114 protein-coding genes, 2 pseudogenes and 3 other annotated features (2 of these 119 cut by a window edge) are annotated in these 115,343 nt (G+C 45.4%); of the genes and pseudogenes, 33 read left to right on the top strand and 83 right to left on the bottom strand.

Going from position 1 to position 115,343, the window contains the following annotated elements; translation table 11 throughout:
• Positions 1 to 108, bottom strand: a binding site (T-box leader); it reaches 114 nt to the left of the window's first position.
• Between the two features lie 31 nt (positions 109 to 139).
• Positions 140 to 360 (bottom strand) — a binding site (T-box leader).
• Positions 361 to 414: 54 nt separating this feature from the next.
• The 5 genes from QF06_RS17220 to QF06_RS17240 form a co-directional block, all read right to left on the bottom strand.
• Positions 415 to 1,815 carry an MFS transporter gene (locus tag QF06_RS17220; RefSeq protein ID WP_003243441.1) on the bottom strand — a complete coding sequence of 467 codons (1,401 nt, stop codon included), beginning with the start codon at positions 1,813 to 1,815 and terminating at the stop codon, positions 415 to 417.
• A complete protein-coding gene (locus tag QF06_RS17225; protein WP_003243988.1) occupies positions 1,815 to 2,285 on the bottom strand; it encodes an Rrf2 family transcriptional regulator in 471 nt (156 codons plus the stop codon). The genes QF06_RS17220 and QF06_RS17225 overlap by 1 nt, the downstream gene beginning before the upstream one ends.
• Before the next feature lie 111 nt (positions 2,286 to 2,396).
• Positions 2,397 to 2,897: a YwgA family protein gene (locus QF06_RS17230; protein ID WP_003227524.1), complete on the bottom strand. Its 501-nt coding sequence runs from the start codon at positions 2,895 to 2,897 to the stop codon at positions 2,397 to 2,399.
• A gap of 35 nt (positions 2,898 to 2,932) precedes the next feature.
• The gene (locus QF06_RS17235; protein WP_003243873.1) at positions 2,933 to 4,234 is read right to left on the bottom strand and encodes an HD domain-containing protein; all 1,302 of its coding nucleotides are present in this window, start codon (positions 4,232 to 4,234) and stop codon (positions 2,933 to 2,935) included.
• A gap of 161 nt (positions 4,235 to 4,395) precedes the next feature.
• A complete protein-coding gene (locus QF06_RS17240) occupies positions 4,396 to 4,620 on the bottom strand; it encodes a YuzB family protein (protein WP_003222050.1) in 225 nt (74 codons plus the stop codon).
• Positions 4,621 to 4,834: 214 nt separating this feature from the next.
• Between QF06_RS17240 and rsfA the strand changes: the two genes are divergently transcribed.
• A complete protein-coding gene (gene rsfA / locus QF06_RS17245; protein ID WP_003243464.1) occupies positions 4,835 to 5,611 on the top strand; it encodes a prespore-specific transcription regulator RsfA in 777 nt (258 codons plus the stop codon).
• A gap of 143 nt (positions 5,612 to 5,754) precedes the next feature.
• Here the strand turns inward: rsfA and QF06_RS17250 are convergent, their stop codons facing one another.
• The 4 genes from QF06_RS17250 to pta all read right to left on the bottom strand — a co-directional run bounded on the left by QF06_RS17250 (position 5,755) and on the right by pta (position 9,724).
• The gene (locus QF06_RS17250; RefSeq protein ID WP_003242581.1) at positions 5,755 to 6,645 is read right to left on the bottom strand and encodes a carboxylate/amino acid/amine transporter; all 891 of its coding nucleotides are present in this window, start codon (positions 6,643 to 6,645) and stop codon (positions 5,755 to 5,757) included.
• Between the two features lie 167 nt (positions 6,646 to 6,812).
• On the bottom strand, positions 6,813 to 7,658 hold the full coding sequence (gene ywfL / locus QF06_RS17255; RefSeq protein ID WP_003227511.1) for an octanoyl-[GcvH]:protein N-octanoyltransferase: 846 nt from the start codon (positions 7,656 to 7,658) through the stop codon (positions 6,813 to 6,815).
• 48 nt (positions 7,659 to 7,706) lie between these two features.
• Positions 7,707 to 8,606: a cysJI operon transcriptional regulator CysL gene (cysL, locus tag QF06_RS17260; RefSeq protein WP_003243173.1), complete on the bottom strand. Its 900-nt coding sequence runs from the start codon at positions 8,604 to 8,606 to the stop codon at positions 7,707 to 7,709.
• 146 nt (positions 8,607 to 8,752) lie between these two features.
• Complete coding sequence (gene pta, locus QF06_RS17265; protein ID WP_003235941.1) at positions 8,753 to 9,724, bottom strand: phosphate acetyltransferase; 972 nt, start codon at positions 9,722 to 9,724, stop codon at positions 8,753 to 8,755.
• Between the two features lie 269 nt (positions 9,725 to 9,993).
• Between pta and hemQ the strand changes: the two genes are divergently transcribed.
• Both hemQ and bacG read left to right on the top strand, forming a co-directional pair.
• Entirely contained in the window at positions 9,994 to 10,758 is a 765-nt protein-coding gene (gene hemQ / locus QF06_RS17270; protein WP_003242896.1) for a hydrogen peroxide-dependent heme synthase, read from the top strand.
• Positions 10,759 to 10,889: 131 nt separating this feature from the next.
• The gene (bacG, locus tag QF06_RS17275) at positions 10,890 to 11,669 is read left to right on the top strand and encodes an NADPH-dependent reductase BacG (RefSeq protein ID WP_029726228.1); all 780 of its coding nucleotides are present in this window, start codon (positions 10,890 to 10,892) and stop codon (positions 11,667 to 11,669) included.
• A gap of 14 nt (positions 11,670 to 11,683) precedes the next feature.
• Here the strand turns inward: bacG and bacF are convergent, their stop codons facing one another.
• From bacF to spsA, 23 genes are all read right to left on the bottom strand, one after another.
• Positions 11,684 to 12,883 carry a transaminase BacF gene (gene bacF / locus QF06_RS17280; RefSeq protein WP_043940228.1) on the bottom strand — a complete coding sequence of 400 codons (1,200 nt, stop codon included), beginning with the start codon at positions 12,881 to 12,883 and terminating at the stop codon, positions 11,684 to 11,686.
• Positions 12,884 to 14,068, bottom strand: a complete 1,185-nt coding sequence (bacE, locus tag QF06_RS17285) for a bacilysin exporter BacE (protein ID WP_014481236.1) — start codon at positions 14,066 to 14,068, stop codon at positions 12,884 to 12,886.
• Positions 14,065 to 15,483 carry an alanine--anticapsin ligase gene (bacD, locus tag QF06_RS17290; RefSeq protein WP_038427999.1) on the bottom strand — a complete coding sequence of 473 codons (1,419 nt, stop codon included), beginning with the start codon at positions 15,481 to 15,483 and terminating at the stop codon, positions 14,065 to 14,067. The genes bacE and bacD overlap by 4 nt, the downstream gene beginning before the upstream one ends.
• Before the next feature lie 18 nt (positions 15,484 to 15,501).
• The gene (gene bacC / locus QF06_RS17295) at positions 15,502 to 16,263 is read right to left on the bottom strand and encodes a dihydroanticapsin 7-dehydrogenase (protein WP_043940277.1); all 762 of its coding nucleotides are present in this window, start codon (positions 16,261 to 16,263) and stop codon (positions 15,502 to 15,504) included.
• Between the two features lie 2 nt (positions 16,264 to 16,265).
• Positions 16,266 to 16,973, bottom strand: coding sequence for a 3-((4R)-4-hydroxycyclohexa-1,5-dien-1-yl)-2-oxopropanoate isomerase (bacB, locus tag QF06_RS17300; RefSeq protein WP_003244300.1), 708 nt, complete (start codon positions 16,971 to 16,973; stop codon positions 16,266 to 16,268).
• Complete coding sequence (gene bacA, locus QF06_RS17305; protein ID WP_009968341.1) at positions 16,963 to 17,577, bottom strand: prephenate decarboxylase; 615 nt, start codon at positions 17,575 to 17,577, stop codon at positions 16,963 to 16,965. The genes bacB and bacA overlap by 11 nt, the downstream gene beginning before the upstream one ends.
• A 151-nt stretch (positions 17,578 to 17,728) precedes the next feature.
• The gene (locus tag QF06_RS17310; RefSeq protein ID WP_003242790.1) at positions 17,729 to 18,967 is read right to left on the bottom strand and encodes an MFS transporter; all 1,239 of its coding nucleotides are present in this window, start codon (positions 18,965 to 18,967) and stop codon (positions 17,729 to 17,731) included.
• A gap of 208 nt (positions 18,968 to 19,175) precedes the next feature.
• A complete protein-coding gene (locus QF06_RS17315) occupies positions 19,176 to 20,588 on the bottom strand; it encodes an amino acid permease (RefSeq protein ID WP_041850397.1) in 1,413 nt (470 codons plus the stop codon).
• Entirely contained in the window at positions 20,588 to 22,288 is a 1,701-nt protein-coding gene (locus QF06_RS17320) for a M20 family metallopeptidase (protein WP_041850396.1), read from the bottom strand. Before QF06_RS17320 ends, QF06_RS17315 begins: the two co-directional genes overlap by 1 nt.
• A 73-nt stretch (positions 22,289 to 22,361) precedes the next feature.
• On the bottom strand, positions 22,362 to 23,909 hold the full coding sequence (gene pruA, locus QF06_RS17325) for an L-glutamate gamma-semialdehyde dehydrogenase (protein WP_041850395.1): 1,548 nt from the start codon (positions 23,907 to 23,909) through the stop codon (positions 22,362 to 22,364).
• 226 nt (positions 23,910 to 24,135) lie between these two features.
• Entirely contained in the window at positions 24,136 to 25,410 is a 1,275-nt protein-coding gene (gene rocG / locus QF06_RS17330) for a glutamate dehydrogenase (RefSeq protein ID WP_015250966.1), read from the bottom strand.
• Between the two features lie 177 nt (positions 25,411 to 25,587).
• Entirely contained in the window at positions 25,588 to 26,052 is a 465-nt protein-coding gene (bslB, locus tag QF06_RS17335; RefSeq protein WP_003227472.1) for a biofilm surface layer hydrophobin BslB, read from the bottom strand.
• 323 nt (positions 26,053 to 26,375) lie between these two features.
• A complete protein-coding gene (locus tag QF06_RS17340; protein ID WP_014481242.1) occupies positions 26,376 to 26,831 on the bottom strand; it encodes a dTDP-4-dehydrorhamnose 3,5-epimerase family protein in 456 nt (151 codons plus the stop codon).
• The gene (gene rfbD, locus QF06_RS17345) at positions 26,824 to 27,675 is read right to left on the bottom strand and encodes a dTDP-4-dehydrorhamnose reductase (RefSeq protein ID WP_015250965.1); all 852 of its coding nucleotides are present in this window, start codon (positions 27,673 to 27,675) and stop codon (positions 26,824 to 26,826) included. Before rfbD ends, QF06_RS17340 begins: the two co-directional genes overlap by 8 nt.
• A 13-nt stretch (positions 27,676 to 27,688) precedes the next feature.
• Positions 27,689 to 28,636: a dTDP-glucose 4,6-dehydratase gene (rfbB, locus tag QF06_RS17350; protein WP_029318676.1), complete on the bottom strand. Its 948-nt coding sequence runs from the start codon at positions 28,634 to 28,636 to the stop codon at positions 27,689 to 27,691.
• On the bottom strand, positions 28,636 to 29,376 hold the full coding sequence (locus QF06_RS17355) for a sugar phosphate nucleotidyltransferase (RefSeq protein WP_041850393.1): 741 nt from the start codon (positions 29,374 to 29,376) through the stop codon (positions 28,636 to 28,638). Before QF06_RS17355 ends, rfbB begins: the two co-directional genes overlap by 1 nt.
• A 24-nt stretch (positions 29,377 to 29,400) precedes the next feature.
• Positions 29,401 to 30,420, bottom strand: a complete 1,020-nt coding sequence (locus QF06_RS17360; RefSeq protein ID WP_014481244.1) for a PseG/SpsG family protein — start codon at positions 30,418 to 30,420, stop codon at positions 29,401 to 29,403.
• Between the two features lie 2 nt (positions 30,421 to 30,422).
• Positions 30,423 to 31,145 carry a glycosyltransferase family protein gene (locus QF06_RS17365; RefSeq protein WP_032725144.1) on the bottom strand — a complete coding sequence of 241 codons (723 nt, stop codon included), beginning with the start codon at positions 31,143 to 31,145 and terminating at the stop codon, positions 30,423 to 30,425.
• Positions 31,138 to 32,259 (bottom strand): N-acetylneuraminate synthase family protein, encoded by a 1,122-nt coding sequence (locus tag QF06_RS17370; RefSeq protein ID WP_031601100.1) that lies wholly within the window; start codon positions 32,257 to 32,259, stop codon positions 31,138 to 31,140. Before QF06_RS17370 ends, QF06_RS17365 begins: the two co-directional genes overlap by 8 nt.
• Complete coding sequence (locus tag QF06_RS17375) at positions 32,259 to 33,128, bottom strand: GNAT family N-acetyltransferase (protein ID WP_003227457.1); 870 nt, start codon at positions 33,126 to 33,128, stop codon at positions 32,259 to 32,261. Before QF06_RS17375 ends, QF06_RS17370 begins: the two co-directional genes overlap by 1 nt.
• The gene (locus QF06_RS17380) at positions 33,129 to 34,298 is read right to left on the bottom strand and encodes a DegT/DnrJ/EryC1/StrS family aminotransferase (protein WP_041850392.1); all 1,170 of its coding nucleotides are present in this window, start codon (positions 34,296 to 34,298) and stop codon (positions 33,129 to 33,131) included. It abuts the gene before it with no gap.
• Between the two features lie 20 nt (positions 34,299 to 34,318).
• Positions 34,319 to 35,743: a CDP-glycerol glycerophosphotransferase family protein gene (locus QF06_RS17385; RefSeq protein WP_041850391.1), complete on the bottom strand. Its 1,425-nt coding sequence runs from the start codon at positions 35,741 to 35,743 to the stop codon at positions 34,319 to 34,321.
• Positions 35,744 to 35,747: 4 nt separating this feature from the next.
• Complete coding sequence (gene spsA / locus QF06_RS17390) at positions 35,748 to 36,518, bottom strand: spore coat dTDP-glycosyltransferase SpsA (RefSeq protein WP_041850390.1); 771 nt, start codon at positions 36,516 to 36,518, stop codon at positions 35,748 to 35,750.
• A gap of 319 nt (positions 36,519 to 36,837) precedes the next feature.
• Here spsA and gerQ point away from each other — a divergent pair, with 319 nt between their 5' ends.
• Complete coding sequence (gerQ, locus tag QF06_RS17395) at positions 36,838 to 37,383, top strand: spore coat protein GerQ (RefSeq protein ID WP_014481253.1); 546 nt, start codon at positions 36,838 to 36,840, stop codon at positions 37,381 to 37,383.
• 43 nt (positions 37,384 to 37,426) lie between these two features.
• Here gerQ and QF06_RS17400 read toward each other — a convergent pair whose 3' ends face one another.
• From QF06_RS17400 to QF06_RS17410, 3 genes are all read right to left on the bottom strand, one after another.
• Positions 37,427 to 37,798, bottom strand: a complete 372-nt coding sequence (locus tag QF06_RS17400; protein WP_003227446.1) for a DUF423 domain-containing protein — start codon at positions 37,796 to 37,798, stop codon at positions 37,427 to 37,429.
• A gap of 61 nt (positions 37,799 to 37,859) precedes the next feature.
• Complete coding sequence (locus QF06_RS17405) at positions 37,860 to 39,182, bottom strand: purine/pyrimidine permease (RefSeq protein ID WP_038828107.1); 1,323 nt, start codon at positions 39,180 to 39,182, stop codon at positions 37,860 to 37,862.
• A 19-nt stretch (positions 39,183 to 39,201) separates the two neighbouring features.
• Complete coding sequence (locus tag QF06_RS17410; RefSeq protein ID WP_038828111.1) at positions 39,202 to 39,519, bottom strand: YwdI family protein; 318 nt, start codon at positions 39,517 to 39,519, stop codon at positions 39,202 to 39,204.
• A gap of 167 nt (positions 39,520 to 39,686) precedes the next feature.
• Between QF06_RS17410 and QF06_RS17415 the strand changes: the two genes are divergently transcribed.
• Positions 39,687 to 41,057 (top strand): aldehyde dehydrogenase, encoded by a 1,371-nt coding sequence (locus QF06_RS17415; protein WP_038828108.1) that lies wholly within the window; start codon positions 39,687 to 39,689, stop codon positions 41,055 to 41,057.
• 24 nt (positions 41,058 to 41,081) lie between these two features.
• On the opposite strand, the gene QF06_RS17420 is transcribed toward QF06_RS17415, so the two are convergent.
• From QF06_RS17420 to QF06_RS17440, 5 genes are all read right to left on the bottom strand, one after another.
• Positions 41,082 to 41,759 carry a uracil-DNA glycosylase gene (locus QF06_RS17420; protein WP_015384978.1) on the bottom strand — a complete coding sequence of 226 codons (678 nt, stop codon included), beginning with the start codon at positions 41,757 to 41,759 and terminating at the stop codon, positions 41,082 to 41,084.
• A 13-nt stretch (positions 41,760 to 41,772) separates the two neighbouring features.
• Positions 41,773 to 42,579 (bottom strand): glycosyltransferase family 2 protein, encoded by an 807-nt coding sequence (locus tag QF06_RS17425; RefSeq protein WP_041850389.1) that lies wholly within the window; start codon positions 42,577 to 42,579, stop codon positions 41,773 to 41,775.
• A gap of 89 nt (positions 42,580 to 42,668) precedes the next feature.
• Positions 42,669 to 43,202 carry a hypothetical protein gene (locus QF06_RS17430; RefSeq protein WP_009968358.1) on the bottom strand — a complete coding sequence of 178 codons (534 nt, stop codon included), beginning with the start codon at positions 43,200 to 43,202 and terminating at the stop codon, positions 42,669 to 42,671.
• A 47-nt stretch (positions 43,203 to 43,249) separates the two neighbouring features.
• Positions 43,250 to 43,885 (bottom strand): permease prefix domain 1-containing protein, encoded by a 636-nt coding sequence (locus QF06_RS17435; RefSeq protein ID WP_041850388.1) that lies wholly within the window; start codon positions 43,883 to 43,885, stop codon positions 43,250 to 43,252.
• A complete protein-coding gene (locus tag QF06_RS17440) occupies positions 43,878 to 44,216 on the bottom strand; it encodes a PadR family transcriptional regulator (RefSeq protein WP_041850387.1) in 339 nt (112 codons plus the stop codon). Before QF06_RS17440 ends, QF06_RS17435 begins: the two co-directional genes overlap by 8 nt.
• 143 nt (positions 44,217 to 44,359) lie before the next feature.
• Here QF06_RS17440 and QF06_RS17445 point away from each other — a divergent pair, with 143 nt between their 5' ends.
• Complete coding sequence (locus tag QF06_RS17445; protein ID WP_003242645.1) at positions 44,360 to 45,175, top strand: bifunctional hydroxymethylpyrimidine kinase/phosphomethylpyrimidine kinase; 816 nt, start codon at positions 44,360 to 44,362, stop codon at positions 45,173 to 45,175.
• Positions 45,176 to 45,264: 89 nt separating this feature from the next.
• Here QF06_RS17445 and QF06_RS17450 read toward each other — a convergent pair whose 3' ends face one another.
• The 3 genes from QF06_RS17450 to scrA form a co-directional block, all read right to left on the bottom strand.
• The gene (locus tag QF06_RS17450; protein WP_003243437.1) at positions 45,265 to 45,513 is read right to left on the bottom strand and encodes a hypothetical protein; all 249 of its coding nucleotides are present in this window, start codon (positions 45,511 to 45,513) and stop codon (positions 45,265 to 45,267) included.
• A gap of 93 nt (positions 45,514 to 45,606) precedes the next feature.
• Positions 45,607 to 47,046: a sucrose-6-phosphate hydrolase gene (gene sacA, locus QF06_RS17455; RefSeq protein ID WP_041850386.1), complete on the bottom strand. Its 1,440-nt coding sequence runs from the start codon at positions 47,044 to 47,046 to the stop codon at positions 45,607 to 45,609.
• The gene (gene scrA, locus QF06_RS17460; protein WP_029318665.1) at positions 47,043 to 48,428 is read right to left on the bottom strand and encodes a PTS system sucrose transporter subunit IIBC; all 1,386 of its coding nucleotides are present in this window, start codon (positions 48,426 to 48,428) and stop codon (positions 47,043 to 47,045) included. Before scrA ends, sacA begins: the two co-directional genes overlap by 4 nt.
• A 301-nt stretch (positions 48,429 to 48,729) precedes the next feature.
• On the opposite strand from scrA, the gene QF06_RS17465 reads away from it, so the two are divergent.
• Positions 48,730 to 49,500: a formate/nitrite transporter family protein gene (locus tag QF06_RS17465; RefSeq protein WP_003243563.1), complete on the top strand. Its 771-nt coding sequence runs from the start codon at positions 48,730 to 48,732 to the stop codon at positions 49,498 to 49,500.
• Between the two features lie 38 nt (positions 49,501 to 49,538).
• On the opposite strand, the gene sacT is transcribed toward QF06_RS17465, so the two are convergent.
• On the bottom strand, positions 49,539 to 50,369 hold the full coding sequence (gene sacT, locus QF06_RS17470; RefSeq protein ID WP_043940229.1) for a sac operon transcriptional antiterminator SacT: 831 nt from the start codon (positions 50,367 to 50,369) through the stop codon (positions 49,539 to 49,541).
• A 39-nt stretch (positions 50,370 to 50,408) separates the two neighbouring features.
• On the bottom strand, positions 50,409 to 50,711 hold the full coding sequence (locus tag QF06_RS17475) for a hypothetical protein (protein ID WP_003222155.1): 303 nt from the start codon (positions 50,709 to 50,711) through the stop codon (positions 50,409 to 50,411).
• 529 nt (positions 50,712 to 51,240) lie between these two features.
• Between QF06_RS17475 and vpr the strand changes: the two genes are divergently transcribed.
• Positions 51,241 to 53,661, top strand: a complete 2,421-nt coding sequence (gene vpr / locus QF06_RS17480; RefSeq protein ID WP_003227419.1) for a serine protease Vpr — start codon at positions 51,241 to 51,243, stop codon at positions 53,659 to 53,661.
• Between the two features lie 37 nt (positions 53,662 to 53,698).
• Here the strand turns inward: vpr and QF06_RS17485 are convergent, their stop codons facing one another.
• The 3 genes from QF06_RS17485 to rodA form a co-directional block, all read right to left on the bottom strand.
• Positions 53,699 to 54,700 (bottom strand): LLM class flavin-dependent oxidoreductase, encoded by a 1,002-nt coding sequence (locus QF06_RS17485; protein ID WP_041850384.1) that lies wholly within the window; start codon positions 54,698 to 54,700, stop codon positions 53,699 to 53,701.
• Between the two features lie 173 nt (positions 54,701 to 54,873).
• On the bottom strand, positions 54,874 to 55,623 hold the full coding sequence (gene nfsA, locus QF06_RS17490) for an oxygen-insensitive NADPH nitroreductase (protein WP_041850383.1): 750 nt from the start codon (positions 55,621 to 55,623) through the stop codon (positions 54,874 to 54,876).
• Positions 55,624 to 55,728: 105 nt separating this feature from the next.
• Positions 55,729 to 56,910 (bottom strand): cell shape-determining peptidoglycan glycosyltransferase RodA, encoded by a 1,182-nt coding sequence (rodA, locus tag QF06_RS17495; RefSeq protein ID WP_003227413.1) that lies wholly within the window; start codon positions 56,908 to 56,910, stop codon positions 55,729 to 55,731.
• Positions 56,911 to 57,405: 495 nt separating this feature from the next.
• On the opposite strand from rodA, the gene ywcE reads away from it, so the two are divergent.
• Positions 57,406 to 57,669 (top strand): spore morphogenesis/germination protein YwcE, encoded by a 264-nt coding sequence (ywcE, locus tag QF06_RS17500; RefSeq protein ID WP_003227411.1) that lies wholly within the window; start codon positions 57,406 to 57,408, stop codon positions 57,667 to 57,669.
• A gap of 42 nt (positions 57,670 to 57,711) precedes the next feature.
• Here ywcE and qoxD read toward each other — a convergent pair whose 3' ends face one another.
• The 4 genes from qoxD to qoxA are packed head-to-tail and all read right to left on the bottom strand — an operon-like array spanning position 57,712 to position 61,658.
• The gene (gene qoxD / locus QF06_RS17505) at positions 57,712 to 58,086 is read right to left on the bottom strand and encodes a cytochrome aa3 quinol oxidase subunit IV (protein ID WP_003227410.1); all 375 of its coding nucleotides are present in this window, start codon (positions 58,084 to 58,086) and stop codon (positions 57,712 to 57,714) included.
• Between the two features lies 1 nt (position 58,087).
• Positions 58,088 to 58,702 carry a cytochrome aa3 quinol oxidase subunit III gene (gene qoxC / locus QF06_RS17510; protein WP_003227409.1) on the bottom strand — a complete coding sequence of 205 codons (615 nt, stop codon included), beginning with the start codon at positions 58,700 to 58,702 and terminating at the stop codon, positions 58,088 to 58,090.
• 13 nt (positions 58,703 to 58,715) lie between these two features.
• Complete coding sequence (qoxB, locus tag QF06_RS17515; RefSeq protein WP_003227407.1) at positions 58,716 to 60,665, bottom strand: cytochrome aa3 quinol oxidase subunit I; 1,950 nt, start codon at positions 60,663 to 60,665, stop codon at positions 58,716 to 58,718.
• A gap of 27 nt (positions 60,666 to 60,692) precedes the next feature.
• A complete protein-coding gene (gene qoxA / locus QF06_RS17520; protein ID WP_010886637.1) occupies positions 60,693 to 61,658 on the bottom strand; it encodes a cytochrome aa3 quinol oxidase subunit II in 966 nt (321 codons plus the stop codon).
• Between the two features lie 515 nt (positions 61,659 to 62,173).
• Here qoxA and QF06_RS17525 point away from each other — a divergent pair.
• Positions 62,174 to 62,419 carry a GlsB/YeaQ/YmgE family stress response membrane protein gene (locus QF06_RS17525; protein ID WP_009968363.1) on the top strand — a complete coding sequence of 82 codons (246 nt, stop codon included), beginning with the start codon at positions 62,174 to 62,176 and terminating at the stop codon, positions 62,417 to 62,419.
• A gap of 70 nt (positions 62,420 to 62,489) precedes the next feature.
• Here QF06_RS17525 and galT read toward each other — a convergent pair whose 3' ends face one another.
• From galT to slrC, 4 genes are all read right to left on the bottom strand, one after another.
• Positions 62,490 to 64,031, bottom strand: coding sequence for a UDP-glucose--hexose-1-phosphate uridylyltransferase (gene galT / locus QF06_RS17530; protein WP_003227402.1), 1,542 nt, complete (start codon positions 64,029 to 64,031; stop codon positions 62,490 to 62,492).
• A 3-nt stretch (positions 64,032 to 64,034) separates the two neighbouring features.
• Positions 64,035 to 65,207 (bottom strand): galactokinase, encoded by a 1,173-nt coding sequence (locus QF06_RS17535; protein ID WP_003227400.1) that lies wholly within the window; start codon positions 65,205 to 65,207, stop codon positions 64,035 to 64,037.
• 80 nt (positions 65,208 to 65,287) lie between these two features.
• Positions 65,288 to 65,671: a GtrA family protein gene (locus QF06_RS17540; RefSeq protein ID WP_003227398.1), complete on the bottom strand. Its 384-nt coding sequence runs from the start codon at positions 65,669 to 65,671 to the stop codon at positions 65,288 to 65,290.
• A 17-nt stretch (positions 65,672 to 65,688) separates the two neighbouring features.
• Positions 65,689 to 66,360: a transcriptional regulator SlrC gene (gene slrC, locus QF06_RS17545; protein ID WP_003227396.1), complete on the bottom strand. Its 672-nt coding sequence runs from the start codon at positions 66,358 to 66,360 to the stop codon at positions 65,689 to 65,691.
• A 355-nt stretch (positions 66,361 to 66,715) separates the two neighbouring features.
• Here slrC and slrA point away from each other — a divergent pair, with 355 nt between their 5' ends.
• The 3 genes from slrA (at position 66,716) to QF06_RS17560 (ending at position 69,163) form a co-directional block, all read left to right on the top strand.
• Positions 66,716 to 66,874 (top strand): transcriptional regulator SlrA, encoded by a 159-nt coding sequence (slrA, locus tag QF06_RS17550; protein ID WP_003243648.1) that lies wholly within the window; start codon positions 66,716 to 66,718, stop codon positions 66,872 to 66,874.
• 442 nt (positions 66,875 to 67,316) lie between these two features.
• The gene (locus QF06_RS17555) at positions 67,317 to 67,625 is read left to right on the top strand and encodes a DUF485 domain-containing protein (protein WP_003227392.1); all 309 of its coding nucleotides are present in this window, start codon (positions 67,317 to 67,319) and stop codon (positions 67,623 to 67,625) included.
• A complete protein-coding gene (locus tag QF06_RS17560) occupies positions 67,622 to 69,163 on the top strand; it encodes a solute symporter family protein (RefSeq protein WP_003227390.1) in 1,542 nt (513 codons plus the stop codon). The genes QF06_RS17555 and QF06_RS17560 overlap by 4 nt, the downstream gene beginning before the upstream one ends.
• Positions 69,164 to 69,193: 30 nt before the next feature.
• Here QF06_RS17560 and QF06_RS17565 read toward each other — a convergent pair whose 3' ends face one another.
• The 7 genes from QF06_RS17565 to cidR form a co-directional block, all read right to left on the bottom strand.
• A complete protein-coding gene (locus QF06_RS17565) occupies positions 69,194 to 69,796 on the bottom strand; it encodes a DsbA family oxidoreductase (protein WP_003242591.1) in 603 nt (200 codons plus the stop codon).
• 282 nt (positions 69,797 to 70,078) lie between these two features.
• A complete protein-coding gene (gene efeB / locus QF06_RS17570) occupies positions 70,079 to 71,329 on the bottom strand; it encodes an iron uptake transporter deferrochelatase/peroxidase subunit (RefSeq protein WP_003243445.1) in 1,251 nt (416 codons plus the stop codon).
• An 18-nt stretch (positions 71,330 to 71,347) separates the two neighbouring features.
• Positions 71,348 to 72,505 (bottom strand): iron uptake system protein EfeO, encoded by a 1,158-nt coding sequence (efeM, locus tag QF06_RS17575; RefSeq protein ID WP_015714920.1) that lies wholly within the window; start codon positions 72,503 to 72,505, stop codon positions 71,348 to 71,350.
• Positions 72,502 to 73,947, bottom strand: a complete 1,446-nt coding sequence (gene efeU, locus QF06_RS17580) for a ferrous ion permease EfeU (protein ID WP_015714921.1) — start codon at positions 73,945 to 73,947, stop codon at positions 72,502 to 72,504. The genes efeM and efeU overlap by 4 nt, the downstream gene beginning before the upstream one ends.
• A gap of 156 nt (positions 73,948 to 74,103) precedes the next feature.
• Positions 74,104 to 74,772, bottom strand: coding sequence for a thiamine phosphate synthase (gene thiE, locus QF06_RS17585; RefSeq protein WP_003244128.1), 669 nt, complete (start codon positions 74,770 to 74,772; stop codon positions 74,104 to 74,106).
• Entirely contained in the window at positions 74,769 to 75,587 is an 819-nt protein-coding gene (gene thiM / locus QF06_RS17590; protein ID WP_003244274.1) for a hydroxyethylthiazole kinase, read from the bottom strand. Before thiM ends, thiE begins: the two co-directional genes overlap by 4 nt.
• Positions 75,588 to 75,594: 7 nt before the next feature.
• On the bottom strand, positions 75,595 to 76,500 hold the full coding sequence (cidR, locus tag QF06_RS17595) for a cidABC operon transcriptional activator CidR (RefSeq protein ID WP_003227377.1): 906 nt from the start codon (positions 76,498 to 76,500) through the stop codon (positions 75,595 to 75,597).
• 105 nt (positions 76,501 to 76,605) lie between these two features.
• Between cidR and QF06_RS17600 the strand changes: the two genes are divergently transcribed.
• From QF06_RS17600 to QF06_RS17615, 4 genes are all read left to right on the top strand, one after another.
• On the top strand, positions 76,606 to 76,992 hold the full coding sequence (locus QF06_RS17600) for a CidA/LrgA family holin-like protein (protein WP_015714922.1): 387 nt from the start codon (positions 76,606 to 76,608) through the stop codon (positions 76,990 to 76,992).
• Complete coding sequence (locus tag QF06_RS17605) at positions 76,974 to 77,651, top strand: CidB/LrgB family autolysis modulator (protein WP_003227371.1); 678 nt, start codon at positions 76,974 to 76,976, stop codon at positions 77,649 to 77,651. The genes QF06_RS17600 and QF06_RS17605 overlap by 19 nt, the downstream gene beginning before the upstream one ends.
• Positions 77,652 to 77,754: 103 nt before the next feature.
• The gene (locus QF06_RS17610; RefSeq protein WP_019712834.1) at positions 77,755 to 78,957 is read left to right on the top strand and encodes an MFS transporter; all 1,203 of its coding nucleotides are present in this window, start codon (positions 77,755 to 77,757) and stop codon (positions 78,955 to 78,957) included.
• A 33-nt stretch (positions 78,958 to 78,990) separates the two neighbouring features.
• Positions 78,991 to 79,188 carry a YwbE family protein gene (locus QF06_RS17615; protein WP_041850378.1) on the top strand — a complete coding sequence of 66 codons (198 nt, stop codon included), beginning with the start codon at positions 78,991 to 78,993 and terminating at the stop codon, positions 79,186 to 79,188.
• Between the two features lie 34 nt (positions 79,189 to 79,222).
• Here QF06_RS17615 and QF06_RS17620 read toward each other — a convergent pair whose 3' ends face one another.
• Positions 79,223 to 80,410 carry a class I SAM-dependent rRNA methyltransferase gene (locus tag QF06_RS17620; RefSeq protein ID WP_041850377.1) on the bottom strand — a complete coding sequence of 396 codons (1,188 nt, stop codon included), beginning with the start codon at positions 80,408 to 80,410 and terminating at the stop codon, positions 79,223 to 79,225.
• Between the two features lie 120 nt (positions 80,411 to 80,530).
• On the opposite strand from QF06_RS17620, the gene glxA reads away from it, so the two are divergent.
• Complete coding sequence (glxA, locus tag QF06_RS17625) at positions 80,531 to 80,911, top strand: glyoxalase GlxA (RefSeq protein ID WP_043940230.1); 381 nt, start codon at positions 80,531 to 80,533, stop codon at positions 80,909 to 80,911.
• A gap of 248 nt (positions 80,912 to 81,159) precedes the next feature.
• Here the strand turns inward: glxA and QF06_RS17630 are convergent, their stop codons facing one another.
• The 4 genes and pseudogenes from QF06_RS17630 to celB form a co-directional block, all read right to left on the bottom strand.
• Complete coding sequence (locus QF06_RS17630) at positions 81,160 to 82,071, bottom strand: Kelch repeat-containing protein (RefSeq protein WP_231573526.1); 912 nt, start codon at positions 82,069 to 82,071, stop codon at positions 81,160 to 81,162.
• A gap of 6 nt (positions 82,072 to 82,077) precedes the next feature.
• Positions 82,078 to 82,452, bottom strand: coding sequence for a Kelch repeat-containing protein (locus tag QF06_RS22190; RefSeq protein ID WP_231573527.1), 375 nt, complete (start codon positions 82,450 to 82,452; stop codon positions 82,078 to 82,080).
• 382 nt (positions 82,453 to 82,834) lie between these two features.
• Positions 82,835 to 83,511: pseudogene (locus QF06_RS17635) on the bottom strand (DUF2711 domain-containing protein).
• A 78-nt stretch (positions 83,512 to 83,589) separates the two neighbouring features.
• Positions 83,590 to 84,925: pseudogene (gene celB, locus QF06_RS17640) on the bottom strand (PTS cellobiose transporter subunit IIC).
• Positions 84,926 to 85,144: 219 nt separating this feature from the next.
• Here celB and epr point away from each other — a divergent pair.
• The 3 genes from epr (at position 85,145) to sacY (ending at position 89,790) form a co-directional block, all read left to right on the top strand.
• Positions 85,145 to 87,082, top strand: coding sequence for a minor protease Epr (gene epr / locus QF06_RS17645; RefSeq protein ID WP_041850375.1), 1,938 nt, complete (start codon positions 85,145 to 85,147; stop codon positions 87,080 to 87,082).
• A 432-nt stretch (positions 87,083 to 87,514) separates the two neighbouring features.
• A complete protein-coding gene (sacX, locus tag QF06_RS17650) occupies positions 87,515 to 88,894 on the top strand; it encodes a SacY negative regulator SacX (protein ID WP_041850374.1) in 1,380 nt (459 codons plus the stop codon).
• Between the two features lie 53 nt (positions 88,895 to 88,947).
• Positions 88,948 to 89,790: a transcription antiterminator SacY gene (gene sacY / locus QF06_RS17655; protein WP_041850373.1), complete on the top strand. Its 843-nt coding sequence runs from the start codon at positions 88,948 to 88,950 to the stop codon at positions 89,788 to 89,790.
• A gap of 52 nt (positions 89,791 to 89,842) precedes the next feature.
• On the opposite strand, the gene QF06_RS17660 is transcribed toward sacY, so the two are convergent.
• On the bottom strand, positions 89,843 to 90,703 hold the full coding sequence (locus QF06_RS17660; protein WP_041850372.1) for a glycosyltransferase family 8 protein: 861 nt from the start codon (positions 90,701 to 90,703) through the stop codon (positions 89,843 to 89,845).
• 109 nt (positions 90,704 to 90,812) lie between these two features.
• Positions 90,813 to 91,526: a YwaF family protein gene (locus QF06_RS17665; protein ID WP_043940231.1), complete on the bottom strand. Its 714-nt coding sequence runs from the start codon at positions 91,524 to 91,526 to the stop codon at positions 90,813 to 90,815.
• Between the two features lie 149 nt (positions 91,527 to 91,675).
• Here QF06_RS17665 and ywaE point away from each other — a divergent pair, with 149 nt between their 5' ends.
• From ywaE to ywaD, 3 genes are all read left to right on the top strand, one after another.
• On the top strand, positions 91,676 to 92,191 hold the full coding sequence (gene ywaE, locus QF06_RS17670; RefSeq protein ID WP_019712840.1) for a tyrZ transcriptional regulator YwaE: 516 nt from the start codon (positions 91,676 to 91,678) through the stop codon (positions 92,189 to 92,191).
• Positions 92,186 to 92,400: a binding site (T-box leader), on the top strand. Its footprint overlaps the gene before it by 6 nt.
• A 41-nt stretch (positions 92,401 to 92,441) precedes the next feature.
• Positions 92,442 to 93,683, top strand: coding sequence for a tyrosine--tRNA ligase (tyrS, locus tag QF06_RS17675; protein WP_080265409.1), 1,242 nt, complete (start codon positions 92,442 to 92,444; stop codon positions 93,681 to 93,683).
• A gap of 155 nt (positions 93,684 to 93,838) precedes the next feature.
• The gene (ywaD, locus tag QF06_RS17680; protein ID WP_043940232.1) at positions 93,839 to 95,206 is read left to right on the top strand and encodes an aminopeptidase YwaD; all 1,368 of its coding nucleotides are present in this window, start codon (positions 93,839 to 93,841) and stop codon (positions 95,204 to 95,206) included.
• Positions 95,207 to 95,254: 48 nt separating this feature from the next.
• Here ywaD and QF06_RS17685 read toward each other — a convergent pair whose 3' ends face one another.
• The 6 genes from QF06_RS17685 to QF06_RS21940 form a co-directional block, all read right to left on the bottom strand.
• Complete coding sequence (locus tag QF06_RS17685; RefSeq protein ID WP_041850369.1) at positions 95,255 to 96,094, bottom strand: helix-turn-helix transcriptional regulator; 840 nt, start codon at positions 96,092 to 96,094, stop codon at positions 95,255 to 95,257.
• Positions 96,095 to 96,161: 67 nt separating this feature from the next.
• Positions 96,162 to 96,545 (bottom strand): carboxymuconolactone decarboxylase family protein, encoded by a 384-nt coding sequence (locus tag QF06_RS17690; RefSeq protein WP_033882888.1) that lies wholly within the window; start codon positions 96,543 to 96,545, stop codon positions 96,162 to 96,164.
• Positions 96,546 to 96,551: 6 nt separating this feature from the next.
• Entirely contained in the window at positions 96,552 to 97,745 is a 1,194-nt protein-coding gene (locus QF06_RS17695) for an MFS transporter (RefSeq protein WP_041850368.1), read from the bottom strand.
• A gap of 129 nt (positions 97,746 to 97,874) precedes the next feature.
• On the bottom strand, positions 97,875 to 98,507 hold the full coding sequence (ywaC, locus tag QF06_RS17700) for a GTP pyrophosphokinase YwaC (RefSeq protein WP_003244564.1): 633 nt from the start codon (positions 98,505 to 98,507) through the stop codon (positions 97,875 to 97,877).
• A gap of 142 nt (positions 98,508 to 98,649) precedes the next feature.
• Entirely contained in the window at positions 98,650 to 99,585 is a 936-nt protein-coding gene (locus QF06_RS17705) for a 1,4-dihydroxy-2-naphthoate polyprenyltransferase (protein ID WP_009968370.1), read from the bottom strand.
• A 162-nt stretch (positions 99,586 to 99,747) separates the two neighbouring features.
• Entirely contained in the window at positions 99,748 to 99,882 is a 135-nt protein-coding gene (locus tag QF06_RS21940; RefSeq protein ID WP_003227332.1) for a hypothetical protein, read from the bottom strand.
• Positions 99,883 to 100,031: 149 nt separating this feature from the next.
• Here QF06_RS21940 and QF06_RS17710 point away from each other — a divergent pair, with 149 nt between their 5' ends.
• From QF06_RS17710 to QF06_RS17740, 7 genes are all read left to right on the top strand, one after another.
• Positions 100,032 to 100,181, top strand: a complete 150-nt coding sequence (locus tag QF06_RS17710) for a teichoic acid D-Ala incorporation-associated protein DltX (protein WP_003227330.1) — start codon at positions 100,032 to 100,034, stop codon at positions 100,179 to 100,181.
• A 17-nt stretch (positions 100,182 to 100,198) separates the two neighbouring features.
• Positions 100,199 to 101,710 carry a D-alanine--poly(phosphoribitol) ligase subunit DltA gene (gene dltA / locus QF06_RS17715; protein WP_041850367.1) on the top strand — a complete coding sequence of 504 codons (1,512 nt, stop codon included), beginning with the start codon at positions 100,199 to 100,201 and terminating at the stop codon, positions 101,708 to 101,710.
• Positions 101,707 to 102,894: a D-alanyl-lipoteichoic acid biosynthesis protein DltB gene (gene dltB, locus QF06_RS17720; protein WP_003227327.1), complete on the top strand. Its 1,188-nt coding sequence runs from the start codon at positions 101,707 to 101,709 to the stop codon at positions 102,892 to 102,894. Before dltA ends, dltB begins: the two co-directional genes overlap by 4 nt.
• 16 nt (positions 102,895 to 102,910) lie before the next feature.
• Positions 102,911 to 103,147, top strand: a complete 237-nt coding sequence (gene dltC, locus QF06_RS17725) for a D-alanine--poly(phosphoribitol) ligase subunit DltC (protein WP_003227325.1) — start codon at positions 102,911 to 102,913, stop codon at positions 103,145 to 103,147.
• Positions 103,147 to 104,325 (top strand): D-alanyl-lipoteichoic acid biosynthesis protein DltD, encoded by a 1,179-nt coding sequence (gene dltD / locus QF06_RS17730; protein WP_003227323.1) that lies wholly within the window; start codon positions 103,147 to 103,149, stop codon positions 104,323 to 104,325. The genes dltC and dltD overlap by 1 nt, the downstream gene beginning before the upstream one ends.
• Before the next feature lie 90 nt (positions 104,326 to 104,415).
• Entirely contained in the window at positions 104,416 to 105,174 is a 759-nt protein-coding gene (locus QF06_RS17735; RefSeq protein WP_041850366.1) for an SDR family oxidoreductase, read from the top strand.
• A gap of 140 nt (positions 105,175 to 105,314) precedes the next feature.
• A complete protein-coding gene (locus QF06_RS17740; RefSeq protein ID WP_003244231.1) occupies positions 105,315 to 106,406 on the top strand; it encodes a branched-chain amino acid aminotransferase in 1,092 nt (363 codons plus the stop codon).
• A gap of 33 nt (positions 106,407 to 106,439) precedes the next feature.
• Here the strand turns inward: QF06_RS17740 and licH are convergent, their stop codons facing one another.
• From licH to QF06_RS17770, 7 genes are all read right to left on the bottom strand, one after another.
• On the bottom strand, positions 106,440 to 107,768 hold the full coding sequence (gene licH, locus QF06_RS17745) for a 6-phospho-beta-glucosidase LicH (RefSeq protein ID WP_003244285.1): 1,329 nt from the start codon (positions 107,766 to 107,768) through the stop codon (positions 106,440 to 106,442).
• Entirely contained in the window at positions 107,765 to 108,097 is a 333-nt protein-coding gene (gene licA, locus QF06_RS17750) for a PTS lichenan transporter subunit IIA (RefSeq protein ID WP_003227313.1), read from the bottom strand. Before licA ends, licH begins: the two co-directional genes overlap by 4 nt.
• A gap of 18 nt (positions 108,098 to 108,115) precedes the next feature.
• The gene (gene licC, locus QF06_RS17755; RefSeq protein ID WP_003227311.1) at positions 108,116 to 109,474 is read right to left on the bottom strand and encodes a PTS lichenan transporter subunit IIC; all 1,359 of its coding nucleotides are present in this window, start codon (positions 109,472 to 109,474) and stop codon (positions 108,116 to 108,118) included.
• 15 nt (positions 109,475 to 109,489) lie between these two features.
• Positions 109,490 to 109,798, bottom strand: a complete 309-nt coding sequence (gene licB / locus QF06_RS17760) for a PTS lichenan transporter subunit IIB (RefSeq protein ID WP_003218755.1) — start codon at positions 109,796 to 109,798, stop codon at positions 109,490 to 109,492.
• A 128-nt stretch (positions 109,799 to 109,926) separates the two neighbouring features.
• Positions 109,927 to 111,852, bottom strand: coding sequence for a transcriptional regulator LicR (licR, locus tag QF06_RS17765; RefSeq protein WP_041850364.1), 1,926 nt, complete (start codon positions 111,850 to 111,852; stop codon positions 109,927 to 109,929).
• Between the two features lie 162 nt (positions 111,853 to 112,014).
• On the bottom strand, positions 112,015 to 112,173 hold the full coding sequence (locus QF06_RS21570; RefSeq protein ID WP_009968374.1) for a hypothetical protein: 159 nt from the start codon (positions 112,171 to 112,173) through the stop codon (positions 112,015 to 112,017).
• Between the two features lie 28 nt (positions 112,174 to 112,201).
• Complete coding sequence (locus QF06_RS17770; protein WP_003227303.1) at positions 112,202 to 112,792, bottom strand: DNA-3-methyladenine glycosylase; 591 nt, start codon at positions 112,790 to 112,792, stop codon at positions 112,202 to 112,204.
• A 128-nt stretch (positions 112,793 to 112,920) separates the two neighbouring features.
• On the opposite strand from QF06_RS17770, the gene katX reads away from it, so the two are divergent.
• Both katX and QF06_RS17780 read left to right on the top strand, forming a co-directional pair.
• The gene (katX, locus tag QF06_RS17775; RefSeq protein ID WP_015385023.1) at positions 112,921 to 114,564 is read left to right on the top strand and encodes a catalase KatX; all 1,644 of its coding nucleotides are present in this window, start codon (positions 112,921 to 112,923) and stop codon (positions 114,562 to 114,564) included.
• Positions 114,565 to 114,668: 104 nt separating this feature from the next.
• Positions 114,669 to 115,343: the 5' portion of an MFS transporter gene (locus tag QF06_RS17780; RefSeq protein WP_041850363.1), read on the top strand. It continues 528 nt past the right edge of the window; 675 of the gene's 1,203 nt are visible here — the first part of the coding sequence; the start codon lies at positions 114,669 to 114,671; its stop codon lies off the right edge, out of view.

A 115,343-nucleotide genomic window follows, 5' to 3' on the forward strand; every position in this document is an offset into this window, starting at 1 on the left:
AATGCTGCTCCAAGGCGGTAAATGATATTCCTAAGCTGGGAAGCTCTCACCTTTCCTTCCCTCTCTGAAAACCGTAACTATCATTCATGTCCTTTTCATCGCATGTATTCAATTCATAAAAAAACACACCCGTCCCACAGATAGGGACGAGTGTGTGATTAACCCGTGGTTCCACCCAAGTTCCCGACAAATACTATGTTGTCGGCTCGGTGCTGTAACGCAGCATAGACGGCATTGGTTACTTCAGTTCCCCAATGCTGCTCCAAGGCGGTAAATGATATTCCTAAGCTGGGAAGCTCTCACCTTTCCTTCCCTCTCTGAAAACCGTAACTATCATTCATGTCTTATCAGTGCCTGTTGTTTCAATAATTTTTTATATCTTACTATATATTCCCACAAAGCGCAATCAGTGATTTACATTTTTTCTGACGCGGCAGTCCCGTTATGGGCAGCCAGAAACAGCCATACAAGCAATGCAGCGAGGCTGTATGCCGCTCCCATCATCAAAAACGCAAACCCGGCACCAGCATACCAAGTGGCGGACAGATGAATGATCACCCCGGTTATCGCTACGCCGACCAAGGCTCCGATTTGCCGGTTTGCATTTAACGCCGCACCGGCGATATTCGTATGTCTTTGCCCGGCAGCCTGCATGATCACAGTTGTCATGGCAGGAACTGTAATACCGGTACAGAGGTTCATAACAGACATCAACACCGCCAGCTGCCAATAAGGAAAATCCGGAGAAATCAGCACAAACAACAGCAATGCAATGATACAGCTGACCGCCATTGATACAAACATAAGCTGACCGGCTTCAAACCGATTCGCCAGACGGGCAAACAGCAGATTGCCGATCACGAAGACCGCCATCATCGGCAGCAGCTCCACTCCAGCCATAAAGGAACTTGCCCCTCCTGCTTCCTGCAAAAAAAGGCTGAGCATAAACATGCCGCCAAAAAGGGCGAAATTCAGCAAAAACCCGATAAATTGGGCAGCTGAGAAGCGGCCGTTTTTGTATAAGGACGCCGGCAGGATGGGTGTTTTTGCAGAAATTTCCCGCAGCAAAAACAGCACAAATGCCAAAACCGCTGCAGTAAATGCTACAAGAATCACTGGCGAGCGCCAGCCCGCTGAAGGCCCCTGTATCAAAGCATAGGAAAGAAACCCGAGAGCCATCATGCCAAGCAGATGCCCGATGATGTTCACGCGGCTGCTTTTCCCAGGAACGCGGCTGAGGATTCGGTAAGCTGAAATGAGCGCAGCAGCCCCTATTGGCACATTGATCAGAAAAATACTCTGCCAGCCCGCCAACTGTACCAGCACGCCCCCGATAAAAGGCCCAAGGGCTGAAGCGGCGGAAACAAGCGCGGCCCACAGTCCAAACATTCTCGCCCGCGCCCGCTCATCAAGGTAAGAGGCAGCCAAAAGGCTGAGTGAGCTTGGCATAAACAAAGCTGCCCCAATTCCCTGTATGAGACGTCCGGCAATCAGCATCTGCCCATTTATAGATGCAGCGCATAGACAGGAGGCCATAACAAAAACGGCTAGACCCAAGATATAGATCGTCTTCGAGCCGAAACGGTCAGCCAAGGCTCCGCCCGCCAGCAGAAGCGACGCAAAAGTAAGAATGTACCCGTCCACAACCCACGTTACACCTGAAAGTGACATTGAAAGAGTGTTTTTCATATCAGCCATCGCCACATTCACAACGGTCACATCAAGAGTTGCCATGAGGAAACCAAGTGCGAGCACGATCAGCACGGATATGCCTGTTGATGATGTTGATTCTTGTATAGACCCGCTATTTTTCATTACAATTGCCCTTTCACTTGCTTGATTACCCAATCATCTATTTTTTCAAGATCATACAATTCCCCGACTCTGTCCATAACATGCTGCAAGGATTCTTCTCTCATAAGATTGGACCATTTATCCTCGATTTCCGCCATGACTGTCTCCAGCACACAGTGACTTTCACCCTCAAATACAGATTGCAGCAAGCCTTTCCCCTGATACATCGAACCTCTGCCTTCGACCGCTTGATAAACATCATAAAGCGTAATGTCAGCCAAAGGCTTCGTCAGGGTAAAACCGCCCTTCGTCCCTGGTAAGGATTCTGCCAAACCGGCTTGAACCAATGTTCTCATCAGCTTCTTCAAGTAAGACGGAGACACGCGCAATCGCTGGCTTATAGCCTCTGACGTCAAAGAAGCCTGTACCGGCAGCCGTGACAGTAACAGCAGCACAGAAACCGCCTGCTCCATTCCTGATTTCATTTTCATCCTATTCACTCCTGATTCATTATGGATAACTATTATCCATAATGAATCTCTTAGCAGCTTTTGTCAATAAAAAAAGCAAAAGAAACGGATCATTTCTTTTGCTTGGTATGGTTAACAAATCTGCTTCAGTTCCTCTATGTATTGAAGCGCTTCGTCATATTCTTCATTTGTATATTTTTGCTTGCTTTTGATGGTAAAGACTTTTTCTTTCTTTTCCTCATCCTCAAGCCCGTCAAAGTAAAGGATCGTGGAAACCAGCTCTAAAAACCGTGATGAACGGCTGTTTACACTGTCGATATAGCCTTTCATATCCGGCATGTCCAGATCAGCATGGTCTAAAAATGCGGAGCCTGTCTCAGTCAGCGAATACCGGTATTGAAAGTAGCCGCCCTTTTTTTCCTTCACCTCATGCAGAAATCCAAGGTTGCACAGCTCTTCAATCTGGAGCGTCAGTTCCTCTGAATATGGTCCGTAAAAGTGAAAATCATATTTCTCATAGAAAGGAAACTGCATTTTCTTGGCGATATAAATCATTTTCTGCAGCTTCTTTCGCCCGATGATTTCTCCAGAATCCGAGAACACCTTCATCAGTTTTGCATGTTCTTTCAACAAATTCCCGACATCTCCTTTTTCCTTCTTTCCAATTTCTATGTCAGTCCCAGCAGCTGCCGGATTTTCATTTTCGCTTCCGGATGTTTAGTGCCGTCACAAATCAAGTCCTTTGGATAGTACAGCTTGTGGTCCGTCCGCCGTTTACCTGAGATGGATTCCACAATAGCCGACTGTCTGGACAGCTCTTTAATTTGGCCGTTTTGCGTCAAGAGATGGATCGGCAGACGCTCCTCTTCCTCTCCTGGTCGGTAAAAATCGTATGGCAGATCTGATGAAGAATCAACGACCAAATAATAGCTCGGATCGATCCCCGCCTCTTTGAACAATGAAGTCAGCTCAAAATAAGCCGACATTTCTTCATTCGGATTGAATTCAACGTATTGGAAAAGCTGGCGGTTAATGAATCTGCGGCACAAGTCGGATAAAATCGCGTCTTCTTCATCCTCCCAGGCCTGGAAGTAATACAAAATAATAGATTCATCCAGCTTTACATAATCCTCCAGTGTCAATTTTCCTTCAAAAATAGAATAGAAATGAACCGGAGCGTGAGTGAAGACATAGCCTTCATCGTGCAGCTGCTTCGCCCTGTGAAGAATCTTCGTTAAAATGACCTCTGCACTTCTAGTCACAGGATGGAAGTAGACCTGCCAGTACATTTGGTAACGGCTCATGATATAGTCTTCGACAGCGTGCATTCCGCTTTCTTTAATGACGATCTGATCCTCGCGCGGCCGCATCACCCGAAGAATCCGCTCCATATCAAAATGGCCGTAGCTGACGCCCGTATAATATGCGTCGCGCTGGAGGTAATCCATGCGGTCTGCGTCAATCTGACTCGAAATCAGGCTGACCACTTGCTTGTTTTTATATGTTTTGGCAATGACTTCAGCAACATCCTGAGGGAAACCCGGGCTCACCTTTCTGAGCACCTGATTAACCTCCGTGTCTCCCAAAATGATACCTCTTGTAAAATCCTCGTGGTCAAGGTGAAAGACCTTTTCAAATGAATGCGAGAACGGCCCGTGCCCGAGGTCATGAAGCAGCGCCGCGGCCAAACAGAGTTCGCGCTCACTGTCATCCCATTCAGGGCGGCCTTTAAAGACGTCATCAACCATTCTTCTGACAATTTCATAGACACCGAGAGAATGGTTGAACCGGCTGTGCTCAGCCCCATGGAACGTCAAATAGGTCGTTCCGAGCTGCTTAATTCTGCGGAGACGCTGAAATTCACGGGTTCCGATCAAATCCCATATCAGCTTGTCCCGAACATGAACATAGCGGTGCACCGGATCTTTAAACACTTTTTCTTCTGATAATTTTCCATTTGGATACGCCATCGTCATTCCCTCTTTTTTTTAGCCGTGTTTCTATTATATCGACTCTATTCTTTGAAAACATCCTTGAATTTGCCCGGCGATTTGTTCCATCTTCATGAAAAACACATCTTGTGAAGCAAAAAAGCCTGACCTGAGGGCCGAGGCTAAGAAAAAATATGTTTTTACTTTTTTATTTTCTTTTTTACTTTGTCAATCAGCTCATCCTCTGTCGGAGCTGACAGCGGGCGATTGTTCACAAAAGCAAATGATTTTTTCCGTCCGGGCCCGCAATAAGATTGGCATCCTACCTCAACCTTTGCGTCCGGGTCCACTTCTTTCAAACGCGGCAGCAATGTTTTGATATTAGTGGCTTGGCAATCATCACACACTCGAAATTCATTAGCCATGACGTACGCTTCCCTTCATTTCTATGTTCATCTATGTGAATAACCTAAAATCACGTTTCAAAAAAAATCACATCACACTTCATTTTACAAGGATTCGACTGTTCCTGCAAGCCGCTCCATCCTTCGTATCTCCTATTCTTTCAGCCAATTTGTATAAATATTTTCCAACCTGGACATTCTAATACCATGAAAAGAAAAATGGGAGTTGAGATAAATGACAAAACAGCGACAAGACGCTTGGTCAGAGGAAAACGATCTGCTTTTAGCCGAAACAGTGCTTCGGCATGTGAGGGAGGGCAGCACTCAGCTGAACGCCTTTGAAGAAGTCGGCGATAAATTAAACCGGACATCCGCAGCCTGCGGATTCAGATGGAACGCAGTGGTCCGCCATCAATATGAAAAAGCGCTTCAGCTTGCGAAGAAACAACGAAAACAGCGGATGAGAGCGCTCGGAAACGGGCAGCCCGCGAAAAAAAGATTATTATATCAGCCTCCTGCCGTTGATCCTGAAATCATTCAAGAAACCGCTGCAGAAGAGCCGGTTAAAACGGAAACACCATCTGTCGAAAATGAGCAACCTTTAATGTCTGGCGAACACATGCCTTTTGTTGATGAAAGCTTTAAGGAAGAGTTAGCTAGTCTATCACACTTATTGTCTCCTCAAACGCCTGCAGCTGCGCCTGAGATGACGATGAATGATGTGATCCGCTTCCTGCAGAATTACGAAGGCAATCACGAGCAATCATCAGCATTAAAAATGGAAAACGAGCGTTTAAAGAAAGAAAATCAGGAATTGCAAAACAAAACAGAGCAGCTAGAGGCAGAAGTTCAAAAGCTTGAAAAAGACCAAAAAACGATCCAAGAAGATTATGAAACCTTGGTGAAAATTATGAACAGAGCCAGAAAGCTAGTTTTATTTGAAGAAGATGAACATGCCTCTCCGTCCTTCAAAATGGACCGGAACGGCAATTTAGAAAAATTAGCGGAATGACATAGAAAAATCCCAAAACGGGCAGCTGTTTTGGGATTTTCGCCATGTGCAAAATCCCCTTTTCTATTGAGAAAAGAGAATTTCCTCATTTTGCAGCCGGATCAGCTATTCTTGTAAAATGAGGCCAAGCTTATGTGAATCTATTAAGACATGTGAGCTGCCTCGGCCGTTTTTTGTTTCCGAGGCGCAGCAGAAATGACCAAAAGCCCCAGCATCATAAGCGCAATGCCCAGCCACGAGGAAGGCGAAAGCATTTCCCCTATGAAAAACACGCCAAGCAATGAAGCCGTCAGCGGTTCAGCTAAAGACAGCGTGACCGCCGCCGAGGCCGGAACCCCGGTAAGCCCTTTCGCAAACAAAAAGTATGCGGCACATGTTGCAATTAACCCGATGTAAAGGCTTGTTCCCAGTCCTCTAGGGGTCAATATCCACGAGATATCTAACTGCCATAATAGCGGCGTCAGCAAGATGGCGCTGATCATGAATACAACGGCGGAGGTCGCTCGCGGAGGCTGGGTTTTCATCATCGCTTTACTGATGAGCGTATAGCCTGCAAAAGAAGCACCCGCTCCAAGCGCCATAAGAACACCAGCCACATCAATCCGAACATTGGAACTGTCGGAAAACAGAAGCCAGCAACCCGCTAAAGCCAGCACAGTCGCAATCCACCAGGAGTTTCGCGGGCGTTTCTTCAATACAGCCCATTCGAGGGTCCCGGCAATGATAGGCGCACTGCCGATGGCAATCACAGTTCCCACTGCAATTCCCGTTTCTTTAACCGCTGTGAAAAACAGCGGCTGGTAACACGCCATACAAACAGCGGCTAAAAATACGAGCGGCCATGCCCAATTTTTCACGTGAAGCTCCCGGCTGATCCAAACCGCAAGCAGCATGGCGCTTCCTCCTATTAATAACCTGAACGCTCCAAATGCCAGCGGTGTGGCGCTTTCTGGAGCCAATGCCTGAACGGTTCCCGTGGTCCCCCAGAAAAAAGCCGCAATCAATACAAAAAGGCTGTAAATATTCCCCTTCATCTGCCTCTCCCCTTTAATATGGATGCTGATGTCATTTTATCGTTTTTCTTTTTGTCGTGGTTATCTGTATGTAAGAAGGACTTATCTGAAAATAAGATTATTGAGGTAAAATGCCGCTTGAGATAAAAAATGCATGCCGGCATATACAGCCGGCATGCGAAGAACGTTCACCCAAATACCTTTGCATTCCGCTCAGCCATCCGGACGAGGTTTTTCTCAAATTCCATTTCCTCATCAATGGACAGTCCAGCTGAATAAAGATGGGTGCTTAACGCTTTTAATTCCGTCAATAAAGCGAACATTAAGTCTTGTACGGAGATGTCTTTTTGAAGAAGCTCACTTAAGGACGCCATCGTTTCCGGACGTATTTCCGGATAGACGCCTTTTTTATCGTTTTGTTTGTCTTTCAGCGCCGCTTGATAGAATCGTCTGATCAAGTCGGCCCTTTCACTGCCGCTTTTATCTGCACAGAGATAAATTTGAACAGCGACTCCGCCGCGAACGCGTCTCTGAGAGATGCCGGCGAACTTTTTGCCATTTATACTGAGGTCATAGCTGCCGGGACAATAAGACCCTTCAATTTCATAGGCTTCGATCTTTGCGTTGTACGGTCTCAGCATTCGTCTCATCAGCTCGACCATCGCTTCATATCCTTTGTCTATATCGATGCCTTTCTTTTCGTCCTCGAATATGAGAGAGATATTTAAAACACCGTCATCCAATACGACGGCAAGACCGCCGGAATTGCGTACGATCACACGGTATCCTTCGCTCTCCAGCAAGGAGATACCATCCTGCAAAAACGGGAGGCGTGTATCCTGTATTCCAAGGACAATTGTATCGTGGTGCACCCATGAGCGCGCTGTCGCCGGCGACACGCCTTTTCCGACGGACATGCATAGCGTATCATCCATTGCGAAGGATTGCTTCGCATCAAATAAAGGGCCGAGACTGGATTGGTCAATGACTCTCCATTTCGGCTGCATCAGTAAATCAATCGGTTGGTTTGCCATCTATGTAAAACCCTTTCATGTTAGGCTTATTGAACGAAAACTATTATATCATTTCAGCAGCTGTGATTGATAATTGCTTTTCAGCATCGTAATAAAAATTTCTTTATTTTTTGTATTCTCCATGAGAGGAGAATGAATGTAAGACAGCTTGCGCTTTAACGAGAAATTATTAATATGCAGAATTGAAATTTCGCGGTGGATCAAATCCTTACGCAGCACGCTTCTGGATAGAACCGAAAGTCCCATGCCGTTAATCACCGCTTCCTTTACACCTTGATTGCTGCTGATGGTAAACATTGATTTCGGCCGAAGTCCATTTGAACTGAGTACATGATCGAGATATTCTCTCGTCCCGGAGCCTTTCTCTCTTGTCACCCACGCTTCGTTCTGCAAATCGCTGATCGAAATCTCTTTCCGCCCGGCGAGCGGATGCTGATTTGGAGCGGCAATGCACATTTCATCCTCCATGAACGGTTCAATTTCCAGCTCATTCTCGTTTGTATGTCCTTCAATCAGCCCGATATCAGCCTGAAGCATCCGCACACGCTCGCTGACCTCCTCTGTATTGCCAATCATGACATCTAGATTCAGCTCTGGATACAGCTTTTGCAGCTGGGCCAATAGCGGCGGAAGAATATACTCACCGATTGTAAAGCTTGCAGCTATTTTCAATTCACCCTTCACATAGTGATGATGCGCATAGATTTCAGCCTTGGCTTGTTCGTAGAGAAACACCATTTGCTTTGCTCTTTGATATAAAATGTCTCCTGTCGGCGTTGTCGTAAAGTGTTTTGGCGACCTGTTCAGAAGAGCCGTTTGAAATTCTTTCTCAAGATTTTTGATATGCAGACTGACGCTGGGCTGGGAGATCATCAGCTTTTCCGCCGCTTTTGTGAAGTTTTTTTCTTCTACCACCGCTATAAACGTTTTCAGCACGTCGTAATACAAAAACCCCACCCCTGTCATTAATGAAATATATGGTTATGATTAGTTTTCTTTATTGTACTCATATCATCCGTCTTGGTAAAGAAGGGCTATACAGAAGCGCAAAAAAGGCAGCCCTCGGTCGAGAGCTGCCATCGTCTTCATTTTTATTACAGTGCTTGCGCCGCTGTAATTAATGCGAGATTGTAAACATCTTCAGCGTTACATCCTCTTGAAAGGTCGTTTACAGGCATATTTAAACCTTGCAGGATTGGTCCTACCGCTTCAAAGTTGCCCAAACGCTGAGCGATTTTATAGCCGATGTTTCCTGCTTCAAGGCTTGGGAATACGAATACGTTAGCGTCCCCTTTGATCTCGGAATCCGGCGCTTTTTTCTCAGCTACAGATGGAACAAATGCAGCATCAAATTGGAATTCGCCGTCAAGTGTCAGTTCAGGCGCTTTTTCTTTCGCGATTTTCACTGCATCCGCTACTTTTTCTGTTTCATCAGATTTTGCTGAGCCTTTTGTAGAGAAGCTGAGCATTGCCACGCGAGGCTCAATGTCGAACATTTTTGCCGTATTGGCACTTTCGATCGCAATCTCGGCAAGATCTTGGCTGTCAGGCGCAATGTTGATCGCGCAATCTGCGAATACGTATTGCTCTTCTCCGCGAGCCATGATGAACACGCCTGAAGTCTTTTTCACGCCTTCTTTTGTTTTGATGATTTGAAGAGCCGGGCGGACAGTGTCAGCTGTCGAGTGAGCAGCTCCGCTTACAAGTCCGTCTGCAAGGCCTTTATACACCAGCATTGTACCGAAGTAGTTCTCGTCTAATAACGCTTTGCGAGCCTGTTCTTCTGTCGCTTTGCCTTTGCGGCGTTCTACAAATGCTTGTACAAGGTCTTCCATGCCTTCATATGTATGAGGATCATAAATCTTAACGCCGTCCAGCGTAAGGTTCAATTCTTTTGCTTTTGCTTGGATCTCATTTTCATTGCCGATCACAATCGGATTCAGCACTTTGTTTCCTGCAAGCTTGCTGACCGCTTCTAAAATACGCTCGTCTAAGCCTTCAGGAAATACAATTTTAACGTCTTTTCCAGCTACTTTTTCTTGCACTGTTGAAAATAAATCTGCCACAATAAAACCTCCTCAAAAAGTTACAAAAACGCTTTCTTTTACTAGCATACTCTTCTTCCAATCAAATTCAAACAGCCAACTTTCATTATAGCGCTTTCATAAAAAAATCTTATTTTTCTAACTAATTTAAGTGACTCAATCTTCCCTTATAGGTTCTTCTATTTTGATGGAGTTATACGGAAGGGATGTTCAAGGTTTCTCCACAGTAGAATCGGATAAACTATGGTATAGTGAAGGCAATCATGAAAAGATAATGGGAGTGAAGATAAATGAGTGAACAGCAAATGACGAATGAAGCGGCAAAAACGCTTGACGGCTGGTATGCGCTTCATGATTTCCGCACAATGGATTGGGCTTCCTGGAAGCTGCTGTCCAGTGATGAGCGCCAATCTATCATACATGAATTCACCGGGTTGCTTGAAAAATGGGGCGTAGCCCAAAAAGAAGGAAAAGGATCGCAAACTCTTTACAGCATCGTCGGCCAAAAAGCTGATTTTATGCTGATGATCCTTCGTCCTACAATGGAAGAATTAAATCAAATTGAGCTTGAATTCAACAAATCAAGACTTGCTGAGTTCACCATTCCGGCATACTCCTACGTATCAGTGGTAGAGCTGAGCAACTACTTGGCAAGCGGTGACGGCGATCCTTATGAAAATCCCCATGTGCGTGCGCGCCTTTACCCTGAACTGCCGGAATCAAAATATGTATGCTTCTATCCAATGGATAAAAGAAGATCCGGCAACGACAACTGGTATATGCTTTCAATGGAAGAACGCAGAAACTTGATGAGAAGCCACGGTTTAATCGGCCGCAGCTATGCGGGCAAAGTCAAACAGATCATCACCGGCTCTGTCGGCTTTGACGATTACGAGTGGGGCGTTACATTATTCAGCGATGATGTCCTTCAATTCAAGAAGTTAGTGTATGAAATGCGTTTTGACGAAGTCAGCGCTCGCTATGGCGAATTTGGTTCATTCTTTGTCGGCAATCACCTTTCGCTTGATACACTTCCTCAATTCCTATATGTATAATATCCCCTCCCGCCCATCCGGCGGGAGTTTTTCAATCCTCCTTTATCAGAATTTAAATAAAATTTGCTATTTTCTTCGTTTTTTCTTACGATGTAGATAATAATCCAATTTTTTCAAAGGGGTGTAGTTATTTGTCAAAACGAACCGCATTTGTTATGGGAGCCAGTCAAGGGATCGGGAAAGCAATCGCTCTGAAATTAGCAGACCAGCATTTTTCCCTCGTCATTAATTCGCGAAATTTGGATAATATTGAATCTGTCAAAGAAGACATTTTGGCCAAGCATCCTGAGGCGAGCGTCATTGTCCTTGCGGGGGATATGTCTGACCGGCATACGAGAGCGGGCATTTTTCAGGAAATCGAATCTCAATGCGGACGGCTTGATGTTCTGATTAATAATATCCCGGGCGGCGCGCCTGATACATTTGATAACTGCAATATAGACGATATGACGGCCACGTTCACTCAAAAGACCGTTGCCTATATTGACGCTATCAAGCGTGCTTCCTCACTGATGAAACAAAACGAGTTTGGCAGAATCATCAACATTGTCGGAAATCTATGGAAAGAACCCGGCGCCAACATGTTCACAAACAGTATGATGAATGCCGCTTTAATTAACGCCAGTAAAAATATTTCCATCCAGCTTGCTCCTCACAACATTACTGTCAACTGTCTGAATCCTGGTTTTATCGCTACAGACCGTTATCATCAATTTGTGGAAAATGTGATGAAAAAGAACAGCATATCCAAACAGAAAGCAGAGGAACAGATTGCTTCCGGGATTCCGATGAAACGGGTCGGATCAGCCGAAGAAACCGCAGCGCTCGCCGCGTTTCTTGCCTCTGAGGAAGCCTCCTACATCACGGGACAGCAAATTTCCGCTGACGGCGGCAGCATGAAAAGCATATAAAAACATCCCGCTTTTTAGCGGGATGTTTCTTGTAATGACCCGAACGGCAGGTTCAGCTTTTGAATCCGCGTGACAAATTCCCGCAGATCCTCCTGCTTCGACACCATTGAGATTCTGACATGCCTTTTTCCGTTGCTTCCAAAAATTTCGCCCGGTGTGACTACGACATGGGCATGCTCCAGCAAGTAATCGGAAAATTGGTGAGATGTCTCAAACGTATTCGGAATATCAGCCCATACGTAAAAGGTTCCTTTTGGCTTTTCCATCTTCCAGCCCAGTTTCTTTTCGCAAAGCGCCGTAAAAAAGTCAATTCGTTCCTTATAAATTCGTTTCAACGATTCCGTATGCTCCGGATCTCCAGAAAGCGCCGCACTCGCTGCCTGCTGCAGCCCGCCGAACATGCCGACAAATACATGATCCTGAAATTCATTGACGGCCTGAATGATCCTTTCGTTCCCAACCGCAAACGCCATTCTCCAGCCGGCCATGTTAAATGTTTTTGAAAATGAATAAAGCTCTGCTCCGACAATTTTGGCATCCTCTGCCTCAAGAAAACTGGCCGGTTTTTGATCGAATTCAAACGCTCCGTATGCAAAATCATGAATCAAATGGATGTTATGCTCTTTCGCAAAAGCAGCAGCTCTTGCATAAAAAGCCGCATCAGCCACAGCTCCAGTGGGGTTGTTCGGGTAGTTTAAAAACATAAGCTTCGCTTTTTCCAGCACGGCTGGATCAATCTTTTCAAAATCCGGCAGATAGCCATTTTCTTCATACAGCGGCATTTCGTAAAGCTCAGCTCGCGCCATCGTAATCCCTGATAAATATTCAGGATAGCCTGGATTCGGGACTAAAGCGATGTCTCCCGGATTGAGCAGGCATTGTGTCAGCACATACAATCCGGCTTTCCCGCCTCCGAAAAGCGCGACTTCCGTTTCAGGATTGATTGTCACTCCGTATTCCCTTTTATAGAAAGCAGCGATCGCTTCCTTTAAAAAAGGATAGCCCCTGAAAGGGCCGTATCCATGAAACGAAGGATTCAGAGAAGCCTCCCGCAAAGCCTCCACAATATGCGGCGGAGTGGGAAGGTCAGGGTTCCCCTGTCCGAGATTAATGATATGGGCTCCCGTTTTTTCCATTTCCTTTACCTTTTGAAAAACGAGAGAAAACTCTTGCCTTGGAAGTGTCTTGATGACATCGGACGGTGTTATTTCCATCTAAAAGACTCCTTTTTGCTCCGTTTTGTTATCCCGTTCCAAAAACGATTTGTTGACGAGCTTCGTATGCAGAAACAAACCGCATACGATCACGACAATCAGCCCCATAATGACCGGAGCGCTTAGGATGTTAATGAACATTGAACCAATAGAAATGCATAATCCGATAGACGCTTCGGCCACTGAAAAAATGCGCCCTTGAATCTGGTTTGCCGCATTTTCCTGAACCTTCACTTTTGCAAGCACTTCCCCGTATTCCATCGCGATGAAAAAGAGGATCGCCGCGATGACAGAAACAGCGAAAATCGGCGTAAATAAAAACAGCGCCAGCGAGACAATGGATAAAACGGTAAAGTACGTCAGGCCTCTATTGTTGTTAAAGCCCCATTTGCTGACAAGCGCCGCTCCGATGAACCCGCCGAAGCCGATGCAGAATGTGAGGATAAAGTTGCCGATTTCCCCGTCACCCAGAAAGCGGCTGACAATCGGAAAATAGCTGTACACAACTCCCCACAGCAAAGCCATCGTAATCATCGTAAACATGGCGTTTAATACGAATGCATTGGTTTTGATTTCTTTGAGTCCTTCTTTAAAAGACTGGAAGGCCTCTTTTATGTTTTCAGATTGAATCGGCACAAACTGCAGCTTGATGCGGCTGATAAAAAAGGCCGAAACCAGGTATGTCACACCGTTAAAGGCAACAGCCAGCTCTACAGATCCGCCTAACAGAAAGAGCCCTCCGGCAGCCGCCCCGACGATAATGGAGATGGTTGTCGCTTTTGCAAATAACGTGTTGATGCTTTTAATATCTGATTCCAAGGACGACATGACAGCGAGACGGGCGGGATTAAAAAACACGCCGCTTCCATAAGAAATAAACAGCAGGGCCAGAAAAATCAGCGGATACTCGCCTTTTGGAAGAAATGTGAGCCCCAAAAAGATGATGCCTCTGATGATATCCGTCCACAGCATGATCTTAATTCTGTCTAACCGGTCGACCAGAACCCCCAAAAACGGCTGAAACACCATCGGAATGCTTCTGACCACGATGACCCCGGACGTCACCCAATAATCGTGATAATATGTAGACAAAATGAGCAGGGCAGGGAGAACACAATAGTCTCCCATGAACGATAGCGCCTGCCCGTAAAGCAAGTATTTAGAGTTGGGTTTCAGCTGTTTCATACTGGCAGCACATACTTTGCCGTCAGCTTCGCATGCTGCTGAATTTGTCTGATTGATTCAGCCACATCCTGTGAATTACTGCCTTTCAGTTCAAATGCAGCAATGGAATTGAAAGCTTCAAACAATGTCAAATCAACTGAAGTGCCTGGTGCTGCGGCCGAAAAAGAAACGATTTCAGTATCCCCTTTTAAAAGCCCGTCAGGCAGATCGATCGCTTCAATGACCAAATCCTCAGCAGTTTCTGGAATCTGGCCATTTTGTTTGAAATGCTGCGGGTACAAATGGCAGTCGGCGACATAGTAAGGCTCTTGATCCAATAATCCGTCAGGCAGATCGGCGTCTTTTCCGAAACAGAGGACATCTAATAATAATTGCGCCATATCAAGGCCGAAAACCTTTTTAATGTTAGGAATCATATTCCAGCCGGCAAATCTGGCTGCTGATTCTATTAAACCCGGTTCTCTGTTTTTCATTAGCTTGATCTCTGTATGTGTTGCGCAATTTTGCAGGCCAAGCCCTTCATTTGCCTTTTTGGCAGCTTCGACAATTTTCTTTTTTGCCTCTTCATCCAGAATGGACGGCGTAATGTGGGATGTCTCTGTAAACCCGATTTGCGGCGTTTTATCATGAATGGCGATCGGGAAATACTCACCGTCAGCCATGATGCCTTCTATACTGATATAGTCGGAGTACCCTTCTGTTTGATACCAGTCTCCGTACTCACCCTGTAAAAATTCTTCAGCGATAAACGGCGCTTCAAACGTAACCGCCTTTGGCACGTTAATTGATTTCAGATAGTCATTGACTCTGTTAAATTCATCTTCTGCCGTCTCAGTGTCCGTAATCAGCGTTACACCGATTGAACTCGCTAAGTATGTAGGCTTTAAGATAAGAGGTGTGCCGATCTCTTCAAGAGCAGCACGGAAATCTTCGAGAGTTGTGACTCGTTTGTTTTTGATCGATTTGACTCCGGCCTTATTAAAAGCGTCCCTCATTTTATTTTTATCTCTGGCATTTTCGGCTGCCTGCACGCCGGCACCTCTCAAGCCCAGACGTTCACAGGCTTTCGCCATCGGAGCAATGAATAATTCATTGTTTGTTGTGATGGCATCCGCCCCAAACATTTCGGCAACCTTGACGATTTGCTCGACGACCTCTTCCTCAGGCTTGTTATGATCCTCATGCGCCCAATAAATGGAGTCAGGATGCTCAAAATCAGCTAAACTCTTAAAATAGTCTTTATCTTTTATGACCGCGACCGAGTATTTTTCAATCAATGCTGCATGGGAGGCTGTAATTGCAAAAGGTCTTGGAATAAAGCTGACCAAGTTATATTTTTCAGCAGCGCTTTTATAAAACATGTGCGGCGGGCAGCCTCCAAGATCAGCGATGACCAATACTGTTTTTCTCTCCATATGTAAAACACTCCTTCTCTATTGTGCGGTGTATCCTCCGTCTGCGGTGATGGCGCTTCCGGTCATATAGCTTGATAAATCCGAGGCTAAAAACAGCATCACGTTTGCGATTTCTTCAGGTTTCCCAAGCCTCAGCAGCGGATTTACCTTCGCCTTTTCTTTTTTGATCTCTTCAAGTGTGCCTTCATTATTTTCAAGGAATGATTTTTCATTCAGCGGTGTGTCGATGATCCCCGGGCATACGCAGTTCACGCGAATGTGATGCTTCGCATAATCAACGGCCATTGATTTAGTCAGCTGCAAAACCCCGCCTTTGCTGGCGTTATAAGCAGGAATATCAGGCCATGCCACGAGTCCGCCGACAGAGCACGTATTAATGATGTTGCCCTTGCCGGCGGCCAGCATATGCTTGAGTGCATGTTTGCTCATTAAAAACATGCCGGTCAAATTGACTTGCAGCACCTTGTTCCAATCGCTGAGCTCCATCTCGTGAATAGGCGCCACGATTTCGATGCCTGCATTATTAATCAAGACATCGAGCCCGCCAAATGTATGAACCGCCGATTCAACTGCGTGCTGGCAGGCATCTTCGTCTGTGATGTCCGTTTGCACAAAGTGCAGCCTGTCATTATTTTCTTTTCGTACCATTGCTTCTCCCTGCGCTTCATCAATATCCGCCACAACCACATTGGCCTGCTGGCCCAAAAAAGCCTGAACCGCAGCATAACCAATGCCTGATGCGCCTCCTGTTATGAGGACGGTTTTATCGGTGAGGTTCATGATCATTCATCCGCCTTCATTTTTTTTGCTTTTGCCCTGTTATAGCGCGGCGGGAAGAAGATATTAATCGATTTTGATTCTTTTTCTGAACGGTTGATGGCACCATGATCTTCGCGAGGCTCACAGAAATAGGCTGTGCCGAATTTCATCTCGACTGTGCAGCCTTCGACCGTCATGTCATAGCCGCCGCCGATGCAGATGCCTATTTGTTCATTCCGATGTTTATGGAAAGGCATTTCTCCGCCATTTCCAGGGATTTTGGCAAGCATAATTTCTACCCAATCCTCAACAAAGAACGTAACTTCCATGCCTGGCAGCAGGTCTCTTGTTTTGAAAATATCCAAAAAGTAGTCCTCAGGACTTGTATATGTTTCATCAGCTTTCAGCCGCTTGATATCAATAGCAATCACTTCTTGGTCTGTGTCGTTTCTTGCCCCGTGAGGCACATGCGGCGGCGCGATATAGGCAGATTCCAAGGCTGTCATTTTTCTTGTCACATCTCCGACAGTCATCATCAGCTCGCCAGAAACGACCATGCCGATTTGGACCTCCTTATGCTGATGGGGTTCAACATTGGTATGCGGCGGGACGTAAGACATTAATACTTCAGTATCCCCTCGTACGGTTGAATACTGCCTCACTCCGTTTTCCCATTCAATTAATTTCGGTGTCGGGAAATAAAGCTCCTGCATATCTTCTTTAGTTTTCATCATCAACGTCTCCTTTTCCAAATAATGACCAGCTCATTGGAATGCTTTTGAATGTTTTTACAAAGGTTAGCCCGTACTTTTGCCGTGCAAGCTCATTGGTTAAGGCAATGTCATACAAACCTTCTTTTACTTTTCTTGCGGCTTGACTGGTTGAATTGACTAGTTTGAAACGAACATCTTTGCGGGTAAAATATTTTATTAAATTAATAGGTGAAGGATGTGAAACAATAACAGATGTATCAAGCATATCGTCTCTGAATTCAAAATCAGGACGAACAGCCAGGCCGTACATCGGTGTATCGCACCTGAAGATCTGCAATAGCTGCAAATCCGGCCTCATGTAGAAATGCTTAATGCCATCGTAAGCATGTGGGACGATGGTATATTCCAGCGGGCTTTGGAGCGTCCTTTCGATGCACGATTCAAAAGTATCATGCAAGGACAATTTACTGTTCAGCCCTTGTAGAAGAGTAAAATTGGAAATGAAATGCTTTGCTGCGTACTCACTGCTTGTCCCCTCAGGGCCGAGCGTGTTGACTGTAATGAGTTTGGATAGTGAATCAGTTCTTTTTTTTGTCTGAATGCTATTATCCAATATAATCATGAGCACCAACCAATCTTTTAAAATTTTAAGTAAATTTTATCCAGTGGAAATTGAACTGTCAATGTTTTTTGAAAATATTGATAATTATTCCCATACAAACAAAAAAACCCTTTAAAAAGGGTTTTTAATTATAGGAATTTAGAAACTTTGTTTATTGAGATAAGGACTGATCGGCCTTCTGCTCAAGTTTGCCGTACTTTTTATATGCGAATACACTGAGCACAAATCCGAGGACTGTGATGGCGGCGCAAATCAATCCGACAGCTGCATAGCCGTATGCCACATATACGGGTCCCATTAAAGCAGAACCTAATGTCACGGCCAGATTCGAGGCGAGACTGTAAAACACCATGACTTTTCCTCGATGACGCTCTGAGCAGTCACTCAAAATGGTGCTGAGCAGCGTCACCGTCAAACTTTGCATTAATCCCCAAATAAATAGGCTGGCGATTAACAGAAACATAGACGCCGGCGCATATGGTAAACACGCCAGCAGAACGCTGATGACCCCCAGCGCAATCAAAAGGGAGCGCATTTTTCCGATGCGGTCGGCTATCTTTCCTGTAATCACACTCATGGAAAACCCGATTCCATAAATCATGATAAATAAGCCCGCAGCCGTGTTTCCTCCGGTAAAAACGTCCTGAAGATAGGTGCCTAAAAAGGAATACATACCGTAAAAACCAATCATATTACAAAAGGTTATTGTGATATAAACAGGTACACGAGGGACTTTCAGCGCATCCCGGAATGTTCCTGCGGGCTCTTCTATTTCTTCCTTGCCGCTGTTTTTATGTTGGGCATGGCGGCGCATTTCAAGGAGAATCAGCAGAACAACTAAAACACCCATCAGGGCGAAAATCCAAAACGTCCATCTCCAATGCAGGACGCCGCCGATAAATGATCCGAGCGGCACTCCGAAAATCAGCGCCAGCGACCAGCTTGAAACGATCAGTCCCATCACCTTGCCCCGGTATGTATAAGGAACACGATCACCGACAACTGCGTAAGCGGTCGGAACAAACGCTCCCGCAGCCAATCCCGAAAGCGCCCGGCCTAAAAAGAAGAAAAAAATATTTTGAGCTAAAGCGCATATCACCGTTCCTATGATAAAAATCATAAGCCCGGCCAATAAGCTCAGTTCTCTGGAGTATTTATCGCCTAATGGAACCAAAAGCGGCGCACCGATAAAAATCATAACGCCGTAAATACTGATAGATAACGCAAGGACGCTGACATCTGAGCTGAAGGCTTTTGCTAAATCCGGCAGCAGCGGTGAGATCACAAGCTCTTCAGATCCGGCTGCAAATACCCCCATCGTTAAAGCCAGTGCCAACAATAACGGAAAATGATGTTTTGTTTTGATGTCATTGTTTTGATTGCTGTTCATTCTTTCTCAAACACCTCTTCCATAATCTTCTTATCATAAAGTTGTATTATAGTTTAGCATTGTTTTTTCTCTATTTACAATTCGAACGAAATCTTTATAACTTTTATTATTTTCATTTAAATCACATTATATATTTCTATATTTCATTCTAAAAATACATAAGGGTGTAACGCGTAAAAAAGCTCTCCGGCCTCCCGGAGAGCTTTTTCTATTGCGCCTCTGTCTGCTCTTTTTCAATCGGTTCATGATTTATACGCTTTTTGATGCTTAGATGATAGTATGCATAACAGAAAATAATGATCGGCACACCGCAGTATAAGCCAATTCTTTGATCCGGAATGAAAATAAGGCTGATCAACACGCAGCCATATAAACAAAATCCGAGAATCGGGACTAGCGGATAAAGCGGCGTTCTGAACTCCAGATCATTCACATTTCCGCCTTCAGCAAGGAAACGTCTGCGAAAGAAAAATTGCGACGCACAAATGGACATCCACGCGACAACTGTCACCATGCCCGAGATTGAGATACACCATAAATACACTGTTTCTGCGGCCATGACACTTGTCAGCAGCGAACAGCCTGAAATGCCTAGCGTAATCAGCAGGGCATTCATCGGCACGCCTTTTTTTGTCAGTCTGATGAGAAAGGATGGACCCATTTGATTTGATGAAAGTGACCACATCATACGCGACGCCGCATACAATCCCGAATTAGCAACAGATAAAATGGCCGTTAAGATGACAAAGTTCATGATATCTGCCGAAAATGGGATGCCGATTTGATCGAGTACCGCTACAAACGGGCTTTCAATCACCCCCGCCGTTTTGTACGGAAGGATGGCAACCAAGACGAACATAGCGAGCACAAAGAAAAACAGCGTGCGCCAAATAACATTTCGAATGGACTTTGGCAGTGTTTTTTCCGGGCTTTCACTTTCCCCTGCCGCAATGCCGACAAGCTCCGTTCCCTGGAACGAGAAGTTCACCATGACCAGCGTAAACATAACGGCCAGCACCCCATTAGGGAAAAGCCCTCTATCAGTCATAAAGTTAGACAAAAAGGGTGTCTCCTGTCCGCCTTTAAAGTCAATCAAGCCAAACACGGCGGCTCCGCCAATCACAATAAATAATATGATCGCCGCCACTTTGATGCTTGAAAACCAAAATTCCATTTCTGCAAAGCTTCTGACAGAGAGCGCATTAATCAAAAAGATGACGATGCCGAACACGAGGCACCATATCCAGATCGGAACGGAGGGCAGCCACCTTTGCATCAAAATGCCTGCTGACGTCAGCTCTAACCCCACTGTATTCGCCCAGCTGAACCAATACAGCCAGCCAATCATAAAGCCTGTCGACGGTCCCAGAAATTTAGTGGCGTAGGCCTGAAACGATCCGGCCACCGGCATGGCAACAGCCAATTCTCCTAAACAAAGCATGACGAGATACATTAAAAATCCGCCGATGATATACGCGGCAATGGCGCCGAGCGGTCCCGCCTGGCTAATGGTAAAGCCAGAGCCTAGAAACAGCCCAGTGCCAATCACCCCTCCCAAAGCAATCATAAACAAATGCCTGCTTTTCATGCTGCGCTGCAATTCATTTTTATGATTCTGCATCATCCTTCCCCCTTTGGTTCTTTTGCCGTGATGGTCATCCGGTAGCTTTGCAAAAGGTGAACGGTGGTTTGCTGTATGAGGAGAGGCAATACATGAAATGTGTACGGTTTATAGACTCGTTCTGTCCATTTATGGCCGTCTTTTCCGTACACGCCCATATTAATGGATGGAATATTCAGCTTGCGTATGTCTTTGAACGGAATGGTCCCAATCATATTCCACCCAGGGAAGTTCCTGATAAAAGAATCAATTTCGCCATCGGTTTCGTGCAGTGATAAAAAACTGCCGTCTGCCAAGTAGGGGAAAAACTTTTTGAAGACAAATGTTTCACCTGTCGATTCAGCGGTTTTGTCAGCCGCTTCTTTAATCACATGCTGCAAAAGCTGATCTCTTGCGCTATCTTCTTTCAAATAGTTATGCGGCAGGTAAGGAGGTGCGTAAAATAGAATGACTTTTGCGCCTTGATCGGGGTCAAGCTTTTGAAGCTCTTCGATTGCCTGAAAGCATCTCATGCGAAGTTCAAGGTGCTCGTTGGCTTTGAATGTCTGCTCGATACACTGCTCGGGATCTATCCCCCGGTTTCTCAGCTTTTCTAAATATTGCTCCAGGCTATACACTTGAATGTCCCATGATAAATGTTTCTTTGGCAGATTGGCTCTTTTTACATATTCTTCATAATAATCTGATAATTTTTGTTCTGTCTCCTGGCATGCTTCCTCAGTGACTTCAATAAGCAAATCCATCATTTCTTTTGCTGTTCTTTCATAAATAAAACAATTGAAATACAAGCTGGTGCTGACAGCCGTTTGCACATTATAGGATTCCTTGTTATCACGCTGATACAAACAGGATGGGGGCAGAACCAACTCCCCTTCAACCTTTTCTGCCAGATGGATGTTATTGTGGAGACGGCTTGTGATTTCAGATGAAATGAAATTCGGGTCAATCCCTGCCAGTGTATCGCCAACATGGACTTCCCGCCCGTGGATGTAAAAGCAAGGCAGCAGTTTTCCCGCGGCTCCGGTATAGATATATCTTGTCTGATCACCATCGTAAAGCGGGGTAATAAAATCCGTATTAATAGCAGCCAAATAGTGAAGCTGTTTTTCTTTTTTTAACCGGTTCAGCTCTGAAATGCTGGCGAGAATGCCCGAATGCTGGCTCTCCTCATCGGGATTGGCCATAAACAATACATTTCCCGGCAACGTCTCAAGGTTCTCCGAAAAATGCAGGAGATTGGCTAAATGCACGGCGATGCCGCTTTGCATATCGACAGATCCTCTTCCGAACATCCACTCGCCTGATTTGGCATCCCGCTGAACATCCTGATCGAACTCATAGCGGCTGAAATACTCGGCCAATTTCTCACAATCAAAAGCGATATCCTTTAAAGGGCCGAAATCTTCGATTCCAACTGTATCCAGATGGGCATGGTAAATGACTGTATTACGGCTTTCTCCATGTCCTTTAATAAACGCAAAAATATTTTTGCGATTGTATGGGTCATTGGGAATGACCTGTTCCCACACATGACTGGGGTTTTCCTGAAAATAAGGATAGCTCGTGATCACTTCTTTGATGAAATCTGCTTTTGTCCCTTCTCCAACGGTGCCGTTCACGCTGCTGAGGCTGACCAGAGATGCTGTCAGCGCCTCCACTCTTTCAGCCGGATTCATGTGACTGATTTTTGTATACTGCATAAATTGTCCTCCTGATCAAAAAGTTGAAATCGTGCGATCCGCTAAAGAATCGCACGATTTTATTTCTCTCAAATCAAAAAGCTTCGGACGTTGTTTTGGCTTGCATATGAAGAATTAAGTAATCGGGACCGCCTGCTTTTGAGTCTGTTCCTGACATATTAAAACCGCCGAACGGCTGATAGCCGACAATTGCTCCGGTACATCCTCTGTTAAAATATAGGTTTCCGACATGGAAATCCTCGCGTGCCCGTTCAATGTGCGCACGGTTTTTCGTCAGAAGCGCACCTGTTAATCCGTATTCCGTGTTATTGGCAATCTCCAGCATATGATCGAAATCACGCGCTTTGCAAATCGCAACAACCGGGCCGAAAATTTCTTCCTGCATCAAGCGGGCGTTTTCATCAACATCTGCAAAGATCGTCGGCTGAATAAAGTAGCCTTTTGAATCATCGCCTTCTCCGCCGGCCAATAGCTTGCCTTCAGATTTGCCGATTTCAATGTATTTCATCACTTTGTTGTAGGATGCTTCATGAATCACGGGACCCATATACGTATCAGGATCTTCTGGATTGCCGACAGTCAGCGTTTTGGTCAGCGCCACAGCTTTTTCCACCACTTCATCATAAACATCCTGATGAATGACCGCGCGGGAGCCAGCAGAACACTTTTGTCCTGAATATCCAAATGCTGAGTACACGATAGAGGATGCAGCAAGGTCAAGATCAGCGTCCTTGTCGACAAGCACTGTGTCTTTTCCGCCCATTTCTGCAATTACCCGTTTGAGCCATTTTTGGCCCGGCTGCACTTTGGCGGCTCGCTCATAAATCCGGCAGCCGACTGCACGGGAACCTGTAAATGAGACAAACCGTGTTTTCGGATGCTCAACTAAGAAATCACCGATCTCCGCTCCATCTCCCGGAATGTAATTCAGAACGCCGTTTGGCAGACCCGCTTCCTCCATGACCTCGACAAATTTTGCTGCCACTACCGGGGCTGCGTCAGCCGGTTTTAAGAGAATCGTATTTCCTGTCACAATCGCTGCCGCCGCTGTTCCCGCCATAATCGCAAGCGGGAAGTTAAATGGAGAAATGACGATGCCGACGCCAAGCGCTTCGTAATGATATTGATTGAACTCGCCAGCACGGCTCTTCACCGGAGCCCCTTCCTTGAGCTTTAACATTTGGCGCGCGTAGAACTCTAAAAAGTCTATCGCTTCAGCCGTGTCCGCATCCGCTTCCTTCCACGGTTTTCCCGCTTCCTTCACAAGATAGCTTGAAAATTCATGCTTTCTTCTGCGCAAAATAGCCGCTGCCTTAAAGAGAATATTCGCGCGGTGCTCCGGTCTTTGTTTTTTCCAGGAATCAAATGCCTGCAATGCGGCTTGCATCGCTTTTTCAGCAAGCTCTTGATCCGCTGTAGACACGTACCCAATGATCTCTTCTTTATTTGCCGGGTTAATGGAAATGATTTTGCGGTCCGTTTCAATTTTTTCTCCATTTATGACAAGCGGATAATGCTTGCCGAGCTGAGTGTTTACAAAGGCCAATGACTCCCCAAATGCAGTTTTATTCTTTGCTTCCGTAAAATCGGTAAATGGTTCGTGCGCGTATGTGACTGTCATATGTAGTCCCCCTCGTGTTATGAAATATATCTTCGCATATGAATAAAAATGCAAGAATCATGCCATTTTCTTGTCTTTTGCTGAAAAAACTTGTTGAATCGAACAGAAATTTGTCTAACAGGTGATCATCTTTCTCTATTTCCGATCTTGAACGCAAATTTATTTTGCGATTTTTGCTCTTTAGGCAAAAAACAAACGCAAAATTATTTTGCGGAGGCTTCTCAAATTAGACCCATCCGCGGAATCGCGATGCTTCTGCCGATTTTCTAATGCCCGTCATGTAAGCCGCCAAACGCATATCCACTTTATGTGTTGCCGCTGTCTGATAAATTGTTTCGAACGAGCTGACCATGACGTTTCTCAGTTTTTCTGCAACCTCTTCTTCTGACCAATAATATCCTTGGTTGTTTTGCACCCATTCAAAATAAGAAACCGTGACGCCGCCAGCACTCGCCAGGATATCCGGCACAAGCAGCACGCCTCTTTCATTCAGGATCTTAGTGGCATCAATGGTTGTCGGTCCGTTCGCTGCTTCAACGACGATTGACGCCTGAATGTTATGTGCGTTTTTGGCTGTGATTTGATTGGAGATCGCGGCAGGCACTAAAATATCGCAATCCTTTTCAAGCAGCTCCTCATTTGTGATGACGTCAGTAAATAAATTGGTGACCATACCGAAGCTGTCCCGTTTATCGAGCAAATAAGGGATATCAAGGCCGTCCGGGTTGTAGAGCCCGCCATTGGCATCAGAAATCCCGATCACCTTCGCGCCCGCATCGTGCATGAATTTAGCCAGGAAGCTACCCGCGTTTCCAAAGCCCTGTATGATGATGCGCGCGTTTTGCAGCTTGATCCCTTTTTTCTTCACCGCCTCTTCAATACAAATCGTGACGCCCTGTGCCGTCGCCGTTTCCCGTCCTTGCGATCCTCCCAAAACAAGCGGTTTACCTGTAATAAAGCCCGGAGAATCGAATTCTCGCAGCCGGCTGTACTCATCCATCATCCACGCCATAATCTGCGAATTGGTGTACACATCGGGAGCTGGAATATCCTTTGTCGGACCGACGATCTGGCTGATGGCACGGACATACCCCCTGCTCAGCCTTTCCAGTTCTCCAAATGACATTGTCCGCGGATCACAAATAATACCGCCCTTCCCGCCGCCGTAAGGAAGATTGGCAATCCCGCATTTGAGCGTCATCCAAATGGATAATGCCTTTACTTCCTCTTCATTAACTTCTGGATGGAAGCGAACGCCCCCCTTTGTCGGACCGACAGCATCATTGTGCTGTGACCGGTAGCCTGTGAACACTTTGACGCTCCCATTGTCCATTTTGACCGGAATGCGGACAGTGAGCATTCTCTGCGGCTCTTTCATGAGTTCATACATATCTCCCGGATAACCCAGCTTCCGAAGGGCTTCCTTAATGATTGTTTGGGTAGACAGAAATAAGTTAAGAGCTTCTTTTTCTTCATCTTTCGAGACTTGCTTTGCTGACATCTTTTTCACCTCATTGTTTTTTTGGCCGGCTTTAATGTAAGCGCTTTAAAAAATCAGCCCGCCAATTCCTTTCTGCATCGGATTCACCCTTATCATCATGCAAGATCCGTACCAGCTTTTGAATCCACAAAAAAAAGAGACTGAAAACATCTCAGTCTCTGACTACAAATCTATCGATTAACGGGGATCAATCACCAGCTGCGTTTCAGCATAAAAACTGCCGATTCCCAAACCGTTTACTACATCGCCTTTAATCGTGTAAGTGCCTGCGCGAGGAAGCGTTTTGCGCACCATGACGAGGTCAAATTCGGATGCGCCTAACAAATCAAGCGTAAGCGGGAGTCTGACTGTTTTTCCATCGTTTAAAATCTGTGTTTCTTTCAGTGTTCTTCCATTCACTGAATCTCTTGTCGTAGCATGAAACCCGTCAGGAAATTGAAATTCTACCGCTCCGAGAGAAAGCACCGCATTTGGTTTATATGTCACTTCAATATCAGAAGTGGTCCACTCTTTCGTGCTGTTAATTGTTTTTGCCTCGATTGATGCAGACTGTGCATGAGCTTGGCCCGAAGGAAGTAAGATTGATAGTAAAACAGCTGAACTGATGAATAATGAAGATACGAATGAAGTTCTTTTTAGCATGACATTTCCCCCTAATTGATTGTTGAAATTTGGCCAGAGCGTCCTCTGCAGAAAAAGCGCTTTTTCATAATTCGCGAATTACCAGTTCTTTTTCTTAAAAATTAATCTATCATCATTTTCCATGGAAGTAAATGTTTTTTAAGGAATATTAACACTTGGAATTCAATGAGAATTCCTTCCTGTTTATACAAGGTTCAAATGGACGATTTCTCTCTCTTTTTCTAGTAACATCCGCCTGACATTTTCTATCTTTTATCCTATTTTAAAAAAGGGCAAAAAAAGTCGAAGATGCCTCTGCTCTTCGATTGATCACGTTCCTATTTTTATCTGAATTCAGTGTTCCAGTTAAAACCGATCGTCTCATCATTCCACGGAATTCTTTTTTCATCAGGCTGATCCGGGTTATACGACATGGTGGTAAAATAGATAATTGTCAGCGGCGTCTCTCCCAGCACTCTATATCCGTGAGCCACCCCTTTTGGGATTAATAACAGCATCGGGTTGTCTTCGCCCATATAATAGACGTCCGTTTCTCCTTTTGTCTTTGAATCCTCTCGAAGATCGTATAGGACAACCTGAGCGTGGCCGGTTGGGAAGAACCAGAGATCATCCTGCTTCTCATGATAATGAAATGCCTTAATCACACCCGGATAGCTTTTCGACCAAGAGGCCTGCCCAAAATGCTCAAGGAGATTCTCATCGTCCCGGACCAGCTCAGCAAAAAAGCCTCTGTCATCGCTATGCTTCATCAATTTTTTCACCTTGACTCCATCAATCACACGCACTGCTCCTTTCCTGCAAATACTCTCGTAACGCTTCCCGCCAGTGGCGGGGGCGGATGCCGGCTTCTTCAATAGCCCGATGGCTCAGCACAGAGTATGCCGGGCGGGGCGTTTTGTTCCCGTATTCCTCTGTCGTTACAGGCAAAATGGCTGTTTCCAGCCCGCTTTCTTCCATAATTGCCGTCGCAAACTCATACCAGCTGCATATGCCTGAATTGCTGACATGATAGATGCCCGGCGGATGGCTGAACAGCTTGATGACCGCTTCTGCTAAATCCTTCGTATAAGTCGGCGAACCAATTTGATCGCTGACAACCCGAAGCTCTTGTTTCGTTTCAGCAAGCTTCAGCATGGTTTCAACGAAATTACTGCCGCCATGTCCGTACACCCACGATGTTCTGATGATTGTGCTGTCTTTTGTCGTTAATCGTATCAGTTCTTCTCCGAGCCTTTTGCTTTTGCCATAAATGGTTTTCGGATCGAGGGGATCGTCTTCCCTATATGGCTGGGTTCCTTTCCCATTGAATACATAGTCCGTGCTGATATGAACATATTGAGCTCCGATGCGGGTTGACTCAAGCGCTGTATAATAAGCGCCGATTCCGTTAATCAAGTACGCTTTATCAAGCTCTTTCTCGCATTGATCAACCGACGTAAACGCGGCGCTATTGACCACGATATCCGGCTGATAATGGCCAAACGAATGCCGTACTGAGCGCTGGTCAGCAATGTTCATCATCTTCTTTGTTAACGCAATGACCTCATATCCGGCTTGCTTCAGCTGGCGGCATAGTTCCAAGCCAAGCTGTCCTCCCGCCCCAGTCACCAATACCTTTGTCAATCAGATCACCTTCTCATCGGTCATTGTCTGTATACCACTGAATCGTACGCGCAATGCCTTCTTCAAACGTCACTTCCTGCCGCCAGCCCAGTTCGTTTTTCAGCTTTGATGCATTGATCGCATAGCGCCGGTCATGCCCTTTTCGGTCTTCCACGTGGGCGAACAATTCCTCACAGCCCAGATGTTTCAAAATGACACTCGCCAGCTCTTTATTCGTGCGTTCATTTCCGCCGCCGATGTTATACACCTCGCCGTCGTTTCCTTTTTCTAAAATCAGTTTGATTGCGCGGCAATGATCCTCCGCAAACAGCCAGTCTCGGATCTGGAGTCCATCGCCATACAGCGGAACAGGCAGGCCCTGCTTCGCATGACGGATAATCGTCGGAATCATTTTTTCGCTGTGCTGATAAGGTCCGTAATTGTTGCTGCATCGTGTAATGATGGCCGGAAGCTTGTGGGTTTTCACATAAGACAACACGAGCAAATCTGAGCTTGCTTTACTGGCTGAGTATGGGTTATTAGGAGAAAGCGGCGTCGTTTCTGTAAACGCGGGATCATCCGCTTTTAAATCCCCGTATACCTCATCTGTTGAAATATGAATCAGCTTCTTGGCTTTTCCTTTCAAGACCGCTTCCGCCAATCGGTATGTCCCCATGACATTTGTGGTGATAAACGGCTCTGCTTGGGAAATGCTTCTGTCCACATGCGATTCTGCTGCGAAGTGAATGACGCCATCGTAGGTCTCATCAAACGCGCGGTCGATATCCTCCTGAACGCTGATGTCCCCTTTTACAAAGCGAAAACGGCTGTTTTGTTTTAATTTTTCCATTTCCTCCGGGTGGCTGGCGTACGTCAGTTTATCTAAAACGGTAATGCGCGCATCCGTTTCCCTCAGCATGAGCTTTGTAAACGTGAGCCCGATGAAGCCGGCACCGCCTGTAATTAAATATGATTTTGCCATCACTTTTCGTCCTGTCCTTTCCGTAAAGCCTGGTGTACAAGCTGGGAAGCGAGATAAAGCGATTCGTGAGTTCCGGCATCTACCCACCAGCCTGATAACACATCATACGTAAGCTGGCTGTTTTCGATGTATAGATTATTCACATCGGTGATTTCCAGCTCGCCGCGCTTTGATGGTGATATTTGTTCAATATACGAAAACACCTCTGCATCATACATATAAATGCCGGTAACACAAAGGTTGGTCGGTGGCTGTTCGGGCTTTTCGATGATGGAACGAATCCACTTGTTTTTCTCATCAATCTCAGCAATCCCGAAACGTTCCGGGTCATCAACTTCTTTCAGAAGCACTTTTGCTCCTTTCCCCTGCTGTTCAAAGCGTTCTGTATAAGGCTTTAATGAATCTTCAAATATATTATCACCTAATAATAAAATGAAAGACTCTTTTTTCGTAAAGCGCTTTGCATAAGACAGCCCATCCGAAATGCCCGTTGCTGCCGGCTGTACTTGATAAGTGATAGTAACGCCAAGCTCTTCCCCGTTCCCAAGCAGTTTGTAAAATTGCGGCATATGCTCCTTTTGGCTGATGAGTAAAATGTCTTTTATTCCGGCTTCCTCCAGCTTCATAATCGACCAGTATATCATCGGATACGGGCCTACAGGAAGCAAATGCTTGTTGACGGCTTTCGTTAAGGGCATAAGGCGTGAGCCGTTTCCTCCGGCTAAAATAACACCTTTCACATTAACACTTCCTTACATGCATTTTTATATCTCTTGTTCATATAAATCTTGAAGAATAGCTGTTACCCGTATAATGCCTTTGCCATCCACGAGCGGCCTTCCTCCCTTGTGCAAAGAAAGGCGAAGAGGATAGCTGCTCATAATGCGTGACATCTGATAGATGAGTGTTTCATCCGGTACAAGCTCACCCAAACCAAGATCAAGAGCGGCGCCTTGGCCAGCAAATGTTTTTGCTGTTGCCGTTTGATGCTCAACCTGAGAAAGAACAAGGCACGGCACGCCGATGCAAATGGCTTCATATAGAGAGATGCCGCCGGCGACAATGGCTGCGTCCGCTTGTTTCATCAAACCTGCCATATCATTTGTCTGTTCGATCATCTTGTACTGCGGCTTCTTTTCGATCCGCCTTCGGACTGCCTCTTGATGCGGTGAAGCGCTCCCCATTACAAACATCATGTTTTTGTCTTTTATGTCGGGGACTTGATCAGCGGCAGCCAGCACTTTAAAAATAAGCTGCTTCGGATCACTTCCTCCTAATGCAACAAGGATATTGCGGCAGTCTTTCTTAAGTGTGTAATCCTCTCTTGCGGCCTGAAAGGCGGGGTGAAGAATAAGATAGTCCGGACCTTCATAAATGCGTGTGTTTCCCTGAACGTACACCCTGCTTCTGATGTCACCGTAAATTCCGTTAATGACTGCGTCACTATATTGAATTGATTTACCGTTTTTCTCTTCAAAAAGAACAATTTTCGCATCTGTCTCCGTCTTTATTTTCTTTAACAGCTCTGCAGGCGCGCCTAGAATATCAAACAAAAGCAAATCAAGCTTCTTGCTTTTTATTTCCCGGAGAATAAATTCGTGCTGCTGCAGCTCCGGCTTTACGATGACACGCCAATGCTCTTCATGAAGAAACGCTTCAGACTCCTGATTCGTATAAAACGTAATCAAGCATCGCTGTTTGAGCCCCTCCGCAAGTCTCTTCATCCGGACAACATGGCCCATTCCCTTTTCATAGCCGCCGTCTGCGAAGATCCCAACACGCATGGCTATTCAGCCTCTCGTTCGATTGCCGCATCGGGGTTCCGGTTCAGAAGGGTGATAAGCTCTGAGGCGGATACATCGGGGCGCTCGCCTGCTTTTTGATAGAGAGCCTTTATCGATTCATAGTCTTCCTTTGTATCAATGGTCAGCCGATATTGAGGGGCGCGAAATCGTTCCGGCGCCTCTAAAAACTGAACACGATAAAGAGCTGGATGATTCCTTATATATAACGTGACATGCTCCTGATATTGATCCTCCATATTCTGAATACGGCTGATGTCAATTAACAGGTTGGCGTTGACCACTTCGCCGCAAATCCCTAATGGGGCATTCAGGATATACGTATAATCTGATCCTTGATCAAAATGCGCCTTAATCATTACATCGAGCAGCTCCGGATCGACAAACGGATTATCACCCGTTAACCGGATAATGACTGACGGTTTAACAGCTTCTATGACCTTCACAAACCTATCGAGGACACGTTCTTCGCTCCCGCGGAAAACACGAAAGCCTTGTTTGATACAGTGCGCCTCTAATATATCGTCAGTTTCTTTGTCAGACGTGGCGATGACAAGATTATCCCGATCCTTTTGGTAAAACGCGCTTTGCCGGACACGGTGAACGAGAATATCAAGTAAACGATTCGATCCGAGCGGCCGAAGCACTTTTCCCGGAAGCCTTGTTGAACCCATTCTTGCTTGAATGATAAAGAGAATATCATTCATGAAACGGGCTGTCCTTCAGTAAAATGTCATCCCAGACAATGCCTGTGTCGGCTGGAATGTCTCTTACAGCCCGAACACCGCTGGTCAGCAGTTCAAAAAATCTCGGGTGCAGCCCCTGCGGCTTTTGTCCGGGCCGAAGCACTGCGATATTGTCTTCACTAAAGGCTTCACCTTTTTGAATCGGAGCTGTTGTAAAAATGCCTCTGTATGCAAAATTTCTGATTTCTCCTTCGATGGAGGTTGTTGTTTTGTATGAACTGCCAAGCAGTTTTTCAGAGACCGGCTTTGTGATCCCCTGTTTCAGCTCAGCTTCCGTTTTCCTGATGCCATCGACCATTTCTTTCAATTCATCCGGATTTAATGCAAACGAGTGGTCGGCACCCGGCAGATCTTTATCGATCGTAAAATGCTTTTCTATCAGTTTTGCTCCGAGCCGAACCGCGGCACATGGCGCTTCTGTCGGATGCTCGCTATGATCGGAGAAGCCGATTACTGCCTCAGGAAAAGCGGCGGCAAGCATCGGAATGACGCTGAGGTTGCTGTACTCCGGCGGTGCTGGGTATTTCGCCACACAATGCATTATGGCAATTTGATTGTTTCCCTCTGCCCTGATGGTGCGCCAAGCTTCGTGAACATCAGAGATTTCAGCTCCGGCTGTCGAGAAAATCATCGGCCTGTTCAGCCGGGCGACATATTTGAGCAGCGGGAGATGGTTAATTTCATAGGATGCGATTTTAAAAGCGCTCGGCGAGGTAGACTGAAGCAGATCAGCTGACCCCTCGTCACATACCGTACTTAAAAAGATCACCTGCTTTTCGCGGCAGTAATCCAATAGCGGTAAAATCCACTCAGCAGGCATTTCCATAGATTGAACCAAAGAAAAAATAGAGACGTCCTTGCCCGCTGCCGTCTTGTACAAACCAGGATCTTTCTGGTACATCCTATCAGCTTGGAACATTTGAAATTTCACGGCATCCGCTCCCGCTTCCGCCGCGGCGTCTATCAGCGCAAAAGCCTGATCAAGCTTCCCGTCATGATTAATCCCCGCCTCAGCAATAATAAAAACAGGAGCGTCTTTGCCTACAGTTTTATTCGCGATCTGAAACGCTGCCATTATTTCGCCTCCTTGCCCGGCCAAATATGATAATAGTAATACGATTGTTCAGCGGTAAAGCCCATTCGTTCATAAAGGCGGATCGCCCTTACATTGTGAAGCTGCGTCCCCGCTGTTACCGTTCTATGCTTCTGGGTCTCCGGTTGTTCTATGAGATTCGCCAATAAATGAAACGCAATACGTTTTCCTTCAAATCCCGGCTTTACAGCCATCAAATCGAGAATGCATTCATCATCTCTTGATAAGCCCTGAAGATAGCCGATGACCTCGCCATTGTGTTTAGCGACAATATTGACCGCCGCCCTTCCATTCAGATTGTTTCGTGTCCACTCCTGAAATATTTTGTTTGCTGCATCGCGGCTGAGATGAGGATCCTGAAAATATCTGCTTTTTGTAAACGAGTCTCGGGCCAGCTCACATATCGCTTCTGTGTCTCCGGGCTCAGGCGGGCCCAGTTCAAAAAATGGCGGTGTTTTGTCATAAAAAGACGGAGGCATCGCCAGCTTCAGCAAACTCCCGACAAAGTAAGAGGATGGCTGCTGCTGTATCACATGCGCGGCTCCGATGTCTTCAGCCGGAACGCGGACAAAGATAAAATCCGTTTCATCCATTTGGCGTACAGTATAAAAAGCTTCAAACAGCCTCTTTAGCTGCCCGGTACTATTTGCGGCAAGAAGTTTGACGTTCATGACTTTCTTCTGAAGCACCTTGCTTTCCCACAAAGAATCTTCGTAAAGCAATACGCCTTGGAGCCTGCTGTTTTCAAAAAGGCCGAGGGAAAATTGATACGGAACATCCAGTGTAAGCTTTCTGCTTTGGAGAAATTCCTCAATCGCCTCTTTGGAAACATTTTCTTTTACCGTATACACTTAATCAGCCCCTTTTACGATATCCCGCACAGCTTCAATGACATCATCTACATCGTCGTCAGACATTGATGGATAGAGCGGGAGAGAAAGGGTTCGTTTATAGTAATTCATGGCATTCGGAAAGTCCGCTTCCTTATATCCAAATTGCTTTTGATAATACGGATGAATGTGTACTGGAATAAAATGAACGCTAGTGCCGATATTGTATTCATCCTTTAAAGCCGTAATCATTTCGCTGCGCGTAACTCCGGCCTTTTTTTCATCAACTTGCAGAACATATAGATGCCAGGCGTGCCTGCCGTCATCATGGACAAACGGCGTGATCAGCCCAGGAATCTGCTGAAAAGCGGTTTGATAGCGGCCGGCAATCTCTTCTCTCCGTTTCTGCGTATCATCCAGCCGTTTCAGCTGATGAAGTCCGAGGGCCGCCTGCAAATCAAACATATTCATCTTATAGCCGGGCGATTCGACTTCATAGTACCAGCTGCCATTTGAAGAATAACGGTTCCATGCGGCTTTACTCATGCCGTGAAGGCTTAGCACCCGGATCTTATCGGCAAGCTCCTCATCATCAGTCGTCAGCATGCCGCCTTCCCCTGTCGCGAGGTTTTTGGTGGCGTAAAAGCTGAATGCCGTTGCATCCCCGATAGAACCGATCATTCTTTGCTTATAAGTCGTATATACCGCATGTGCCGCATCCTCCAGCACGAATAAACCATGATTTTGGGCAATAGCCAATATTGCATCCATATCGCAGGACTGCCCGCCAAAGTGGACGGGCACAACTGCTTTCGTTCGCGGTGTGACGGCCGCCTCAAGCTTTACCGGGTCAATATTGAGCGTGTTTTGGTCAATATCCGAAAACACAGGCGTCGCTCCCGTATGAATAATCGTATTGGCGGTCGAGCTGAACGTAAGCGGAGAGGTAATGACCTCGTCCCCGGGCCCGATCCCTTTTGCTTTCAAAGCCAAAAATAAAGCTGCGGTACATGAATTCACCGCCACGGCGTGCTTCGCCCCGACAAACGCGGCAAACTCTTTTTCAAACTGCTGAACCTTCGGGCCTTTAGAGAGCCATCCCGATTCAAGCGTTTCTGTAACCTCCTGAATTTCTTCCTTACCGATTAACGGCAATGAGTAAGGGAGAAAATGATTTCTCTTTTGCACCATTTCTTTGCGCTCCTATCATTTTATTCAGTATCTTCCCGCCTGTAATCAACCCCTGTTTTGGCTTTCAGTTCCGCAAATAAAGCATTTGTTGATTCTGCCACCGGATAATTAGCCGCTATGAATGCCAGGCGCGCCTCTTCTGCTTTTTGATGCACGTCGGGACTTCGAAGAACCTCAACCAAGGTGTGCGCCAGTTCATCCGGCTGGTCAAACATAAAATCGCCAAGAGACTCATAATACGGATACGAGCGATTTCCGGACGATTTTCCGATCAGCACAGGCTTTTGAAACAGCATGGCTTCAAGACCGACTGTCGAGGTTTGCGTCACTGCGGCATCAACATACGGCAGCAAATCATAAAGCTCCAGCTCCTTTTTGATGACTCTGCATGCTTGATGTTTTTTCGCCGCCTCGTGATACAGATCAAGCTTGTTTTTTCCGATTTCCCACGGGTGGGGTTTGATAATGATTTGCAGCTGCTTCTGATCAGAAAGCCCCTGCAGCACACCGGAATAAAAGTCTTCTGAAAAGGGCTGAGTGGCAATGAGCACAATTTTTTTAGTCGGCTGAAAAGCAAGTTTTCGATAGAATATGGACATATCCATAGGCGTTCTGTTAAAAATCTGATCGAAGCGGGGATGTCCCGTTACGAGAATCTGCTCGGGTTTACAGCCTTTTCGTATGAACCACTCTGCTTCATACGCACCAAAAACAGCTTGATAGCTTGTAAAAACAGGAATGAAGGCTTCATCTCCCATCAATGCGCCATGCTGAAGACAAATGCTGACGGCCCCTTTTCTTTGACACATGAGAGCGAGCACCCTGCTGTAAATGTCTTCTGCCGTTCCGACAATAACAGCTGAAATCTTTTCCTGTTCAAACAGCGCATCAACTGTATCAATGGCCTCTATAAATAAAGGAATATCTTTGAAAAGCCGGTCGCGAAACGCTTGATCACCAAATGCCGGGTGATCATCATAAGGGGCGAGAAGCGAACAGGCTGTTTCGAGATACTGCTTCGAATCGCCTTTTTGGCATGAATCCGCAATCTCCCGCTTGCTAATTACAGGCAGATCACAATAATGCGGCAAACTCCATCTGGCCAAAACAGCCGTTTTTTCAGGATCAAATTGATAGTAATTTTCGTTTGAAAAACGCAGGTAATCAAAGTGCAAAATGACTTTCCCTTTAACAGGTTCGTCATTTGTTTTAACGATGTTTTGGATTCTTTCTTCAAAAAACGGCTGAATCTGTCCCTCATCGATATGCTGATCCACCGATCCGAATAATTCCGGTTCTTCTTCCATCATCACCCTCAGTTCAGGGCTGATGTATTGATAAAAATTACTGATAAGCCCAAGCGGAATCCCTTTGTAGCGAAGTTTGTCAAAAAGCTCCACGTACTTCCGGTACAGCACCCAATAATTGTTTAAATAGGCCGACAAGCTCTCACCCCATTCCAAGCTTTTTTAATGATTCACGCAGTTCTCGGCAATTTCGCTGCGGAGGAAGGTTCCTGACAAATTCATTTTTTTCTGATTCAAACAGCTGAAAGTGAATCGATTGGTCGGTAATATAATTCAGGTCCAGCTCCTCATCCAGTGGGTAAAACGGATAAAAATGATTGACTCTCCAAAAGAACCGCGCATCTCCTATACGGTAAAACGCCGGGCTTTCATCCCAATAGGAGCCAAACTTCTCCTTTACCTTCTCAAGCACCGAATACCTGTGCATCACCGAGCAATGATCAATTGCGCACGGTGCGTTCCATGTCACTTGAGCGGCAGGCCTGACAGTTTCTTTTACAATGTCGCAATTCTCGTTTAAATGATAGGTTTTGGAGGCTGAGTAAATCACAGCCTTTTCAGGATGGGTATCGAGCTCCCGCACCATTTTCAGGAGGCGGTCCGGCATATAGATGTTGTCATCCGTCGCATAGGTGATATATTCACCCTCCGCCATATCAATCGCCTGATTGATCAGTGCCGCGTATCTCGTTTTTTCTGTTCTTTCCTTCACTCCAGATATATCGCTTTGATAAAAACGCACTCGGTTATCATTCAAAAAAGGACGGATTACATTCAGCGTCTCTTCATTGGAGTTGTCATCCATAATAAACAATTCAAAATCTGAAAACGTTTGTGAGAGTATGCTAGAAATGGACTTTGCCACATAATCGCTTTTGTTATAGCTCGTCATAATGACTGATACTTTCGGCAAATCCTACACCTCCTTCTTGGAACTTCACACCTGAAACTATCGTTATCTTATGTTGCTTATGCTCAAGTTGCGCTAGGGATACAAACCAATATGCGAAAAGTTTGTGTATGTCTCTGAAAAACAGCGGATGCCCAGAGCGAAATCTGATCGGTCCGCTGTTCTTTTTCAGCATAATCCAAGCATCAGCCTCATAAGGTGAAAGAGATAAAAATCGCACCAGCGACTAAGATCGTTTTCCATCGGAGGTGAGTCATCGCGGAGCGTTCACCTATACATCCAGAACATGTTTTGAATGGTTTTCATAAAAAGGAGGAACGATATGAAACCGAAAAAAAATCAATATCAGCAAATGCAGGCATTTGATAATATGCAGGGGTATCAGCCTCAGTTTGGTGCCAACCCGTACCCGCAGCAAGGCCAAGGCTCACAAATGCAGCCAATGGGGATGCAGCCAATGATGCCAATGCAGCAGGGACAGCAAGGACAACAAGGACAGCAGGGATTTGGATTCCCGGGCCAGCAGCAGGGCGGCGGTTTTCAAATTCCATCGGGGCCTACACCGTCAGGACCGGGCCAAAGCGTTCCCGGCATGCTGCCTGTTGAGGAATCTTACATCGAGAATATTTTGCGCCTGAATCGGGGAAAAACGGCCACCATTTATATGACATTTGAAAACAGCAAGGAATGGGGCTCGAAGATTTTTCGCGGCGTCATCGAAGCTGCGGGCCGGGATCACATTATTATCAGCGACCCGAAATCAGGAACACGCTACCTGCTCCTGACAATCTACCTCGATTACATTACATTTGATGAAGAAATTGCTTATACGTATCCATATTCCATGGCGTCCTATTCGCCAAGATAAGAAAAAAGCCAATCACTCATATGATGAGGATTGGCTTTTTTGTTTATAGATATTTGACGGCTGCGACAACGATCATAATCCAAGAAATAATAAACGCCACACCGCCGAGCGGGGTGATCGCTCCAAGAATGGAGATTTGCGTCACACTTAGAATATATAAGCTTCCGGAAAACAGCACAATTCCCGCAAACATCAGCCAGCCGGCTGTCGTGACACTGCCTATGCCGGATAATTTATCAGCCAGAAACGCGACAACGAATAACCCAAGGGCGTGATACATATGATACTGCACGCCTGTGTGCCAAACCTGAAGATACTTATCAGGTATTTTCCCTTCTAATCCGTGAGCGCCGAATGCTCCGAGTCCCACGGCAAGCAGGGCGTTAATGGCCCCTAATATGATAAAAACTTTCATCTATCTCTCCCGCCTTTTCGTTAAACTCATATCATTTATCTTATCGCACCTGCACCAAAATTCAATGTTTGTTCTCCGTTGACACGAGATTGTCGGATTTTCTCCTGCGCCAAAGCTGGAACTGGTCAGCTGCTATTGCAGCAAGCGTCCCTAATACGAGCCCGTTGCTTAATAGAGAAATAAATACTGGATGCAATCCCTTTAACGCAGTTTCAGGAACAAACATGATACCGACCCCTGTCAGCAGTGAGATACCGATGATAGACCTCACCCTTTTTGATTCTTCTTTCTCATACGAATCAAATTCGGCAAAGGCCAGACCGCCCATTGCGGAGAACACAACAAAATTCACCGCAAATCCAACGGGTGACGGCAGGCTCGCAAACGTATTCATAAAAAACGGGATTACGCTGATCACGATAACCAGAATACTGCCGAGCATAAACGGTTTTTTAGAAGGCATTTTGGTCGTTTCAATAAAACCCGCGGCTCCCGAAATCGGAACAGGCGCAATAGCTCCCGTCAAACCGCTAAGCAGATGGCTGAATGAAGCGGCAAAACCGGCATGGCGTTCATGATGCTTTCCATCAGGCTGTTTGCTGAATTTTTTCACGGCGATGTCCACAACCTTCATGCTCGCCAGCATATTCACAATCAGCAAGATGGTAATAAAAATAGAAGTGATGATCAGGCCGCTGTTAAATAACGGTGTCCCAAAAGGAAACAGGGAAGGCAGCTGAAACAGCCGGTCCGGCATTTCAATCGGCTTTGCCGCTCCGGCAGCCGCAAACAGCACCCATCCGCCGAACAAGGCTACTAAAATAGAATATTGCTTAAAAAACATGATGTTCGAATTTGTCATTATAAAGGCGGCTGCGATCACAACAAGCGCCAGGCCAAATACAAGACCGTCCACCCCGTCCTGTCGATAACCGATTCCGAGAATTCCTTTTATAATGGGCTGACTCAGCTGCATGACAAGAAGCAATAAATAGACGCCCGTTACAACCGGAGTAAACAATTTTGCAAGTCTGTCAATGACCTTGAAAACACTTAACAAAAAGAAACATACAGCGCTTACAAGAAGAGCTCCCTGCAAACCCCGCAGTGTGTCTCCATATGTCGCAAACACAGTTCCCGTCAGCCCTGCGTAGATCGTATACACTCCCCACCACAAGCCGGCTGGGCTTTCATTAATCGGCAGTCTGTGGCCTTTCAAACACTGAATGACGGCGGCAATTCCCAGTACAAAAAAAGTGCTTTGAATCAATCTTGCAGAATCTGAGTGATCCAGATGAAACGACTGGGCAACCGCCACCGGAACAACTATCGCCGCAGCAATGATAAACGCTGTCCATTGCAGCGCGCCAAGAACCAATTTCACGTAAGCTCAACCTCTCTCTTTAAAAATCAAATAAAGACTCTCCGTTTCCATCCTCTTCCTGCTTCTCTTTTTCTTGCTTTCGAAATTTGTTTAATCCCGCGCTCCCCATCATTTTTTCCATCATCAGCTGGTCTGTCGATGGCGGCGTGGCAGGACTTGGCGTAACGCTCGGCTGTATGCGGGGCGCGCTCACGTTCTCCGGCTGATCAAGCACGACATCACACAGAGAACGGACAACCGCTACATAACGCTTCAGCTCCTCATCCCGTTCAGCTGTTTTTGCTTTTTTCAGCTCCTCTTCCATCTTTTGAATTAATGCAGATATATGAATGTTCATGAAGCACCCTCCAAAAAAATAAATGTTGTCTTCCTGCATTTTATCAAATTCCTGCTGTAAACGCAGATATGAGTTTGTTATTTTTTCTGACAAACCTTGCGCGATTGACAAGCAGAAGAGATTTTTCACATAATAAATCACCATACCTTACAAAAAGGAGAAACGGAATGAACAGCATCCCCTCTATCATCAGCAAGCATAAAGCCTATTTTGCGGCGGGACATACGAGACCGCTTGAATCGAGACTGAACATTTTGCGAAAGCTGAAACAAGCCGTCAGAACTCATGAAGCCGATCTCATAGCCGCTCTCTACCAGGATCTCCACAAATCCGAGCAAGAAGCATACTCAACAGAAATCGGAATCGTCTTGGAGGAAATCAGCTTTGTCATGAAACGGCTGAGAAAATGGTCCAAGCCGAAACGAGTCAAAACGCCGTTGACTCATCTAGGCTCCAAAAGCATCATCATCCCTGAGCCGTATGGAACCGTTTTGGTGATTGCGCCTTGGAACTATCCCTTGCAGCTGGCGCTTTCTCCGTTGATTGGAGCCATTGCGGCGGGGAACACGGTCGTTCTCAAGCCATCAGAATATACGCCGGCTGTTTCCGCTGCACTTTCGAAACTCATCAGCAGCGTTTTTCCGACCGATTATGTCGCTATGGCAGAAGGCGGGCCCGACGTCAGCACAGCATTATTACAGCAGCCCTTTGACTACATTTTCTTTACAGGCAGCGTAGCCGTGGGAAAAATCGTCATGGAGGCCGCCGCCAAACAATTAATTCCCGTAACCTTGGAGCTCGGCGGCAAAAGTCCCTGCATCGTCCATAAAGATGCTGACATTCAGCTTGCCGCCAAACGCATCGTCTTCGGGAAATTTACAAATGCGGGACAAACCTGCATCGCACCGGATTATTTATTTGTCCACGAGGACATCAAAACGAAGCTCACAGAAGAAATGAATCGTGCGATCAGAGAATTTTACGGCCCTCAGCCGGAACGGAATCCGCAGTACGGCAAAATCGTCAGTGAACGGCACTATCAGCGGCTGCTCAGCTTTCTGAATGACGGCATCCCACTCACAGGCGGACAATCTAATCCCAATCATCACAAAATTGCGCCGACCATTCTCGAACAAGTGAGGGATGACTCTCCAGTGATGCAGGAGGAGATTTTCGGGCCGATTCTTCCGCTCTTTACATACCGCGATATCGGGGAAGTCATTGAAAAAGTCCAATCGCGCCCTAAGCCGCTCGCCCTGTATCTCTTCACCACAAACAAAGAAATTGAGCGCGCTGTTTTAGGAAATCTGTCGTTTGGCGGGGGCTGTGTCAATGATACGTTAATGCATGTGGCGACGCCGTATTTGCCATTCGGCGGCGTCGGGGAAAGCGGCATCGGCAGCTATCACGGATTTGACAGTTTTAACACATTCACGCACAAAAAAAGCGTCGTCAAACAAACGAACCGCTTCGACTTCGCATTTCGTTATCCTTCCTCCAAAAACGGGCTGCGAATGATTCGAAAAATACTCAAATAAAAAAGCGCAGATCACCTGCGCTTTTTACAAATCCTTAATACACCAATCAATCGGCGCCTCTCCCATTTTCTCCAAATAGGCATTCGCCCGGGAAAACGGTCTGCTCCCGAAAAATCCGTTTCTCGCCGAAAACGGGCTGGGATGCGTCGATTCAATGATAAAATGCTTGGACGTGTCGATCCGTTCTTTTTTCATTTGGGCATGCCGTCCCCATAAAATAAAGATAACCGGCTGCTCCCTTTCATTCAGCACGTCAATAATTCGGTCCGTCAGTCGCTCCCAGCCTTTTCCCTTATGGGAATTCGCCTGTCCGCGCCTTACTGTCAGCACAGTATTCAGCAAAAGAACGCCTTGCTTTGCCCAGCTCACAAGCGACCCGTGATTCGGGATGCTGCACCCGATGTCCTGCTGCAGTTCAAGAAAAATATTTTTTAACGAAGGCGGCTGCTTTACACCGGGCTTGACAGAGAAGCTTAAACCTTGAGCCTGTCCCGGCCCGTGATACGGATCTTGTCCCAGAATGACGACCTTGACATCATCATATGATGTATAATGCAGCGCATTGAAAATATCCCGGCTGTCCGGATAAATCGTTTGCTCCGCGTATTCCCGCTTCAGCATTTCTCTGAGCTCTTGATAATACGGTTTCTCAAACTCTTCCTTTAGCTGATTCCACCAGCTGTCTTGTAAAAGCTGTTTCAAGATTCAGGCCCCCTTACGAACGATGAAGTCTGGAATAGACAGGCTCGCCATCCCAAACCATTTCACTTTTTGCTTCCCGCCTCTTCATCTCAGGCTCTTCAAGCAGGACGGCAAAGTTTTTCGTCGGCAGCTCCCCGAGTCCGTGCTTTTCACTTAAACGATCCAAATATTGCTTCCGCTTGGCGCCAAGGTCCGCAGACTGATTGTCTCCCGCGTCACTGAAGGCATAAATCACACTGGCGCAAGGGACACGCTTCACCCGGTAATCCTTGGCCACGCGTAAATAAAAATCCCAATCCCAGTAATTGTGCACATCAGCATCGAAATACCCGATTTCATCATGCAGAAAACGTCTGTACATGCTGCCCGACGGCACGTATGTAGAAAACACTCTCATATCCTCATAGTCAGCGGTATAAGCAAACAATTTCCGTGACACTGGATATCTTGTTCCGTTTTTCTCTTCAAACGAAACTATTTCCGCATCAGAATGAACGAAGTCTGCCGTTTCTATTTCCTTTGCCATTTTTTCGATATGCCCTGGCGTAAAGAAATCATCGTCATCACACAGCATAATGCAATCGCCAGACGCCTCTTTTACACCGGCATTTCTCGCAGCCACATGCCCCGAGTTCTTTTCTAAATTGATGACAGCAATCGGCAGCTCCGGATACAGTGCTTTGACCAGCACGACCGATTCCCCGGCATCATTCACAATAATAATTTCATAAGGCTTCAAGGTCTGGCGGGAAATCGACTCCAAAAGCTCACACAAAGCCGGAATCCGATTATAGGTCACAATTACGATAGAAATCTTCATGATGCTCTCCTTCTCATTTTCATAGTCATGTACTATTAAAACATATATTGGACGGGAGATCAGTGGGAATATCCTACTGAAACGGCATACTACAATGATAGAAACAGCAAAGTGGCTCCGATCAGAAGCACCATGATCAGCATCAGATCTCCAAAGACATGAAAGATATCTTTCATGCGGACGCCATTCGGAAGGATAAGACGCCACAGCTTAGATTGATAGACCGGCAGCAGCACCAGTGCATAAGAAAGACACAAAAATGTAAAAGCCGGCGGCACAAAAGCACAGCCTGCATCGTCCCAATTCATCATGATGTCTTTCATACTAGATCCATCCAATAAAAACAAAGATATCATGAGGGCTAGCAACACAAAGGACCCCAATTGAACCTCAAACAGGCGCATTTTCTGGTTATATGCAAATCGGACCGCCCAAAACCAGACATAAGCATATGAACATAGCAGCGTAAGAATGGCACCTGCTGTAAAGACGACATCAGGCAGCCGATCAAGCAGAAAAACAAAAGGCAAGCTGGCTGCCATAGCCAAGAGCATGCAGCCACCAGTAAACAAAAATACTGCCCCATGAGCTACAAAACCATATAAACAAGAGCTAATCCTCACGACATACACCTCCTTTACATAGAAATTCTATGTATATACCTAAAAAATCAGACAAGCTGACGCCTGCCAATATAACAGCCCATTCGGCCAAATAACGGAAATAACAGCGTTGCAAAAGCACAAGTTCCAACAAACCAAGGTGTCAACAAGGATTGAAACAGCGCAGCAGGAATTACATTGAATAGAAAAACAAGCATAAAAATGACGTTTGGCACCATTGAGATCAGAATCGTATGTAGAACAAGCTTTTCTCCACGTTTTCCAAACTCCTTCACGCCTTGATACCCAATCAGCACCCAGTAGATCATATATGCAGCTAAGATCAGCCAAACAGAAACAGAAATGCCTTTCCATACTGCTTGAACAAACGGTGATTCAAGCCATACATGCATTATTGTAATCGCAATGCCGACAGCGAATAGGGCACTGTTACAGAAAAGATGGAACATCAAAAACGCACGGAACGTTACTGGCTGTATTTTCTTAAACGAAGAAACAATGTCAGTTGGTGTTCCAAACGCCTGCAATAAAGTCTGCATAGCTTCCTCCTCACTCTTTCCTTCCTGAAAAGAACGAAACAGATGATGTTCAATATGGCTCTCAATCTCTTCTATCATCGCCTCACCCTCAGGAAGCCCTTTAAGCCCGCTTTTCATTTCGGATATATATGTTTCTTTATCCATTTTGTCCGCTCCACTTCAGTATTCGGTCCATCATGGCTGAAAATACGCTCCATTCCTTCGTACGTTCCGCCAGCACTTCTTTGCCTTCGTCTGTAATCCGGTAATATTTGCGGTCCGGTCCTTTCTCCTGCTTCTCCCAGTAGGAAGAAATATATCCTTGGCGTTCAAGCTTGTGAAGAGAAGGATACAAGGTCCCTTCTTTCATCTGCAGTTCATTTCCGCTGCGGTTTCCCATTTCTTTTACAAGCTCATAGCCGTACATCGGCCGCTCGTTCAGAAGCGTCAATACCAATATAACCGTGCTTCCCTTAACCAGCTCACGATTTAACATCTCAAAACCCCTACCTAGTTTTCTTATGTAGCATTTTACGAAAGCCCCTTGAGATTGTCAAATGATTCCTATAGATCTTCTATATTGTGATACAGAGAAAATCTAACTATAATGAAAGACAAAACACGATGGAGGTTCAAGACATGTCTATGCATAAAGCACTCACCATTGCCGGCTCAGATTCCAGCGGCGGTGCTGGGATTCAAGCTGATTTAAAAACATTTCAAGAAAAAAACGTATACGGGATGACCGCCTTAACGGTGATCGTTGCGATGGACCCAAACAACAGCTGGAACCATCAGGTATTCCCGATCGATACTGATACAATCCGCGCCCAGCTTGCAACAATTACGGACGGCATCGGCGTGGACGCCATGAAAACAGGAATGCTGCCAACCGTTGACATTATCGAGCTTGCGGCAAAAACGATCAAAGAAAAACAATTAAAAAATGTGGTAATTGACCCGGTTATGGTTTGCAAAGGTGCTAATGAAGTCCTTTATCCGGAGCACGCCCAAGCCCTGCGTGAGCAATTGGCTCCGCTAGCCACTGTCATTACGCCAAACTTGTTTGAAGCCAGCCAGCTCAGCGGCATGGATGAACTAAAAACAGTTGACGATATGATCGAAGCCGCGAAAAAAATTCACGCACTCGGCGCTCAATATGTCGTCATTACAGGCGGAGGCAAACTCAAACACGAGAAAGCCGTTGATGTTCTCTATGACGGAGAAACAGCGGAAGTCCTTGAAAGCGAAATGATCGATACGCCTTATACACATGGCGCAGGCTGTACATTCTCAGCAGCCGTGACAGCGGAGCTTGCCAAAGGTGCGGAAGTCAAAGAAGCCATTTACGCAGCGAAAGAATTCATCACAGCGGCCATTAAAGAATCCTTCCCGCTAAACCAGTATGTTGGTCCTACGAAGCATTCTGCACTGCGCCTGAATCAACAATCATAAAAAAAGGGGCTGCCTTACAGAGAGGCAGCCCTTTTTAAATCACCGAAGACTTTTCACAGAAAAAACTGCCGATCCCATCGGCAGCCTGTTTATTTGATTTTTAAATTGTTTGCAGATTTCCTCAAAAATGTTTCTATCGACTGAACAAAAAGTGCATATTCCTTCATTTGTTCATATGCCCGCGTGAGAATTTCCGCCGTTTCACTGTGCGGCGTTGTTCCGCCAAGCATTTTTTTCAGCTGAAGCAGCACATCCTTATATTCTTCTCGCTTATCTTCAACTTGGTTAGCAGCCTTTTCCAAACATTCCGGTGTTATCTTCTGTTCATGTATATTCAAGAAAACAACTCCTTTTACAGAAAAAAATAGTAGGTTATCGTTGAAGAATAGCACAGATGGCTCAGATTTCACATAAGAAAATAGAAGGATTTTCTACATAAGTGTCCAAATTCCGACATTCATTTCAGATTTCCCGGTCGCACTGGCTGTTACTTCATGATTTCCCGGGAAAGGAAAATATCTTGCACTAAAGACCTCTTCTCCGTTATTGATAAAGATTTCCACAGATGACGCGTCGAGAAACATGTGTACGGTATGCAAATCCTTGATGCGGCAATGTCTCGCTTCTGTTCTTTTTCCGTCAAAGCTCTTTCGTTCCAGCGTAACAATCCCCTCGTCTTTATGGAAGGAAAACGTAGCCGTTCCGCGGATACTGATTGAAAAGCCAGACTCCGTATGAATGTCTTCCAGTAGAATCTCAGTTCTTTCAGGTTTTTCCACTGGAAGCGCACCAGATGATCCATGCATGTTGATGTGTATTTTTTTCTCATTTCTGCGCATGGCTTTTAGCTCAGGCAGCGGCTGCTGAATCAGCTTCTGGCCTGAAAGCGTCAGCTGTCTCGGCAGCGTCATGCAGTGAATCCAGTGGTAGTCAATGGTCGGATGGGACCCTTCATCCTGATCAGGCACCGCCATCCATGCAAACAAAATCCGCCTTCCCTGATCGTCTTCAAGTGTTTGCGGCGCGTAAAAATCAAAACCTTGATCAAGCTCCGTAAATTCACCATGCTTCAGTTCAGGCTTGTTATAATCGAGACGGCCGACAAAATAACCTGATTGATATACGTTCTGATAACGAAAACCGTCAGCCTCAAGCCCTTGAGGCGAAACAATCAGCACATCCGATCCTTGAAGGGAAAACAAATCAGGGCATTCCCACATGTATCCAAATTCGTCCAGCCCGTTGAAGCCCGCGCCGGTTATCGGGCCAAGAAATCTCCACTCACTCAGGTTATCAGAAGCAAACAATACAGCCTGCCCTTTCAAATTCTCTGTTTGCGCACCAATCACCATATACCATGTGCCTTCATGCTCCCATACCTTCGGATCGCGAAAATGCGCCGTGTATCCTTCAGGGAGGCGGGCGACGACACCCTTTTTCTCAAAGGACAGTCCGTCGTCAGATACAGCAAGGCATTGATACGTTTCCCGGTTTCCATCCTGATCCCTGACATTTCCTGTGTAAAACAGATAGAGCCGATCGTCTTTCGTGACAGCGCTGCCCGAGTAGCAGCCGTTTTTATCAAACCAATCACTCGGAGCCAGCGCAATCTCTTCCCGCTTCCAATTCACAACATCCTGTGTCGTATAATGCCCCCAAAATTTTGCGCCGTGCCCCGTCTGAAACGGCTGCCACTGAAAGAATACATGATAGCTGCCCTTCCAATAAATCACGCCATTCGGGTCATTCAGCAGCCCAACCGGCGGCATGATGTGAAAATGCTGGCGGTGCGGATCGCTGTTAGCGATGGGCTCTTTTTTCTCCACTTCTTCATAAGCCCGGCGACGAAGCTCCTGGTCATGTGCTGTCATTTTTTCCTCTCCTCATCCTCATTAATCTTCATGACAAATGCTGCAATGAACGCTGACACTGCCGCAATCGCCATGCCAATCAGATAGTGAATCAAGTTGCTGACGCCAAACGGAGCCGCAATGGCGATCATCGGAATTCCCGTTAACCCGTAAGCGTTTGCAGCTACATGTGTAAAGACGACATATGCCCCACCCAATGCGCCTCCGATCATCGCAGCGATAAACGGTTTTCGGTAACGAAGATTGACTCCGAATATGACGGGCTCAGTAATGCCGAGAAAAGCGGAAAATGCTGCCGGAAGCGCGATTTCTTTTGTCTTTGCCTTTTTCGCCATAAAGAAGACGGCAAGACCTGCCCCGCCCTGTGCGACATTCGCCATTGACCAGATCGGCAGTAAGTAGTTTTTGCCTATATCTGCAATAAGCCCAGCCTCAATCGCATGGAAGCTGTGATGAACACCTGTCAGCACGATGAGTGAATACGTGCCCCCGAAAATCAAACCTGCCACAAAACCGGCATGGTCATACACATAAGTTAAAGCAACCGTAATCCCGGAGCCAAGCGCTCTTCCCAGAGGGCCAATCGCGATAAAAGCAACAAACCCGGTGACAATTACAGTAACAAAAGGTGTAACAAGCAAATCTACCGCATGCGGAACCACTTTTCTCGTCCATTTCTCTACCTTGCTCATCACATACACCGCAAGCAGGACAGGGATGACAGTTCCCTGATAGCCTAGAAGCGCGATATCAAATCCAAAAAGATGCATATAATCAGGTGTCGCTTCAGCCAAACCCCATGGATTCAAAAGGTTTGGATGAATCATGATTCCCCCAATGACCGCTCCCAAGTACGGGTTGCTGCCAAATTCTTTTGAAGCGCTTACTCCGATTAGAATCGGCAAGAAAATGAATGCTGCACTTGAAAACATATCAAGCAGCTGAAAAACTGCAGAATCCTTGCTCATCCAATGAAACGCATTGATCATACCCAGCAATCCCATTAACAGGCCGCTGGCCACAATAGCCGGGATAATTGGGACAAAAATATTAGAAAGCGTTTTCGCAAATCTCGCAGCGGGATTCAGCTTTTCTTTTGCCGCATCCTGATGATTGACGTGTTCTTCACGCTCGATATCAGCTTCTTTAGAAAAGGCATCGAATACTTTATTCACAAGGCCTGTTCCGAAAATGATCTGGTACTGGCCAGAGCTGCTGAAAGCCCCTTTAACGCCATCAAGCTCTTCTACTTGTGCTTGATCTATCTTTGATTCATCTTTCATCACTAAACGCAGTCTTGTTGCACAATGAGCCGCGCTGATAATATTTTCTTTCCCTCCGAGAAGCTCAATGAGGCGTTTTGCAGTCTCTTTGTAATCCATCTATTTCTCCCCCTTTTATTTAAACAAAAAAGACCTAAAATTCGCCAACGAATAAAGGACACAGCGATCCTTTTTCATTTACGCAAATTTTAGGTCTTGCCTGCTTTACCAGTCACAATCCCGCTTATTCAGATTAAGAATACGCTTTCATCATAAATCATGATAGCGTTTTCGTCAACTATTTTTTTAGTTAAATAGTTTGATATAACATGTAGACAAAAATTCGTAAAAATTAATTGTGAAATACTTCACAATATCGTGCTATACTATGCTCAATCATGAAAGAAAGCAGGAAAAGACAATGGAAACTCAAGCATTACAAAAGGTTGAACAGTATGCTTTGAAAAAACAAAACATATTCGCTTCAAGCAAAATCCGTTATGTGCTTCGGTCCATTTTGGCCAGTATATTTATTGGTTTTGGCATTACAGCCGCAAGCAAAACAGGCAGCTATTTCTTTATGGCTGATTCTCCGTTTGCCTTTCCGGCAGCCGCTGTCACTTTCGGGGCCGCTATTCTGATGATTGCTTACGGAGGCGGAGATTTATTTACCGGCAACACCTTTTATTTCACCTATACCGCGCTCCGGAAAAAAATCAGCTGGCGCGACACCCTATACTTGTGGATGTCAAGCTATGCCGGCAATTTAATCGGCGCCATTCTGTTTGCCATCCTGATCAGCGCGACGGGACTTTTTGAGGAGCCTTCTGTTCATTCCTTTTTGATTCATTTGGCAGAGCACAAAATGGAGCCGCCGGCTTCCGAATTGTTTTTCAGAGGAATGCTGTGCAATTGGCTTGTGTGCCTCGCCTTTTTCATTCCAATGTCTCTCAAAGGGGAAGGAGCAAAGCTTTTTACCATGATGCTTTTCGTTTTCTGCTTCTTTATTTCCGGCTTTGAACACAGCATTGCCAATATGTGCACATTCGCCATCTCGCTTTTGATCGAGCACCCTGATACAGTGACACTGATGGGAGCAGTCAGAAACTTAATCCCCGTTACGCTCGGCAATCTGACCGCGGGAATAGTTATGATGGGCTGGATGTACTACACACTGAATCCTGATCAATAAAAAAACTTCCAGAGATCACTCCCTGCAAGTCAAAGCGGTTATTCCGAGAGATCTTGAAGACGCTGGACATGCAGCGTGATATAGCCGGCCTCGGATTCCGGCAAATGTAATTGATATTCATTTTTCAAAAACTCCGCCAGCTCCAGCGCACATCGATAGGCGAATGAATACTTTTTTTGGATGAAATAAAGCATCTCCTCGTCCATACGATGGAGCGCTTCATTTGATTCCAACCGGCTGACCGCGTATCGCAAATGCGTGACAAGGCGTTGATAGGAAATGCTGTTTTCATCCACCTTTCGATTAAAGTATTGTTCTATTTTCTCTATCATTTCTTTGATCATGGTCGTATGCTTCAGCGCTGAATACATGCTCTCCGCATCCATCTTCGCCGTATGGATGTGAAGGGCAATATAACCCGCTTCATCTTCAGGCAGAGACACGCCCAATGTCTCTTTTACATGTCCGATCGCCCACAGGCCGATCTCATATTCTTTTTTATAGAGCGCCTTTATCTCATGCAGCAATTTATTCTGCACAAGCAGCCCATTTTGAATCCTTTCGATCGCAAAGGACAAATGGTCGGAAAGCGCGATATGAATGTGATCGCTCAGCGGCGCCGCGAGCTCTCCTTCTGCATAGCTGATGATATCCTCAGCTATTTCTATATGCTCCTCCGGCAGTGTTTGCAGGATTTGTTTGAACTTTTCATTCTCGTCGCGCACGACAAAGATTTTTTCCACTTTATTCATAGGGATGAGATCATTTTTCTTTTTTTGAAAAGCGATTCCCGGTCCCATCACGATTTTTTCCTGATCATCCTCTTTTATTAAAGCCGCATTGTTGTTTAATACTTTATAGATTTTCAAGAGGTTATCTCTCCCGCCAATTTGCTTTTGACTGGGATTTTACCTCCTTTTGACCGCCATGTAAAGATGCGGGCCCGCTCTCTCCTGCTTTGGCGATTCCTTGAAGGCTTGCAAACATCTTCTTTTATAAAGCGCGGCGGCTTTCGCTTTCTGCTTTTCTTCCTCATTCACAGCCATCCGCCATTCATAAAACGAAACGAGTCCTGCGGCCTGCACAGCCGCCTTTCTTTGGTATGTACGCTGAGCCGAATAGACCGCGGCAGCCGCAGTTTTTCTGTCCGGCGTCACCCAGTTCATCAAAAAGACCATCCACACCCGTAAAGATACAAGCAAACGTTTCATAGAAAAACATCCCTCCGCTTCTTTTTGGCAGGCAGCCTTTTTAGCAGCCCGTTTTCTCAGCCGCAGCCCGCAAGAAAAGACGGCCGATTTCTTTTCTCGCAAACTAGCGGCTCTAGCAAAACTCATGACTCTATGATAGACCGTGGAAAGAGAATTCTTTGTCACAATATGAGTGAAAAAACCAACTAGTTTTTAGAAGTTTTGTTGAAAGCTGAAAGAATTGAAATGAAAATTGGAGAACCGCTTTGAAAACTTTATACACAAGTTATCCCAAAGATAAGAACAACTTAATCACAAGAGATATCCACATGTCCACAAACTCTATCTATATTTTGTATACGAACGTATATTCCTAACTATATATATACACAGGTTTATTCACTTATACACAGGGTTCTGTGTATAACTCCTTCGTTATACACAAACAAAATCCAATAAATGGTCCAAATGACACAAGGATTTTTTTGAATTTTCAAGAAATATATACTAGATCTTTCACATTTTTTCTAAATACAAAGGGGGAAACACATTGAAAAAGGGGATCATTCGCTTTCTGCTTGTAAGTTTCGTCTTATTTTTTGCGTTATCCACAGGCATTACGGGCGTTCAGGCAGCTCCGGCTTCTTCAAAAACGTCGGCTGATCTGGAAAAAGCCGAGGTATTCGGTGATATCGACATGACGACAAGCAAAAAAACAACCGTTATAGTGGAATTAAAAGAAAAATCCTTGGCAGAAGCGAAGGAAGCGGGAGAAAGCCAATCGAAAAGCAAGCTGAAAACCGCTCGCACCAAAGCAAAAAACAAAGCAATCAAAGCGGTGAAAAACGGAAAAGTAAACCGGGAATATGAGCAGGTATTCTCAGGCTTCTCTATGAAGCTTCCAGCTAATGAGATTCCAAAACTTCTCGCGGTAAAAGACGTTAAGGCAGTGTACCCGAACGTCACATATAAAACAGACAATATGAAGGATAAAGACGTCACAATCTCCGAAGACGCCGTATCTCCGCAAATGGATGACAGTGCGCCTTATATCGGAGCAAACGATGCATGGGATTTAGGCTACACAGGAAAAGGCATCAAGGTGGCGATTATTGACACTGGGGTTGAATACAATCACCCAGATCTGAAGAAAAACTTTGGACAATATAAAGGATACGATTTTGTGGACAATGATTACGATCCAAAAGAAACACCAACCGGCGATCCGAGGGGCGAGGCAACTGACCATGGCACACACGTAGCCGGAACTGTGGCTGCAAACGGAACGATTAAAGGCGTAGCGCCTGATGCCACACTTCTTGCTTATCGTGTGTTAGGGCCTGGCGGAAGCGGCACAACGGAAAACGTCATCGCGGGCGTGGAACGTGCAGTGCAGGACGGGGCAGATGTGATGAACCTGTCTCTCGGAAACTCTTTAAACAACCCGGACTGGGCGACAAGCACAGCGCTTGACTGGGCCATGTCAGAAGGCGTTGTCGCTGTTACCTCAAACGGCAACAGCGGACCGAACGGCTGGACAGTCGGATCGCCGGGCACATCAAGAGAAGCGATTTCTGTCGGTGCGACTCAGCTGCCGCTCAATGAATACGCCGTCACTTTCGGCTCCTACTCTTCAGCAAAAGTGATGGGCTACAACAAAGAGGACGACGTCAAAGCGCTCAATAACAAAGAAGTTGAGCTTGTCGAAGCGGGAATCGGCGAAGCAAAGGATTTTGAAGGGAAAGACCTGACAGGCAAAGTCGCCGTTGTCAAACGAGGCAGCATTGCATTTGTGGATAAAGCGGATAACGCTAAAAAAGCCGGTGCAATCGGCATGGTTGTGTATAACAACCTCTCTGGAGAAATTGAAGCCAATGTGCCAGGCATGTCTGTCCCAACGATTAAGCTTTCATTAGAAGACGGCGAAAAACTCGTCAGCGCCCTGAAAGCTGGTGAGACAAAAACAACATTCAAGTTGACGGTCTCAAAAGCGCTCGGTGAACAAGTCGCTGATTTCTCATCACGCGGCCCTGTTATGGATACGTGGATGATTAAGCCTGATATTTCCGCGCCAGGGGTCAATATCGTGAGCACGATCCCAACACACGATCCTGACCATCCATACGGCTACGGATCAAAACAAGGAACAAGCATGGCATCGCCTCATATTGCCGGAGCGGTTGCCGTTATTAAACAAGCCAAACCAAAGTGGAGCGTTGAACAGATTAAAGCCGCCATCATGAATACCGCTGTCACTTTAAAGGATAGCGATGGGGAAGTATATCCGCATAACGCTCAAGGCGCAGGCAGCGCAAGAATCATGAACGCAATCAAAGCCGATTCGCTCGTCTCACCTGGAAGCTATTCATACGGCACGTTCTTGAAGGAAAACGGAAACGAAACAAAAAATGAAACGTTTACGATTGAAAATCAATCTTCCATTAGAAAGTCATACACACTTGAATACTCATTTAATGGCAGCGGCATTTCCACATCCGGCACAAGCCGTGTTGTGATTCCGGCACATCAAACCGGGAAAGCCACTGCAAAAGTAAAGGTCAATACGAAGAAAACAAAAGCTGGCACCTATGAAGGAACGGTTATCGTCAGAGAAGGCGGAAAAACGGTCGCTAAGGTACCTACATTGCTGATTGTGAAAGAGCCCGATTATCCGAGAGTCACATCTGTCTCTGTCAGCGAAGGGTCTGTACAAGGTACCTATCAAATTGAAACCTACCTTCCTGCGGGAGCGGAAGAGCTGGCGTTCCTCGTCTATGACAGCAACCTTGATTTCGCAGGCCAAGCCGGCATTTATAAAAACCAAGATAAAGGTTACCAGTACTTTGACTGGGACGGCACGATTAATGGCGGAACCAAACTTCCGGCCGGAGAGTATTACTTGCTCGCATATGCCGCGAACAAAGGCAAGTCAAGCCAGGTTTTGACCGAAGAACCTTTCACTGTTGAATAAGAAAAAGCCCTGCCGATTCGGCAGGGCTTTTTAAAGATCAGTCAGCAAACGCCTCGTGCAATAATCGATACGATCGGAGCTTATCTTCAAAATGATGCGTGATGGTCACCACCATGATTTCCTCTGTTTCATACGCTTTACTCAAAGCTAACAGCTGCTCCTTAACCTGTTCTTTCGTACCGACAATCATTCGATTTCGATTATCAGCAATTCGTCTCTGTTCATAAGGAGAATACGTATTTTTCCGAACAGCTTCATACGAAGGAACTCCCTCTAAAGGAATACCCTGCTCTCCCGCCAAAAGTGTAAAATCAAGCACAGCCCCAAGCTCCTCTGCCTTCTCCTCCGTGTCAGCACAAAGAACAAAAACAGCAACTGCCGCTCGAGGCGTATCTCCTAACACAGACGGTTTGAATCGCCTCTTATACTGTCTGACAGTACCCTCTCCGCCCTCTCCATTGATAAAATGGGCAAACATATAGCCAGCGCCAGATTCAGCTGCGAGCAGCGCGCTTTCTCCAGATGAGCCGAGCAGCCACACATCCGGAGCCGTTGAAATATGCGGCGCAGCGGTCAGATTCGGAAAACGGTGTTTGTCATCCGCCAAATCATGCAAATACATGGTCAGCTCCTTAATTTGCTGCGGATACTGATCAGCATTGCGCTTACCACCGTCATTCAGCGCCCATGATGCAATCGGCATTCCCCCCGGTGCTCTGCCAAGCCCCAGGTCAATTCTTCCTGGTGTCAGCCCCTCCAGAACACGAAAGTTTTCAGCTACTTTATAAGCACTGTAATGCGGCAGCATGACTCCTCCTGATCCAACACGAATTCGCTTTGTTTTCGCTGCTATATGACTGATTAGCACCTCAGGACTGGACCCTGCCAGCCGTTTTGAAAAGTGATGCTCAGAAACCCAAAATCTCTTATATCCAAGGTCCTCAGCAGCTTGGGCAAGCGCAACGGTTTGCTGTAAGGCCGTTTCTGCATTGCTGCCCTCTGATACTGGAGATTGATCTAATATACTTAATGAAACCATCCCTACCACCTCATCCTCATCGTATCACTGATCCCCTATTTTTTCTCCAAAGCCGCTCACACTGCTTATCAGTGTCCCCTATCATTCGCCATTTATTTGTGAAAGCATGTCCCTATTTGTCGGAATATGTTACACGTGAAACATAAAAACCCCTCCAGACGGAGAGGTTTGCTTTAGTTTTTATTAAAGCCCTTTTCTTTCACGTAGTCATTTAAATACGTACGCGGCTTTTGCTTCATAAAGTTCAGTATTTGATCGGACCACGTTTCTTCCCGCTGCCCGTTTGTTCTTTCTCTATAGTAATCAGAAATGGTTTTGTCATACGTATTCATAGTATGACGGAAATCGTCTGTGTTCACATTATACGTATTTTCATGATAAACGGCCTGCTTTGGCAATCTCGGTTTTTTGCCGGAAAGGTTCGCAGGATGGCCTACTGCCAGTCCGAAAAGCGGGAGCACATGGTCAGGCGTTTGCAGCACCTCTGTCACCTTGTCCAATTCATTCCGAATGCCGCCGATATAGCAAATGCCAAGCCCCATGGATTCAGCGGCAATGCTCATATTTTGCGCTGCCAGCGCCGCATCAATCAAGCTAACCATAAACATTTCTATATTCTCGAGCAGCTCAGAAATATGTTCACCTTTTTCCTCAGCCAGTTGTTGATGGCGGTACAAATCCGCACAAAATACAAAAAAGTGTCCGTTCTTCTCAACGTAAGGCTGATTCCCAGCAAGCACGGACAGCTCACGTTTTTTCTCAGGATCAGAAACCCCGATAATCGAATATGCCTGCACATAGCTGGATGTAGACGCAGCCTGCGCACTTTTCACTAATGTATCAATTTCTTCAGCTGTCAAAAGCTGATCAGTAAAAGACCGGATTGACCGATGATTCAAAATGGTTTCGATTGTGTTATTCATCACAAAAACCTCCTTATCACTTTTTATCATATCCGAAAAAAAGTGATCTCAAAAGTGAAATGCTCTGCACAAAAAAAGACAGCCTCTGTAAAGGCTGTCTGCATATCAAGAATTAAAAAGATAACTTCTGTATTTCGTCAGCTGCACACTTGCATTATATACAATCCCAAATCCGATTAACGTGGAAAGTGTCGAGCTTCCCCCATAGCTGACAAACAGCAGCGGAATCCCGGTAACAGGCATAATGCCAATGTTCATTCCGATATTCTGGAATGTGTGGATCACAATTAACGCCGTATAGCCAACGCAAAAGAAAGAAGCGAAACGGTTAAACGGATGTATTTTGTCTATCAGAACAACAAGCCTGTAGATTAAAAAGAAGAACATGATGACAACAATTGCACAGCCTATAAAGCCAAATGACTCACCTATTATAGAAAAGATAAAGTCAGTCGTACTCTCTGGAACATAAACCTTCAAATTAGAAATACCATTACCTAAAATACCACCAGATCCTATTGCCATGATGGCCTGGTCAACTTGCCAGCTGTCATTTGAATCTTCCTGTGTCTCATTTGAAGCAGACACCCAAGAAGTGACCCGCTTAATTTGATAATCCTGTATTCCAACTGATTTAGCAACGTCAGGAAAGTTTATCATTACTAATAAAATTAATGAAATGAGTAAGATACCTGAACCAGCTATGATCGCAATCAATTTCCAATTTATCCCTGACATAAAAACCATTACAAGAACGATAAACATACATATTCCCGCAGTCCCAGCATCCTGCATCAGGATAAGACCTACAGGAATAACTGCGACACCCGCAATCTTTAATAACAAGTGGATATCATCCCTAAGCGTCCGAACTCCTTTAGGATTTGCTTTTCCAATAACTGAAGCAAGCATCATAATCAAACCAACCTTCATAAACTCTGACGGCTGTATTGTTATTCTACCGATCCTAAACCAACTTTTTGCCCCTTTAATAACAGGTGCAATAGACTCGGGACTGATTTTAAGAATAATCAAAGATAAAATACCAATGATAAAAATATATAAACTTAACTTTTCAAGCTGTTCTAAATCAAAGTACAAAAGAACTGTAATGGCTACAGCCCCCAAAAGATAAAACACAATTTGCTGAATCCAATCCGTGTTCCCATACTGCCCAAACTGACCGGCAGCATATATTGATACTACGCTTATAATAAAAAACACACCAAATATAAAAATCAAATCCCCCTGGTAAAAGGGGCTTTGCTGTTTCTTATATCGACTCATTCTATCCCGCCTTACATTTTCATCGGAAAATCACTAATGTTTATTATACATGAACCACGTTCAAGATGACACGTGAAGCTCGCTTCCTTTTATGTTTTTTCAGCATTTGCGGCGCTTTTTCAGCTACACGAAATATGACGTATCATAAACCGAAATGTTTCGATTGACACAAAACTTTTCAAATGAAAAAAACGCCATACCAATAGAATTTGTTAAAAAACGAATGCGATAATGTGTTATGTTCCCAAATAATGTGATACCTCATATAGAAATAGCTAAAAATTCAGAGCCCCATGCCCATACATTCTCCTAGCACATTAAACGAAAAAATAAGACGATAGATCCAGTCCATTTCTGCAAAAACACGTATCAATTTCTGGAAAACATGGTATAATAATTGTAACAGAATGTTCAAAAAACAATCACAAAACAGACACAACTCAGTTCCTCTATTTCATTTTTGTAAACGTTATCACAAAATGAAAGGAGACGGGTATGATGGACATGTTTTTTGCTTACTTATTGGTTGCCAGCGCAACGCCTCTCTTTATTTGGCTTGATAACAAAAAAGTCGCACTCTCAGCTATTCCGCCAATCATTTTAATGTGGGTATTCTTCTTCTTTTACGCAACAGAAAGCCTTTCTCCACTTGGACACACTCTCATGATTATCTTGTTTGCCGTTAACGTCATTGTCGCTCATATCGCCGCATTTATCATTTACGGCCTTCCGTATCTTCGCAGAAAGCGAAGCAGCTGAAGACAGCAAAAAACCCTCTTCCACTGAAGAGGGTTTTTTGTATTATTCGTTATGGCCTGAATGCTCTGAGTGTTCAGCGCCTCCAGGAGGATTTCCGTCCATATGGTCACCATGGTGATAGTGAGCCGCGAAAATCCAGATGGATCCAAGTACGATAACGATCGCGCCAAAGAATCCGAACAGCGTGTTTCCGACTTGGATCGTGCCGTTTTCGCTCTCTGTCATATGCATGAACATGAGAAGCTGCAGCGCCGCCTGAATGAAGGCGAAGCCGAAGATAATCCAAAGTTTTGCTGATGAGCTCAGGTCAGTATACACTGCAACCCATAGAGCCAGCAGGGTCAAAACGATAGACAGGATAAAACCTACAATGTGTTTCCATGGAAAGTGACTGTGTTCAGCAGATTTGTTTGCCATTTTACAGACCCCCCAATCCCATGAGATAGACACCTGTAAAGATGAAAATCCATACAACATCTAAGAAGTGCCAGTACAAGCTTGAGATAAAGATTTTAGATGAAGTTTGCGGAGTTAAGCCGCGTTTCTTCAACTGAATCAGAATTCCTGTGATCCAGAAAATCCCGATTGTTACGTGAGTTCCGTGAGTTCCAAGTAAAACAAAGAATCCAGACCAGAACGCACTTGTACTGAGAGCCGCTCCTTCATGTACATAGTGAACAAACTCGTTGATCTCGCATCCGACGAAGCCGGCACCGAGAAGAAGAGTGATAATTGTCCAAATGACTACGCCTTTTAAACTTCCGCGGCGCATTTCATGAACAGCGATCCCGCAGGTAAAGCTGCTGATCAGCAGCAAGAACGTCATAATCATTACCAGATTGACTTCAAATAGTTCGTCTGGCAAGACACCTCCAGCTGTTCTGTTTTTAAGAACGAAGAAGGTTGCAAATAGTGTTGAGAACAACACAATTTCTGCCCCTAAAAAGATCCAAAACCCGAGAATATTAAGTCTGCCGGTTTCAGATTGATATTCCATAGGCGCGTTAGAATTGCCGTGTTCTGCATGTTCCATAACTCACGCCTCCTTATTCGGAAATCTTTCTTTCCGTCTCTTTTATTTCATCAACACTAATGTAGTAGCCGTTGTCGTATTCGAATGAACGCAGAACCATGCAGAGCAGGACTCCGATCAATCCGACTACGCCCATCCAGTACCATTCAAAGACAAGTCCAAAGCCTGCGAGACCGAAGGCAACAGACATAAAGAACGGTCTGCCTGAGTTGCTTGGCATATGGATTTTCTTGAATTTGCTTTCAGGGTATAATTCAGTTTTTTCTTCTTTCATATGCAGGAATGCATCTTGAGATTTGACTTCAGGAAGCACCGCAAAGTTGTAATGCGGCGGAATCGCAGAAGAAGTCGCCCAATCAAGCGTACGTCCCACACCCCATGAATCTCCGCTGATTTCACGAGTAGAGTAACGGAAGCTGTAGTAGATGTTATAGCAAAGGATTAAGAATCCTACACCCATCATGAAAGCTCCGACTGTTGAGATAAAGTTCAATGTTGTCCAGCCGTCATTCGGTCCGTATGTGTAAATACGGCGCGGCATGCCTTGAAGCCCCAAGAAATATTGCGGGAAGAAACAAATATTGAACCCGATCATAAAGATCCAGAAGAACCATTTTCCGATTCTTTCGTTCAGCTTGTGGCCGAACATTTTTGGATACCAGAAAATAAATCCGGCGAAACAAGCAAATACAGTACCCGCAATCAGCACATAGTGGAAGTGAGATACAAGGAAGTACGTATTATGGTATTGATAATCCGCTGCTGCCATCGCAAGCATAACCCCTGTAACCCCGCCGATAACGAAGTTAGGAATGAACGCAAGCGCCCACAGCATAGGTGTTGTAAAGCTGATTCGGCCTTTATACATTGTAAAGAGCCAGTTAAAGATTTTAACCCCGGTTGGGATTGAGATTGCCATTGTCGTAATTGAGAAGAATGAGTTAACGGACGCACTGTTCCCCATTGTGAAGAAGTGGTGAGTCCAAACTAAGAAACTCAATACAGAGATGGCGATAATAGAACCAACCATCGCTTTGTAACCAAACAATTGTTTTCTTGCAAAGCTTGAGATGATTTCTGAGAAAATACCAAACGCCGGAAGAATAACGATATATACTTCAGGATGTCCCCAAATCCAGAACAAGTTAGCCCAAAGCATCGGCATACCGCCTGCTTCCAATGTGAAAAAGTGAGCGCCGAACAAACGATCAAATGATAAAAGTGCTAATGCTACTGTAAGTACAGGGAACGCAAACACGATAATAACCATTGTGATCAGTGTTGTCCATGTGAACATCGGCATACGCATTAATGTCATGCCTTTTGTTCTCATTTTTAAGATTGTTACCATAAAGTTGATCCCTGTCATCAGGGTACCGATACCGGCAATCTGAAGTCCGAGGAGGTAGTAGTTCTCACCCGGCCCAGGGCTCATGTCGTTACTTGCAAGCGGCATATAACTCGTCCAGCCTGCGTTCGGAGAACCTCCGATAACGAAAGAAATATTGAAAAGCATCGCCCCTACAAAGAACGTCCAGAAGCTCAGGTTGTTCAAGTAAGGGAACGCAACGTCGCGGGCACCGATTTGAAGAGGCACAACAACGTTGATAAGACCGATTAAGAACGGCATCGCCATGAAGATGATCATGATTGTACCGTGAGTTGTAAAAATTTCATTATAGTGGTTTGAGTCTAAAAAACTGTTATTCGGAAGCGCTAGCTGGGCACGCATCATCAGACCGTCGACACCGCCACGGAATAACATAATTACAGCAGATATAATATACATGATTCCGAGTTTTTTATGGTCAACAGTAGTTATCCATTCAGACCACAGCCATTTCCACTTTTTGAAGTAAGTCAGAACAAAAATAATGGCAATGGTTGAAAGCGCAATGGAAACTTGTGCGCCCAGAATTAATGGGTCACCAGTTACGAAAAATTCGTCCCATTTGAATTTCATGCAGGCTTCCTCCTTTCCTGATCAATATCATTCTTCTGTATCATCAGACTTCTTAAATTCGTTTTTCTTTACGTTTTCAAACGGATCTGTTTTAGAATGCGGTGAAACGGCTTGATAGCCAAGGCGTTTGCGCGCCTCCATCGCGTACTCAGCGTCTTGTCCGTGATCAACGTATTTCAAGTGAGTAGAAGAGAACGTTAATTCGTCCACATTTTCAGGAAGCATCAATTCATCATACTTCTCTTTTGTCAGCTTAGGAGCCTCGTTCTGAGTCTTTTTCACCCAGCTGTTAAAGTCTTTTTCTGTGACTGCATTCACATCAAACTCTTGGTCTGCAAAATGTTCACCTGTGAAGTTCGCGTTGCGGCCTTCGTAAGTACCCACTTTGTCAGCCTGTAAGTATTGATCCATCAGCATTCCTGCCATCGCATATTTTTGCCCTCCAAGCTGAGGAATCCATAGCGAAGCCATTGAATCTGCAGATGAGATTTTGAACAAGATCGGGCGGTCGACAGGAATGTTTAAGTAGTTGACCGTTTCAATATCCTGTTCAGGGTAGCTAAATACCCATTTCCAGTCTACCGAAGTAGCATAAACAACAAGAGGCTCTTTGTCTTTTGTTGCTTCAGGAGCTTTTTCTAACGAATATATCGTCTGTACTGTTGGCACAGAAAGTGCAATGACGATTAAAATTGGGATCACTGTCCAGACTACTTCTAAAAACGTGTTACCGTGAATTTCTGGGTTATAAGATCCATTATCTTTGCCTTTACGGTCGCGGTATTTTACTAAAATAATGGTAAATAGAACAAAGACGACCCCGACGATAAACAGCATAAATCCGATAGATAACAGGATTAAATCACTTTGCTGTTCAGCTACAGGTCCTTTCGGATCTAGTACTGAAGCATTGCTGCATCCCCCAAGGACGAAAACCACAGTTAACAGCGCTAATACAAGCAACGGTTTTAATGCTCTGAACAAGAAGATCACCATCCTTCCTATTGATGTAATAAATCTGAAGTGCATACTTCCTCAAAATCTTTTCTCTACTTTGTTATGCTATCAAAAACTTCACTTATTAGCTTTATTTTTTTATAAACTTCATCCCATTTTCGCTTAAATGTCATAAAATCGACAAAAATTGCTCCAACTTTATTCACATCTATCGCTTAAGATGAAAAGTTTCTAGTTATTTCCGCATATAAAGTAAAGAAAGATGATGAAGAACTAATTCTGACAAATTAAGGTTTACCACAATAAAAAACTTAGGTCAATCAAAAATTTCATTTTGTTAAACTTTCTAGATAGGAATTATTTTTTCCTCGTCTAGCATCTTTTCACACGGTTACCATTTTAACGCATCAAATATTGAAAGAAAAGGCGCAATGAAGAGCCAATATGCTCTGAATTGTCCGTATTTTTTTATGAGAGCATCCAGTTGTTTATCTTATACAAAAAAGAGGAATGATATAAGCAAATAAATAAAAAATAGGATGTGTTGCATGATGAGTTTTCTTATTTCACTTATCGTCGCTATTATTATCGGATGGCTTGGAAGCCTGTTTGTAAAAGGAGATATGCCCGGAGGAATTATCGGGTCTATGATCGCAGGTCTTATAGGCGCCTGGATCGGACACGGGCTGCTTGGAACATGGGGGCCGCACCTAGCCGGATTTGCCATTATTCCAGCGGTAATCGGCGCAGCCATTGTTGTCTTTCTAGTAAGCCTGTTAACCAGAAAAAGAGGATAAAAGCAGCAGCACCCGAAGCGTCAGCGCTTTGGGTGTTTGTTTTGCCATAAAAATCGAAAAAGCCTCAACCCTAGCGGTTGAGGCTTTTGACTGGTTTGGCGCCCAACTGATCGATGAACCTTCTGAAGGCCTGTTTTCCCTCTGCTGTCTGCTTAAATACACCGGCGTGTTCAAGGATGCGCGCGAATACATGTCCCAGCTCTTCTTTTATGACTAGATCTACGTTCTCTTTTGTTATGGTTCTTTTTTCCATCGTCCGAAGAGCCCACTCACTATGCTTTGCAGTGAGCGGATTTTGTTCTAAGGCTGTTTTCGGATCAGCAGAACATAGCGCCGCTGCCGTTTCTTTCATTTCCTCCTGTAAGCGGCCAGGCAATATCGCCAATCCCATGACCTCAATCAGGCCGATATTTTCTTTTTTAATATGGTGGACTTCTTGATGAGGATGAAATATTCCTAATGGATGCTCCTCATCCGTCCGGTTGTTCCTCAGTACGATATCGAGTTCGTACAAGTCTCCCCTGCGCCGCGCAATCGGTGTGACCGTATTATGGGGCGTATCGCCTGTATAGGCGGCAATGCCGGCTTTTTCATCGGAATACGTCTGCCACGTGCGGAAGATATGGTCAGCAGCTTCGGCGACATGACCCGGTTCGTCTCCTTGGAGCCTGAGCACAGACATCGGCCACTTCACTAAGCCCAGCGACACGCCGGGATAATCATTTAATTCATAAACGTCTTCCGCTTCTGCACGTGCCATTGGAAAATCATGCGCGCCGCCTTGGAAATGATCATGGCTTAGGATGCTGCCGCCGACAATCGGCAGATCCGCGTTTGAACCGATAAAATAATGCGGATATTGGCCAAGAAATGACAGCAGCCTTTCAAATGTTTTTTTGCTGATCTCCATCGGTTCATGTTCACCTTTTAAGACAATGCAGTGCTCCGGATAATAGACATATGGCGAGAATTGCAGGAACCATTGTTCGTCCTCAAGGATGACCGGAATGATTCTGTGATTTTGCCGGGCTGGATGATTCACGCTTCCCTCGAAGCCGACATTTTCTTTACACAGCAAACACATCGGATAATTTGTCTGTTCCTGCTCTTTTGCAGCCGCAATCGCTTTCGGGTCCTTTTCAGGCTTTGATAGGTTAATGGTCATTTCCAGCTCGCCATATTCGGTCGGCACCGTCCAATGAACATTTTTGGCGATTCTGTCAGTCCGTATATAATAGACATCCTCTGAATATTGATAGAATTCCTTTGTCGCCTGTTTTGGGCCGTATAATGCTTTTGTCTCTTCAAATTTGCGAATGACCTCGGACGGGGCAGGCACAAAACAGCCCATCAGCTTTGCGCTGAGCAGGTCACGGTACGTATCTGTATCCGCTTCCATTCGGCCGGTTTCGGCAGCCCATTTATAGATGGGAGCTAGCAAGTCCGGCAGGCTTTGTGACTGCTTGATGCTGGTGCTGGAGTTCGGCTCGGGATGTGTGATGCCCAGCGCTTCATAAAGACGGTTTCTCGTATATTCCCGATCCCAGATCGAAATCAATTTTCGTTCCAGGCCATACTCAAGCAGCTGTTCCAGATGTTCAATAATACTCATATGTCACTCCCCCTTTAGTTCTCTCGCTCCCTCTCCGATATCCGCGACATAAAAGTCCGCTCGGAGCCCTGTTTTTTCTTGATATCTGTCTCCAACCTTCTGAATAAAATCATCAACGAACTCATCTTTTACAATGCTGATGGTGCAGCCGCCAAAGCCTGCTCCCGTCATTCTTGATCCAATTACACCTTCGTGATCCCATGCCGCAAACACAAGCTCATCAAGTTCAGGGCATGTTACTTCATAGTCATCCTTCAATGAAAGGTGGGATTCCTTCATTAACTGCCCGATTTCATCTATATTGTTCTCTTTGAACATATGGGCCGTCTTAATAGCACGATGATTTTCGTATACAGCGTGCTTTGCCCGGCGTCTGTTCGTTTCATTTTGGATCAGGCTGGAATGCGCATCGAAATCAGAAGGCTTGATGTCGCCCAGTGCGGCAATATCGAGGCCTTTTTTCAGATCAAGCAATGCATCATTGCATTCTTGGCGTCTCGTATTATAGCTGGAGTCAGCCAATGTCCTTTTTTTGTTCGTGTTCGCGATGACCAGCGCGAGGCCTGAGACATTGAGTTTGCTATATTCATAGTCAAGCGTGTCACAGTTCAGCAGCATCGCATGATGTTTTTTCCCCATTCCAATTGCAAATTGGTCCATAATTCCGCAATTGACGCCGATAAAATGGTTTTCCGCATGCTGCGCCATTTTCACAAGCTCAAGCGCATCTACTTCAGGATGAAAATAACTTTGGAGCACGACCCCCATCAGCAGTTCAATAGAAGCGGAAGACGACAGTCCCGCCCCGTTTGGAATATTCCCTGAAAATACAATGTCAAAGCCATGGGGAACTGCATATCCCCTCTGTTGAAATTCATAAATCACGCCTTTTGGGTAGTTCGCCCAGTCGTCTTCTTTTTGATAGCGAATGTCGTCAAGGCTGCATTCCTTGATGCCTGCGTTTCTAAAGTTATCTGAATACATCCGGACAAGCCCGTCGTTTCTTTCTGCAACAGCAGCATATGTACCCATTGTCAGCGCGCACGGAAAGACATGCCCGCCGTTATAGTCTGTATGTTCTCCAATCAGATTCACTCTTCCAGGTGCGAAAAAAAACCGTAACCCCTCTTTTTCTCCGAATACACTTGCAAATATCCCCTTTAGCTCTTCCCGCATGTGCAATCACCTTTCTGGTTTTTATTTTTTATTCCCCTTATTTCTTCATAGAAAACGGCAGATCATATGCTGCAGTCCTCTCATACCCCTTCTTCTTTTGTTTTTTTAAAGACGAGCCATTTGCTCGCAACATAGTTGACGACAACAATGACCGCGTTGTCGAGTATTTTGGCCAAGGTTTCATTTGTATTGAACTGGCCGACAAGAATGATCATCATGCCTAAATCTATGCCGAGAGACAGGACCCGAACGCTGAAAAAAGCAGTGAGCTCTTTCAGCAGGCTCTGCAGATCATGCGTTTTTTGCTGAAACACATATAATTTATTTGTTATGTAAGCAAACAGCACGGACAAAATCCAAGCGGCAACAGTGGCGGCTTTGTAATCCACATTCATGATCTCTACCAATATATAAAAGCTGGCGATATTCACAATGGTTGTGAAAACCCCCATAATGATATACATAATTATTTCTCTATACTTCACTGATGTTCCTCGCTTTCTGAAAAACTTTTCAAAATTCTTGGCCTCTCGTGCTCTCTGTCTAAAGTAAAAAATACCGAGAGTGCGTCTAAAAAGCTGCGGAAGGTGGCTGGCTGGCCCAATACATATGATTGTTTGATGATTCCGTCGAGGACTGCACATATTATTTTAGCCGTATATTCAGGATCAATACAGGCGTCAATCAGCTTTCTCTCCTTCAGCCACTTAATATATAACACATTTTCTTCCACCCACAATTCGTACAGCCGGACATAGGCCTTGCATTTCTTTAAGACTTTATATGTCGGCATGTTCATGGCAAACGAGGTGATGTCCCACGACGGCTTATTTATGTAATAGGAATAAAGCAGTTCTGCAGCGTGTTTTGCAGCCTCGTCCAATGTCAGCGATTTCACTGACTCCCGCTCCATTTGATCAAGATACCCTATAATGATCTTTTTTTTCATCTGACGTTTTTCGAGAAGGTACAGCAGAAAATCGTCCTTGCTGACAAAATGAACATAAAATGCTCCTTTGCTGTACCCGGCGGCTCTGCTGATATCTTCTACAGAAACCGGATCATACGCTCGGTCAATCAACAAATTCACGCCAGCGTCTATAAAACTTTCAAATGTTGCTTCTCTTTTAATTTGAAATTTGTTTTTTTTCATATTTTTCTCCTGGCGGTAATGATTACCCTTATCTTACACCGGATCAATCTTTAGCGGTATTTATTTCTTTAAACGGTTATGCTATTCGGTTTCCCAGGGGTCATTTTTAATAGGCTAAATGATTTATTTTCATTTACATACTATCCAGTCAGTATTTAATTGTTTATTATTATAAATAAGGTCCATTGGTTATATTAGTCATTTTTTTAGGGAATAGGTAGGTGGTTTTTCCTTCAGTTTGTGAACACCGAGCAACTATGTGTGAAATTTGTTGTACTCGCCTCCATCATCGCGCTGGCTTGTCTTTTATTGCCCGCATGTTGCAGGAAAACATTTTATACAATTGGAGGTTACTATGAAAACTCATGTTAAAAAAGATTTGGACAAAGGTTGGCATATGTTAATTCAAGAAGCTAGATCCATTGGATTAGGCATTCATGATGTGAGGCAGTTTTTAGAATCTGAGACAGCATCAAGAAAGAAAAACCACAAAAAAACCGTCCGGCAAGACTAGTCCGAACAGGCGGATCTATTTACCTCTGGCTTTTCTATCACCTGATCTGAGTTTTCACCATATCCTCTATTCAAAAGCAAATCGCTGCGCTGAGCTTGAGGACAAACGGTGTGTCAGCTAACTACGACAGACAGCCGGTGATGCGATCACCTCTTGGCACATGCATTGTCATAAAGAGGTGATGCGAACATGATAACCGTGCTCTGGTAAACAGCAGCTTTGCTGAGAACAAGCTGCATTCGGTGAGGTTTTGAAAGCAAACTCGTTTATACACGGCCGAGCTTGAAAACCTTCGCCTGTCTTTAGACCACTGTGTTCACCTCTTCACGACTTCCTTCTTTTTTCATCCTCCAGCTATTGTACAACGCATAAATCGGACTTTCAGTACATACCTATTGGTGTACCTTTTTGCTTACGTTTAGCGAATAAAAGGAGGAAAGCCATGTACAAAGCTGATTATAAACAGATTGCTGCAACGCCGTCTTTTCAAGCTTTTTTAAAGCAGAAACGCGCTTTTATTGTTCCTTCTGCGATTTTCTTTTTTGTTTTTTATTTTTCACTCCCTGTTTTGACATCTTATTTCACCTTTTTGAATGCACCGGCCATTGGAGCTGTTTCATGGGCTTGGCTGTTCGCCATCGCCCAATTCGCTATGACCTGGATACTGAGTACTGTGTATTCCCGGAGAGCCGCCCATTTCGATAAGTATGTAAGCGCTTTAAAAGAGGATCTGAAGGGTGAACAGACATGAATATGACTGCTTTTTTATTATTTTTGGCGATTGTTGGCCTGACGCTTATTATCACGTATTTTGCCGCGAAGCGGACGAAAACGACGAGTGAGTTTTATACGGCGGGCGGCGGGCTCACCGGCGTTCAGAATGGACTGGCAATTGCCGGTGACTACATGTCTGCCGCCTCGTTTCTCGGGATTGCCGGAATGATTGCGTTATATGGATTTGATGGCTTCTTTTACAGCATCGGTTTTCTGGTGGCTTATCTCGTTGTCTTGTACATCGTGGCGGAGCCGCTTCGGAATCTTGGAAAGTACACGATGGCAGACATGATTGCCGCTCGCTTTAAAGAAAAGAAAATCCGCGGTGTCGCGGCTCTCAATACCATTGCCATCTCTACTTTTTATATGATCGCCCAGCTCGTGGGGGCGGGCGCGCTGATCAAACTGCTTCTAGGGCTGGATTATACCGCGGCTGTCCTCATCGTCGGAGTGCTGATGACCATTTATGTCGTGTTTGGCGGCATGATCGCGACAAGCTGGGTTCAAATTATTAAAGCTGTTTTGCTGATGGCCGGCACACTCGTGATTTCGATTATCGTGTTTTCGAAATTCGGCTTTAGCCTTAATACCATGTTTGAACAGATGAAAACGGCTACTCCGCTTGGCGCTGATTTTTTGAACCCCGGAAATAAATACAAGGTGCCGCTTGAGACCTTGTCGTTAAACTTGGCACTCGTGCTGGGAACCGCCGGGCTTCCGCATATATTGATCCGGTTTTATACCGTTAAGGATGCCAAGACGGCCCGTACATCCGTTGTGTCAGCGACATGGATTATCGGTGTGTTTTACATTATGACGGTATTTCTCGGCTTTGGTGCCGCGGCATTTGTCGGTTTTGACGCGATTACGGCGGCTGATCAAGCGGGAAATATGGCGGCTCCGCTTTTAGCAAAAGCGCTCGGAGGAGACTTTCTGTTCGCGTTTGTATCAGCCATCGCCTTTGCCACCATTTTGGCTGTCGTGACAGGGTTGGTGCTGTCTGCCGCCTCAGCATTTGCCCATGATATTTACAGCCAGATCATCAGAAAGGGAGAAGCAACTGAAAAAGAACAAATGAAAGCGGCCAGATGGGCTTCTGTCGCCGTGTCAGTGCTCTCGATTCTCCTTGCGATTTTTGCACAATCCTTAAATGTGGCGTTCCTTGTTGCACTCGCGTTTGCGGTAGCCGCCAGCGCAAACCTTCCGCTGATTGTGTTTACAGTCTTCTGGAAACGATTCAATGCCTCAGGCGCTTTATGGGGCAGCCTGACAGGCCTGATCAGCGCGCTTGTGCTGGTATCGATGAGCCCTAGTGTGTGGGACCCGGCCGGAGGTGCTATTTTTACCGGTGATCCGCTCATTCCGCTATCTAATCCAGGAATTATTTCCATCCCGCTCGGCTTTCTCGGCGCGTGGCTCGGAACGGTGCTGTCGTCTGATAAAACAATTGATGAAGATACGTTTGCAGAAATTCAGGTGAAGGCGCATACTGGCGTCCATATGGAACAGGAATAAAAAAAGCTCTCTTTATCGAGAGCTTTTTCCTTACTTTTTCTTCTGCTCGTCAGAAATCGCTTTTTCAAATACATCCTTGCCGGCAGCACCCGGAATTACAGTGTCACCGATAATAAAGGTTGGAACGGCTGTGATGTCAGCCTCTTCATAGGCGTGCTTCAAGGCTTGGCGCTGCACGTCCTGATATGTTCTTGTTTCCAGTGCTGATTTGAATGATGCACCGTCTAATCCCACTTCCTCGGCGAGCTTCGTCAAGATGTCAATATCGCCGATATTTTGGTCCTCCTGGAAAAATGCCTGAAAGACACGGGTGTTGTATTCATGTCCTTTATTGTATTCCTTCGCAAAATGGAAGCCTTCAAACGCGAGGTCTGTATACGGATGGGGCGAGACGTTTGGAAAATTGATCTCGACTCCTAATTTCTCCGCCATTGGCTGAATTGATGTCTGCCACATGTACTGTTTAGAAGGATCATTGACCGGATCAAGCTGAGGAGATGGGCTTGGGCGCAGTTCAAACGGCATCCACTCGACTTCAACATCCTTTCCTTTTATCGCTTCTTCAAAAGCGGCTTTTCCAACAAAACAAAATGGGCAGACGTAATCTGAATAAACTTTAATGTGTACTGTCATGATAATCTCCTTTCATACTAAATTGATTTTAAACTGTAACAATTAAAGTTACAACTGTTTTTTAATAAAGAAGCCGATTTAGGCTTCTTTCAGATTGATGACAAAATCCTAAAAAGTTTTAGGATTTTGTCATCCTTTCAGCGTGATTGAAAACCCTTGAAGTCTAGGAAAGCCGAGCATTGGAGCGGAGCGAATGCTCTAATTCGTGAGCACCAACGCACAGGCTTGACAACGAATGCGAGGGTTTGTCGACACGCTGAAAGAAGCCTGTAAAGGCTTCTTTTATGATTCCAGCAAACGCTGGGCAATATATTCTCCTTTTTTGCAGCCGCCTGGGCATGCGTATAAAGCAGAACCGATTGTTTGTGTATATTCGTTTAACGCATCCTTTGCTGAAAGAGCCTTCAGCATCGGGATAAACTGATTGTCGGGATTTTTTTGAAAACTGATAAACAGGAGACCTGCATCCATATAGCCGGTTTTCGGATCAAGTCCTTCTGTGTAAGAGAAAGCTCTTCGCAAAATTTGTTTCCCAGTAGATTTCGCTAGACTGACGTGTGAATTAGACGGAATTTGATTCAGCTTCACGGGATCTGTTTCCTTTTTCTGCCCAAAAGGCGCCCCCGAGCTTTTTCTGCGGCCGAAGGTATCCTCTTGGTCCTTGAGGGAAGAGCGGTCCCATACCTCAAGGAACATTTTGATTTTCCGAAAAGCCATATAGGTGCCGCCCGTCATCCAGTCAGGCTCACCAGACTGAATCCACACGATCGAGTTCATCAACGTGTCATCCTTCGTGCTCTGGTTGCCTGTTCCATCTTTAAACCCGAAGAGGTTGCGCGGTGTTTCACCATTTTTTCCACCGCTTAAAAAGCCTTTGTTCACAAAACGGACCTCACAAGTGCCGACCGCTTGATTTAGCAGGTTACGCAGCGCGTGAAACGCCACTTGCTCGTCGTCTGCACACACTTGAATGCAGATGTCCCCGCCTCCCTGCTTTTCATCCAGGTTGTCATTGGGCATCGCTGGAAGAGCGGCTAGGTGCTTCGGTTTTTTGCTTTTCAGTCCGAAGCGGTCCTTTCCGTCTTTTTCAAAAAAGCCAGGCCCGAATCCGAATGTGACCGTTAAGTTGGAAGGGGATAAATCAGCAGACTCACCTGTATCCTGCGGCGGCAGATACTGATTTCTCTGCTCCGCTGACATTTTCTTGCCAGACGTCAGCATCTGTGTGAGACTTGTCCAGTTTCTAAATAACGTAATGATGTCGCTTTTGTCTTTTGCTGTTACATCCAGTGCAGCAAAATAGACATACGTCTGATGGGCAGTTGTGATTCCGGCCTGATGCTTTCCGTAAAACGGAACAATCTGCTCCTCCTCTTTTTCATCCTTTTTCGATGGCTTAGCCGCAGTCTGAACAAGCGGAGCGAGACCGCCGAGACCGCTGGCACCGATCGCAACGGCTGCCCCCGCCATCGCTCCCCATTTTAAAATGTCCCGTCTGTGAATTTGTTCTGGCTTTTTCTGTTCATCGCTCATGATGTTACAAAACTCCTTTTATAGCACATTCGCAATCTTCGACATGGTTTCAGAAAGAGTCGTCAGCTTAGTGCTCAGCTCTCTGATTTGCTTTTCACTTAATTTATCATAAGACGTATAGGACTGATCATTTGTTTTGTATTTTGCCATTAAAACTTCAAATTCGCTGAACTCCGTATCCAGTTTTTCCGTCAAGTCGGAGTGATCTTTTACAAGCGCGCTTTTCACTGTTTGATAAACGGCTTCGGAGCCTTCCACATTTGCCATAAGGTCAACTAAATCAATTCGTGAGTAGCGTTCTTCTTCTCCCGTGATTTTCGAAATTCCGGCTTCGTTCAGAAGCTCCATCGCGCCTGCAACAATTTGTTCAGGGGTTAATTTCAGTGATTGAATTGAACCGTCAAGCTCTTTTACATCCTTGAGAAGCTGGTCAGCTGTTGCCTTTTCCCCGGAAATATCTTGATCCTTCCAAATGGCCTTCTCAAGCTTATGGAAGCCTGTCCATTTGTCTCCTTCTTCAACATCGTTTTCTCGGGCGTCAATTTTCGGATCAAGATCTCCGAGGCTTTCAGCGATCGGTTCGATTCGCTCGTAATAAACACGCGCTTTCGCATATAACGTTTTGGACTTTTCGATATCGCCGGATTTCACAGCGCTTGTAAATGATTCAGTCGCTTTTACAAGCTGATCGCTCTGCTCTTTGACATAGCTTTTATATTCATCCGCTGCTTTTGCCAGCTGATCGCTAGCCTTTTTGCCGCTCTTCTTCGCTTCTGTCAGGTCTTCTAAGGACGCTTTCAGTGACTCGGATTCTGTCTTGATTTTTGCTGCATCCGGTTTGTCTTTTTGCGCTTCTGTGTAGATTGGCTGAAGATGCTTTTCGATTTCTGTATATTCGAATGGATAGTCGCTGCGAATATCGTTTTCAAAGGAAAGCCAGTAGCTGTTTAACTCTTTCCCCTTCTTTTCAATCTCTTTTTGGTCTCCTTTTTCCGCTGAGTCATTCAGCTTAGAAATGATGGTTTCCATTTTATTTACGGATGCGGTGATTTCTTTAGTGACCCCGCTTTTTTCAGATGAAGCTTTTTCTTTGGTTGAAGATGTGTCATTGGCTCCGCAGCCTGCGCACAGCGCAAGGATGCATCCGGCTGATACAGCGATTTTTGTGAAATTCATTTTGTCAGTTCCTTTCCGTTTGTAAAATGTTTTGCCGCTTCTGAAACAAGCGCAATCAGTAAAAAGAGTAAAATCAACATTTGCGGAATCGTGCTGTACACGGACGGATAAATTCCTAGCACCGATACAGACGGCAGCCAGCTTTCTGCATCAGACGGAAGAATGCCCGCCAGCTGAAGGCTGTGAACGCCGGTTCCGAGAAATTTCACGCACATATACAGGACAACCGCCATTGATAGAAGAAAAAACGGCTTCAATGGAATACGCATTCCGAGCTTGATCATCAGAACACCGACGATGACGAGAACGATAAGCCCTGCGGCAGTTCCGCCGATCAGTTCAGTGAGCGGGAGCTTCCCGACAAGCCCGATGAAAAAGATGACCGTTTCGAGACCTTCTCTTACAACTGCCAGAAATGCAATGAGCGCAAAGGAAAGCAGGCTTCGTTTTTTTAGTGCATGTGACTTCTGGATATTGATTTTTTCTCTCCATTTATCCATTGAGGCGTTTCTGTGCAGCCACACCCCGACATACAAAAGCATGACAGCGGACAGTACGCCGGTAACGCCGCCAAGCAAGAAATTGTTTTCTCCGAATACACTGGAGGAGAACAGAACCGTGACACCGATGCCGGCTGTTAAGGAAACAGCCATGCCGGCGGACGCCCCGCCCCAGATCCATGTCGAGGAACGCGTAACCCGCGCTTTTTTTGTCATGGTTAATAGCGCTCCGATGACAAGGAGGGCCTCCATTCCTTCACGAACCGGGATCAGCGCCGCATCCCACCAGCTGTAGCTGCTTGAAGCGATCGGCTCGAGCAATTGAATCATTTCGTCAATTTGCTTTGATACCTTTTCAGGATGGCTGCCGATCTCCGCCTTCATCAGCGCCAGATTTTCCTCCGATGTCGTATAGGCTTCTTTCGATTGGGACACGACATCTCCCTCAACAGCGAGCCAGGATGTAACTAAATTGTCGATTGCGGATGACGCTTCATCCAATTGTTTTTTTTCTATGAACTGTTTTGTGTCTTTCAAGCTTTGTATATAGGCTGTTAAGGACGCCCTTGATTGACCTGAGGATGTCTTTTTCAGCACGACAGCCTGCTGGTAGGTTTCTAAATGAGATGAAAGCTCTTCAAGCTGTGATTTGAGCTTGCCTGCGTCTTGATTGATAAAAGAAAGAGAAATCATCGCGATATTCGCGTCCATTTCACTGTGAGAAGAAAGGTTTTCTTTCTTAATAGAAGGTTCTTCTTTTTTCCACTTCGCTTTGAAGGTGTCAAACGTTTGTTGTGCCGAATCCATATCCCCGTCTTTTACGGATTTGATCATTTGCTTGTTTAATTGAATTAATGCGGCGATCGGATCATCTTCCGCATGTGCCGCAGAACCGAAAACCATCAACAAGCTGAATAGAATAAGTGCCAGCCCCCGAGCCATCATGTTCCTCCTATAATTGAAAATGATTATCATTGTATAACATAATCATAGCCAGTTCCTGTCCTTTGTCAATTAAAATTTGAAGGTCTGAAAACCTTGATGGACAGCAAAAAAGCTGTCCTTTTACAGAACAGCCCTTTGAAGGAAAATGAACGATTATCTTCCTGTTTTATACGTTTGAATTTCCTCACGAAACTTGCGTGCAGCACTCTCAGGATCCTCCGCCTGACTGATGGCGCTGATCATACTGACGCCATCGGCCCCCGCTTGGATAACAGGTGCGGCATTATCTATTGTGATTCCGCCGATGCCGACAATTGGAATGCTGATGCCTTGGCGGCGCACTGCTTCGATAAGAGATACACCCTGTACCGCTCTCGTATCTTTTTTCGTTTCAGTCGGATAGATCGGCCCAAGCCCGACATAATCCGCTCCGTCTTCTTCGGCTTGCTTCACCTCAGACATCGTATGGGCAGAAACGCCGAGAATCATATCACCTATGGCAGCTCTTACCTCTTTCGCATTTGCGTCTTCCTGACCGATGTGGATACCGTCAGCTTTCAGATTCAGAGCCAATTCCACATCATCATTGACAATGAACGGAACACCAGCTTCACGGCAAGCTGCCTGCGCTTTTTCAGCAAATTTAATCCGAGCCTCTCCTGTCAGCGCATCCCCGCCTTTTTCACGGAACTGGTACAGGGTGGCACCGCCTTTTAACGCTTTTTGTACAACTGTAACAGGATCGGCTTTCGTATTGTTTGACCCCATAATGAAGTATACAGATAATAACTCTTTCATCATTTCCCGAGAAATACGAGTCATGAGACAGTCACCCTTTCTATAGTCGCCCATTCTTGGACGTCTTGTTCAGTAACAGTTGAAAGCTTGTTCAGCAATTCAATCTGAAAGCTTCCAGGGCCTTTGTCAGCCGTCTGCTGTGCGGCAAGCTGAGCGGCGACCCCATACGAAGAAATGGCCGCAATAGCAGCAAACAATGGATTTTCTTCCACAGCGCAAAACGCACCGACGACGGAAGTCAGCAGGCAACCGGCGCCTGTCACTTTTGTCAGCAGCTTGTGGCCGTTATGAAGGGTGTATACATGTGACGTGTCGGCTATGACATCAACTTCACCAGTTATCGCAATGACCGTGTTTAGCTTTTGTGCCGCCTGCTGAGCCAGCCGGATGATGTCGCCTCCGCCTTCACCCGCATCAACACCTTTGATCAGCCAATCGGTCACGCCGACGGTATGGGCAATTTCCGCCGCATTTCCTCTGATTGCAGCAAGGCGCACCTCACGAATGATGTCACGTGCCGATTCAGTGCGGAACGGTGTTGCTCCGGCACCGACAGGATCAAGAATGACGGGAACGCCATGTTCATTAGCTGATTTCCCCGCGATGATCATCGCTTCGACTGACTCCTTGCTCAGCGTTCCGATATTTAAAACGAGTGCACCCGCAATCTTCGCCATATCGGCGACCTCTTCTTTTGCGTACGCCATAACGGGCGATGCGCCGAGCGCGAGCAGGCCGTTTGCTGTGAAATTCGTTACGACATTGTTGGTTATGCTATGCACCAGTGGGCTATGCCGGCGGACAGCCGTAAGACATTTTGCTGCTGATTGTGCATCCATGTTTGCATCATCCTTTACTATCTTTTTTCGGGTCCCATAAATACGATTTCGTATGTTCGAGCCAAGCTCTGGCGGCAAACGACAAGTACCTGTCCTTTCTCCAAATAATGGCGAGGTGCCAAGGGATGACCGGATCGACAAGCGGAATGACTTTCACTTTTTCCGGGTCAAGGCCGCGGCAGATCCGTTCCGGCAAAAGCCCGATCCCAAGGTTGGCTGATACCATCTCACTAATAAAATCCCATTGTGATGTTTCATAAATGATATGGGGCCGGAACCCAGCCTTGATACATTCCGTCATAATTCGGTTGTGCAGGACAAAATCCTCTCTGAAGAAAATAAAAGGCTCGTCCTTCAACTCACGCAGCTGACATTCTTTCTCATCAGCCAGCCTGTGGGAAGGGTGAACGACAAGCATTAAGGTTTCTTTTACGATTGTAAACGAATGAAAGATATCTTCGTTTGCGGGAAGGACCACAACGCCGATATCAAGAGAGCCGTCCCCGACACCTTCTTGGACTTTTATAGAACCGTCTTCGACTAGCTGAAAGGTGACATTCGGATAGTTTTCACGGAAATCGCCGAGCACTCTGGGGAAAAACCCCGATCCGATCATCGGCGGCAGTCCAATCCGTACGTGCCCTTTCTTGACTTCCATAATATCATTTAATTCTGACGTCAGGTTTTGAAATGATTTAATGATTTCCTGCGCCTGCACATACATGCTATGACCAGCATCAGTCAGTTCCACCTGCCTGCCGTTTCGGTAAAACAGTTCAATTCCGAGCTCTTCTTCTAAATTTTTGATCATTTTTGATATCGTCGGCTGAGAAACATAAAGGGATTGGGAAGCCTTCGTAAAGCTTTTTAATCGGGCGACTTCCAGAAAATATGTTAAATGGCGGATATCCATGTGCTTCACCCTTTCTATAGACAAAAGGAATACTTCTTATTCTTTATATATATTTTACCTATAGCGCTAGCTTATGTACAATATGAATATAAGGGAGGCATCAATATGAAAAAACTGTTGCTAACCGTTATTCAAATCGCTCTGTTATTTATATTTGCTCGGCTGATTAATTGGGTGACAGCCCTTCTTCATATAAATATTCCCGGCAGTATAATTGGGATTGTGATTCTTTTCACATTATTACACTTTAACATTATCAAGCTTGAATGGATCGAGCTTGGCGCGGCGTGGCTTCTCGGGGAGCTGCTTTTATTTTTTATCCCGTCTGCCGTCGGAGTGATTGAATACGGAGACATTATGTCGAAATTCGGTGTCAGCATTCTGCTTGTTGTCATCATCAGCACGTTTGTCGTGATGGTGTCTACAGGAACGCTTACACAAATCATTGCAAAAAGAAAGGAGAAAAAGCATACGTGTTCATCGGAATTGTAAGTTTGTTTTTAACGGTTTTGGTGTATTTAGGAGCAAAAAAGGTATATCAACGCTTTCCGCGTGTTTATACGTCGCCGCTATTGGTGACGCCCGCTGTGTTAGTCGGTCTGCTGCTGCTGGTGAATGTCCCGTACGAGTCCTATAATCTCGGCGGCGGATTGCTGACCGATATGCTACAGCCGGCCACCGTGGCATTCGCGATCCCGCTATATAAATATTTCCCTGTTTTAAAGAAATACGCAGTGGAAATTATTTTGAATGTGGCCGTCGGTTCATGCATCGCGATTATTTCTACCGCTCTTATTGCGAAATGGCTTCACCTCGGCACCGGCTTAATTGACAGCCTCGTCCCGAGATCAGTGACAACGCCGATCGCGATGAACGTATCTGAAATGATCGGCGGAATGCCTGCCGTCACAGCCGTGTTTGTGATTTTAACCGCTTTGCTCGGCACAGTGATCGGCCCGATGGTCATCCGCTATTTCCGCATTGATAACGAAATCGCGCGGGGCGTGCTGCTCGGCACAAGCGCACACGGAGCGGGAACGTCAAAGGCATTTGAGCTTAGCTCTGTGTCCGGCACGATTTCAAGCGTATCGATGATCTTAGCTGCGATTATGACGCTTTGCGCGGCGCCGTTTTTGCTTTCATTTATGTAAAAAACTGTCCTCTCGAGGGCAGTTTTTTTTATGTGCTTCCCCTTATTGAAAAGCTGACGAATTCCAATATAATGTATTTGTGGATACCAAAGGAGGCACCCTCATGCACAACTTGCAGGTGAGACGGCATTATGCCGCGTTAAAAGGATTTTATTTGTTTGCTTTTCTCGGTACGGGCAGCATGATTCCCCTACTCAGTATGTATTTAACGAAGGAACAGCATTTAAGCGGATCACAGGTCGGCTTGATCATGTCACTGGGCCCGATTGTGATGATTTTCTTTCAGCCGTTTTGGGGTATGCTGAGCGACTATACGCAAAAAACGAAAGGCCTGCTGGCGGTTTGCACATCAATCACAGGCATCATTGGACTAGGCTATATTGCATTTGACAGCTTTCCTCTGTTTATTTTGATTGCGGCCTGTTTTGCAGCCTTTCAAAGCACGATTATTCCACTTTCGGACAGCATTTCACTAAGGTACACACAAGAAACAAACGGCAACTACGGCGGAATCCGCCTGTTTGGCTCTCTCGGCTTCGGCGTCGCGGTGTTTGCCATGGGACAGGTGACGAACCAGCTGTACCCCATTCACGTGATCTTTATCTTTGGCTGCGCCTTTCTGTGCATTGCCGCCATATTGGCTTCTCAAATGCCGGGCCAGCAGAAAACGAAAACAAAGGTCAATATCCGCAAAGGATTCCGGGAGCTTATCAGCAACAAAACCTTCCTCATCTTTATGATCATCACCTTTACGACATTTGCTCCAAACTTAGCGAACAATACGTATTTCAGTCTTTTTCTGGACAAAAGCGGCGCGTCACTTTCCGCTATCGGCATTTTATTTTTCATCGGCGTTATTTCAGAAATTCCATTTATGAGATTCGCCCAAACATTTATAGATAAAATGGGGCTGCTCAACGTCATTATGCTGTCAGGCGGAGTCTCATTATTCAGGTGGGCGCTCTATTTCACGGCGCCTTCACTATGGATCATTTATGCGACGGTCTTTCTTCAGGGAGTGGCCATCGGTTTATTTATCCCGGCGGCGCTTCAATATGTGAAAAAGATTACCCCAAGACACGTTGAAGCGACGGCGCTGACCATGTACGCCGCCATTGGCAACGGGTTCGGCAACTGGTTCTGCACATTTGCAGGCGGGTACATTTTTGACTACGTGTCGATTTTCGCAGTCTACTTGCTTTTTGGCATTCTGAGCATAGCAGGCTTTGGCCTGACATTATATTTAATGAAGGCTGAAAAAAACAAACATACACTTCATCAGCCGGCTGTTACTTTTAAACCATAATGACTATAATGAACAAAAGAAAGGATGTGCGTTATGAACGGGCAAGAGCGAAACAGCATTTCGAAAGGGTTGAAGGTTGATATTGTATTGAAAGCAGATCAAAAAACAGGAAAACTGACGAGAGGGACAGTGAAGGATATTTTGACGAAATCAAACTTTCATCCGCATGGCATTAAAGTCCGTCTTGAAGATGGCCGCATCGGCCGCGTCCAGCAGATCATTTCTACATAAAAAAAAGCTGCCCCTGAACAGGGCAGCTTTTTCATTATTTTTTCTGCAGAAGGACCACTTTCAGGTAGTTGCCTTCCGGAAATGCCGAAATCGTTTTGAAATCCTCCGGCAGCGTAAATTCCTCAATGATGGTGTAGCGTTCGTTTGTTTCTTTAAATGCGGCATCGATAAAGCCTTTGAATTTCTTCATGCCAAAGGCGCTGCTGTTTGTAGAGGCAACAATGACACCCTTGTCAGCAGTGATGGCGATCGTTTCCTTCAGCAGGTTTTTATAATCCTTGGCCGCGCTGAAGGTGCGTTTTTTTGTGCGCGCAAAGGAAGGCGGATCGAGAATAATCAGATCAAAGCGCAAATCCTTTTTTGCAGCATATGAAAAATAGTTAAACACGTCCATCACTTTAATGTCGTGCGCTTCATAATCCAGCTTGTTCACGCTGAATTGCTCGATCGTTTTGGCCAGACTTCGGTTTGCCACGTCGACGCTTGTTGTTTTCTCCGCTCCGCCAAGCGCCGCTGCCACGGAGAATGCACCCGTATAAGAAAACGTATTTAAAACGGTTTTCCCTTTTGCATAGCGGTCTCTGATCGCCTTGCGCACATGTCTCTGATCCAAAAAGATGCCCGTCATGGCGCCTTCATTCAGATCCACCGCGTATTGAATGCCATTCTCTTGGATGATGATCGGGAACTCGCCTCTTCTCCCTTTCACGAAGTCATCATCTTCAACATATTGTCCAGCCGTGTCGAAGCGTTTCTTCTCGTAAATCGCTTTATAATCAAGATCCATCTCATCCAATGCGGAAATCAGCATGTCTTTAAAGGTGTAAACCCCCTTGCTGTACCATTGAATCAGCAGGTAGCCGTCATAATAGTCGATGGTGACGCCGCCGACACCGTCGCCCTCACCGTTGAACAGGCGGAAAGCTGTTGTATCTTGAGCCTCAAATAGTTTGGCGCGCGCTTGGGCCGCTTTTGTTAATTTGGTGAGAAAAAATGCCTGGTCAACCTGTTCATGTTTATTGCGGGTAAGCGTCCAGCCGACCCCTTTGTTTTGCAGGCCATAATAGCCCCGCGCGAGAAACTCGCCGCTCTCAGACACGATATCAACGAGGTCTCCTTCTTTCATGTGCCCCGCACTCCCTGCGAGAGCTTCTTTTTCGATAAGGGGATAGCCTTTTTTGATTTTGGCAGCGTGTGCTTTCTTTAGGGTGAGTAGCTTCATATATGTCGTCCTCTTTCCGTTTGCTTTCTCTTATGGTACCACAAAACGCCAAGATGTCTGCATTGACAGAAAGGAAAGGTTTTTCTACGATAGACAAAAAGAGTTACGAGGAGGAGCAGCATGGCAAAACGAATTGACCATACAGGCATCATGGTAAGAGATATTAACGCGTCCATCACATTTTATGAAGAGGTACTCGGCATGAAATTGAAGAATCGCATCACACACACGAACGGTGTAATCGAGCTTGCATTTCTTGGCTTTGAAGACGGCCCGGAAACAGAAATTGAACTGATTCAAGGCTACAGCAGCGAGCTTCCCGCTGAAGGAAAAGTGCACCACATTGCCCTGCTGACTGATGACATCGCGGCTGAATATACAAAAGCGGAAAAAATGAACGCAAAATTTATCGACGAGGAGATCACAACACTTCCAAACGGATACCGTTATTTCTATATCGAAGGCCCTGACGGTGAGTGGATTGAGTTCTTTCAGCGATAAAAAAAAGAACGTACATTTTGTGATGTACGTTCGAGCCTGATTAACAGAGAGTATGTCATATCCGGAAGGCCAGCAACACTACATCAGTTTCCGTATGAATTCCGCAATTACTTGAAGGTGTGGCGAAGCCGTATCTAGGCGCGCATCCTATGCATGAAGGGAAGGATGAGAAAAAAATCTCTTTAAGCAGAATAAAAAAATTAGTGTAAAATAAAAAGGCCATTCAGTTCACTGAATGGCTGACAGGCTTACTTATATTTGTTAACCTCAAACATTAAAATATTCTTAAATACAACATAATCTTTTTTGCTTTCAAACGGCCCTTTGTTGTTGTCATGCTCATCAATTACATAAAAACCAGGTCCTTCCCCTTTATCACGTGCTCCGTACCATTTGATGAAATCATTCACTTCCTTCATGGAAAGCTCATATTCCTTTTGTAGACCGTTGGTCATCGTGACTACAAGAAGAGCTTGCCCCTCATCTGAGCCAGATGTTACATCATCATTATCTTTATCTCCTGGTATTGTCGTATCACCACCAGAAGGCTTATCTTTTTCACCTTCTGTACTACTATCTGATTTTATACCTAAATCTTTTAATGAAATTGCATCAACTGATTTATATTTGAACGCTTTTTCAGCAAAACCGCCGTTTTGCTCCCTTCCGCCTATCATGTAAAGAGTATCATCAACTATTACAGATGAATGCGCCATTTTGTAATAGTCTGTTTTAGGAACAGATAGAGTTGTAAATGTTTCCGAGTTAGGATCATAAACCCTAACTGTATAGACATTCCCTGTTACCAACATCTTGCCATTATAAACCACCGACGAAAGATAATGTCCTGAAAATCCTCCCTTTTTTACTTTCCAGCTATCACTCACTGGATTATATTCATACATACTTTGATTCGATGCTTGTCTGCCGCCAGAAATATATAATTTATCATTGATTACCGCCGAGGTTCCATCAGTTACCTCATAATTAAATCTTTGTTTCTTTTCCCATTTTTTATTTTCCAAGTCATAACTATAAGTATTCCCATAATCTTTATGAGCTAAAGTATTCCCAGATCCGACTACATATATTTTCTTTCCGATGACCCCTGCGTATAAACTATTCGCTGGAATTTTCAACTCAAACGGAAGATCATCCATTTTTTCCTAAGTATCAGTTTTGGTATCATACACTTCTACTGTATTGACATACCCCTCTAACGATCTGCCCCCCATTACATAGATCTTATTATCAACGGTAACAGTAGCAGCACCCGCTCTCGCTGTAGGCATGTTAGCTTTCCTCGTCCATTCATTTGTTTTTGGATCATACATAAATGTTTGATTTTCAGCATAGTTCGCAGTGCTCCCACCACCAATTATGTAAATTCTTCCATCGACAACACTGCTACTTGCATGAACCCTCGCTTCTGGTAAATCCGCCTTTTTTTCCCATCCAATTTCTTCAGCCGCACTCGCAGTCTGGAACGATTGAGTCACTGAAATGATCAACAAAAGTAACATAATTAAGTATTTCCTCAAATTAAACACTCCTTTTTAATAGGTGCACTTAACAAATATCGACTTCGTTTACCAATTTTTTATAGCTTTTATTGAAATTTATGTTAAAATGCATTGTTCTCGCTCTATTATAGGAGTGTCTTTTTATAAATTGAAATAAAATCAAAAACTAGCTGACATTATACATCAAGGAGTTGATGATTTACAGATATTGTATCAGGATATCATCGAGTAGTACTTTCTTTATCAGTTAAGAGCTTAAAAAGAAAATCTACAGAAAAAAAACTGGCGTCTATTTATATATACTTTCATATTCAAGAAACCGCTATAGACCTTCGCACAGAGCAAAACAATAGGGAAAATTCAACATATCCAACGTACATTTTGTGATGTACGTTCTTTTTTATCTATACCAACTGATATACGTTGACTCATCGCAAATCATAGCTTCCCAGCCCATACGCTCAACCAATTCATGGATGTTTTTATCTTTGGCTAAAAAGACATTAATGAATGAGTCATATACACTCATAAACACAAAATCCATTTTCTCATCAGTTAAAACGAGCTCTGCTGCGGCTTCATCAAGAACCGTCCGCAAGTTGGCCTCAGTTATGTCCAAAACGCCGCGGTTTTCCACAATCGGTTCTGCGTAATAAAACCGATTGGATCCGTTCGCACCTAATACCTTTACCAAACTCGGAATATGAAAATTTGAAATATGATCCTCACTGGGATAATAGAGGTCTCCATTTATGTTTTCATGTAACACCTCAGCCAAATCCTCTCTCGCGAACTCGTCCCTTAAAGCGCCTATCGACGTCATTAAAGCCAGCGCCAGCTCAGCATGTGTTTGAAAGCCGCAAGAAGACATAACCTTCTTCCAGGAAACAGCCTTGCCTATTCCTCTTATTTCATCATCGTTTGAATAATATGCTCGTAATCATTTTTTCTTTTTGCATTCTCCCATCCTTCAGGCATTTGGATAAAAGGAGAAAAGATAAGTGCAGCAGATGAGTATTCAACTGGTACTTGTTGTAAGATTGGTGATTCGTCATCTAACCATATATAATCTAGCATGCGCACCTCCTTTACATATTCTAACATTCTCTTTCGTTTAAAAGGAGATGATCAGCCCTATGACAGGCCGATCATCTATCACATCACATTTTTATCCGCCAGATTCAACCGCACTCTCTTCCCGCCATTTTTGATGATCCCATATTCTGAAAAACGGATAGTAGATAGCACAGGTGATCAGCAGATTTACCAGCTGCATAACGGCGCCCGACACCTTTCCGCCTGTCGCCAGGTAGCCTGATATGAGCGGCGGCATCGTCCACGGCACCGCGATTCCGGCCGGTCTTGCCACCAGCCCGGTGCTCATGCCGATATAAGTCGCCGTAATCGTGAGGAGCGGTGCGATGATAAATGGGACAATAAGGAGCGGATTCATGACAATCGGCATGCCGAAAATGATCGGCTCGTTGATATTAAAAAGCGCGGGCCCAATCCCTAATCGGCCAAGCTGCTTCATTTGTTTGCTGCGAGATCGGACAAGCATCGTCAGGACAAGCGCCAGTGTCGCTCCGCTCCCGCCGACATTGATCCAAATTTGAAAAAACTGAGTCGTAAAAACACTCGGCAGCGCCTCGCCCGCTTGGAAGGCAAGACGGTTGGCATCCATCGCGCCGTACCAAATCGGCGCCATGATTCCGCCAATGATGGAAGCCCCGTGAATCCCGCACGACCAAAGCAGCATCTGTACAAATTCAGCGATCAGGCTTCCGCCGAGACTGCCGCCAAGGATGGAAAGCGGTGTGCCAAGCAGGTCTCCTACGACATTGTGCAGACTCTGAAAAGGTGTCATTTCAATCAGAAGACGCGCCAGCCATACGAGAAGCACAATGATAAAGCCGGGAATCAGCGCGACAAATGATTTGCTTACCGCAGGCGGCACACCGTCTGGCATTTTGAAGACGATATTTTTTTGAATAATGTACCGATAGATTTCGGTTGAAAACAAGGCGATCAGCATGGCGACAAATAAGCCCTTGCTGCCAAGTAGCGTGATCGGGATTCCGCCCCCTACCATGATGGACTCCGTTGAGCCATCCGGTGTAAACGGCACCTCAAACGGCGTTGCCAATAGAAATGCGGCAATTGAAATCGCTCCGGCCGAAAGGGCATCAACCCCATAGCTTTCCGCCAGCCGATAGGCGATCCCGAAAGCGGCGATCATCGCCATAATATCAAACGAAGCATTGACGGGATATCCGAGCTTATCAGCCCACTCCTTCCCAAACACACTCGCCATGAAATCAGCATACCCCGGAATCGGCAGGCTCGTTAAAATCAAGAAGACAGACCCGATAATAATCAGCGGCATGGTCAGGATAATTCCGTCACGCAAAGCGCTGAGGTGCCGCTGTCCGGCAATTTTCCCGGCGACAGGCATTATTTTTTCTTCCATTACCCGAGTGAATGCGCTCATCTTAAAAGCCCCCTTTTCTCATTGCTTTGTGAACAACCTCCGCAATGTTTTCTTTATCTTATTTTGAAAACGCTTACAAATTCATTTGGAAAATTTCCTCTTCCTGCGGAAAAAATCTGCATTTTGCCAAACAATCCTGTCTATGAAAAATTTTTATCTATTAATCTCTCTTTTTTCTCCGATATATATATCAAACATCATAGAAAAAGGAGATTAATCATGAAAAACATGTCTTGCAAACTTGTTGTATCAGTCACTCTGTTTTTCAGTTTTCTCGCCATAGGCCCTCTCGCTCATGCGCAAAACAGCAGCGAGAAAGAGGTTATTGTGGTTTATAAAAACAAGGCCGGAAAGGAAACCATCCTGGATAGTGATGCTGATGTTGAACAGCAGTATAAGCATCTTCCCGCGGTAGCGGTCACAGCAGACCAGGAGACAGTAAAAGAATTAAAGCAGGATCCTGATATTTTGTATGTAGAAAACAACGTATCATTTACCGCAGCAGACAGCACGGATTTCAAAGTGCTGTCAGACGGCACTGACACCTCTGACAACTTTGAGCAATGGAACCTTGAGCCCATTCAGGTGAAACAGGCTTGGAAGGCAGGACTGACAGGAAAGAATATCAAAATTGCCGTCATTGACAGCGGGATCTCCCCCCACGATGACCTGTCGATTGCCGGCGGGTATTCAGCTGTCAGTTATACCTCTTCTTACAAAGATGATAACGGCCACGGAACACATGTCGCAGGGATTATCGGAGCCAAGCATAACGGCTACGGAATTGACGGCATCGCACCGGAAGCACAAATATACGCGGTTAAAGCGCTTGATCAGAACGGCTCGGGGGATCTTCAAAGTCTTCTCCAAGGAATTGACTGGTCGATCGCAAACGGGATGGACATCGTCAATATGAGCCTTGGCACGACGTCAGACAGCAAAATCCTTCATGACGCCGTGAACAAAGCATATGAACAAGGTGTTCTGCTTGTTGCCGCAAGCGGTAACGACGGAAACGGCAAGCCAGTGAATTATCCGGCGGCATACAGCAGTGTCGTTGCGGTTTCAGCAACAAACGAAAAGAATCAGCTTGCCTCCTTCTCAACAACTGGAGATGAAGTTGAATTTTCAGCACCGGGGACAAACATCACAAGCACTTACTTAAACCAGTATTATGCAACAGGAAGCGGAACATCCCAAGCGACACCGCACGCCGCAGCCATGTTTGCCTTGTTAAAACAGCGTGATCCTGCCGAGACAAACGTCCAGCTTCGCGAGGAAATGCGGAAAAACATCGTTGATCTTGGTACCGCAGGCCGCGATCAGCAATTTGGCTACGGCTTAATCCAGTATAAAGCACAGGCAACAAATTTAGCGTACGCGGCAGCAGAGCAAGCTGTGAAAAAAGCGGAACAAACAAAAGCACAAACCGATATCAACAAAGCGCGAGAACTCGTCAGCCAGCTGCCGGGCTCCGACGCCAAAACTGTCCTGCAAAAAAGACTGGATAAAGTACAGTCATACAGAAATGTAAAAGATGCGAAAGACAAAGTCGCAAAGGCAGAAAAATATAAAACACAGCAAACCGTTGATACAGCACAAACTGCCATCAACAAGCTGCCAAACGGAACAGACAAAAAGAACCTTCAAAAACGCTTAGACCAAGTAAAACGCTACATCGCGTCAAAGCAAACGAAAGACAAAGTTGCGAAAGCGGAAAAAAGCAAAAAGAAAACAGATGTGGACAGCGCACAATCAGCAATTGGCAAGCTGCCTGCAAGTTCAGAAAAAACGTCCCTGCAAAAACGCCTTAACAAAGTGAAGAGCACCAATTTGAAGACGGCACAGCAATCCGTATCTGCGGCTGAAAAGAAATCAACTGATGCAAATGTGGCAAAAGCACAATCAGCCGTCAATCAGCTTCAAGCAGGCAAGGACAAAACGGCATTGCAAAAACGGTTAGACAAAGTGAAGAAAAAGGTGGCGGCGGCTGAAGCAAAAAAAGTGGAAACTGCCAAGGCAAAAGTGAAGAAAGCGGAAAAAGACAAAACAAAGAAATCAAAGGCATCCGCTCAGTCTGCAGTGAATCAATTAAAAGCATCCAATGAAAAAACAAAGCTGCAAAAACGGCTGAACGCCGTCAAACCGAAAAAGTAACCAAAAACCTTTAAGACTTGCATTCCAGGTCTTAAAGGTTTTTTACATTCTAAGAACATCGTACACAACCTTTTTCCCATCCGCCTCACAGGCTTTTCATACTATTGCTATACAGCCATGAACAGCATAAAATGAACGTTATTACAGTTATCACCACATATGGCGGGATTGTGACTGGGCAGGCAGGCAAGACCCAATGATGCAAAGGGAGTATTAATGCCTAAAAAGCAGGGCATTTTAACTCTTCTTTTCGTGTTGGGCTCATAACGGCGCCTTGGACAACCCCCTATTCTCATGCTCCGTCGTCGCGTCGACGCGGGCATTTTTGTCATTTTCAGCCGATATTTCTCACTTTTTTCATTTTGATTGTCAACTTTTCATTTGATACGATGAACAAGCCGACTTTTCTTCAGCAAAGGAGGTTTTGATTGCTTGCATAAAGAGATTGCAAAAGAATTACTGCTGCTCGCAGGAGGAAAAAACAATATTATCAGCATCAGCCATTGTACGACCCGTCTTCGTTTTGATGTAAAGGACGAGACGAAAATTGATATACATGCCATTGAGAACCTGCAAGGTGTGCAGGGCACCTTTTTCCGTTATGGGCTTTTCCAGATTATCTTCGGAGCAGGCGTCGTCAACAAAATATATAAAGAAGTCGTTCATGTATGGGAGAACGCGCCTTCTGAAGAACCTGTCCACCAGAAAAAAGCCAGCCGGAAGCTGAACCCTGCCGCAGCTTTTGCGAAAACACTGTCCGATATTTTTGTGCCGATTATTCCGGCAATAACAGCAAGCGGCCTGCTCATGGGGCTGATCGGCATGATTAAGGTGTTTCACTGGTTCGCTGCCGGCAGCCCATGGATTAAAATGCTCGACCTCGTGTCCAGCACAGCCTTTATTTTACTGCCGATTTTAGTCGGCTTCAGTGCCGCACGGCAATTTGGCAGCAACCCATACCTAGGGGCAGTGATCGCGGGGCTTTTGACGCATCCTGATCTGCTGGACCCGTCTATGCTCGGCAGCAAAACCCCGTCTTCTTTAGACATATGGGGGCTTCATATCCCAATGATGGGCTATCAGGGTTCCATGATACCGATTCTTCTTTCCGTTTTTGTCATGAGCAAAATTGAGAAGCTATTAAAATCGATTGTGCCGAAGTCGCTTGATGTCGTGATCATTCCCTTTATTACGGTCATGGTGACAGGGTGCCTCGCGCTGATTGTGATGAATCCCGCCGCTTCTATCGTCGGCCAAATCATGACACAATCGATCGTCTATATTTATGATCACGCCGGCATTGCCGCCGGAGCCCTTTTCGGCGGCATCTACTCCACCATCGTCCTATCTGGATTGCATCATAGCTTTTATGCAATTGAGGCAACGCTGCTTGCTAATCCGCATGTCGGTGTCAACTTTTTAGTGCCGATATGGTCGATGGCGAATGTGGCCCAAGGCGGAGCGGGGCTTGCGGTATTCCTCAAAACGAAACAATCAAGCCTGAAGAAAATTGCGCTTCCCGCTTCTCTGACCGCGTTTTTAGGCATTGTTGAGCCGATTGTATTCGGGGTAAATCTCAAACTGATCCGTCCCTTTATCGGAGCAGCCATCGGCGGTGCTATTGGCGGAGCGTACGTGGTTGCGGTACAAGTTGTGGCAAATTCCTACGGGCTGACAGGCATTCCGATGATTTCAATTGTGCTGCCGTTTGGCGCCGCGAATTTTGTTCATTATATGATCGGTTTTTTGATCGCAGCCGTCTCTGCTTTTATAGCTACATTGTTTCTCGGGTTTAAAGAAGAGACAGAATAACTGGATTTATTCGTTTTCATTCATAAAACGGGGGATGAAAGGACAAAAAAGCTATGAAAATTAAAAGAATCTTAAATCATAATGCTGTCGTCGTAAAGGATCAAAATGAAGAGAAGATTCTCTTGGGTGCAGGAATTGGGTTCGACAAAAAGAAAAATGATATTGTCGACCAGTCGAAAATAGAAAAAACCTTTGTCAGAAAAGATACACCTGACTATAAGCAGTTCGAAGAGATTTTAGAAACATTGCCTGAAGACCACATTCAGATTTCTGAGCAAATTATCTCTCATGCCGAAAAAGAGCTGAACATCAAAATCAACGAGCGCATTCATGTCGCTTTTTCAGACCATCTTTCTTTTGCAATTGAACGCCTGAGCAATGGGATGGTTATCAAAAATCCGCTGCTGAATGAAATCAAAGTCCTTTATCCAAAGGAGTTCCAGATCGGCTTATGGGCCAGAACACTGATTAAAGATAAACTGGGGATTCACATTCCTGATGATGAAATCGGCAATATCGCCATGCATATCCACACAGCAAGAAACAATGCCGGCGATATGACACAAACGCTTGATATTACAACAATGATCCGTGATATTATCGAGATTATCGAAATTCAACTGTCTATTAATATCGTTGAAGATACCATCTCTTATGAACGGCTTGTGACCCATCTCCGCTTTGCCATTCAGCATATCAAAGCAGGCGAATCCATTTACGAGCTGGACGCAGAAATGATCGACATCATTAAAGAGAAGTTTAAGGATGCCTTCCTGTGTGCCCTAAGCATCGGCACCTTTGTGAAGAAGGAATACGGCTTTGAGTTTCCTGAAAAAGAATTGTGCTACATCGCCATGCATATTCAGCGGTTCTACCAACGGTCAGTCGCACGCTGAGACAAACAAAAAACGCTTTTGATCATCTCAAAAGCGTTTTTTTATATCTGTATTATTGGTTGATCGCCGGGTTGCTGATCGTATTCCACTTCGTATAGGACATGTAATGGAAATACTCATCGCGATACGGATGTTTTGTAGTGGAGTTCCAAGGCTTTTCTCCGCCGCAGAAGTGCACGATTGCCGGGTTTTCTCTTGTTTCATTATATTGCTTCCGCCCTAACAGAGTCGATGGGGTTTTCAGCTTTAACATGATATAGGTTTGAGCGTTCCAGCGCGGATGAAGTTCATACCACTGATCATACAAGATCGCATTCAGTGCATCTTGGTCATGCAGCACAAGAAAGTCTTCGTCTGGGTGTTCATTGATAAAGTTGATGACTTTTTCTGTAATGTTTTGCTTTCTCCAAGACTCAAAATCAATAATCATGATACCTGAGTTAAAATACTTCCCTGTATCAGTGACGTTCATTTCTTTCAGGCGTTCATGCTGCCCCGCATCCTCAACAGCGGCTACGGTGTATGGCGCAATGTCTAAGTCCCATAGCTTAGAAATATCCTCTAGGACAAGCGCATCACAATCGATGTAAATCATTCGTTTGATGCTTTCATCCTTAATTAAGTCGGGAATTGAAATGCGGTAATACGCGGCTTTTGTAATATGGCTGCTCTCTACCGCATGTTCATACATTTTGGTATCCACTTCTAAAAACTCAATCGGCACTCCGAATTTCAAAGTGGTTTCTTCCAGTCTTTTTTTGTTATCAGGCTTAATTCCGCCATCAATGACGTATAATTTTACCTCTCTCTCCTGATCCATGTTAGTCAATAAAGAAACGAACATCCCACCTAAATGACGAGCATAATTATCATCTGCGCATGATACGATATGCATGATTTCATCTTTCCTCAATGGTATTCATCTCCCTTTTTGTTGTACAAGTTACATACCCTTTTTCAAAAAAATAAACACGTTCTCCGACATTTTTTTAAACAGAATGTGTGATACAACAAAAAAGGTGTCATTTTTTGAAGATGCGATAAAGCCAATAAAGAATGAAAAAGCTTGCGATTGTGATGGCTTCAGCCGAGACGATATACCATGGCCATGGCCCGAGAACATCTAAGAGAGAGGATCCGCCCGGTTTTTTCGTCAAATACATATAATTCGTGCCAAGCCAGCGATCAATCAGGAAAATACAGACGCCGTACACATTAACAAGCAGGACTGTCACCCATAACGAGCGCTGGCCCATTCTGTAGGTGCCAATCACAGCCATCAGCAGACAGGATAAAAACACAGACCCGTGAGAAATAAAAAAGAGGATATATCGGATATGCGGAAATGAAAACATTCCGAGGTCAGGAGTGACAAGAGCCTGAATCGAACTGCCGATGCCGACAAAAAACAAAAACACAAACAGCTTCCTGCTTTTTGTCACTAACATAATAGCTGACAAATACACCGACAGGTCACTAAGCTGGAGAGGCAATGAAGTGCGCACCGACCACCTGCCCGTGGCGACCATCCATATTTGATAGCCGATTTGCGAACCAAGCAAAAGAAACACAAACAGAGAACGCAAAAACCGGCTGGCCCTCGGCTGCTTGACCCCATCTTGGAACAAAAACAACAGAATGGCCAAAAGGGCGATAATCGCTAACGTCACTACATGCTCTGTCGAAAACAGATGAAACGAATCATGCTTATAGACGGATTGAACATATTTTTGCAAAACTGCACCCCCGTTTGCGGGTTTTTGTTTATTTTGGCGTTGTTTGGGCTTTTTTTATTCACCGATATATGGGCTTGAAGTTCACATCAAACTCTGTTACAATTCGTTTCATAGCTAATGATTCTGATAATTTAAGGCAGGCCTAAAAAATGGAACGTTCACATCAACATCAGCAGCTTCGGAAGGAAGAACACGATACACTTTCTAAGCTCAAACAAATGCCCGTCGAGTCACTCAACCTGGAAGCCATTTCGATCGCTACGAATCTGTATCGGTCTGCACAAAGGCTCCGTGTCAAAATGGAGACTGAGGTTCTTTCTTCCTATAACCTTTCTTGGACCGCTTTCTCCATTCTTTATGATCTATGGGTATGGGGAGCGCTCGAAACGAGAAAAATCGCTGAGCTGTCAGGGATATCTACAGCTACAGCAAGCAACGTGATCAAAACGCTCGAAAAAAAGAATTTTTGCCGTAAAAGCATCGACACAAGAGATCGGCGACTCGTGTTTGTCTCTATCACCGATTCCGGCAAACAAGCGATCGAAGAACTCTACCCGGAGTTTCACAAAGGGGAAACAGAGCTCATTGCGGGAATGACGAAGGATGAACAGAAAATATTGACAGGGCTGCTTAGAAAGGTAGCTGACAATCTTCATACAACATAAGCTTTGACGGGAATCCAGTAGCGGTTTGTCTCCCTGTTTCAGAGAGCCGGTGGAAGGTGCGAGCCGGCACACAGCAAACGTGAATTACCTCCCCGAGCTTTCTTTGTGAACCTTAAAAGTAGCAAAGAACGGGAAACCGTTATTCGAATGAGCGGAAGACGATGTCTTCAACCAGGGTGGTACCGCGTGCATTGAGCCACGTCCCTTATCGGGATGGGCTCTTTTTTGTGTTTGTAAAAAAGGAGGAAAAATGATGAGAACATTTGAGCAGCTCACAGCGTCACAGCAAAAAGAGGTAGAAAGACAGCTTCAGCTATACATGACAGGCGCCCACGAAGTCATACCGCCGGAGGAATTAAAGGCAAAGCTCGTGAAATCAATTTCCACGGGCACGCCGCTTAAAATTAAGCTCGGATTAGATCCGTCTGCACCGGATGTACATTTGGGCCATACGGTTGTGTTAAATAAGCTTCGCCAATTTCAAGAAAACGGCCACATTGTCCAGCTGTTAATTGGGGATTTCACAGGAAAAATTGGTGATCCGACCGGAAAATCGGCAGCCAGAAAGCAACTGACTGATGAAGAAGTTCAGCACAATGCCAAAACCTACTTTGAGCAATTCGGAAAAGTGCTTGATCCAGAAAAAGTCGAGCTTCACTATAACTCAAAATGGCTGAAAACATTGAATCTGGAAGATGTCATTGAATTAGCAGGGAAAATAACGGTAGCCCGCCTGATGGAGCGCGACGACTTTGAAGAACGCATCGCCATGCAAAAACCAATCTCACTGCATGAATTCTTTTACCCATTGATGCAGGGATATGATTCTGTCGTTCTCGAAAGTGATATTGAATTAGGCGGAACGGATCAGCATTTCAATGTCCTCATGGGACGGCATTTCCAAGAACGATACAACAAAGAAAAACAAGTCGTCATCCTTATGCCGCTCTTGGAAGGCTTGGATGGCGTCGAGAAAATGTCGAAGTCGAAACACAACTACATCGGCATTAACGAACATCCAAACGACATGTACGGAAAAACGATGTCACTGCCCGACAGCCTGATGAAAAAATACATCCACTTGGCGACAGACTTAGAGCTTGAAGAAAAAAAACAGCTCGTAAAAGACTTAGAAACCGGCGCAGTTCATCCGCGTGATGCCAAAATGCTTTTAGCCAAAACAATCGTCCGAATGTATCACGGAGAGAAAGCAGCAGAAGCTGCCGAACACTCGTTTAAAACAGTCTTTCAGGAAAACAGCCTTCCTGATGATATTCCGTCTGTCCAATGGGAAGGCGAGAAAACAATCGCGATTGTCGATCTGCTCGTTACATTGAAGCTCCTCTCTTCGAAGAGCGAGGCGCGCCGCATGATTCAAAACGGCGGTGTACGCATCGACGGAGAGAAAATAACAGATGTTCACGCCAAAGCAGAGATAAGAGAGAATATGATCATCCAAGTCGGCAAACGCAAGTTTTTAAAGCTCCAATAGTCTGATATTCCGAAACGCTTATGACCCTTCATTCATAAGCGTTTTTTTGCAGGTATAAAGCACTGTCTTTTCAAAAACGCTCTTCATCTTGCAGGAAACTCCTTTAGCATCCCGAAATATTCCCCAACCATACATTTAGGGGAGGTTTATTTTTGATGAAAAAGCTTTTGACTGTCATGACGATGGCTGTTTTAACTGCCGGCACACTGCTCTTGCCGGCACAGAGTGTCACCCCTGCCGCGCACGCTGTACAAATATCAAATAGCGAGCGCGAGCTTCCATTCAAAGCAAAGCATGCGTACTCTACCATTTCTCAGCTAAGTGAAGCAATCGGCCCCAGAATAGCCGGAACTGCAACTGAAAAAAAGAGCGCCCTATTGATCGCCTCATCCTTGAGAAAATTAAAGCTTGATGTGAAGGTTCAACGATTCAACATTCCTGACCGGCTTGAGGGAACACTGTCTTCAGCAGGACGCGATATTCTTCTCCAAGCGGCGTCCGGCTCAGCTCCGACTGAGGAACAAGGACTGACGGCCCCGCTTTACAATGCGGGATTGGGCTATCAAAAGGACTTTACCGCTGACGCCAAGGGCAAAATCGCCTTAATTTCCAGAGGAGACCTGACTTATTACGAGAAAGCCAAAAATGCCGAAGCCGCCGGAGCAAAAGCTGTCATCATTTATAACAACAAAGAAAGCCTCGTGCCTATGACGCCAAACCTGTCGGGAAATAAAGTCGGCATTCCGGTCGTCGGCATTAAGAAAGAAGACGGTGAAGCACTTACCCAGCAAAAAGAAGCCACTTTAAAACTAAAAGCATTCACAAACCAAACCTCCCAGAATATCATCGGCATCAAAAAACCAAAGAACATCAAACATCCAGACATTGTGTATGTGACGGCCCATTACGACAGTGTTCCTTTTTCGCCCGGAGCAAATGACAACGGCTCAGGAACCTCTGTTATGCTGGAGATGGCGCGTGTCTTAAAAAGCGTTCCATCTGATAAAGAAATCCGCTTTATCGCTTTCGGCGCCGAAGAGCTCGGCCTGCTCGGCTCCTCTCACTATGTAGATCATCTATCGGAAAAAGAGCTGAAACGAAGCGAAGTGAACTTCAACTTAGATATGGTAGGCACAAGCTGGGAAAAAGCGTCTGAGCTGTATGTCAACACATTGGATGGCCAATCTAACTATGTTTGGGAATCCAGCCGTACGGCTGCTGAAAAAATTGGGTTTGACTGCCTGTCTCTGACACAGGGAGGATCATCTGATCATGTGCCATTCCACGAAGCCGGCATTGATTCCGCCAACTTTATTTGGGGAGACCCGGAAACAGAAGAAGTTGAGCCGTGGTATCATACCCCTGAAGACTCGATCGAACATATCAGCAAAGAACGCCTCCAGCAAGCAGGCGATCTTGTGACAGCCGCAGTCTATGAGGCTGTGAAAAAAGAGAAGAAACCGAAAACCATTAAGAAACAAATGAAGGCCAAAGCATCTGACATTTTTGAAGATATCAAATAAAAAAAGACGGCACTTGGGTGCCGTCTTTTTTTTATAATGATCAGCTGTTTAGCCGTCTATAAGTAAAGCTTTCAGTTTATCAACTGTATTTTCTTTTTCTAACGGGCGATAAATGGTCAGTTTCAAATCAGGAGAGTCATATATTTGTAATGTCATATGCTCCATCACCATTGTTCCGGCTGCCGGGTGATGAAGTACTTTTTCTCCTGCGTGTGTGCCTAATACTTCGTGGTGGTTCCACCATTTTTTAAATTCCGGGCTTCTTTCAGTTAACTCATCGATCAGCTCTTTTATCCATGCTTCCCCAAGAAACCGGCTGGCTGTCGATCGAAACTGTGCGATAAGTTTTTTGGCGTGGCTTTCCCAGTCGTCAAGCAGATCCCGATACTCCTTCGAGGTGAAACATCGCCATATGGCATTCCTTTCCTTACTGCCCATTTGGCCAAAATTGCCGAACACAGCACAAGCTGCTGTGTTCCAAGCAATAATGTCCCACTTTTCGTCAGTCACATAAACAGGGCAATTGGTTAAATGATCAATAAAGTGCCGCACAGCCAGAGGAAGGCTCTTATTATCTTCATCCTGATCATCTAAAGGAACATGATGGCCAGCCAACAGAAAGACATGACGCTTTTCCTCATAATTCAATTTGAGCACTCTCGATATGCTTTCCAGTACCTGTGTTGATACCCGAATATCCCTTCCCTGCTCCAGCCATGTGTACCATGTGACACCTATACCGGACAGCTGGGCTAATTCCTCTCTTCTCAAGCCTGTTGTTTTCCTTCTGGTACCCATAGGCAATCCAAACTCTTGCGGAGAAAGCTGTGCCCTTTTCAGTTTTAAAAACTCCCCTAGCTCTTTCCGTTTTTCTGCCATACTGTCCACATACACACTCTCCTTTTGCATAGAATTTCCTATTAGTATTCTACATAAAAAGGAGAAGGTTTTTATATTATTTGTTTCGTTCTGCAAATACTTCCGCGGCCACAGGAAGAATGGTATTCAGTGCATTCGGGAAACCTGAGTAAATAATCATCTGCATCATGACTTCTATGAGTTCTTCTTGTGTCCATCCGACATTCAGGGCTCCGTTAATATAGAATTTCAGCTGCTGGGTATTGCCCAATGCAGTCAATCCAGCAACGGTTGCTAATAATCTGGATTTCAGATCAAGACCTGGTCTTGAAAAAATCTGACCGTAGTTAAACTCCACGGCAAGCACACCAAGGTCCGGAGCGATGGAATGTTTAAAATTGCCTACGATCGCTTCATAGTTCTCCTCATCAATTTGTTTCAGAATATCTAACCCTTTTTTATAATGTTCACTTGTTCGCACCAGCTTCTATCTCCCTTCCAATATCGCTTTTTTAGTAGTACGATTTATGGTAATCCTTGAACTGAAGGCAATACCGACCATGATCATCCCCAGGATACAAACACCGTTCCAATGAAACAGCATCCAGACCGCACCCCCTGCATACGATCCCAAGGCGCCGCCTAAAAACGTGCTGACCATAAAGATGCCATTCAATCTGCTTCTCATTTCAGCCGACAATTGGAAAATCTCCGCCTGACACGCCACCTGATTCGCCTGAATGCCCATGGTGATGAATAAAGCGCCCAATACAATCACAATCAATGAAGTCTGGCCTGCCATTAATAAAACAAATGACAATAAGGTAAAAGACATACAAAGCTTGTTGGAAAAAGCAGCTCCTTTTTGATCAATAATCCGGCCGATCAGCGGAGTTGCAAAAGCCCCGCCAATTCCCACCAAACCGATTGTTCCGGCAGTCTGGCTGCCAAACGAGAATGGAGGTTCACTCACCATAAACACTAACGTCGTCCAAAATAAACTGAAGGCGCCGAACATGAAGCCTTGGTTTACACATGCTTTTCTTAACACTTTCTCCTTGATCAAAAGCGGAAATAATGAAGAAATGAGTTTTCCGTAATGAAATGCATGTGTCCCTTTGCTTTTCGGAAAGCAGAAGTGAATGATCAACATAATGATGACGGCTGCTGCACAGGCAATCCAATACATCACGCGCCAGCCATAATGGGCATCTATCGCCCCGCTGACCACTCTCGCCCCTAAAATTCCGCAAACCAAGCCGATGGCTACGTTTCCGAGTACTTTTCCTCTGTTCCTGTCATTTGCTAAACCTGCCGCAAACGGCACAAGGATTTGAGGAATAATCGTGAAGAATCCCAATAATAAATTTGTGATGACTAGCCATAGAAAGCTTACAGCTAACGCTGAAGCGGCCGAACAACCCCCCACTAAGAATAGCAGGCTCACAATTAAGCGGCGGCGTTCAAAAAGATCTCCCAATGGAACAAGCAGAAGGTTCCCCGCCGCATAGCCAATCTGCGCCAATGTAGCAATCATTCCAGCTTGTGCCGGCGTCACATGAAACGTGCCTGCCATGCTGACAAGCAATGTTTGATTGATATAGACATTAGCTACCATAAACCCGCTAGTCACTGCTATAAGAAAAATCAAACCTCTCGATAATGAAATGGAATGGTTCATGTTTACCTCCTTTCTTCATGCATGATAAAGCAGGTTCAATCCTGGAAACAGAAGTGAGTTTATACTGGTATAAAAAGTACTAGCAAGCAAAGCAAAAAAGCGAAACCCTGTCAGGCTTCGCTTTTGTTATCAATCCACTTCTTTCTTAATCCCCAGCATTTTCTCATCTAGGTAATGGGCAATCTCCGCGGCTTCCTTCAGCTCATCTGTTAATTGCTTAGGAACGTCATTGTTCAATTTATAATAAATTTTATGTTCAAGGCTCGCCCAGAAATCCATCGCGATTGTCCGGATTTGAATTTCTGCTTTGACGTATTCCACACGGTTCGTTAAATTCACAGGCATCTCAATGATTAAATGCAGGCTTCGATAGCCATTCGGTTTGGGTGTCTGGATATAATCCTTTACCTTTACGATTCTCAAATCTTCATGCTGCTTCAACACATTCACGACGTTATAAATGTCAGAAATAAAGGAACATATGATGCGCACGCCGGCAATGTCGTGAATATGCTCCTTCATTTCCTTCGTCGTAATCTCACAGCCCTTTCTCATTAACTTATTCACGATGCTTTCAAAGCTTTTGACACGGGATTTTGTATGTTCAATCGGGTTGTGTCCGTGAATGAGGTTATATTCCTGGCTGATAATTGAGAACTTTGTATCGAGCGCATCTAGCGCAAATTTATAAACTAATAATTCATTTTTCCAATCTTCCATTACTGTTTTTAAATCGTCCATATGTGTTACAGATAAATCCATTTTCGTCATCTCCTTTAACGGAACTTTATCCGCTGTCCATGTACTAGACGTCCCTGTCTGCTGCAAGGTTCTATGAATTTTTTTTACAAAATGCGGTCGATTGTAACAAAAAAAGACCGCACGAAACGAGCGGTCTTTTTTATTATCGGAAATAGCTGATCAATAATCCGATCGAGAGCAGGAATCCGAAAAATGTATTTGTTTGGGCTGTTGATTTCATTGCGACAATCATATTCATCGGCATTTCGTTCTGGACGAAGCCCTTTACTGCCTGAACCGGCTTAGGCACGCTCAAAAAGACGACAAACAGCCATGGGCTTGCGGCACCGGTAATAACCAAGCCGACAACCCAGATATAAGCGACGGCAAACGACGCAGCTAACAGAGTAACAGCTCCCTTATGCCCCATCAAAATCGCCAATGTTTTGCGTCCGCCTTTTTTGTCCTCTTCAATATCACGAATGTTGTTCGACAGGTTAATCGCGCCGACAAGAATCGCAATCGGGATGGAAATCAAAATGCTCTGCATATTGATCTTATCTGTCTGAATGAAAAACGAAATCAGCACAAACACCGAACCCATGCAAATGCCTGAGAATAATTCACCGAACGGCGTGTACGCAATCGGCAGCGGCCCGCCTGTATACAGGTAGCCGATCGCCATGCCGACAAGGCCGATCAGCGCAAGCCACCAGCTGCTGCTCGCACAAATATAGACACCGAGCAAAATGGCAATCCCGTATGATGCGAGAGCTAATTGCAAAATCGTTTTAGGCTTCATTCCGTGGCGTACAATTGCCCCTCCGATTCCGACTGATTCTGCTGTATCTAATCCGCGTTTAAAATCATAATATTCATTAAATAAGTTCGTCGCGATCTGGATCCATAGGCAAGAAAACAGCATAGCCAAAAACAGCAGCAGATCAACCTTCACATAAAACATCGCCAAAACGGTTCCGAGCAGCACAGGCACAAACGATGCGGTTAACGTATGAGGACGGGTTAACTGCCAAAGGATCTGCCCCATGCTTTCTTTTTGCGGCGCTGTCTGACCCTCACCCTTATTTGTTTGGTTCATCTTCCTCTTCCTTTCTATTAAAAGGCTTACTTTTTTTCAGCCGGCAGCTTAATAAAAAACTCCTTTTGCTTCCTTATCTATCATAATGACTTCTCCCTTATTTCACAAGATACCGCAAGAAGGCGTTTTCTTTCTTATTATACGCTTCTCGCCCTGATTTCATTAGGTTTCTGCTTTCACTTGAACGAACAGGTACAGAAAAATTTTTTTAAGTACATTACACTTTTTAAAAGTTAAAAAGATCTTTTGACTCCAGGTATCTTTTCCTTTATTATGAATCAGCTCGAAACATTCCATTCTTGCCCTTGCAGGTATAAAGATTCATTTTCAAAAACATACGCCGATATATTAATTTGAGGGAGATTAGGGAAAAAATGAAACTTTTTGAGCATCTAATCGTCAAATAATCATGTGATTGTCGAAAAAACGGGAAGGGAATTTTTGATATGCTGCAATTAATGAAACAGCTGTATGAAAAACCCGCTGTCAAGTGGACATGTCATACAGGCTTTTATTTGATGATACTGCTTGTTTTGTTTTTTATGTATGGTTTTCACACCGCGAATACCGGTTCATATATTTATAACGATTTCTAATTGGAGAGAGAATAACTATGAAACTTTTACATGCTATTCAAACACATGCGGAAACTTATCCGCAAACCGATGCCTTCCGCTCTCAAGGCCAGTCGCTCACGTATCAGGAATTATGGGAGCAGTCTGACCGCGTGGCTGCCGCGATCCAAAAACGCATTTCTGGGGAAAAGAAATCTCCTATCCTTGTGTACGGCCACATGGAGCCGCACATGCTTGTTTCCTTCTTGGGAAGTGTCAAAGCGGGACATCCTTATATTCCGGTTGACCTGTCTATTCCGTCCGAACGGATTGCGAAAATTATCGAAAGCTCTGGAGCAGAATTGCTGATTCATGCAGCAGGACTCTCAATTGATGCAGTCGGCCAGCAGATTCAGACAGTTTCTGCGGAAGAACTGCTGGAAAACGAAGGCGGCTCTGTCAGCCAAGATCAATGGGTCAAAGAACACGAAACGTTTTATATCATTTACACTTCCGGAAGCACAGGAAATCCGAAAGGCGTGCAGATTTCCGCTGCGAACCTTCAAAGCTTCACAGACTGGATTTGTGCAGACTTTCCAGTCAGCGGAGGAAAAATATTTTTAAACCAAGCACCGTTCTCATTTGATTTGTCTGTCATGGACTTATATCCGTGCCTTCAATCAGGCGGGACTTTACATTGCGTGACAAAGGATGCTGTGAACAAGCCGAAAGTCTTATTTGAAGAGCTGAAGAAGTCCGGGCTGAATGTGTGGACGTCAACACCTTCCTTTGTGCAAATGTGCCTGATGGATCCGGGTTTTTCACAGGATCTGCTGCCTCATGCGGACACATTTATGTTTTGCGGAGAGGTTCTTCCGGTTTCTGTGGCCAAAGCGCTGCTTGAGCGTTTCCCGAAAGCGAAGATTTTTAATACGTACGGCCCGACTGAAGCGACAGTGGCTGTCACATCGGTTGAAATTACGGATGACGTCATCAGCCGCAGCGAATCGCTTCCAGTGGGCTTCGCCAAACCAGATATGAACATTTTCATTATGGATGAAGAGGGACAGCCGCTTCCTGAGGGAGAAAAAGGAGAAATCGTCATTGCAGGACCGAGTGTAAGCCGAGGCTACCTTGGTGAGCCGGAACTGACGGAAAAAGCGTTTTTCTCTCATGAAGGCCAGTGGGCATACCGAACTGGCGATGCCGGCTTTATTCAAGACGGTCAGATTTTCTGCCAAGGACGTTTGGATTTCCAAATTAAACTTCACGGCTATCGAATGGAGCTGGAGGAAATCGAGTTCCATGTCAGACAGTCACAGTACGTTCGCTCTGCTGTCGTGATTCCTTATCAGCCAAACGGAACAGTTGAGTACCTGATCGCTGCTATTGTGCCTGAGGAGCATGAGTTCGAGAAGGAATTCCAGCTGACAAGCGCTATTAAAAAAGAGCTTGCCGCTTCTCTTCCGGCATATATGATCCCGAGAAAATTTATCTATCAGGATCACATTCAAATGACGGCTAACGGCAAAATTGACCGAAAACGCATTGGCGAAGAGGTTCTTGTATGACGCCTTACAGCTCGTTTTTATTCTTTATACTGCTTGGCATTCTTCTTCTGCCGACGATCATTCTCGGCTTAAACGGAAAAAGATTTCAAGCATACAACATGTTCATATCTATCATAATATTGGCTTTAATTTTTTCGCACGACTTACACGGGGTCATCGCGCTGTGCCTGTTTACAATATGGCAGGTGCTCCTGATCAGCGGCTATCTGGCATACCGGCAGAAAGCGAACAGCGGCTTTGTGTTTTGCGGAGCTGTTATCGCGTCTATTCTGCCTTTATTTCTGTCAAAAATATGGCCGTTTCTTTCACACCCGCAGCCGCATCATCCGCCGCATAACCTGATCAGCTTTTTAGGGATTTCATATTTAACCTTTAAAGGCGTTCAGCTGATTATGGAAGCAAGAGACGGACTGCTGAAAGAACAGCTGCCATTGCACCGCCTGCTGTATTTCATCCTGTTTTTCCCGACGATTTCCTCCGGCCCGATCGACAGATACCGCCGGTTCGTCAAGGATGAACAGAAGGCTTGGACGAAAGAAGAATACGCCGACCTGTTGTATACGGGGATCCATAAAATCTTCATCGGTTTCCTGTATAAATTTATTATCGGCTACGCGATCAATACGTACTTCATCATGAATCTTCCCGCAATCACGCACAATAAGATTCTTGGGAACCTGCTGTACATGTACGGCTACAGCATGTATTTATTCTTTGATTTCGCCGGCTACACGATGTTTGCCGTCGGGGTCAGCTACATTATGGGCATTAAATCACCAGAAAACTTTAATAAACCGTTTATCAGTAAAAATATTAAAGATTTCTGGAATCGCTGGCATATGTCTCTGTCATTTTGGTTCAGAGATTATGTGTTTATGAGATTCGTATTTTGGATGACTAAGAAAAAGTGGATCAAAAACCGTATGGCCGTCTCAAACATCGGGTATTTCCTGCTGTTTATGCTGATGGGGGTTTGGCACGGGCTCGCGCCGCAATATATCATTTACGGCCTCTATCACGCCGTTCTGATGACGTGTTACAACTTTTTCGAGAAGTGGAATAAGAAATATAAATGGCTGCCGTCCAACCGCTGGACAACCATTCTCGCGATTGTGATCACATTCCATTTCGTTTGCTTCGGGTTTTATATTTTCTCAGGAAAACCATTTCATCACCACCATTAAAGGAGATTAGAAAGCTATGGATTTTAAACAAGAGGTATTAGACGTTTTAGCAGAGGTTTGCCAGGATGACATCGTAAAGGAAAATCCTGATATTGAAATTTTTGAAGAAGGTTTGCTTGATTCTTTTGGAACAGTAGAATTGCTGCTTGCGATTGAAAACCGTTTTGATATTTTAGTGCCGATCACTGAATTTGACCGGGACGTTTGGAATACACCTAACAACATTGTAAATCAGCTGTCTGAGTTGAAATAATGAAAAAGCGTTTTTTCGGTCCAATTATTTTGGCGTTTATTCTATTCGCAGGCGCCATCGCAATTCCATCTTCATGGCTGACAGGCTTCATCACCGATAAGCGTGTGAAAGAGTCAGCAACAGCCTTGAATCCGAGTATGTTTCAAGGGCTATATTTACAAGATCAGATGCTCAAAGATCCGACATATCTTCCGATTTACGGGTCTTCTGAGCTTTCTCGGCTGGACGAGTTCCACCCATCTAATTATTTTCAGGTAAACAATGAGGGATTCACGCCATACCTTGTCGGCAAAGGCGGATCCCAGTCATTGATTCATTCTTTAAACTTCGCTGCCCACATGGATCAGCTGAAGGGCAAAAAAATCGTATTCATCGTGTCTCCGCAATGGTTTATTAAGCGCGGGTCTGATGAACAGCATTTCGCGCCGAACTATTCTGCGCTGCAAGGGCTTGATTTGGCATTTAACGATCAGATCGATCCTGAAATTAAAAAGAAAATGATGAAACGCATGCTGCGCTTCAAGGCTGTGCAAAACGATGCCATTCTTTCTGAACTGTACAAAGCAATGGTAAACGGCCAGACGTGGAAAGTGAACGCGCTGAAGCCGGCGGCGAAAGTGTATTACAGCATGCTGGAAAAGAAAGATCTATATTATTCAACGACAGAATCATCCGGGCCAAAGCGCTATATCTCGCAGTCAGTAAAGGATAAGTCATGGTCTGAATTGAATAAACTAGCGGATCAATCAGGCAAACGCCACTCCGGTTCTAACGATTTTCACATCGACAACCCTGTCTATAAAAAGCTGAAGCCGAAAGTGCCTAAGCTGAAAGGGAAAAACAAAGGAAGATCGTATGCGGTGTCACCGGAATATGGCGACTTTGAAATGATGCTCGATATCCTGAAGGATGCGGGCGCAGAGCCTATGTTTGTCACCATTCCTGTTAACGGGAAATGGTACGATTACACGGGCTTCCCGAAAAAAGGACGCACTGACTATTACAAAAAGGTAAATAAACAAATCAGAGCGAAGGGTTTCCAGGTTGCTGATTTCTCAGGGCATGAATATGACCCGTATTTCATGAAAGACACCATTCACATCGGCTGGAAAGGCTGGGTGTATGTCGATAAAGCAATTGACGAATTTTATAAAACCGGAAAAGTCACTTCATCCTGAGCATCTCATAGGACCCGGCTGCATATTTCCTGCTAAGATTTGAAATAGTAAAGGAATCACAGCCAACTTAATTAAGAGGTGTTACATCCAATGAAGATGACAGGCAATACGGTTTTAATCACAGGGGGTTCTGCTGGCATCGGGCTTGAACTGGCCAAGCGCCTGCTGGAAATTGGCAATGAAGTTATCATTTGCGGACGCAGCGAAGCACGTCTTGCAGAAGCGAAGCAGCAGCTCCCAAACATCCATACAAAGCAATGTGATGTTGCAGACCGTTCGCAGCGGGAAGCATTGTATGAATGGGCTTTAAAGGAATATCCGAACTTGAATGTTCTCGTCAACAACGCCGGCATTCAAAAGGAAATTGACTTTAAAAAAGGGACAGAGGATCTTTTTGTGGACGGTGATGAAATTGAACTTAATTTCCAAGCGCCTGTCCATTTATCCGCCCTTTTCACACCTCATTTGATGAAGCAGCCTGAAGCGGCAATCGTTCAGGTCACATCCGGGCTTGCGTTTAACCCGTTAGCTGTTTATCCGGTGTACTGCGCAACAAAAGCAGCACTTCACTCGTTCTCGCTTACGCTCAGACACCAGCTCCGCGACACGAGCGTGGAAGTGATTGAAATGGCACCGCCTATGGTGGACACGGGCTTAAACCAAAAATCACGCGATAAACAAGGCCTGACGTACCGGGGCATTTCATCTGAAGAATATGTTCAATATTTCTTGGACGGCTTGAAGGAAGGCAAACAGGAGATTACAAATGAACGTGTTGAAGGTCTTCGGGATGCCACTCGCGCCGATTATGACAGGTTATTCGAGCATATGAACACGCAGGAGAATTAATTTCTCCTGCTTTTTTCATATGAATTTCTTACAAATTTGAGCAAACCTATTGCGATTATTTGTTGAAGGTATACAATAGAATATAATTATTTTCAAATAAGTTTGATAATATAAACAATTTAACAGCAGGGAGATTGACCATGACTAAACAAACGATTCGCGTTGAATTGACATCAACAAAAAAACCGAAACCAGACCCAAATCAGCTTTCGTTCGGAAGAGTGTTTACAGACCACATGTTTGTAATGGACTATGCGGCAGATAAAGGTTGGTACGATCCAAGAATCATTCCTTATCAACCCTTATCAATGGATCCGGCTGCAATGGTCTATCACTACGGCCAAACCGTGTTTGAAGGGTTAAAGGCTTACGTGTCAGAGGATGACCATGTTCTGCTTTTCAGACCGGAAAAAAATATGGAACGCCTGAATCAATCAAACGACCGCCTCTGCATCCCGCAAATTGATGAAGAACAGGTTCTTGAAGGCTTAAAGCAGCTTGTCGCAATTGATAAAGACTGGATTCCAAATGCGGAGGGCACGTCCCTTTACATCCGTCCGTTCATCATCGCAACCGAGCCTTTCCTTGGTGTTGCGGCATCTCATACGTATAAGCTCTTGATCATTCTTTCTCCGGTCGGCTCTTATTACAAAGAAGGCATTAAGCCGGTCAAAATCGCTGTTGAAAGTGAATTTGTCCGTGCGGTAAAAGGCGGAACAGGAAATGCCAAAACCGCAGGGAACTACGCTTCAAGCTTAAAAGCGCAGCAGGTCGCCGAAGAGAAAGGATTTTCCCAAGTGCTTTGGCTGGACGGAATCGAAAAGAAATACATCGAAGAAGTCGGAAGCATGAACATCTTCTTCAAAATCAACGGTGAAATCGTAACGCCGATGCTGAACGGGAGCATCCTGGAAGGCATTACGCGCAATTCAGTCATCGCCTTGCTTAAGCATTGGGGCCTTCAAGTTTCAGAACGAAAAATTGCGATCGATGAGGTCATCCAAGCCCATAAAGACGGCATCCTTGAAGAAGCCTTCGGAACAGGTACAGCAGCTGTTATTTCCCCAGTTGGCGAGCTGATCTGGCAGGATGAAACACTTTCGATCAACAACGGTGAAACAGGAGAAATCGCAAAAAAACTATATGACACGATTACAGGCATTCAAAAAGGCGCTGTCGCAGACGAATTCGGATGGACGACCGAAGTCGCAGCGCTGACTGAAAGCAAGTAAGAAAAAAGCCGGCCCATTACAGGCCGGCTTTTTTTACGCTTCAATTTTGTTGAAAAACTGCGGCAGATACGCTTTGTGCGCCTCCAGCATTTCGTCTAAAATCTGTTTGGCCACAGTATCGGACGGGACAAGCGGGTTAATCGTCATGGCAAGGAGCGCAGTTTGATAGTCACCTGTAACTGCCGCTTCTGCCGCGACACGTTCAAAGGATTTGATTTGCTGGACAAGGCCGCGGACAGACACCGGCAAGTCGCCGACAGCAATTGGCTTAGGGCCGGTTTTCGTCATCACACAGTTCACTTCAACTGCGGAATCGTCTGGAATGCTCGCTATCGCACCATTATTGATCGTGTTCACCGGCTGAATGTCATGTTTATCATTATAAATGGAGCTGATTAAGTTACATGCTGCATCACTGTAGTAAGCCCCGCCCCGTTTTTCCAGCTGCGGCGGTTTGATCGCAAGGTTCGGATCTTTATAAAGCTCGAACAGCTCTTTTTCGACCTTCTGTACGACTTCAGCGCGGGTGCCCTCCGTTTGTGATGCTTCCAGTTCGTGCTCCAGCATCTCTTTTGTTTTGAAATAGTAACGGTGATAGCCGCAAGGGATGACATTGAGCGCTTTTAAGAAATCTGGTTCCCATTCGGCGCCTGATATATTTTTCATCGTCATCGCGTTTTTCGGGTCACCCATCGCCTCGATGACTTGCTCTTTCACACTTACGCCGTCCAAGAAAACATCCAGCCCGAATACCATATGGTTCAGTCCGGCGAATTGGACTTCTACGCGGTCCACATCTACATCAAGCGCTTTGGCTACGCCCATTTTAATGCCGATTGGAACATTACAGAGACCGACGACTTTCTTCAGGTTGGAGTAGCGAAGCAAGGCTTCTGTTACCATGCCGGCAGGGTTTGTGAAGTTAACAAGCCAAGCGTTCGGGCAAAGCTCTTCTATGTCCTTTGCGATCTCAAGGATGACCGGAATTGTGCGCAATCCTTTAAACAGACCTCCCGGGCCGTTTGTTTCCTGGCCTATTACACCGTATTTTAGCGGAATGCGCTCATCCTTTGCTCTTGCCTGCAAAAGTCCGACACGGAATTGGGTCGTAACAAAGTCTGCGTCTTTCAGCGCTTTTCTCCGGTCGAGCGTAAGATGAATGTCAATCGGGACGCCAGCTTTTTCAACCATCCGTTTGGCGAGTGTGCCGACAATATTCAGCTTTTCTTCACCCTCGGGGATATCGACAAGCCATAATTCACGGACAGGCAGCTCATCATACCGTTTAATGAACCCCTCCACTAGCTCGGGCGTATAGCTTGAACCTCCGCCAATCGTTACAATCTTCAATCCTTTTGTCATATGCTTGCTCCCCTTTGCTCGGTGATTTTTTCATATAACTCAATGATCTCTGCAGCCATATCCTTCACTGTCATTGCATTCATTAAATGATCCTGTGCATGAACCATCAGAAGCGTCATTTCCGTCTTTTCTCCGCCCGCTTCATTTTGGATCAGCTCTGTCTGATAATGATGGGCTTTTGACAATTCTTCAGCAGCGTCTTGAAGCTTTTTCCGCGCTTCTTCTGCGTCACCGCTTTTCGCAGCGGCAATGGCCTCCATTGCGGAGCTCCTACCGTTTCCTCCGTGAAGGATGATTTGAAAAATGATTTGTTCCATTTCCTCATTCACGCGATTCACTTCCTTTCTCTACAGAGCCGCTTCTTTGTCATCTGATGCTGCAGGCGTTTGAACCAGCTCCAGATCGTTTTCTTCTTTCAGCTTCTGCTTATCCCACATTCTGAAGAACGGGTAGTAGACAACAAAGGATACGACAATATTAATGGCTTGCATGACCGCGCCTGAGACTTTTCCTCCTGTCGCCAAGTAGCCTGAAAAGATCGGCGGCATGGTCCACGGCACTGCGATACCCGCCGGTTTTGCGACAAGGCCGGTGCTCATTCCGATGTACGTAAGTGTCACTGTGACAAGCGGTGTGATGATAAACGGAAGTAAGAGCATTGGGTTCATGACGATCGGCATTCCGAATATAATCGGTTCGTTAATATTGAAGATGGCCGGGCCGACCGCAAGCTTCCCGAGCTGCTTCATTTGTTTGCTTCGGGCGCGCAGAAACATCGTGACAACCAGTGCCAATGTGGCGCCGCTTCCGCCGATATTGACCCAGATATCGAAAAATTGCTGGGTGAAAATCTTAGGAAGCTCCTCACCGGCTTGGAATGCGATCCGGTTGGCATCCATTGCGCCGTACCAAATTGGTGCCATGACGCCTCCGACAATGTTTGCACCGTGAAGGCCGCAGGCCCATAAAAGCATTTTGACGGCTTCGGCGACAAGGCTTCCTCCAAGGCTTCCTCCCAGAATGGAAAGCGGAGTCCCTAATAAAACGCTTACAATATTATGAAGGCTTTCAAACGGTGTCGCTTCAACAATCAGCCGGGCTGCCCAAATTAGGAAGATGACGGCAAAGCCGGGGATTAACGCGACAAATGACTTGCTTACCGCCGGCGGGACACCGTCCGGCATTTTGAAGACTAAATTGCGCTGGATAATAAGGCGGTAAATCTCTGTGGACACCATTGCGATAATCATGGCGACAAATAAGCCTTTGCTTCCCATGAGCGAAAGCGGAATCCCGCCGCCAACCATGATTTCTTTCGTCGCGCCATCCGGCATAAACGGCACTTGATAAGGTGTTGCTAATAAAAATGCCGCAAGGGAAATGGCTCCGGCCGACAAGGCATCAACACCGTATTTCTCGGCGAGCCGGTAGGCGATGCCGAACGCGGCGACAAGACCCATAATTTCAAAGGTCGCGTCGACTGGGTAGGCCAGTTTTTCAGACCAGGAGCTGCCAAACGTTTTTGCCATAAACTCAGCGTATCCCGGGATCGGGAGGTTGCCAATGATGAGGAAAAAGGAACCGATGATAATCAGGGGCATCGTGAGGATGATACCATCACGCAGCGCCTGCAAATGACGCTGTCCCGCAATTCTTCCCGCTATAGGCATGACCTTTTCTTCTAAGATCTGATTGACTTTATTCACATAGCCCGCCCCTCTCTATGACACATGTCCAAGCTGTTCAGCTGATTTCAGCACTTCCGCCCCGTTGCACGTGCCATAATGGACGGTATTAATGACGTCTACCGGAACCCCCTTTGACTCTCCTAATTTTTTGAGCTGCGGAAGCATGTAACGGACTTGCGGACCGAGAAGCAATACATCCGCTTTATCGATATGATTTTGTACAGAATCGCCTGAAACTGCCCAAATGGTATAGTCTTTTCCCTGTTCCTGCGCACTTTTTTCCATCTTGCTCACCAGTAAGCTAGTAGACATGCCTGCTGCACAAACGAGTAATATATTCATGTAAAAGACCCCCTAGAGTTTGATCAATTTTGTAATGTCCTGCTGTTGCTATCATCATATTATGAAATCGCTTTCATAAACACTCAGGGTTTTTCCGCATGCAACGGAAAAAAGGTATATACAGGCTGTCAGCTCAGCATTTTTTGGTCAAACACATCCGAAAGCTCTTGATATGAACGACATTTGATCAGCTGGTTCACCGCCGCCGGGTCATCCAAAATGCTGCCAAGCAGTTTATACATGCTTTGCAAATCCGCTTTGTTCTCCTTTTCGACACAAAGCAGACAGACAAATTGAACTCGCTGACTCTCCCAATCGATCGGTTTTTTGAGCGTACAAACGGCCCAAAACGTTGTTTTCGTCTGCGGAACAAGCGGGTGCGGGATGGCAACAAGATTGCCAAAACACGTTGGCGACATGTCTTCTCTTTCAAAAATGGAATCTATGATTTCTTCATCGGCAAAGCCGCATTCGACCGCTTTCTGCCCTAAAAATTGAATCACTTCTTCTTTTGAGCGCAGATCCTCCTGAAAAAAAACGAGTTCTTTTTTTAGGTAGCGATTGGCTTTTTCCTTTTCATCACTCAGAATAGATTCTATTTTTGTAAAGTCAGTTCCGCCTAAGATGGTGTTAACCTTCAGTACTGGTACAGGGAGCTCTTTTTTAATCGGAATGGTGCTGATGACAAAATCAATTGATTCGTAGGACATTTGATCAAGACTATAATACTCAGCCGTTCCAAGAATATCGAGCCGCTTGCCGAAATGGGAACGGAGTTTTTCGCGCAGAAGCTGGGCACTCCCGGCACCCGATGCGCATACAATGATACAGCGTTTCGGCGGGCTTTCTGTTTTTTTTCGTTCAATCGCGGCGCCAAAGTGGAGAGCCAAATATCCAATTTCGTTTTCATGAATCTCAATACCCGTTTGTTCCTTTATCACGATTCCGGCAATGATCCCGGCTTCAAAAGCGAGTGGATAATGTTCCTTGATCGCTGCCAGCATCGGATTTCGAAGATTCATGCCGTATCGGTTGCGGCTGATCGCCGGCTTCATATGCAGTGCCAATCCGATTTTCAGCTCTTTGTCATGCAGGATGCCAAGCTTCAGTTCACGATCAACAGCTTTGATCATGGCAAGTGTCAGCTGATCGGTTTCCTCCTCTATTGAAAATGTGTCCTCTCCGCATTGTGATTGTGTCATTCGTTTTGTGCCAAGGAGATGCATGGTGATGTAGGCCGTCTCGTCTTTCGGAAACGTAACGGCAAGCGCTGATTCCAGCTCTTTTACGATGGCTTCTGCAGCCTGGTACTCCTTTTGATGCAGGATATGATCCATATCTTTCGGGAAAAGAGATACATAGTTTTCCGTTCTGATCCGTTTACAGGCGATAGCGATATGGATAATGAGGTTATTCAGTCCCATGTTGGACAGAGGGATGCGGTCGTTTTTCATTTTTTTCAAGATGGCGGAACGGATGATCTCAATTTCTTCTTTTGGCAAAATATCAGCCTTTTCATTTAAAACATCTATCTCCGTTTCTCTTTCATCGACAATGTACTCCGCCATGCAGTACCTCATCTGCACCTCGTCCCCGCGCAGCTTGAAGCCGTAATTCGGACGTGTTTCCATGACGATGCGGTAAGGCAGCAGACGTTTCTTTACTTCCTTTAAATCCGTTTGGAGTGTAGATTTTGAGATAAATAGTTCTTCAGCAAGTTCATCGAGCTTGAGATAATGGTCCGCCAGCAGCAGACGTTTCATAAGATAGGCCATTCTCTCCTCCGGCAATACCGGCAGGCCCTTTTTTTGCTGAAATTCATCTTGCAGCAGTGTTCTGAATACTTGCTCGTCATCAATGCGGAGCTTGTAGCCGGAGCCTCTTACAGATTGTACAAAGGCACCGTGACCGCTTAGCACACCTTGCAGTTCCTTTATATCATTGCGGACTGTCCGCGTCGTTACGTTTAATTGCGCGGCAAAAAACGAACTTGTCACCGGGGCTTCAGCCGCCATCAGCAAGCGCAGAATATCACGAAGTCGCCCATGAAGCATGAGAAAAACCTCCTATCTAGTAGATGCAGGGATTCAGTGAATAGGCAGAAAGGATGATGAAGGGATGCGAAATGTATATAAATTCTATAATGGAGAGAATGGCAAGTCAATGAGCATCCGGAGGACTAGAGGGAAAACTGACCTATAAAAAAACAGCCGGGGTCAGCCGGCTGTTCTAGATGCGGACATATTCTTTTGTTTAGACGCCTTGCGGTCCTTCATGATTTTTCGAACAATCGGGTAAATGACCGGCGCCCATTTGATAACGGTTTTGATCATCTTTTTCAAAGCTCCGATTCTCCCTTCTTTTTTCTCAACCATTCCCCTGATTGCCTCTTCCTTAAACATGCTAACGCGACACATACCTGTTTCCCGTCACCCAGAAACGCCATGGATAATCGCGAGCCTCCCCGCTGTTGTCAATGCCGATGCGCGGGCCGGTTGAAATTGCTTCCGGTGTGTACCCGCTTTCGATGTAAAGCGGCTGTTCCGTGATCCAGCGTCCGTAGTCATTCATCGTGACGCCAAGCGCTTTCGTCAGCTTTCCTGGTCCGTTTGTCCATTCCCTCGGACTCCTGCCCGGCCTTCTCTCCTCCATTAACAGCTGGCCTTCATGCGGCTCAATCGCTCTGATTAATACCGCTTGCGGGACATCCTCTTCCGCGGCAACGACATTCAGCAATGTATGGGTGTGCATCACGTATGTATATACCCGCCCAGCTTCTGCAAACATGATCTCAGTCCGCTTCGTCCGGCGGTTGTTAAAGCTGTGTGCCGCTCTGTCTCCAGCACCCATATAGGCCTCTGTTTCCACAATATAGCCTGACGCTGTGCCTTCGTCTGTTTCTTTTACAAGAAGGCAGCCCAGAAGCGATGGGGCAAGCTCAAGAGCGGTTTTTTGATAAAACGTGATGGGCAGCGGATTTTTTTCTCTCGTCACGAATCGACCTCTCCTTTTACCGATTTTTGTACATTGTACCATTCCCGAAGCAGATCAAAAAAAACGGCTGTTTTAAAATCTTTCCATTCAGGGAATATTGTTACCGTTCAAAAAAGGAGGGCCAACCATTGAAAGATGATCATCAAAACAAGCAGCACCAATCAAATGCCCAAGGGAGCGAGGAAGCGCTTTCCCACAAGACATCCGGGAAAAACGAGTCAGAGGATACCTTAACGAATAGGCAGGGGCATCCTGTTACTGACAACCAGAATGTGAGAACCGTCGGGAATAGAGGGCCTACAACACTTGAGAACTATGATTTTCTCGAAAAGATCAGCCACTTCGACCGGGAACGCATCCCAGAGCGGGTTGTTCATGCCAGGGGAGCAGGTGCACACGGGTATTTTGAAGCATACGGAAGCTTCGGAGACGAACCGATTTCAACATACACACGGGCCAAGCTCTTTCAGGAAAAAGGCAAGAAAACACCGGCATTTGTCCGTTTTTCAACTGTGAATCATGGAAAACACTCGCCTGAAACATTGAGAGACCCGCGCGGTTTTGCTGTAAAGCTATATACAGAAGACGGAAACTGGGATTTGGTCGGGAACAACCTGAAAATCTTTTTTATCCGCGACCCGCTGAAATTTCCGGATCTTGTACATGCATTTCAGCCTGATCCAGTGACCAACATCCAGGATGGTGAACGTATTTTCGATTTCATTTCTCAATCTCCAGAAGCGACACACATGATCACCTTCTTGTTTTCGCCTTGGGGCATTCCGGCCAACTACCGGCAAATGCAGGGTTCAGGCGTACATGCCTATAAATGGGTGAATGAGGAGGGCAAGGCCGTTCTCGTGAAATACCATTTTGAACCGAAGCAGGGCATCCGCAACCTGACACAGAAGGAAGCAGAAGAGATTCAAGGGAAAAACTTTAACCATGCCACACAGGATCTATATGACGCGATTGAAAATGGCGATTATCCAGAGTGGGAAGTATATGCTCAAATCATGAGCGATGATGAGCATCCTGAACTGGACTTTGATCCTCTTGATCCAACAAAACTGTGGTATAAAGACGATTTCCCATGGAAACCGATCGGTAAATTGGTTCTGAACAAAAATCCGGAAAACTACCATGCGGAAGTGGAGCAAGCTTCATTTGGAACGGGAGTGCTTGTCGACGGGCTTGATTTTTCAGACGACAAATTGCTCCAGGGGCGTACGTTTGCCTACTCTGATACGCAGCGCTACCGTGTAGGCGCAAATTACCTGCAGCTTCCGATCAACTCGCCGAAAAAGCATGTCGCCACCAACCAGGAAGGCGGGCAAATGCAATATCGGGTCGATAGAGCAGAAGGACAAAACCCGCACGTCAACTACGAGCCATCCATTATGGGCGGGCTGAAGGAAGCGAAGCAAGACGGAAAAGACCATACGCCGCATGTCGAAGGTGATGTAAAGCGTGAAGCGATTGACAGAACAAACAACTTCGGACAGGCTGGAGAAACGTACCGGAGATTTACTGAATTTGAGCGGAACGAATTGATTACGAATTTGGTGAATACGCTTTCTACGTGCCGAAAAGAAATTCAGGATCAAATGATTGAGAATTTCACAAAAGCTGATCCTGACTACGGAAAACGCGTAGCAGAAGGGCTAAAAAAAGTTTCCGAAAACAACAGCAACGGGCCGATCGGCACAACTGAAACGGAACAGGCTGCAAAGCAGGCTGAACAGGAGAGTCATCCGTCTGATCCGTATTAACAACAGCGAACAGGGCTTTTTTAGAAGCCCTGTTTTTTTATTTTTCTATTGAAACGCTTTCAATAATTGTGTTGTACTTGGAAGGAAAGGGGTGGAGAGATACGATGGAATTACAGCAGGACTTGATTCCTCAGAAAAAAACAATCGGCGCTTTAGATCACGCCGTTTTTTTATGCATGGTATTTTGTTTCTGGTTTTCAGGCTATATTTACGTTCCTGTATTCAGTCTGTATTTGGAGGATCTGCACTTTTCATATGGCGCAATCGGCATCATTCTCGGCAGCTACGGGGTCACGCAAATCCTTCTGCGATTCCCGCTCGGCCTTGTGTCAGACATCCTGTTTTCCTTGCGCAAGCAATTGTTAATTGCCGGGTTCGGCTTTTCCGTCCTCAGCAGCCTGCTTTTTCTGATGTTTGATTCTTTCTTCTTCGTGCTGGCCGCCCGGCTTTTCGCGGGAATCACTGCTTCTATGTGGGTGATGGCGACCATTTTATACGCACATTATTTCAACAATGGCAATGCATCAAAAGCAATGGGCATCATGCAGTTTTTTACCGTCATGCCTCAGTTTGCCAGCATTGTGTTCTGCGGGCTTGCGGCAGCCCATTTAGGCAGGCAGGTCCCTTTTTGGATGGCGCTGGCAGCCTCGGTCGCAGGTCTGGTGATCTGCTGCTTTATTAAGGATCCGTCTGCTCCTCCCGCAAACCGTGACACCATTCGTGTCAATCAGTACATCAAAGATACATTGCGGCTGCCAAAGCTGAAGCTTTTCACCATC

Origin of the sequence: Bacillus sp. YP1, from assembly GCF_000877815.1 — a bacterium.
Lineage (GTDB): Bacteria > Bacillota > Bacilli > Bacillales > Bacillaceae > Bacillus > Bacillus subtilis.

Bases quoted from the DNA above. Each gene is read 5' to 3' on its own strand.
- QF06_RS17220 (WP_003243441.1), bottom strand. From the start codon at position 1,815: ATGAAAAATAGCGGGTCTATACAAGAATCAACATCATCAACAGGCATA.
- QF06_RS17225 (WP_003243988.1), bottom strand. From the start codon at position 2,285: ATGAAAATGAAATCAGGAATGGAGCAGGCGGTTTCTGTGCTGCTGTTA.
- QF06_RS17235 (WP_003243873.1), bottom strand. From the start codon at position 4,234: ATGGCGTATCCAAATGGAAAATTATCAGAAGAAAAAGTGTTTAAAGAT.
- QF06_RS17240 (WP_003222050.1), bottom strand. From the start codon at position 4,620: ATGGCTAATGAATTTCGAGTGTGTGATGATTGCCAAGCCACTAATATC.
- rsfA (WP_003243464.1), top strand. From the start codon at position 4,835: ATGACAAAACAGCGACAAGACGCTTGGTCAGAGGAAAACGATCTGCTT.
- QF06_RS17250 (WP_003242581.1), bottom strand. From the start codon at position 6,645: ATGAAGGGGAATATTTACAGCCTTTTTGTATTGATTGCGGCTTTTTTC.
- ywfL (WP_003227511.1), bottom strand. From the start codon at position 7,658: ATGGCAAACCAACCGATTGATTTACTGATGCAGCCGAAATGGAGAGTC.
- hemQ (WP_003242896.1), top strand. From the start codon at position 9,994: ATGAGTGAACAGCAAATGACGAATGAAGCGGCAAAAACGCTTGACGGC.
- bacF (WP_043940228.1), bottom strand. From the start codon at position 12,883: ATGGAAATAACACCGTCCGATGTCATCAAGACACTTCCAAGGCAAGAG.
- bacE (WP_014481236.1), bottom strand. From the start codon at position 14,068: ATGAAACAGCTGAAACCCAACTCTAAATACTTGCTTTACGGGCAGGCG.
- bacD (WP_038427999.1), bottom strand. From the start codon at position 15,483: ATGGAGAGAAAAACAGTATTGGTCATCGCTGATCTTGGAGGCTGCCCG.
- bacC (WP_043940277.1), bottom strand. From the start codon at position 16,263: ATGAACCTCACCGATAAAACCGTCCTCATAACAGGAGGCGCATCAGGC.
- bacB (WP_003244300.1), bottom strand. From the start codon at position 16,973: ATGAAAACTAAAGAAGATATGCAGGAGCTTTATTTCCCGACACCGAAA.
- bacA (WP_009968341.1), bottom strand. From the start codon at position 17,577: ATGATTATATTGGATAATAGCATTCAGACAAAAAAAAGAACTGATTCA.
- QF06_RS17310 (WP_003242790.1), bottom strand. From the start codon at position 18,967: ATGAACAGCAATCAAAACAATGACATCAAAACAAAACATCATTTTCCG.
- QF06_RS17315 (WP_041850397.1), bottom strand. From the start codon at position 20,588: ATGCAGAATCATAAAAATGAATTGCAGCGCAGCATGAAAAGCAGGCAT.
- QF06_RS17320 (WP_041850396.1), bottom strand. From the start codon at position 22,288: ATGCAGTATACAAAAATCAGTCACATGAATCCGGCTGAAAGAGTGGAG.
- pruA (WP_041850395.1), bottom strand. From the start codon at position 23,909: ATGACAGTCACATACGCGCACGAACCATTTACCGATTTTACGGAAGCA.
- rocG (WP_015250966.1), bottom strand. From the start codon at position 25,410: ATGTCAGCAAAGCAAGTCTCGAAAGATGAAGAAAAAGAAGCTCTTAAC.
- bslB (WP_003227472.1), bottom strand. From the start codon at position 26,052: ATGCTAAAAAGAACTTCATTCGTATCTTCATTATTCATCAGTTCAGCT.
- rfbB (WP_029318676.1), bottom strand. From the start codon at position 28,636: ATGGCAAAATCATATTTAATTACAGGCGGTGCCGGCTTCATCGGGCTC.
- QF06_RS17360 (WP_014481244.1), bottom strand. From the start codon at position 30,420: ATGCGTGTTGGGATCTTCGCAGACGGCGGCTATGAAAAGGGAATGGGC.
- QF06_RS17365 (WP_032725144.1), bottom strand. From the start codon at position 31,145: ATGAATGATATTCTCTTTATCATTCAAGCAAGAATGGGTTCAACAAGG.
- QF06_RS17370 (WP_031601100.1), bottom strand. From the start codon at position 32,259: ATGGCAGCGTTTCAGATCGCGAATAAAACTGTAGGCAAAGACGCTCCT.
- QF06_RS17380 (WP_041850392.1), bottom strand. From the start codon at position 34,298: ATGGTGCAAAAGAGAAATCATTTTCTCCCTTACTCATTGCCGTTAATC.
- gerQ (WP_014481253.1), top strand. From the start codon at position 36,838: ATGAAACCGAAAAAAAATCAATATCAGCAAATGCAGGCATTTGATAAT.
- QF06_RS17400 (WP_003227446.1), bottom strand. From the start codon at position 37,798: ATGAAAGTTTTTATCATATTAGGGGCCATTAACGCCCTGCTTGCCGTG.
- QF06_RS17410 (WP_038828111.1), bottom strand. From the start codon at position 39,519: ATGAACATTCATATATCTGCATTAATTCAAAAGATGGAAGAGGAGCTG.
- QF06_RS17415 (WP_038828108.1), top strand. From the start codon at position 39,687: ATGAACAGCATCCCCTCTATCATCAGCAAGCATAAAGCCTATTTTGCG.
- QF06_RS17425 (WP_041850389.1), bottom strand. From the start codon at position 42,579: ATGAAGATTTCTATCGTAATTGTGACCTATAATCGGATTCCGGCTTTG.
- QF06_RS17435 (WP_041850388.1), bottom strand. From the start codon at position 43,885: ATGGATAAAGAAACATATATATCCGAAATGAAAAGCGGGCTTAAAGGG.
- QF06_RS17440 (WP_041850387.1), bottom strand. From the start codon at position 44,216: ATGTTAAATCGTGAGCTGGTTAAGGGAAGCACGGTTATATTGGTATTG.
- QF06_RS17445 (WP_003242645.1), top strand. From the start codon at position 44,360: ATGTCTATGCATAAAGCACTCACCATTGCCGGCTCAGATTCCAGCGGC.
- sacA (WP_041850386.1), bottom strand. From the start codon at position 47,046: ATGACAGCACATGACCAGGAGCTTCGTCGCCGGGCTTATGAAGAAGTG.
- scrA (WP_029318665.1), bottom strand. From the start codon at position 48,428: ATGGATTACAAAGAGACTGCAAAACGCCTCATTGAGCTTCTCGGAGGG.
- QF06_RS17465 (WP_003243563.1), top strand. From the start codon at position 48,730: ATGGAAACTCAAGCATTACAAAAGGTTGAACAGTATGCTTTGAAAAAA.
- QF06_RS17475 (WP_003222155.1), bottom strand. From the start codon at position 50,711: ATGAAACGTTTGCTTGTATCTTTACGGGTGTGGATGGTCTTTTTGATG.
- QF06_RS17485 (WP_041850384.1), bottom strand. From the start codon at position 54,700: ATGGTTTCATTAAGTATATTAGATCAATCTCCAGTATCAGAGGGCAGC.
- nfsA (WP_041850383.1), bottom strand. From the start codon at position 55,623: ATGAATAACACAATCGAAACCATTTTGAATCATCGGTCAATCCGGTCT.
- rodA (WP_003227413.1), bottom strand. From the start codon at position 56,910: ATGAGTCGATATAAGAAACAGCAAAGCCCCTTTTACCAGGGGGATTTG.
- ywcE (WP_003227411.1), top strand. From the start codon at position 57,406: ATGATGGACATGTTTTTTGCTTACTTATTGGTTGCCAGCGCAACGCCT.
- qoxD (WP_003227410.1), bottom strand. From the start codon at position 58,086: ATGGCAAACAAATCTGCTGAACACAGTCACTTTCCATGGAAACACATT.
- qoxC (WP_003227409.1), bottom strand. From the start codon at position 58,702: ATGGAACATGCAGAACACGGCAATTCTAACGCGCCTATGGAATATCAA.
- qoxB (WP_003227407.1), bottom strand. From the start codon at position 60,665: ATGAAATTCAAATGGGACGAATTTTTCGTAACTGGTGACCCATTAATT.
- QF06_RS17525 (WP_009968363.1), top strand. From the start codon at position 62,174: ATGAGTTTTCTTATTTCACTTATCGTCGCTATTATTATCGGATGGCTT.
- galT (WP_003227402.1), bottom strand. From the start codon at position 64,031: ATGAGTATTATTGAACATCTGGAACAGCTGCTTGAGTATGGCCTGGAA.
- QF06_RS17535 (WP_003227400.1), bottom strand. From the start codon at position 65,207: ATGCGGGAAGAGCTAAAGGGGATATTTGCAAGTGTATTCGGAGAAAAA.
- QF06_RS17540 (WP_003227398.1), bottom strand. From the start codon at position 65,671: ATGTATATCATTATGGGGGTTTTCACAACCATTGTGAATATCGCCAGC.
- slrC (WP_003227396.1), bottom strand. From the start codon at position 66,360: ATGAAAAAAAACAAATTTCAAATTAAAAGAGAAGCAACATTTGAAAGT.
- slrA (WP_003243648.1), top strand. From the start codon at position 66,716: ATGAAAACTCATGTTAAAAAAGATTTGGACAAAGGTTGGCATATGTTA.
- QF06_RS17555 (WP_003227392.1), top strand. From the start codon at position 67,317: ATGTACAAAGCTGATTATAAACAGATTGCTGCAACGCCGTCTTTTCAA.
- QF06_RS17560 (WP_003227390.1), top strand. From the start codon at position 67,622: ATGAATATGACTGCTTTTTTATTATTTTTGGCGATTGTTGGCCTGACG.
- QF06_RS17565 (WP_003242591.1), bottom strand. From the start codon at position 69,796: ATGACAGTACACATTAAAGTTTATTCAGATTACGTCTGCCCATTTTGT.
- efeB (WP_003243445.1), bottom strand. From the start codon at position 71,329: ATGAGCGATGAACAGAAAAAGCCAGAACAAATTCACAGACGGGACATT.
- efeM (WP_015714920.1), bottom strand. From the start codon at position 72,505: ATGAATTTCACAAAAATCGCTGTATCAGCCGGATGCATCCTTGCGCTG.
- efeU (WP_015714921.1), bottom strand. From the start codon at position 73,947: ATGGCTCGGGGGCTGGCACTTATTCTATTCAGCTTGTTGATGGTTTTC.
- thiE (WP_003244128.1), bottom strand. From the start codon at position 74,772: ATGACTCGTATTTCTCGGGAAATGATGAAAGAGTTATTATCTGTATAC.
- thiM (WP_003244274.1), bottom strand. From the start codon at position 75,587: ATGGATGCACAATCAGCAGCAAAATGTCTTACGGCTGTCCGCCGGCAT.
- cidR (WP_003227377.1), bottom strand. From the start codon at position 76,500: ATGGATATCCGCCATTTAACATATTTTCTGGAAGTCGCCCGATTAAAA.
- QF06_RS17600 (WP_015714922.1), top strand. From the start codon at position 76,606: ATGAAAAAACTGTTGCTAACCGTTATTCAAATCGCTCTGTTATTTATA.
- QF06_RS17610 (WP_019712834.1), top strand. From the start codon at position 77,755: ATGCACAACTTGCAGGTGAGACGGCATTATGCCGCGTTAAAAGGATTT.
- QF06_RS17615 (WP_041850378.1), top strand. From the start codon at position 78,991: ATGAACGGGCAAGAGCGAAACAGCATTTCGAAAGGGTTGAAGGTTGAT.
- QF06_RS17620 (WP_041850377.1), bottom strand. From the start codon at position 80,410: ATGAAGCTACTCACCCTAAAGAAAGCACACGCTGCCAAAATCAAAAAA.
- glxA (WP_043940230.1), top strand. From the start codon at position 80,531: ATGGCAAAACGAATTGACCATACAGGCATCATGGTAAGAGATATTAAC.
- QF06_RS17630 (WP_231573526.1), bottom strand. From the start codon at position 82,071: ATGGATGATCTTCCGTTTGAGTTGAAAATTCCAGCGAATAGTTTATAC.
- epr (WP_041850375.1), top strand. From the start codon at position 85,145: ATGAAAAACATGTCTTGCAAACTTGTTGTATCAGTCACTCTGTTTTTC.
- sacY (WP_041850373.1), top strand. From the start codon at position 88,948: ATGAAAATTAAAAGAATCTTAAATCATAATGCTGTCGTCGTAAAGGAT.
- ywaE (WP_019712840.1), top strand. From the start codon at position 91,676: ATGGAACGTTCACATCAACATCAGCAGCTTCGGAAGGAAGAACACGAT.
- tyrS (WP_080265409.1), top strand. From the start codon at position 92,442: ATGATGAGAACATTTGAGCAGCTCACAGCGTCACAGCAAAAAGAGGTA.
- ywaD (WP_043940232.1), top strand. From the start codon at position 93,839: ATGAAAAAGCTTTTGACTGTCATGACGATGGCTGTTTTAACTGCCGGC.
- QF06_RS17695 (WP_041850368.1), bottom strand. From the start codon at position 97,745: ATGAACCATTCCATTTCATTATCGAGAGGTTTGATTTTTCTTATAGCA.
- ywaC (WP_003244564.1), bottom strand. From the start codon at position 98,507: ATGGATTTATCTGTAACACATATGGACGATTTAAAAACAGTAATGGAA.
- QF06_RS17705 (WP_009968370.1), bottom strand. From the start codon at position 99,585: ATGAACCAAACAAATAAGGGTGAGGGTCAGACAGCGCCGCAAAAAGAA.
- QF06_RS21940 (WP_003227332.1), bottom strand. From the start codon at position 99,882: ATGGAATGTTTCGAGCTGATTCATAATAAAGGAAAAGATACCTGGAGT.
- QF06_RS17710 (WP_003227330.1), top strand. From the start codon at position 100,032: ATGCTGCAATTAATGAAACAGCTGTATGAAAAACCCGCTGTCAAGTGG.
- dltA (WP_041850367.1), top strand. From the start codon at position 100,199: ATGAAACTTTTACATGCTATTCAAACACATGCGGAAACTTATCCGCAA.
- dltB (WP_003227327.1), top strand. From the start codon at position 101,707: ATGACGCCTTACAGCTCGTTTTTATTCTTTATACTGCTTGGCATTCTT.
- dltC (WP_003227325.1), top strand. From the start codon at position 102,911: ATGGATTTTAAACAAGAGGTATTAGACGTTTTAGCAGAGGTTTGCCAG.
- dltD (WP_003227323.1), top strand. From the start codon at position 103,147: ATGAAAAAGCGTTTTTTCGGTCCAATTATTTTGGCGTTTATTCTATTC.
- QF06_RS17735 (WP_041850366.1), top strand. From the start codon at position 104,416: ATGAAGATGACAGGCAATACGGTTTTAATCACAGGGGGTTCTGCTGGC.
- QF06_RS17740 (WP_003244231.1), top strand. From the start codon at position 105,315: ATGACTAAACAAACGATTCGCGTTGAATTGACATCAACAAAAAAACCG.
- licH (WP_003244285.1), bottom strand. From the start codon at position 107,768: ATGACAAAAGGATTGAAGATTGTAACGATTGGCGGAGGTTCAAGCTAT.
- licB (WP_003218755.1), bottom strand. From the start codon at position 109,798: ATGAATATATTACTCGTTTGTGCAGCAGGCATGTCTACTAGCTTACTG.
- licR (WP_041850364.1), bottom strand. From the start codon at position 111,852: ATGCTTCATGGGCGACTTCGTGATATTCTGCGCTTGCTGATGGCGGCT.
- QF06_RS21570 (WP_009968374.1), bottom strand. From the start codon at position 112,173: ATGGTTGAGAAAAAAGAAGGGAGAATCGGAGCTTTGAAAAAGATGATC.